General features: G+C 71.4%; 112 protein-coding genes and 1 riboswitch (2 of these 113 cut by a window edge). Of the genes, 55 read left to right on the top strand and 57 right to left on the bottom strand.

Features of this window, described 5'->3' with window-relative positions; genetic code table 11:
- The 3 genes in view from M1L60_RS04135 to M1L60_RS04125 are tightly spaced (at most 22 nt apart) and all read right to left on the bottom strand, a layout consistent with a single transcriptional unit that may run on beyond the window.
- On the bottom strand, positions 1–192 hold the beginning of the coding sequence (locus M1L60_RS04135; RefSeq protein WP_253235905.1) for a P1 family peptidase. Its footprint begins 648 nt before the window's first position; 192 of the gene's 840 nt are visible here — the first part of the coding sequence; it begins with the start codon at positions 190–192; its stop codon lies beyond the left edge, outside the window.
- A 22-nt stretch (positions 193–214) separates the two neighbouring features.
- Positions 215–856 (bottom strand): SRPBCC family protein, encoded by a 642-nt coding sequence (locus M1L60_RS04130; RefSeq protein WP_253235904.1) that lies wholly within the window; start codon positions 854–856, stop codon positions 215–217.
- Entirely contained in the window at positions 849–1,205 is a 357-nt protein-coding gene (locus tag M1L60_RS04125; RefSeq protein WP_253235903.1) for an ArsR/SmtB family transcription factor, read from the bottom strand. The genes M1L60_RS04130 and M1L60_RS04125 overlap by 8 nt, the downstream gene beginning before the upstream one ends.
- 119 nt (positions 1,206–1,324) lie before the next feature.
- On the opposite strand from M1L60_RS04125, the gene M1L60_RS04120 reads away from it, so the two are divergent.
- From M1L60_RS04120 to M1L60_RS04100, 6 genes are all read left to right on the top strand, one after another.
- The gene (locus M1L60_RS04120) at positions 1,325–2,191 is read left to right on the top strand and encodes an alpha/beta fold hydrolase (RefSeq protein WP_253235902.1); all 867 of its coding nucleotides are present in this window, start codon (positions 1,325–1,327) and stop codon (positions 2,189–2,191) included.
- Between the two features lie 82 nt (positions 2,192–2,273).
- Positions 2,274–3,662: an OFA family MFS transporter gene (locus tag M1L60_RS04115; RefSeq protein WP_308208423.1), complete on the top strand. Its 1,389-nt coding sequence runs from the start codon at positions 2,274–2,276 to the stop codon at positions 3,660–3,662.
- Positions 3,659–3,757 (top strand): MFS transporter small subunit, encoded by a 99-nt coding sequence (locus M1L60_RS48485; RefSeq protein WP_438862066.1) that lies wholly within the window; start codon positions 3,659–3,661, stop codon positions 3,755–3,757. Before M1L60_RS04115 ends, M1L60_RS48485 begins: the two co-directional genes overlap by 4 nt.
- Before the next feature lie 10 nt (positions 3,758–3,767).
- Positions 3,768–4,226: an HAD domain-containing protein gene (locus M1L60_RS04110; protein WP_253235900.1), complete on the top strand. Its 459-nt coding sequence runs from the start codon at positions 3,768–3,770 to the stop codon at positions 4,224–4,226.
- A gap of 101 nt (positions 4,227–4,327) precedes the next feature.
- Positions 4,328–5,143, top strand: coding sequence for a trypsin-like serine protease (locus M1L60_RS04105; protein WP_253235899.1), 816 nt, complete (start codon positions 4,328–4,330; stop codon positions 5,141–5,143).
- A 289-nt stretch (positions 5,144–5,432) separates the two neighbouring features.
- Entirely contained in the window at positions 5,433–6,620 is a 1,188-nt protein-coding gene (locus tag M1L60_RS04100) for a cytochrome P450 (RefSeq protein ID WP_253235898.1), read from the top strand.
- Here M1L60_RS04100 and M1L60_RS04095 read toward each other — a convergent pair.
- On the bottom strand, positions 6,607–7,557 hold the full coding sequence (locus M1L60_RS04095; protein ID WP_253235897.1) for a cytochrome P450: 951 nt from the start codon (positions 7,555–7,557) through the stop codon (positions 6,607–6,609). The two genes, M1L60_RS04100 and M1L60_RS04095, sit on opposite strands and share 14 nt — an antisense overlap.
- Positions 7,558–7,594: 37 nt before the next feature.
- On the opposite strand from M1L60_RS04095, the gene M1L60_RS04090 reads away from it, so the two are divergent.
- Together M1L60_RS04090 and M1L60_RS04085 are read left to right on the top strand one after the other, a co-directional pair.
- Positions 7,595–7,846, top strand: coding sequence for an SRPBCC family protein (locus M1L60_RS04090; RefSeq protein ID WP_253235896.1), 252 nt, complete (start codon positions 7,595–7,597; stop codon positions 7,844–7,846).
- 94 nt (positions 7,847–7,940) lie between these two features.
- A complete protein-coding gene (locus M1L60_RS04085; protein ID WP_253235895.1) occupies positions 7,941–9,521 on the top strand; it encodes a methyl-accepting chemotaxis protein in 1,581 nt (526 codons plus the stop codon).
- 6 nt (positions 9,522–9,527) lie between these two features.
- On the opposite strand, the gene M1L60_RS04080 is transcribed toward M1L60_RS04085, so the two are convergent.
- Entirely contained in the window at positions 9,528–11,042 is a 1,515-nt protein-coding gene (locus M1L60_RS04080) for a methyl-accepting chemotaxis protein (RefSeq protein ID WP_253235894.1), read from the bottom strand.
- A 100-nt stretch (positions 11,043–11,142) separates the two neighbouring features.
- Between M1L60_RS04080 and M1L60_RS04075 the strand changes: the two genes are divergently transcribed.
- Positions 11,143–11,898 carry a PASTA domain-containing protein gene (locus M1L60_RS04075; RefSeq protein ID WP_253235893.1) on the top strand — a complete coding sequence of 252 codons (756 nt, stop codon included), beginning with the start codon at positions 11,143–11,145 and terminating at the stop codon, positions 11,896–11,898.
- On the opposite strand, the gene M1L60_RS04070 is transcribed toward M1L60_RS04075, so the two are convergent.
- Both M1L60_RS04070 and M1L60_RS04065 read right to left on the bottom strand, forming a co-directional pair.
- Complete coding sequence (locus tag M1L60_RS04070; RefSeq protein ID WP_253235892.1) at positions 11,888–13,255, bottom strand: transaminase; 1,368 nt, start codon at positions 13,253–13,255, stop codon at positions 11,888–11,890. The two genes, M1L60_RS04075 and M1L60_RS04070, sit on opposite strands and share 11 nt — an antisense overlap.
- A 63-nt stretch (positions 13,256–13,318) precedes the next feature.
- Positions 13,319–13,978 carry a GAF domain-containing protein gene (locus M1L60_RS04065; RefSeq protein WP_253235891.1) on the bottom strand — a complete coding sequence of 220 codons (660 nt, stop codon included), beginning with the start codon at positions 13,976–13,978 and terminating at the stop codon, positions 13,319–13,321.
- A 114-nt stretch (positions 13,979–14,092) separates the two neighbouring features.
- Here M1L60_RS04065 and M1L60_RS04060 point away from each other — a divergent pair, with 114 nt between their 5' ends.
- On the top strand, positions 14,093–16,309 hold the full coding sequence (locus M1L60_RS04060; protein WP_253235890.1) for a putative bifunctional diguanylate cyclase/phosphodiesterase: 2,217 nt from the start codon (positions 14,093–14,095) through the stop codon (positions 16,307–16,309).
- Here M1L60_RS04060 and M1L60_RS04055 read toward each other — a convergent pair.
- Positions 16,306–18,699, bottom strand: a complete 2,394-nt coding sequence (locus M1L60_RS04055; RefSeq protein ID WP_253235889.1) for a phosphoketolase family protein — start codon at positions 18,697–18,699, stop codon at positions 16,306–16,308. The two genes, M1L60_RS04060 and M1L60_RS04055, sit on opposite strands and share 4 nt — an antisense overlap.
- Positions 18,700–18,838: 139 nt before the next feature.
- On the opposite strand from M1L60_RS04055, the gene M1L60_RS04050 reads away from it, so the two are divergent.
- Both M1L60_RS04050 and M1L60_RS04045 read left to right on the top strand, forming a co-directional pair.
- Positions 18,839–20,518, top strand: a complete 1,680-nt coding sequence (locus M1L60_RS04050) for a sulfatase-like hydrolase/transferase (RefSeq protein ID WP_253235888.1) — start codon at positions 18,839–18,841, stop codon at positions 20,516–20,518.
- An 82-nt stretch (positions 20,519–20,600) separates the two neighbouring features.
- Complete coding sequence (locus M1L60_RS04045) at positions 20,601–20,954, top strand: YciI family protein (RefSeq protein ID WP_253235887.1); 354 nt, start codon at positions 20,601–20,603, stop codon at positions 20,952–20,954.
- Here M1L60_RS04045 and M1L60_RS04040 read toward each other — a convergent pair.
- On the bottom strand, positions 20,941–22,146 hold the full coding sequence (locus M1L60_RS04040; protein WP_253235886.1) for an RNA polymerase sigma factor: 1,206 nt from the start codon (positions 22,144–22,146) through the stop codon (positions 20,941–20,943). The genes M1L60_RS04045 and M1L60_RS04040 overlap by 14 nt on opposite strands.
- Before the next feature lie 88 nt (positions 22,147–22,234).
- Between M1L60_RS04040 and M1L60_RS04035 the strand changes: the two genes are divergently transcribed.
- From M1L60_RS04035 to M1L60_RS04010, 6 genes are all read left to right on the top strand, one after another.
- Complete coding sequence (locus M1L60_RS04035; protein ID WP_253235885.1) at positions 22,235–22,453, top strand: hypothetical protein; 219 nt, start codon at positions 22,235–22,237, stop codon at positions 22,451–22,453.
- A gap of 51 nt (positions 22,454–22,504) precedes the next feature.
- Positions 22,505–24,316, top strand: coding sequence for a beta-propeller fold lactonase family protein (locus M1L60_RS04030; RefSeq protein WP_253235884.1), 1,812 nt, complete (start codon positions 22,505–22,507; stop codon positions 24,314–24,316).
- Positions 24,317–24,786: 470 nt separating this feature from the next.
- Positions 24,787–25,647, top strand: coding sequence for an ABC transporter permease (locus M1L60_RS04025; RefSeq protein ID WP_253235883.1), 861 nt, complete (start codon positions 24,787–24,789; stop codon positions 25,645–25,647).
- 541 nt (positions 25,648–26,188) lie between these two features.
- The gene (locus tag M1L60_RS04020; RefSeq protein WP_253235882.1) at positions 26,189–27,235 is read left to right on the top strand and encodes a taurine ABC transporter substrate-binding protein; all 1,047 of its coding nucleotides are present in this window, start codon (positions 26,189–26,191) and stop codon (positions 27,233–27,235) included.
- Between the two features lie 151 nt (positions 27,236–27,386).
- On the top strand, positions 27,387–28,172 hold the full coding sequence (locus tag M1L60_RS04015; protein ID WP_253235962.1) for an ABC transporter ATP-binding protein: 786 nt from the start codon (positions 27,387–27,389) through the stop codon (positions 28,170–28,172).
- Positions 28,169–29,011, top strand: a complete 843-nt coding sequence (locus M1L60_RS04010; RefSeq protein WP_253235881.1) for a TauD/TfdA dioxygenase family protein — start codon at positions 28,169–28,171, stop codon at positions 29,009–29,011. The genes M1L60_RS04015 and M1L60_RS04010 overlap by 4 nt, the downstream gene beginning before the upstream one ends.
- Positions 29,012–29,402: 391 nt before the next feature.
- Here M1L60_RS04010 and M1L60_RS04005 read toward each other — a convergent pair whose 3' ends face one another.
- Complete coding sequence (locus M1L60_RS04005; RefSeq protein WP_253235880.1) at positions 29,403–30,623, bottom strand: sulfite oxidase; 1,221 nt, start codon at positions 30,621–30,623, stop codon at positions 29,403–29,405.
- Between the two features lie 47 nt (positions 30,624–30,670).
- Here M1L60_RS04005 and M1L60_RS04000 point away from each other — a divergent pair, with 47 nt between their 5' ends.
- Complete coding sequence (locus M1L60_RS04000) at positions 30,671–31,825, top strand: LLM class flavin-dependent oxidoreductase (protein WP_253235879.1); 1,155 nt, start codon at positions 30,671–30,673, stop codon at positions 31,823–31,825.
- 84 nt (positions 31,826–31,909) lie between these two features.
- Here M1L60_RS04000 and M1L60_RS03995 read toward each other — a convergent pair whose 3' ends face one another.
- The gene (locus M1L60_RS03995) at positions 31,910–33,913 is read right to left on the bottom strand and encodes an MMPL family transporter (RefSeq protein WP_253235878.1); all 2,004 of its coding nucleotides are present in this window, start codon (positions 33,911–33,913) and stop codon (positions 31,910–31,912) included.
- A gap of 73 nt (positions 33,914–33,986) precedes the next feature.
- Between M1L60_RS03995 and M1L60_RS03990 the strand changes: the two genes are divergently transcribed.
- Positions 33,987–34,466 (top strand): MarR family winged helix-turn-helix transcriptional regulator, encoded by a 480-nt coding sequence (locus M1L60_RS03990; RefSeq protein ID WP_253235877.1) that lies wholly within the window; start codon positions 33,987–33,989, stop codon positions 34,464–34,466.
- A 3-nt stretch (positions 34,467–34,469) separates the two neighbouring features.
- Here the strand turns inward: M1L60_RS03990 and M1L60_RS03985 are convergent, their stop codons facing one another.
- Positions 34,470–34,667, bottom strand: coding sequence for a hypothetical protein (locus tag M1L60_RS03985; RefSeq protein ID WP_253235876.1), 198 nt, complete (start codon positions 34,665–34,667; stop codon positions 34,470–34,472).
- A 154-nt stretch (positions 34,668–34,821) separates the two neighbouring features.
- On the opposite strand from M1L60_RS03985, the gene M1L60_RS03980 reads away from it, so the two are divergent.
- A complete protein-coding gene (locus M1L60_RS03980; RefSeq protein ID WP_253235875.1) occupies positions 34,822–35,658 on the top strand; it encodes a tetratricopeptide repeat protein in 837 nt (278 codons plus the stop codon).
- On the opposite strand, the gene M1L60_RS03975 is transcribed toward M1L60_RS03980, so the two are convergent.
- Entirely contained in the window at positions 35,655–36,071 is a 417-nt protein-coding gene (locus tag M1L60_RS03975) for a MarR family winged helix-turn-helix transcriptional regulator (RefSeq protein ID WP_438862065.1), read from the bottom strand. The genes M1L60_RS03980 and M1L60_RS03975 overlap by 4 nt on opposite strands.
- A gap of 85 nt (positions 36,072–36,156) precedes the next feature.
- Here M1L60_RS03975 and M1L60_RS03970 point away from each other — a divergent pair, with 85 nt between their 5' ends.
- Positions 36,157–37,929, top strand: a complete 1,773-nt coding sequence (locus M1L60_RS03970) for an ABC transporter ATP-binding protein (protein ID WP_274622862.1) — start codon at positions 36,157–36,159, stop codon at positions 37,927–37,929.
- 61 nt (positions 37,930–37,990) lie between these two features.
- On the opposite strand, the gene M1L60_RS03965 is transcribed toward M1L60_RS03970, so the two are convergent.
- The 4 genes from M1L60_RS03965 to M1L60_RS03950 form a co-directional block, all read right to left on the bottom strand.
- A complete protein-coding gene (locus tag M1L60_RS03965; RefSeq protein ID WP_253235874.1) occupies positions 37,991–38,617 on the bottom strand; it encodes a hypothetical protein in 627 nt (208 codons plus the stop codon).
- An 83-nt stretch (positions 38,618–38,700) separates the two neighbouring features.
- Complete coding sequence (locus tag M1L60_RS03960) at positions 38,701–39,042, bottom strand: VOC family protein (protein WP_253235873.1); 342 nt, start codon at positions 39,040–39,042, stop codon at positions 38,701–38,703.
- The gene (locus M1L60_RS03955; protein WP_253235872.1) at positions 39,039–39,683 is read right to left on the bottom strand and encodes a nitroreductase family protein; all 645 of its coding nucleotides are present in this window, start codon (positions 39,681–39,683) and stop codon (positions 39,039–39,041) included. The genes M1L60_RS03960 and M1L60_RS03955 overlap by 4 nt, the downstream gene beginning before the upstream one ends.
- Positions 39,684–39,692: 9 nt before the next feature.
- The gene (locus tag M1L60_RS03950) at positions 39,693–40,871 is read right to left on the bottom strand and encodes a citrate synthase family protein (protein ID WP_253235871.1); all 1,179 of its coding nucleotides are present in this window, start codon (positions 40,869–40,871) and stop codon (positions 39,693–39,695) included.
- A 68-nt stretch (positions 40,872–40,939) separates the two neighbouring features.
- Between M1L60_RS03950 and M1L60_RS03945 the strand changes: the two genes are divergently transcribed.
- Together M1L60_RS03945 and M1L60_RS03940 are read left to right on the top strand one after the other, a co-directional pair.
- On the top strand, positions 40,940–42,040 hold the full coding sequence (locus tag M1L60_RS03945) for a citrate synthase 2 (protein ID WP_253235870.1): 1,101 nt from the start codon (positions 40,940–40,942) through the stop codon (positions 42,038–42,040).
- 187 nt (positions 42,041–42,227) lie between these two features.
- Positions 42,228–42,455 (top strand): hypothetical protein, encoded by a 228-nt coding sequence (locus M1L60_RS03940; protein ID WP_253235869.1) that lies wholly within the window; start codon positions 42,228–42,230, stop codon positions 42,453–42,455.
- Here the strand turns inward: M1L60_RS03940 and M1L60_RS03935 are convergent, their stop codons facing one another.
- From M1L60_RS03935 to glgX, 3 genes are read right to left on the bottom strand one after another with little or no spacing between them, the layout of a single operon-like run.
- Complete coding sequence (locus M1L60_RS03935; RefSeq protein WP_253235868.1) at positions 42,456–42,662, bottom strand: hypothetical protein; 207 nt, start codon at positions 42,660–42,662, stop codon at positions 42,456–42,458.
- A gap of 38 nt (positions 42,663–42,700) precedes the next feature.
- Positions 42,701–43,690, bottom strand: coding sequence for an SAM-dependent methyltransferase (locus M1L60_RS03930; protein ID WP_253235867.1), 990 nt, complete (start codon positions 43,688–43,690; stop codon positions 42,701–42,703).
- 28 nt (positions 43,691–43,718) lie between these two features.
- Complete coding sequence (glgX, locus tag M1L60_RS03925) at positions 43,719–45,827, bottom strand: glycogen debranching protein GlgX (protein ID WP_253235866.1); 2,109 nt, start codon at positions 45,825–45,827, stop codon at positions 43,719–43,721.
- A gap of 71 nt (positions 45,828–45,898) precedes the next feature.
- On the opposite strand from glgX, the gene M1L60_RS03920 reads away from it, so the two are divergent.
- Genes M1L60_RS03920 through M1L60_RS03910 form a run of 3 tightly spaced genes read left to right on the top strand, consistent with a single transcriptional unit; the run spans position 45,899 to position 48,194 of the window.
- The gene (locus M1L60_RS03920) at positions 45,899–46,522 is read left to right on the top strand and encodes a hypothetical protein (protein ID WP_253235865.1); all 624 of its coding nucleotides are present in this window, start codon (positions 45,899–45,901) and stop codon (positions 46,520–46,522) included.
- Entirely contained in the window at positions 46,519–47,682 is a 1,164-nt protein-coding gene (locus M1L60_RS03915; RefSeq protein ID WP_253235864.1) for a PrsW family intramembrane metalloprotease, read from the top strand. The genes M1L60_RS03920 and M1L60_RS03915 overlap by 4 nt, the downstream gene beginning before the upstream one ends.
- Positions 47,683–47,699: 17 nt before the next feature.
- On the top strand, positions 47,700–48,194 hold the full coding sequence (locus M1L60_RS03910; protein ID WP_253235863.1) for a DUF1990 domain-containing protein: 495 nt from the start codon (positions 47,700–47,702) through the stop codon (positions 48,192–48,194).
- Between the two features lie 54 nt (positions 48,195–48,248).
- Here M1L60_RS03910 and M1L60_RS03905 read toward each other — a convergent pair whose 3' ends face one another.
- A complete protein-coding gene (locus tag M1L60_RS03905) occupies positions 48,249–49,196 on the bottom strand; it encodes an LLM class flavin-dependent oxidoreductase (protein WP_253235862.1) in 948 nt (315 codons plus the stop codon).
- Positions 49,193–49,792: a sugar O-acetyltransferase gene (locus M1L60_RS03900; RefSeq protein ID WP_253235861.1), complete on the bottom strand. Its 600-nt coding sequence runs from the start codon at positions 49,790–49,792 to the stop codon at positions 49,193–49,195. Before M1L60_RS03900 ends, M1L60_RS03905 begins: the two co-directional genes overlap by 4 nt.
- A 159-nt stretch (positions 49,793–49,951) precedes the next feature.
- Between M1L60_RS03900 and M1L60_RS03895 the strand changes: the two genes are divergently transcribed.
- Positions 49,952–50,782, top strand: coding sequence for an inositol monophosphatase family protein (locus tag M1L60_RS03895; RefSeq protein WP_256515906.1), 831 nt, complete (start codon positions 49,952–49,954; stop codon positions 50,780–50,782).
- 105 nt (positions 50,783–50,887) lie between these two features.
- Here M1L60_RS03895 and M1L60_RS03890 read toward each other — a convergent pair whose 3' ends face one another.
- Positions 50,888–51,364: a GNAT family N-acetyltransferase gene (locus M1L60_RS03890; RefSeq protein ID WP_253235860.1), complete on the bottom strand. Its 477-nt coding sequence runs from the start codon at positions 51,362–51,364 to the stop codon at positions 50,888–50,890.
- Between the two features lie 172 nt (positions 51,365–51,536).
- On the bottom strand, positions 51,537–52,799 hold the full coding sequence (locus M1L60_RS03885; RefSeq protein WP_253235859.1) for a DUF1479 domain-containing protein: 1,263 nt from the start codon (positions 52,797–52,799) through the stop codon (positions 51,537–51,539).
- A 90-nt stretch (positions 52,800–52,889) separates the two neighbouring features.
- Here M1L60_RS03885 and M1L60_RS03880 point away from each other — a divergent pair, with 90 nt between their 5' ends.
- Positions 52,890–54,377 (top strand): ROK family transcriptional regulator, encoded by a 1,488-nt coding sequence (locus tag M1L60_RS03880; protein ID WP_253235858.1) that lies wholly within the window; start codon positions 52,890–52,892, stop codon positions 54,375–54,377.
- Between the two features lie 254 nt (positions 54,378–54,631).
- Here M1L60_RS03880 and fliQ read toward each other — a convergent pair whose 3' ends face one another.
- The 4 genes from fliQ to M1L60_RS03860 form a co-directional block, all read right to left on the bottom strand.
- Positions 54,632–54,889 carry a flagellar biosynthesis protein FliQ gene (fliQ, locus tag M1L60_RS03875; RefSeq protein ID WP_253235857.1) on the bottom strand — a complete coding sequence of 86 codons (258 nt, stop codon included), beginning with the start codon at positions 54,887–54,889 and terminating at the stop codon, positions 54,632–54,634.
- 316 nt (positions 54,890–55,205) lie between these two features.
- The gene (locus M1L60_RS03870) at positions 55,206–55,862 is read right to left on the bottom strand and encodes a maleylpyruvate isomerase N-terminal domain-containing protein (protein WP_253235856.1); all 657 of its coding nucleotides are present in this window, start codon (positions 55,860–55,862) and stop codon (positions 55,206–55,208) included.
- A gap of 24 nt (positions 55,863–55,886) precedes the next feature.
- The gene (locus M1L60_RS03865) at positions 55,887–56,612 is read right to left on the bottom strand and encodes a hypothetical protein (protein WP_253235855.1); all 726 of its coding nucleotides are present in this window, start codon (positions 56,610–56,612) and stop codon (positions 55,887–55,889) included.
- 27 nt (positions 56,613–56,639) lie between these two features.
- Positions 56,640–57,122: a ricin-type beta-trefoil lectin domain protein gene (locus M1L60_RS03860; RefSeq protein ID WP_253235854.1), complete on the bottom strand. Its 483-nt coding sequence runs from the start codon at positions 57,120–57,122 to the stop codon at positions 56,640–56,642.
- Between the two features lie 94 nt (positions 57,123–57,216).
- Here M1L60_RS03860 and M1L60_RS03855 point away from each other — a divergent pair, with 94 nt between their 5' ends.
- The 3 genes from M1L60_RS03855 to M1L60_RS03845 are packed head-to-tail and all read left to right on the top strand — an operon-like array spanning position 57,217 to position 59,546.
- Positions 57,217–57,624, top strand: coding sequence for a DUF1810 domain-containing protein (locus M1L60_RS03855; protein ID WP_253235853.1), 408 nt, complete (start codon positions 57,217–57,219; stop codon positions 57,622–57,624).
- Complete coding sequence (locus M1L60_RS03850; protein ID WP_253235852.1) at positions 57,621–58,787, top strand: acyl-CoA dehydrogenase family protein; 1,167 nt, start codon at positions 57,621–57,623, stop codon at positions 58,785–58,787. Before M1L60_RS03855 ends, M1L60_RS03850 begins: the two co-directional genes overlap by 4 nt.
- Before the next feature lie 45 nt (positions 58,788–58,832).
- Positions 58,833–59,546 (top strand): hypothetical protein, encoded by a 714-nt coding sequence (locus tag M1L60_RS03845; protein WP_253235851.1) that lies wholly within the window; start codon positions 58,833–58,835, stop codon positions 59,544–59,546.
- Here the strand turns inward: M1L60_RS03845 and M1L60_RS03840 are convergent.
- The gene (locus tag M1L60_RS03840; RefSeq protein ID WP_253235850.1) at positions 59,498–60,088 is read right to left on the bottom strand and encodes a DinB family protein; all 591 of its coding nucleotides are present in this window, start codon (positions 60,086–60,088) and stop codon (positions 59,498–59,500) included. The genes M1L60_RS03845 and M1L60_RS03840 overlap by 49 nt on opposite strands.
- Positions 60,089–60,179: 91 nt before the next feature.
- Between M1L60_RS03840 and M1L60_RS03835 the strand changes: the two genes are divergently transcribed.
- On the top strand, positions 60,180–60,440 hold the full coding sequence (locus M1L60_RS03835) for a hypothetical protein (RefSeq protein ID WP_253235849.1): 261 nt from the start codon (positions 60,180–60,182) through the stop codon (positions 60,438–60,440).
- Here M1L60_RS03835 and M1L60_RS03830 read toward each other — a convergent pair.
- A complete protein-coding gene (locus M1L60_RS03830) occupies positions 60,429–61,088 on the bottom strand; it encodes a GNAT family N-acetyltransferase (RefSeq protein WP_253235848.1) in 660 nt (219 codons plus the stop codon). The genes M1L60_RS03835 and M1L60_RS03830 overlap by 12 nt on opposite strands.
- A 52-nt stretch (positions 61,089–61,140) precedes the next feature.
- Positions 61,141–64,182: a putative bifunctional diguanylate cyclase/phosphodiesterase gene (locus M1L60_RS03825; protein ID WP_253235847.1), complete on the bottom strand. Its 3,042-nt coding sequence runs from the start codon at positions 64,180–64,182 to the stop codon at positions 61,141–61,143.
- A gap of 189 nt (positions 64,183–64,371) precedes the next feature.
- Here M1L60_RS03825 and M1L60_RS03820 point away from each other — a divergent pair, with 189 nt between their 5' ends.
- Positions 64,372–65,793 carry an MFS transporter gene (locus tag M1L60_RS03820; RefSeq protein ID WP_308208419.1) on the top strand — a complete coding sequence of 474 codons (1,422 nt, stop codon included), beginning with the start codon at positions 64,372–64,374 and terminating at the stop codon, positions 65,791–65,793.
- Between the two features lie 2 nt (positions 65,794–65,795).
- On the opposite strand, the gene M1L60_RS03815 is transcribed toward M1L60_RS03820, so the two are convergent.
- The gene (locus M1L60_RS03815) at positions 65,796–66,707 is read right to left on the bottom strand and encodes a 5'-3' exonuclease (protein WP_253235846.1); all 912 of its coding nucleotides are present in this window, start codon (positions 66,705–66,707) and stop codon (positions 65,796–65,798) included.
- 60 nt (positions 66,708–66,767) lie between these two features.
- Here M1L60_RS03815 and M1L60_RS03810 point away from each other — a divergent pair, with 60 nt between their 5' ends.
- The 3 genes from M1L60_RS03810 to M1L60_RS03800 are packed head-to-tail and all read left to right on the top strand — an operon-like array spanning position 66,768 to position 68,706.
- Positions 66,768–67,910, top strand: a complete 1,143-nt coding sequence (locus tag M1L60_RS03810) for an acyl-CoA dehydrogenase family protein (RefSeq protein ID WP_253235845.1) — start codon at positions 66,768–66,770, stop codon at positions 67,908–67,910.
- Positions 67,911–67,963: 53 nt separating this feature from the next.
- Positions 67,964–68,200 (top strand): putative signal transducing protein, encoded by a 237-nt coding sequence (locus M1L60_RS03805; protein WP_253235844.1) that lies wholly within the window; start codon positions 67,964–67,966, stop codon positions 68,198–68,200.
- Positions 68,201–68,229: 29 nt separating this feature from the next.
- Positions 68,230–68,706, top strand: a complete 477-nt coding sequence (locus M1L60_RS03800) for an Lrp/AsnC family transcriptional regulator (RefSeq protein ID WP_253235843.1) — start codon at positions 68,230–68,232, stop codon at positions 68,704–68,706.
- Here M1L60_RS03800 and M1L60_RS03795 read toward each other — a convergent pair.
- Positions 68,703–69,425, bottom strand: a complete 723-nt coding sequence (locus M1L60_RS03795) for a class I SAM-dependent methyltransferase (protein ID WP_253235842.1) — start codon at positions 69,423–69,425, stop codon at positions 68,703–68,705. The genes M1L60_RS03800 and M1L60_RS03795 overlap by 4 nt on opposite strands.
- Before the next feature lie 121 nt (positions 69,426–69,546).
- Here M1L60_RS03795 and M1L60_RS03790 point away from each other — a divergent pair, with 121 nt between their 5' ends.
- Positions 69,547–69,738 (top strand): CsbD family protein, encoded by a 192-nt coding sequence (locus M1L60_RS03790; protein ID WP_253235841.1) that lies wholly within the window; start codon positions 69,547–69,549, stop codon positions 69,736–69,738.
- Between the two features lie 39 nt (positions 69,739–69,777).
- Here the strand turns inward: M1L60_RS03790 and M1L60_RS03785 are convergent, their stop codons facing one another.
- Entirely contained in the window at positions 69,778–71,127 is a 1,350-nt protein-coding gene (locus tag M1L60_RS03785; protein ID WP_253235840.1) for a KamA family radical SAM protein, read from the bottom strand.
- Positions 71,128–71,260: 133 nt separating this feature from the next.
- Here M1L60_RS03785 and kdd point away from each other — a divergent pair, with 133 nt between their 5' ends.
- From kdd to M1L60_RS03740, 9 genes are all read left to right on the top strand, one after another.
- Positions 71,261–72,277 (top strand): L-erythro-3,5-diaminohexanoate dehydrogenase, encoded by a 1,017-nt coding sequence (gene kdd / locus M1L60_RS03780; protein WP_253235839.1) that lies wholly within the window; start codon positions 71,261–71,263, stop codon positions 72,275–72,277.
- A gap of 5 nt (positions 72,278–72,282) precedes the next feature.
- Positions 72,283–73,785 carry an amidohydrolase gene (locus M1L60_RS03775; protein WP_253235838.1) on the top strand — a complete coding sequence of 501 codons (1,503 nt, stop codon included), beginning with the start codon at positions 72,283–72,285 and terminating at the stop codon, positions 73,783–73,785.
- 16 nt (positions 73,786–73,801) lie between these two features.
- Entirely contained in the window at positions 73,802–75,358 is a 1,557-nt protein-coding gene (kamD, locus tag M1L60_RS03770; RefSeq protein ID WP_253235837.1) for a lysine 5,6-aminomutase subunit alpha, read from the top strand.
- Positions 75,355–76,089 carry a lysine 5,6-aminomutase subunit beta gene (gene kamE, locus M1L60_RS03765; RefSeq protein ID WP_253235836.1) on the top strand — a complete coding sequence of 245 codons (735 nt, stop codon included), beginning with the start codon at positions 75,355–75,357 and terminating at the stop codon, positions 76,087–76,089. Before kamD ends, kamE begins: the two co-directional genes overlap by 4 nt.
- Positions 76,086–76,451 carry a 3-aminobutyryl-CoA ammonia lyase gene (kal, locus tag M1L60_RS03760; protein WP_253235835.1) on the top strand — a complete coding sequence of 122 codons (366 nt, stop codon included), beginning with the start codon at positions 76,086–76,088 and terminating at the stop codon, positions 76,449–76,451. The genes kamE and kal overlap by 4 nt, the downstream gene beginning before the upstream one ends.
- Entirely contained in the window at positions 76,448–77,698 is a 1,251-nt protein-coding gene (locus M1L60_RS03755) for a glutamate mutase L (RefSeq protein WP_253235834.1), read from the top strand. Before kal ends, M1L60_RS03755 begins: the two co-directional genes overlap by 4 nt.
- Positions 77,699–78,189: 491 nt before the next feature.
- Positions 78,190–79,788 (top strand): apolipoprotein N-acyltransferase, encoded by a 1,599-nt coding sequence (gene lnt, locus M1L60_RS03750; RefSeq protein WP_253235957.1) that lies wholly within the window; start codon positions 78,190–78,192, stop codon positions 79,786–79,788.
- Entirely contained in the window at positions 79,785–80,573 is a 789-nt protein-coding gene (locus M1L60_RS03745) for a polyprenol monophosphomannose synthase (RefSeq protein ID WP_253235833.1), read from the top strand. Before lnt ends, M1L60_RS03745 begins: the two co-directional genes overlap by 4 nt.
- 49 nt (positions 80,574–80,622) lie before the next feature.
- Positions 80,623–81,150, top strand: a complete 528-nt coding sequence (locus M1L60_RS03740) for an FxsA family protein (RefSeq protein ID WP_253235832.1) — start codon at positions 80,623–80,625, stop codon at positions 81,148–81,150.
- Positions 81,151–81,210: 60 nt separating this feature from the next.
- On the opposite strand, the gene M1L60_RS03735 is transcribed toward M1L60_RS03740, so the two are convergent.
- The 8 genes from M1L60_RS03735 to M1L60_RS03700 form a co-directional block, all read right to left on the bottom strand.
- Positions 81,211–81,549: an RNA polymerase-binding protein RbpA gene (locus M1L60_RS03735; protein ID WP_203809726.1), complete on the bottom strand. Its 339-nt coding sequence runs from the start codon at positions 81,547–81,549 to the stop codon at positions 81,211–81,213.
- 348 nt (positions 81,550–81,897) lie between these two features.
- A complete protein-coding gene (locus M1L60_RS03730; protein WP_253235831.1) occupies positions 81,898–82,755 on the bottom strand; it encodes a hypothetical protein in 858 nt (285 codons plus the stop codon).
- A gap of 125 nt (positions 82,756–82,880) precedes the next feature.
- Positions 82,881–84,011, bottom strand: a complete 1,131-nt coding sequence (locus M1L60_RS03725) for a coiled-coil domain-containing protein (RefSeq protein WP_253235830.1) — start codon at positions 84,009–84,011, stop codon at positions 82,881–82,883.
- 438 nt (positions 84,012–84,449) lie between these two features.
- Positions 84,450–85,244 carry an alpha/beta fold hydrolase gene (locus M1L60_RS03720; protein ID WP_253235829.1) on the bottom strand — a complete coding sequence of 265 codons (795 nt, stop codon included), beginning with the start codon at positions 85,242–85,244 and terminating at the stop codon, positions 84,450–84,452.
- Between the two features lie 9 nt (positions 85,245–85,253).
- A complete protein-coding gene (locus M1L60_RS03715; protein WP_253235828.1) occupies positions 85,254–85,916 on the bottom strand; it encodes an SRPBCC family protein in 663 nt (220 codons plus the stop codon).
- Positions 85,917–85,918: 2 nt separating this feature from the next.
- A complete protein-coding gene (locus tag M1L60_RS03710; protein ID WP_253235827.1) occupies positions 85,919–86,176 on the bottom strand; it encodes a uracil-DNA glycosylase family protein in 258 nt (85 codons plus the stop codon).
- Positions 86,177–87,041: 865 nt separating this feature from the next.
- Complete coding sequence (locus M1L60_RS03705; protein WP_253235956.1) at positions 87,042–87,674, bottom strand: LysE family translocator; 633 nt, start codon at positions 87,672–87,674, stop codon at positions 87,042–87,044.
- 639 nt (positions 87,675–88,313) lie between these two features.
- Complete coding sequence (locus M1L60_RS03700; RefSeq protein WP_253235826.1) at positions 88,314–89,360, bottom strand: DUF4037 domain-containing protein; 1,047 nt, start codon at positions 89,358–89,360, stop codon at positions 88,314–88,316.
- 53 nt (positions 89,361–89,413) lie between these two features.
- Here M1L60_RS03700 and M1L60_RS03695 point away from each other — a divergent pair, with 53 nt between their 5' ends.
- Positions 89,414–90,427: a phosphotransferase gene (locus M1L60_RS03695; RefSeq protein WP_253235825.1), complete on the top strand. Its 1,014-nt coding sequence runs from the start codon at positions 89,414–89,416 to the stop codon at positions 90,425–90,427.
- A 50-nt stretch (positions 90,428–90,477) separates the two neighbouring features.
- Here the strand turns inward: M1L60_RS03695 and M1L60_RS03690 are convergent, their stop codons facing one another.
- Together M1L60_RS03690 and M1L60_RS03685 are read right to left on the bottom strand one after the other, a co-directional pair.
- Positions 90,478–91,248 carry a CbtA family protein gene (locus M1L60_RS03690; protein WP_253235824.1) on the bottom strand — a complete coding sequence of 257 codons (771 nt, stop codon included), beginning with the start codon at positions 91,246–91,248 and terminating at the stop codon, positions 90,478–90,480.
- Complete coding sequence (locus tag M1L60_RS03685; RefSeq protein ID WP_253235823.1) at positions 91,239–91,442, bottom strand: CbtB domain-containing protein; 204 nt, start codon at positions 91,440–91,442, stop codon at positions 91,239–91,241. The genes M1L60_RS03690 and M1L60_RS03685 overlap by 10 nt, the downstream gene beginning before the upstream one ends.
- A 34-nt stretch (positions 91,443–91,476) precedes the next feature.
- A riboswitch (cobalamin riboswitch) is annotated at positions 91,477–91,610 on the bottom strand.
- Between the two features lie 80 nt (positions 91,611–91,690).
- On the opposite strand from M1L60_RS03685, the gene mycP reads away from it, so the two are divergent.
- From mycP to M1L60_RS03670, 3 genes are all read left to right on the top strand, one after another.
- Positions 91,691–92,899, top strand: a complete 1,209-nt coding sequence (gene mycP / locus M1L60_RS03680; protein WP_253235822.1) for a type VII secretion-associated serine protease mycosin — start codon at positions 91,691–91,693, stop codon at positions 92,897–92,899.
- A gap of 388 nt (positions 92,900–93,287) precedes the next feature.
- Positions 93,288–94,076, top strand: coding sequence for an LLM class flavin-dependent oxidoreductase (locus M1L60_RS03675; RefSeq protein WP_253235821.1), 789 nt, complete (start codon positions 93,288–93,290; stop codon positions 94,074–94,076).
- A gap of 168 nt (positions 94,077–94,244) precedes the next feature.
- Positions 94,245–94,913, top strand: a complete 669-nt coding sequence (locus tag M1L60_RS03670; RefSeq protein ID WP_253235820.1) for a phosphotransferase family protein — start codon at positions 94,245–94,247, stop codon at positions 94,911–94,913.
- Here the strand turns inward: M1L60_RS03670 and M1L60_RS03665 are convergent.
- From M1L60_RS03665 to M1L60_RS03640, 6 genes are read right to left on the bottom strand one after another with little or no spacing between them, the layout of a single operon-like run.
- On the bottom strand, positions 94,891–96,675 hold the full coding sequence (locus M1L60_RS03665) for a GH39 family glycosyl hydrolase (RefSeq protein WP_253235819.1): 1,785 nt from the start codon (positions 96,673–96,675) through the stop codon (positions 94,891–94,893). The genes M1L60_RS03670 and M1L60_RS03665 overlap by 23 nt on opposite strands.
- Positions 96,676–98,172 (bottom strand): glucoamylase family protein, encoded by a 1,497-nt coding sequence (locus tag M1L60_RS03660; RefSeq protein WP_253235818.1) that lies wholly within the window; start codon positions 98,170–98,172, stop codon positions 96,676–96,678.
- A gap of 26 nt (positions 98,173–98,198) precedes the next feature.
- On the bottom strand, positions 98,199–98,978 hold the full coding sequence (locus M1L60_RS03655; protein ID WP_253235817.1) for a carbohydrate ABC transporter permease: 780 nt from the start codon (positions 98,976–98,978) through the stop codon (positions 98,199–98,201).
- Between the two features lie 37 nt (positions 98,979–99,015).
- Positions 99,016–99,945 (bottom strand): carbohydrate ABC transporter permease, encoded by a 930-nt coding sequence (locus M1L60_RS03650; protein WP_253235816.1) that lies wholly within the window; start codon positions 99,943–99,945, stop codon positions 99,016–99,018.
- A complete protein-coding gene (locus tag M1L60_RS03645) occupies positions 99,942–101,198 on the bottom strand; it encodes a sugar ABC transporter substrate-binding protein (RefSeq protein WP_253235815.1) in 1,257 nt (418 codons plus the stop codon). Before M1L60_RS03645 ends, M1L60_RS03650 begins: the two co-directional genes overlap by 4 nt.
- Positions 101,195–102,196, bottom strand: a complete 1,002-nt coding sequence (locus M1L60_RS03640) for a LacI family DNA-binding transcriptional regulator (RefSeq protein ID WP_253235814.1) — start codon at positions 102,194–102,196, stop codon at positions 101,195–101,197. The genes M1L60_RS03645 and M1L60_RS03640 overlap by 4 nt, the downstream gene beginning before the upstream one ends.
- Before the next feature lie 129 nt (positions 102,197–102,325).
- On the opposite strand from M1L60_RS03640, the gene M1L60_RS03635 reads away from it, so the two are divergent.
- Genes M1L60_RS03635 through fabV form a run of 4 tightly spaced genes read left to right on the top strand, consistent with a single transcriptional unit; the run spans position 102,326 to position 106,211 of the window.
- The gene (locus M1L60_RS03635; protein ID WP_253235813.1) at positions 102,326–103,387 is read left to right on the top strand and encodes a hypothetical protein; all 1,062 of its coding nucleotides are present in this window, start codon (positions 102,326–102,328) and stop codon (positions 103,385–103,387) included.
- A gap of 42 nt (positions 103,388–103,429) precedes the next feature.
- Positions 103,430–104,518, top strand: coding sequence for an LPXTG cell wall anchor domain-containing protein (locus tag M1L60_RS03630; protein WP_253235812.1), 1,089 nt, complete (start codon positions 103,430–103,432; stop codon positions 104,516–104,518).
- Positions 104,518–105,051: a dihydrofolate reductase family protein gene (locus tag M1L60_RS03625; RefSeq protein ID WP_253235811.1), complete on the top strand. Its 534-nt coding sequence runs from the start codon at positions 104,518–104,520 to the stop codon at positions 105,049–105,051. The genes M1L60_RS03630 and M1L60_RS03625 overlap by 1 nt, the downstream gene beginning before the upstream one ends.
- Positions 105,048–106,211 (top strand): enoyl-[acyl-carrier-protein] reductase FabV, encoded by a 1,164-nt coding sequence (gene fabV, locus M1L60_RS03620; RefSeq protein WP_253235810.1) that lies wholly within the window; start codon positions 105,048–105,050, stop codon positions 106,209–106,211. The genes M1L60_RS03625 and fabV overlap by 4 nt, the downstream gene beginning before the upstream one ends.
- Positions 106,212–106,566: 355 nt before the next feature.
- On the opposite strand, the gene M1L60_RS03615 is transcribed toward fabV, so the two are convergent.
- The 7 genes from M1L60_RS03615 to M1L60_RS03585 form a co-directional block, all read right to left on the bottom strand.
- Positions 106,567–107,358 (bottom strand): SDR family NAD(P)-dependent oxidoreductase, encoded by a 792-nt coding sequence (locus tag M1L60_RS03615; RefSeq protein WP_253235809.1) that lies wholly within the window; start codon positions 107,356–107,358, stop codon positions 106,567–106,569.
- Between the two features lie 240 nt (positions 107,359–107,598).
- Positions 107,599–108,489: a dihydrodipicolinate synthase family protein gene (locus tag M1L60_RS03610; protein WP_253235808.1), complete on the bottom strand. Its 891-nt coding sequence runs from the start codon at positions 108,487–108,489 to the stop codon at positions 107,599–107,601.
- Between the two features lie 56 nt (positions 108,490–108,545).
- Positions 108,546–109,589, bottom strand: a complete 1,044-nt coding sequence (locus M1L60_RS03605) for a MerR family transcriptional regulator (protein WP_253235807.1) — start codon at positions 109,587–109,589, stop codon at positions 108,546–108,548.
- Between the two features lie 41 nt (positions 109,590–109,630).
- Entirely contained in the window at positions 109,631–110,800 is a 1,170-nt protein-coding gene (locus M1L60_RS03600) for an RNA polymerase sigma factor (protein ID WP_253235806.1), read from the bottom strand.
- Entirely contained in the window at positions 110,797–111,210 is a 414-nt protein-coding gene (locus M1L60_RS03595) for a YciI family protein (protein WP_253235805.1), read from the bottom strand. Before M1L60_RS03595 ends, M1L60_RS03600 begins: the two co-directional genes overlap by 4 nt.
- A gap of 64 nt (positions 111,211–111,274) precedes the next feature.
- Entirely contained in the window at positions 111,275–111,898 is a 624-nt protein-coding gene (locus M1L60_RS03590) for a nucleoside/nucleotide kinase family protein (RefSeq protein WP_253235804.1), read from the bottom strand.
- 1 nt (position 111,899) lies between these two features.
- Positions 111,900–112,224, bottom strand: the 3' portion of a protein-coding gene (locus M1L60_RS03585) for a GNAT family N-acetyltransferase (RefSeq protein ID WP_253235803.1). Its footprint extends 221 nt past the window's final position; 325 of the gene's 546 nt are visible here — the last part of the coding sequence; its start codon lies beyond the right edge, outside the window — the gene reads right to left on this strand; it ends in the stop codon at positions 111,900–111,902.

Genomic DNA, 112,224 nt, shown 5'->3' with positions numbered 1-112,224 from the left:
GGAACCGCCGGACAGCACCACCGCGTCCACCCGGTCGACCAGGCGCGTCGGCTCGAGCAGCGCGAACTCGCGGGTGGCGGGGGCGCCGCCGCGGATCTCGCCCGAGCCGACCGTGCCCGGTGGCGGCAGGATCACGGTGACTCCGGTGCCGTCGGAGGTCCAGTGGCCGGCGCGGGCCGAGAGCAGCGTCATGCCCCCAAGTATCCGGCGGAGATCAGTTCGGGGCTTCCTGACCGGTGTAGAAGGCGAACGTGCGCTCCCCGGCGGCCTTCGCGGCCGCCGGGTCGGTGCCGTCGGCGATCGAGGCCTCGACCCAGGCGTCGCTGGACTGGCGGTAGAACGACTTGCCCTCGGGGGTCTCGTGCCAGGTCTCCATCGCTTTCGGGTCGGGGGCCTTCGACGGGTCGGCCAGGTAATTGGCCAGCCCCAGGAAACCGCCGTCCCAGCCCACGCCGGTGGCGCCGGGGCCGAACTGGTCCCACCACTCGTCGGCCACGTGGGCCACGTGCTCGAGCTCGAAGCGGGTGGTGTCGCCCTCGGGCGTCAGCCGCACCTCGATCCAGCTCACCTGGCCCGCGAACTCCCACGTCGCGGAGTAGCCGCTGGGGCGGTCGCAGCGGGTGACCGTGCCGCCGGCGTTGCCGGTGAGCTGGTACTTGCCGCCCTCTTTGAGTTCGCCCTCGACCGGCAGGAACCAGCGGCTGATGCGCTCGGGGTTGGTCACCACGTCCCACAGGTCCTCGATGTCGGTCCGGTAGACCTGGCTGATCGTCTGGACCCGGGCCTCGCCCGCCTCGAGCGTGCGGCGGCCCTGTTGCCGGCGGACCTGGCTGATCTGGGTGTTGACGTCAATCACGGTGTTTCCCCTCGTCTTGTTGTAGGCGTCGCTGTCGTTTGCCCCGGGCCACCTCGGTCTCCAGGGCGGCCAGGCGGGGTGCCCAGAACCGGCGAAACTTGGCCAGCCAGGCGTCGGCCTCACGCAGCGCGGTGTCGTCGACCGCGTAGAGGCGGCGGGCACCCTGCGGGCGCACGGTGGCGAAGCCGTTGTCGCGCAGCACACGCAGGTGTTGCGACACGGCCGGTTGCGAGATCCCGAACTCGGCCCGGATCACGTCGGTGACGGCCCCGGAGCTCTGCTCACCCTCGGCGAGAAGCTCCAGGATCCGCCGCCGCACGGGATCCCCGAGCACATCGAACGCATGCACAGCCGTACGCTATCAGCTGGCTCTTATATAAGCCAGTGCTGAAACAGGTGGTTCCACCGATGTCCGCGCCCGGGCGATGCGGCATGCTGGTCGCGAAGGCGCGAGGAAGGGGAGCCACGGTGCCGGATCTGCGGGCCAACGGGATCGATCTGAGGTACGAGACTACGGGGGACCCGGCCCGGCCGCCCCTGTTGCTGATCATGGGGCTGGGGGCGCAGCTGATCGACTGGCCCGAGCGGTTCGTCGTCGCGCTGGCCCAGCAGGGCTTCCACGTGATCACCTTTGACAACCGGGACGCCGGGCTGTCGACCGCGTTCGACGACCTGCCCGCGCCCGACCTCGCCGCGATCTTCGGCGGCGACCCGGCCACCGTGCCGTATTTGCTCAGCGACATGGCCGCCGACGCGGCCGGCCTGATCAAGGAGCTCGGCCTGGAGCCGGTGCACGTGGTCGGCGTCTCGATGGGCGGCATGATCGCCCAGCAGCTCACCATCGACCACCCCGACCTGGTGGCCAGCCTCTGCTCGATCATGTCGATGACCGGCGACCGTACGGTCGGCCACGCCACGCCCGAGGCCGCGGCCGCCCTCATGAGGCCGCCCGCGACCACGCGCGACGAGATCATCGCCGGATCGATCGCGTCGTCGCGGGTGATCGGCTCGCCCGGCTATCCGGCGCCCGAGGCCGAGATCCGGCGGCGGGCCACGGCCAAGTACGAGCGCAGCTTCCGCCCGGCCGGGGGCCAGCGCCAGTACGCCGCCATCGTCGCCTCACCCGACCGCACGGCCGCTCTGCGGCAGGTCAAGACGCCGACGCTGGTCATCCACGGCGAGGACGACCCGCTGATCAACGTGAGCGGGGGCCGGGCGACCGCGGCCGCCGTGCCCGAGGCCCGGCTCGTCACCATCCCCGGGATGGGTCACGACATGCCCGAACCGCTATGGGCCGGGATCATTGAGGCAATCGTGGACAACACCCGCCGATAGCCCCCCGCTTGCCGCCCCGGGCGGGAGGGTCGATCATGAGGATCGATACCCTCCACCGGGGTTGGGAGGCGCTACCTTGTCCCTGCTCACCAGGCTCGACCGCGAACATTCCGTGGCGCCGCCCGGCTTCAGCCGCTGGCTGATCCCGCCGGCCGCCCTGTCGGTGCACCTGTGTATCGGCCAGGTCTATGCGACCAGCGTCTACAAGAACTCGTTCGTCTCGCACTTCGACGCCAGCCAGACCGCCATCGGCATCATCTTCAGCATCGCGATCGTGATGCTGGGCCTGTCGGCCGCGGTCGGCGGCACCTGGGTCGAGCGCAACGGGCCGCGCAAAGCCATGTTCGTGTCGGCCAGCTTCTGGGCCGTGGGCTTCCTGGTCAGCGCGCTCGGCATCAGCACGAGCCAGTTGTGGCTGGTCTACCTCGGCTACGGCGTGCTGGGCGGCATCGGCCTCGGCATCGGCTACATCTCGCCGGTGTCGACCCTGATCAAGTGGTTCCCGGACAGGCCCGGTCTGGCCACCGGCCTGGCCATCATGGGCTTCGGCGGCGGCGCGCTGATCGCCAGCCCGCTCTCGCGTCAGCTGCTCTCGTTCTACGACGACTCGTACGACCCGAACGTGGCCACCTCGGTCGCCTCGGGCGGGTCGCTGGTGGCGCTGTTCCTGACCCTGGGCATCGCGTACTTCGTCATCATGATGTTCGGCGTGGCCAACATGCGGGTGCCGGCCGACGACTGGCGGCCCGACGGCTGGGACCCGGCCTCGGTCAAGGCCAAGCCGCTGGTCACCACGGCCAGCGTGTCGGCCGCCAACGCGATCCGGACCCGCTCGTTCTGGCTGCTGTGGGTCGTGCTGTTCTGCAACGTGACGGCCGGCATCGGCATCCTCGAGCAGGCCAGCCCGATGATCCAGGACTTCTTCCGGACGGACGGCGTCTCCACCGTCGCGGTCGCCGCGGCCGGTGGGTTCGTGGGCGTGCTGTCGCTGTTCAACATGGCCGGCCGGTTCGCCTGGTCGTCGACTTCGGACGTGATCGGCCGCAAGCCCATCTACATGGTCTACCTCGGCGTCGGCGTCGTCCTCTACCTGCTGCTGGCCACCGTCGGCGACGCCGCGACCTGGCTGTTCGTCATCCTGGCGGGCGTTATCCTGTCGTTCTACGGCGGCGGTTTCGCCACGGTCCCGGCCTACCTGCGCGACCTGTTCGGCACGTACCAGGTCGGGGCCATCCACGGCCGGCTGCTGACCGCCTGGTCGGCCGCGGGCGTGGCCGGCCCGCTGATCATCAACGGCTTCCTGGACGCCGAGGGCAAGCCGGGCACGCTGACCAGTTCGGCCTATCAACCGGCCCTGTTCACGATGGTCGGCGTCCTGGTCATCGGCTTCGTGGCCAACCTGCTGATCCGGCCCGTGCCGGAGCATTACCACGAGCCGGCCAAGCCGCTCGAGAAGGAGGCCGCGGCATGAGCGCCCGTCTGGTGTTGTCCTGGCTGCTGGTGGCCGTCCTGCTCGGCTACGGCATCGTCCAGACCGTGATCACCGCGGCCAAGCTGTTCCAGTAGTTTCTCGACCGTGCCGGCGCCGCTGCTGTTCCTCGACGTGGACGGGACATTGCTCCCGTTCCGCGACCGGGGGAGGGCCGGCGCCGGCTCGGCCAATCCGCTGCCGGCCCGGCTCGACCCGGCCGACGGCGCCCGCCTGCTCGCCCTCGGCTGCGAGCTCGTCTGGGCCACGACTTGGAACGATGCGGCCAACGAGGAGCTCGCGCCCCGGCTCGGTCTGCCCGAGCTGCCGGTCGTCGCGTGGCCGGACGTGCCCGTCCGCGGCCTGCACTGGAAGACGACGGCCCTGATGCGGTGGGCCGGCGGGCGGCCGTTCGCCTGGCTCGACGACGAGATCAGTGACGTCGACCAATGGTGGGTGGCCGGCCAGTATCCGGCGCCGGCGCTGTTGCGGCGGGTCGACGCGGGTTCCGGGCTGGGAAAGACGGACTACGCGGCTGTGCGGGACTGGGTTCCACTTTTGAGGTAGGCGGATCGGCGGGCGAGGCGCGGTGGGTCGGGGGATTCCGCGGAGTGGCGTGCTGTTCGTAGCGTGAGGGCGTCACGGCGGAACGCGACGAGGGGGCCCGGGTGGTGAACACGCACAAATGGCGGCGGATCGCCTCGGTAGGCCTGGCCGCGTTCGTCGCGTGGGCGATCACCGGACAGGCCTCGGCACTGGTCGGGGCCCAGGCCATGGCCACCACCGAGGCGGGGATCGCGGCCGTGGTGCGGGTCGAGGCGGATCGGGGCTTTCTCGACGGCGGGCTCGCCTGCACGGGCACGCTGGTCGCGCCCCGGTGGGTGGTCACGGCCCAGCACTGCACGAACCAGCACCGCCGGCCCGGCCGGGGCTACCGGGCCCAGGACATGGTCGTGCGGCCCGCGGCGCCGGACGACACGCGGTGGGCCGTCGCCGCGGTGTGGCGCATGGACGGTTACGACAGTCAGAGCCTGGCCAACGACATCGCGCTGCTCGAACTGGCCGAGCCGGTCACCACCGTCGAGCCGGCCCGGATCGCGGCCCGCGCGTTGCCGACCGGCGCCACGGCCGAGGTGTACGGGTTCGCCGGGCGGCCGGCCCAGCACGCGGGCCGGGTGCGGGTCACCAGCCTGGCCGCGGTCAACAACGGGCCGTGCGTGTTCCCCGACCGCGAGATGAGCTTCGTGACCTCCGTCCATGGTGGTTCGTCACAGGGTGACAGCGGCGGGCCCATGTTCGTACGGCGTGATGGCGCTCTGGAACTGCAGACCGTCACGGCCGGGGCAGCCGACCGGCAGACGTGCGAGGCGCCCGACCTGAACCGCCGCCCGCAGTCGTGGGTCGGGATCTACAACCGGGTCGACCGGGACAGCCAGGCCGGCCGATTCCTGGCCGCACACCTTCCCCGTACCCCAGTGGGGTAGCCGGATCGGTCCGAACCGCACCCCCAACGCGAGGGGGTGGCGGGGTGGGACGGCCGATTCCGCCGCGGCCGGAAACCTCCATAGCGTGGACACGGCACATCGAACCTGATGAGGAGCCGGTCGGCGACACCACGGGAACCGGGGTCGCGACCGGCCGGCCGGGGTGACTGCCGCCGGGGGAACGCTCGTCCAGGCGCGCGGCGGCGGTCACAGGCCCGGGGTGGGCGGGCGGCGGGGCGGCGGCCCGCCCACCAACGGCCGGTGGCACGGACGGGTGATGATGGACGGCATGGACTACCAGACCGCGCTCGGTTCGCTGTTCTCCCCGGAGGGCCGCCACGACCCCTACCCGGCCTACGACGTCCTGCGGGCCCACGCTCCGGCGTTCCTGGCCCCCGACGAGCGCTGGTACGTCACCACCCACGCGCTGACCAACCGGCTGCTGCGTGACCCGGCCGTCCGGCTGGCCGACAAGAACGACTACGACCAGTTCTGGCCCGACTGGCGGCAGAACCGTGGTGTCGCGCCGGTCGTGCTCTCGATGCTGCAGACCAACCCGCCCGACCACACCCGCGTCCGCCGGGCCGCCGCGGCCACGTTCACCGCCCGCCGCGTAGCCGCCATGCGTGAGGTGATCGCGGCCCAGGCCGAAGAGCTGATCAAGGTCATGCCGGTCAGCGCCGACTTCATGTCCTCGTTCGCCTACCCGCTGCCGATCGGCGTCATCTGCGCGCTGCTCGGTGTGCCCGACAGCGACCGGGCCTGGTTCCGCAAGCACGCGGCCGACCTGACCGTGGTGCTCGAGCCGATCAGCACGATCGCCGAGATGCAGTCGGCCGACGCGGCCGGGCGCGAGCTCGAGGACTACTTCATCGGCCTCATCGCCGAACGCCAGCGCCACCCGCAGGAGGATCTGACCAGCGCCCTGGTCGCCTCGGGGGACAACCTGAGCGGCGAGGAGATGCTGGCCAACCTGGTGCTGCTGCTCGTGGCCGGCTTCGAGACCACGGCCAACCTGCTCGGCATGGGCCTGCACCTGCTGCTGGACCGCCCGGCCGAGGCCGAGCGGCTGCGCGCCGACCCCGAGCTCGCGCCCGCCTTCGTCGAGGAGATTCTGCGGTACGACTCCCCGGTGCAACTGACGTCCCGGTTCACCACCGAGCAGCTCGACCTGGGCGACGGCATCAGTGTCCCCGCCGGGGCCGGTCTGACCATGCTGCTCGGCTCGGCCAACCGTGACCCGGCCCGCTACGACGACCCGCACCGGTTCGACCCGGACCGCCCGAACATCCAGCCGGTCTCGTTCGGCGGCGGGGCCCACTACTGCCTGGGCGCGCCGCTGGCCCGCCTGGAGGCGCAGGTCGCGCTCCCGCTGCTGCTGACCATGCTGCCGCGGCTGGCCCTGACCGGCGAGGCCGAACGCCGCGACCGGCTGGTGCTGCGGGGGTTCTCGGCCCTGCCGGTCACGACCGGGTGAGCCGCACTTCCCGGTAACCCCGCAGCACGAACGTGGGCCGGTTGACCGGTTCCGCCGCCAGCTCGAGGTCGTACGCCAGCAGGGCCCGCAGGCCGGCCTGCAGTTCGATGCGGGCCAGCGGCGCCCCGAGGCAGAAGTGCAGCCCGGCCCCGAAACCCAGGTGCGGGTTGGGATCGCGGCCGACGTCGAACGTGTCGGGCGCGGTGAACACAGCCGGATCCCGGTTGGCCGCGCCGAGCAGCGCGGCGATCTTCGCGCCGGCCGGGATGCGTACGCCCGCGACCGTGACGTCCGCGGCGGCGGTCCGCACGAACATGTGCAGCGGAGAGTCGTACCGGATCATCTCTTCGCCGGCCGGGGCCAGCAGCGACGGATCGGCGCGGAGCCGGGCCAGCTCGACCGGATGCTGTAGCAAAGCCACGACCCCGCCGCCGAGCGCGTTGACCGACGCCTCGTGTCCAGCGTTGAGCAGCAGGATCGCCGTGGCCACGAGCTCATCCGCGGACAGCCCCGACACAAGATGGCTGATCAGATCGTCGCGGGGCTCGGCCGTCCGGAGCGCGGCGAGCCGGCGCAGGTAGTCGGTGAACTCCCGGCACGCTTCGAGGGCGGCCGCCTCGACCGCGGGCGTCCGCGACACCTCGTACATCCGCACGATCGCCGCCGACCACGGCCGCAGTCGGCCCCGATCGCCCTCGGGCACACCCAGCAGCTCGGCGATCACCGTGACGGCCAGCGGTTCGGCCACGTCGGCCAGCAGATCGAAGTCTTTCCCCGCTTCCCGTACGAGGTGATCGGCCGCTTCCCGCACGGCCGGGCCCAGCCGCGCGACGTGCCCGGTCGGCTCGTGCCAGGTCACCGCGCCCCGCTCGCGCAGCCGGGCCAGCCCCGGATACGGGTCCTGGATGAACTCGGGATCCGTGAAATCGACCGTCACCGCCACATCTTGAACGACCGGCCGGGGCCGGGCTAGCGTGAGGGACTTCTACTTCGAGACACCCGAGCTGAGCGAGGCCGAGGAGCAGTCGGTCAAATACATCGACGAGGTGCTGCAACAGCAGGACATCCGCATCGTCGAGAGCGCGCAGCGCGGCATGACCACCCCCGCCTTCGACCAGGGCCGCATCGTCTACGACCCCGCGGTCCCGGGCCTCTCCGAACACGGCGTCCACCACTTCCACGGCCTCGTGCTCGACGCCTACCGCCGCCTGGCAGGAACAGGCTGACAAACGGCTCAGCTTGCGGCCCTTTCATGCCGATCTGAGGTTTTGCGGAGCAAATCCGGTTCAAGGCCGGAGCAGAACCGGAGAGGCACGGGGTATGGGACTGGTCGGGGCGTTCGACAACCGCTCGCTGCGGACGAAGATCGGGACGGCCGTGCTGGCCGGCACGCTCAGCGGGGTGCTGGTGGGCGGGGTCGCGCTGGTCACCCTGCGCGGGCAGAACGCCGACGCGGCGGCCGCCCAGCGCTCGACCATCGCGGTCTCCCAGGCCACCGGGGCGTTCGCCAAGAACATCGAGTCGTTCGGCGGCAACACGTCGGCGGCCCGGCTCTACCCGGCGCTCAAGACCACGATCGAGCAGGGCATGGAGGCCAACAAGGCCGCCATCCAGGAGGCGCTGGCCAAGCTGCGCTCGGCCTTCGCCGGGGACGCGAACGCCACCGCGGTCGTCGACAAGGCGGCGGCCGACTGGGACGCGTTCCTGGAGTTCCTGCAGGTCGACTCGACCGGGGCCTCGGCCGCCGAGCTGCAGAAGGTCCTCGAGGACTACAACCGGCTCTACGCCGCGCTCGGCGCCGACCAGACCGCGCTGGCCGAGCTGGCCCAGACCCGCTCGGAAGCCGCCATCCACGACGCCGAGTCGGACACCACCGCCGCCGTCTGGACGATCGCCGTCCTGCTGGCGCTGGGTGTGCTGATCAGCCTGCTGCTGGGCTTCCGGGTGGCGGGCCGGGTCCGCAACACCGTCCGCGAGGTGGCCCGGGTCGCCGAGGGGCTGGCCGACGGCGACCTGACCCGGAGCTCGGGCGTGACCGTGCGCGACGAGGTCGGCCTGATGGCGGGCTCGCTCGACGAGGCCGTCGCCCGGCTGCGCCAGGACGTCGTGACGCTGGCCGGCAACGCCTCCACGCTGCACTCCGCAGCCGGTCAGCTGACCGCGGTCTCGGGCGCCGTCGACTCGGCCGCCTCGGACGCCTCGGTCCAGGCCGGCTCGGTCGCCGCCGCGGCCGACACCGTCTCGAACAACCTGCAGGTCGTCTCGGCCGGTTCGCACGAGATGGGCTCGGCCATCCGCGACATCAGCGTCTCCACCACCGAGGCCTCCGAGGTGGCGGTGCAGGCGGTCGAGGTCGCCTCGGCCACGAACGCGATCGTGGCCCGGCTCGGCGAGTCGTCGAGCGAGATCGCCTCGGTGGTCAAGACGATCACCGCGATCGCCGAGCAGACCAACCTGCTCGCGCTCAACGCCACCATCGAGGCGGCCCGGGCCGGCGAGTCCGGCAAGGGGTTCGCGGTCGTCGCCGGTGAGGTCAAGGACCTGGCCCAGGAGACGGCCAAGGCCACCGAGGACATCGCGCGCCGGGTGCAGGCCATCCAGAGCGACACCGGCGGCGCGGTCGCCGCGATCGGCGAGATCTCGTCCATCATCGAACGGATCAACGGCATCCAGATGACCATCGCCTCGGCCGTGGAGGAGCAGACCGCGACCACGCAGGAGATGAACCGGACGCTGTCCGAGGCCGCGTCGAACGCCGGCAACATCGCCGCCACGATCGGCGGCGTGTCGGAGGCGACCCAGCGCACCACGGCCTCGGTCGGCGAGACCCGGCACGCGGCCGACGACCTGGCGACGACCGCGAGCCAGCTGCAGACGCTGGTCTCGCGCTTCCGCTACTGAACAGGCTCAGTGCTCGAAGGCGTGGGCCATCGAGGCCTGCTCCTCGAGCACTTCGCTGATCCGGGCCTGCACGGTGTTGATCTGGGCGATCGTGTCGCTGGTGGTGCGGATGCCGGAGGCCACCGACTCGGCGCTCGACTGCAGGGCCGCGATCTGCTCGGAGACCTTCTTGGTGGCTTCCGCGGTCTCGCGGGCCAGCTCCTTGACCTCGCCCGCGACGACCGCGAAGCCCTTGCCGATCTCGCCCGCCCGGGCCGCCTCGATGGTGGCGTTGAGGGCCAGCAGGTTCGTCTGATCGGCGATCGACGAGATGATCTGGATGACGTCGCCGATGGCCGCCGACGCGTCGTTGAGCGCGGCGACGTCGCCGGTCATGTCCGAGGCCCGGCTCACCGCGTCGTCGGCCACCCGGCTCGCGTCCGAGGTGGCCGTGCGCAGCCGGGACACCGTGTCGAGCAGGGACCGGGCGTTGCCGGCGGCGATCTCTGCCCCGCGCACCACGTCGAGGCGCTGCGACACGAGCTGCTGCACGTTGCGCAGCGCGTCCATCCGTGAGTCCGACAGCTCGACGAACTCGGTGGTGAAGAAGTCCATCGTGCCGACGATGCGGTCGCCGCTCGAGATCGGGAAGCAGACCCCGGAGCGGACGCCGGCCCGTTGTGCCGCGGGCGCCCGCACGCAGTCGGTGAGCTGCCCGATGTCACGGACGAAGACCAGGTCGCGGGCCCGCCAGGCCCGGCCCGACAAGCCGACCCCCTCGGCGAACGTGGCAGCCAGGGTGACCTTCTTGAACTCCTCGCCGGCGTCGCCCGACTCGACCATGAAGCGCAGCACGTTGTCCTGTTCGTCGATCTGCCAGTACGAGCCGTAGGCCCAGTGGAAGGCCGTCCGCACGGCGTCCAGGGCGGACCGCAGCGCGACCGACGAGTCCGAGGTGTGCCCGAGGGCGGCCACGACATTGGTCACGGCCAGCCGGTCGTCGGCCACCTGTCGGGTGTAGTACGCGGTCAGCGCGGCCACCCGGGCCTGCTCGGCGACCCGGCCGATGGCGCCCCACTTGCTGATCAGGGCTGAGTCCGGGGCGGCGTCGCGCGATGCGTAGTACTCCATCACCGCAGTCACCTTGTGGCCCGTGGTGATCGGGACCGCCGTGCCCGACAGGGCGCCGCCCCGGTGCGCCGCGGCGAAGCGCGGATCGGCGACGGCCGTCGAACCGGTCAGGTACACCGCGTGGTTGCTGCGGATCGCCTGCTGGACGACACCCGACACCCCGCCGCCGAGCGAGCCGGCCAGCTTGCCGCACTCGTACTCCAGCCGGGGAGTGCCGTTGTCGATGATCCACACCGCCACGTACAGCAGGTCGTAGAACTCGAGGTACGTCGAGGCGTAGATGCGCCAGCTGCTCGCCTCGTCCGTGGCCGACTCGAGGTTGTTGACCAGCTCTTCGAGCGCCTCGATGTCGCGCGGAGGCGTGCGCTGCGGTGCGGCCTCGTCCACCGTCCGCTTTCCGAACAGACCCATGACGTCAGGCTACGGAGTGTTATGCGGTCTTTAAGGCCCAATCGCGAAACACCGACCCCGCCCCCGCACAGATCGGCGAGAACCAATACGGTGCGTCCCCATGGGTGTTCGTGACCTCTTTTCGCCCGCGCGGACGCCGCGCCGGGCCGGTGACAAGATTCAGCGCGGCGTGTCCGTGTTCGTGGTGGGGCTGCTGTTCGCCATGACGCTCGTGTCGGTGCTGCTGGCGCTGGCGAGCAGCGACGGCGGGGCCGGCGTCACCGCTTTCCTGCTGTTCGTGGCCGCGGCCGCGGTCGGCGCCGGGCTGGGCTTCCTGTTCGGGCTGCCGAGGGCCCGGGCCGCCGAGGCGAGCGAGGCCGCCGCCAACGACGGGCGGGCCGCCACCTTCTATCTGACCAACTCGAACCTGATCAAGGTGTCGGACTGGCTGACCACGATCGTCATCGGTCTCGGCCTGGTCAACCTGGGCAAGGTCGTGCCCAGCCTGCGCAGCCTGGCGGGGGCGCTGCACGACCCGTTGGGCAGCACGGCGTACGCGGGTGCGGTGGGCATCTCGGTCTTGATCATCGGACTGCTGGCCGGGTTCATCCTGAACTACCTGTGGACCAGCATCCGGGTCCGCGAGCTGCTGGAGGAGGCCGAGCGTCAGAACCAGCAGACGGTGCCCGACCTGAGCAACCAGACGCTGGGCGAGGCCAAGCAGGCGGCCAGCCGCAGCAACGTGACGCTGCTGGTGCCCGACGGCGTGCCCGACAACGCGCTGGTGACCCGGCAGGCCGTGCCGCCGGGCGCGACCGTGCCGAGCGGCACCGCGGTGGCCGTCAGCACGGTCGAGATGCCCGACCTCAGGCCGTGAGCTCGCTCAGCGCGTCGGCGAAGATCGAGTGGTGGCGGTCGACGTCGGCCGTGGTGGTCTGCGGCGCCATCAGCGCCATGTTGTGGAACGGGGTGAGCAGCACCCCGCGGTTGGCCAGGTAGACGTGCAGGAAGTCCTCGAGCTCGGCGTCCGCGGCGGCCGCCGACTCGGTACCGTTGCGCGGGGCGGGGTCGGCGAACCGGTACTCGACGCGAGCGCCGAGCCGGCTGACCGACCACGGCAGCCCGTACCCCTCAATGATCTTGCGAAGCCCGGTGGCGAACGCGGTCGCGGTGGCGGTCATCCTCTCGAACGCCTGCTCGGTCAGCACCTGGTCGAGGCAGGCGCGGGCGGCAGCCATCGAGACCGGGTTGCCGGCCAGGGTGCCGCCGACCCCGCCCATGTCGACCAGGTCGAGGTCGGAGCGGCCGAGGATGGCCCCGGCCAGATCGGCGCTCAACCCGTACGCCCCGATCGGGATGCCGCCGGCGATGGCCTTGCCGATCGTGAGCACGTCGGGAGCGAGGTCCCAGGCCGCGGTGGCCCCGCCCGGCCCGGCCGAGAACGTGTGCGTCTCGTCGTTGATCAGGTAGGTACCGTACTTGCGGGTCAGCTCACGCACCCCGGCCAGGTAGCCCGGCTCGGGCAGCACGATGCCGATGTTGGTCAGCGCCGGTTCCATGAGCACGGCCGCCACATCGCCGTGGGCGAGCTCGGCCTCCAGCATGGACAGGTCGTTGAACTCGGCGACCCGGCTCGTCGCGGTCACGTCGACCGGCGCGCCGACGTTGCCCTCCCGGCTCGTGCCGCGCCCGTCGGGCCCGACCACGATCAGCGACTCGTCGACCGAGCCGTGGTAGCAGTAGCTGTTGACCAGGATCTTCGGCCGCCCGGTGACCGCCCGCAGCAGCCGGATGGCCCACCGGTTGGCGTCGGTCGCGGTCAGCGCGAAACTCCAGTAGGGCAGCCCGAACCGGCGGCTCAGCTCGGCGCCCACGGCCGCCGCGTCCTCGGTCGGCATCATCGTGGTGGCCCCGCCCAGCGTGGCCAGCCGGTGGTTGACGGCCTCGACGACCGGCGCGGGGGAGTGCCCGGCCATGGCCCCGGTGTCACCCAGGCAGAAGTCGAGGTACTCGTGGCCGTCGACGTCGGTGATCCGGTTGCCGGAGGCCCGCTCGAAGTAGACCGGGAACCCGGCCGCGGTCTTGTTCATCCAGGTCATCGGCACCCGCCCGAACAGGTGGTCGGCCCGCTGATAAGCGGCGGCCGACCGGGGCCGCCGCTCGGCGAAGACACCGCGCTCACGGGCGGCCAGCCCGGCCAGCAGGGCGCGATCAACTCCGGATTCCGTCGTCATGGCGAGACGCTACCAATGTTCCGATCACGGAAGCGAGCCCCTACGAACGATTCCGCAGCAGCTTCAGGATGCCGTGAGGGCCCGGGCCGCGCCCGCCGCCACCAGTTCCGGCATGCCGTGGCGGGGCGAGGGCCGGCGGTAGTGCAGCGACAGCACCCCGTACAGGACGCCGTAGGAATCCAGCAGCGGATACGAGTAGACGGCCCGGACGCCCGCCGCCCGCACCGTGTCCAGGATCGCCCGGTCGCCGAAGACCGGGCTCCGCAGCACGTCGTCGATCAGGACGGCCTCGCGGGTCGCCGCCGCGACCGACCAGGCGGTGACCCGGTCGCCGCCCAGACCGTCGAAGAACGCCAGGTAGTCGTCGTCGAAGCCGCGCTGGCCCTGCCGGTGCAGACCGGCCGTCGCCGCGTCGTAGCCGCGCAGGTCGCAGAAGTCGGCCCGCCCGGCGACGAGGGCCGATTCCAGCACCGCCTCGGCGATCGTGGGCCGGTCGGCCAGCGCCAGGAAGCCGGGGTCGAGAAAGCCCAGCCCGTTGCGGCCGGCCCCGCGGCGCAGGTCGGCCAGCAGCCGCCGGCGGGTCTCCGCCACCTCGGCGTCGATGGCCCGCTGGTGCAGGTGGGCCCGCATCTCGGCCACCTGCAGCTCGATCCGCTGTCGTTCGGCGACGGCCCATCGCAGCTCGGCCTGCGCCCGCGCGTCCGCCGGGACCTGGGAGCCCATCGTTCGATGGTTGCCCGCCCGGCCCGGCGCGTCCAGCCCCCGGCTCCGGCCGGGATGTCGTGTGAAGTCCCTCGCACCGGCTCAGATCGGGGCCGGGCGGTCCGATGACCCGTCGTGCGGCACGGACGGCTCTGGTTCTGGTGGCTCGCGGCCGGGATGGTCGCGGCCGCCGTTCATTTCGTGCTGCCCGAAGGCAGTGTCGTGGCCAGCATCGTGTACGACCTGATCGGGGTGGCCACCGCGGCCGGCATCCTGATCGCGTTGCGCCTGCACCGGCCCGAGCGCCCGGCGATGTGGCGCTGGCTGGCGGCCGCGCAGATCACCTTCGTGGCCGGCGACCTGACCTACGAGTTCTACGAGAGCGTGCTGCACCGGTCGCCGTACCCGTCGTTCGCCGACGTGTTCTATCTCGGCTCGTACCCGATGCTGTTCGCCGGTCTGTTGCTGCTGGTGCGCCGGCACCGCAGCGAGTCCGGCGACCTGATCGACGCGGCCATCGTCGGCACCGGGCTGGGCCTGGTGTTCTGGCTGTTCGTGCTCTACCCGGTGGCCGCCGACTCCGGCACCTCGACGCTGGAGCACATCACCACGGTCGCCTACCCGGCGGCCGACGCGATGGTCATCGGCCTGCTGGCCCGCCTGTTCACCGGCGGCGGCACCCGCTCGACCAGCGCCCGGCTGCTCGTGGCGGGCGCGGTGCTCATGCTCGTGGCCGACATCGCCTTCGCCGTCCTCCCGCTCTACACGTCGGCCTCGACCCACCTGGCCGACCCGGTCTTCCTGCTGGCCTACGTCTTGTGGGCGGTGGCCGCGCTGCACCCGTCGATGGCCGGCGAGCGCGGCGGCGAGGTGCGGGTGGCGGCCCGGGTCGGGCCGTCCCGCCTGCTGCTGTTCGGCGGCTGCGCGCTGCTGGCCCCGGCCCTGCTGCTGATCCCGCGGATCGGCGGCGACCCGGTCGGCCGGCTCTCGGTCGCGGTCGGCGCGGGCGTGCTGGTGCTGCTGGTCATCGCGCGGATGTCCGGGTTCGTGTTCGAGGTGCGCCGCCAGTCGGCCGAGCTGACCCGGGCCGCCATGCAGGACCCGCTGACCGGGCTGGCCAGCCGCCGCCGGTTCGAGCAGGAGCTGGGCGAGGCCCTGGCCGCCGGTCGCCCGCAGATCGCGCTGCTCGGCCTCAACGGCTTCAAGAACGTCAACGACGAGCTGGGCCGGCCGGTCGGCGACCGCGTGCTGGGCTCGCTGGCCGCCCGGATGTCGGCCGCGGCGCCGGTCGGCGCGCTGGTGGCGCGGATCGGCGGCGACGAGTTCGCGGTGCTGCTGACCGACGCCGACGCCGGCCAGGCCCGGGCGGCGGCCGCGGCGCTGGCCCACGCGCTGGGCGCGCCGGTGGCCGAGGGCGGTCACGAGCTGTACGTCGGGGTCGCCATCGGACTGGCCGGGGGCACCGGCGTCAGCCCGGTCGAGCTGCTGCGGCAGGCCGAGTCGGCGATGTACGCGGCCAAACAGACCGGTGAGCCCGTACGCCGCTGGACCCCGGCCCTGGACGAGCGGGCGGGCGAGTTCGTCCGGCTCGGCGCCGAGATCCGCACCGCGCTCGACCTGGGCCAGTTCCGGGTCGTCTACCAGCCGATCGTCGAGCTGCCGGCCGGGCGGGTGGCCGCGGTCGAGGCCCTGGTGCGCTGGGAGCACCCGGTGCGCGGGCTGGTCAGCCCGGCCGCGTTCATCCCGGTCGCCGAGCGCAACGGCCTGATCGTCGAGCTGGGCGAGTGGATCCTGCGCACGGCCTGTCACCGCCTCGCGGCGTGGCGGTCCGACCTGGGCCCGGCCGCCCCCGACCGGATCAGCGTCAACGTCTCGGCCCGCCAGCTGGCCCGCCCGCACTTCGCGGCGACCGTGGCGGCGGCCCTGGCCGACAGCGGCCTGCCCGCGTCGTGCCTGGCCGTCGAGGTCACCGAGACCGCCGTCTTCGAGGGCGGCCAGGCCGTGGTCGCGCTGCACGAACTGCGCGCGCTCGGCGTGCGGATCGCGCTCGACGACTTCGGCACCGGCCACTCGTCGCTCGGTCTGCTGCAGACCGTGCCGGTCGACATCCTCAAGGTCGACAAGTCGTTCGTCGACAACGTGACCGAGGCCGGCCGGCCCACGGTCATCGCCGACGCGCTCTACCAGGTGAGCGCGGGCCTGGGGCTGGTCGCGGTGGCCGAGGGCGTCGAAACGGCCGAGCAGGCCGAGGCCCTGCACCGGCTCGGCTACCGCTACCTGCAGGGCTACCACTTCGGCCGTCCGGTGGCCGAGCCCGACTTCACCCCGGCCACCGTCGTCGTCCTGGCTTAGGACGCCGCCCAGTCGCCCAGCGCCCAGTCGCGGACCTCGGGCATGTCCTCCAGGTGTTCCACCACGTACTGCTCGTGACGGGCCAGCTGGGACTCGCACCACTTCTTCAGGTCTTCGGCCCCCTGGGGCAGCCGGCGCGCGTTGTTGATGGCGTCGATGACCAGGTGGTAGCGCGAGGCCCGGTTGCGCACCGTCATGTCGAACGGGGTCGTCGTGGTGCCCTGCTCGATGAAGCCGCGCACCCGGAACCGGTCGGCGTCGGGCCGGCCGTGCACGAGCTGGTGGATCGCCCCCGGGTAGCCGTGGAACGAGAACACCACGTCGACCGTGTCGGTGAACAGCTCGGTGAACAGGGTGTCACTCATGCCGTGCGGGTGGTCCTTGCGCCGCACCAGCGTCATCAGGTCGACGACGTTGACCACGCGCACCCGCATCCCGGGCAGCTTTTCCTTGAGGATCTGGGCCGCGGCCACCGTCTCCATGGTCACGACGTCGCCGGCGCAGGCCATGATGATGTCGGGGTCGCTCGTGCCGTCGTCGGTGCCGGCCCAGTTCCAGATGCCGGCGCCGCGGGCGCAGTGCTCGATCGCCTCGTCCATGGTCAGCCACTGCAGCTGCGGCTGCTTGTCGATGACGATCAGGTTGATGTACGACTTCGACCGGAAGCAGTGGTCGGCCACCGAGAGCAGGCAGTTCGCGTCCGGCGGCAGGTAGACCCGGCTCACCGTGCCCCGCTGGGTCAGCACGTTCTGGATCAGGCCGGGGCCCTGGTGGCTGAAACCGTTGTGGTCGTTGCGCCACGCCGTCGAGGTGAGCAGCACGTTCAGGCTCGGCACCTTGGCCCGCCAGGGCAGGTGGTCGGCCTCTTCCAGCCACTTGCCGTGCTGGATGGTCTGCGACGCGCTGACCATGGCGAACGCCTCGTAGGTGGCGAACAGGCCGTGCCGGCCGGTCAGCGTGTAGCCCTCGAGCCAGCCGTGGCAGTTGTGCTCGGACAGCACCTCCATCACCCGGCCGTCGCGGCCGAGGGCGTCGTCGCCGGGGTACACCTTTTCCATGAAGGCGCGGTCGGAGACCTCGAGGACCGCGCCCAGCCGGTTGCTGTTGGTCTCGTCGGGCGAGAACAGCCGGAACCGGTCGGGGTTGTTGCTGTAGATCTCGCGCATGAACTCGCCGAGCTTGCGGGTCGACTCGGCCCGCAGCGTGGCCGGCGCCTTGACGTCGATGCCGTAGTCGCGGAAGTCGGGCAGGTCGAGCTCGCGGGTGAGCACCCCGCCGTTGGCGTGCGGGCTCGCGCTCATCCGCAGGTCGCCCTCCGGGTCCTGCTCGCGCAGCAGCGCGGTGGGCGCGCCGTTCTCGTCGAAGAGCTCCTCGGGCCGGTACGACTTGAGCCAGGTCTCGAGCAGGGCCAGGTGTTCCGGGTTGTCGCGCACGCCGGACAGCGGCACCTGGTGGGCCCGGAACGTGCCGGTGACCTGGACGCCGTCGACCTCTTGCGGGCCCGTCCAGCCCTTGGGGGTGCGCAGCACGATCAGCGGCCAGGTCGGTCGGGTGCCGTCCCAGTCGCCGTCGCGGGCCGAGCGCTGGATGGTGCGGATGCGGCCCCAGGCCTCGGCCAGCGCGGCCGCGAACCGGTGGTGCATGCCGGGAACGTCGTCGCCCTCGACCTCGATGACCTCGTAGCCGTGACCGCTGAGCAGCTCGCGCACCTCGGCCGGGTCCTTGCGGCCGAGCACGGTAGGACCGCTGATCTTGGCCCCGTTGAGGTGCAGGATCGGCAGCACGGCGCCGTCGCGGGACGGATTGAGGAAGGACACGCCTTTCCACGAGCCCTCGAGCGGGCCGGTCTCGGCCTCGCCGTCGCCGACCACGGCGATGGCCAGCAGGTCGGGGTTGTCGAAGACCGCGCCGAACGCGTGGACCAGCACGTAGCCCAGCTCGCCGCCCTCGTGGATCGAGCCCGGGGTGGTCACCGAGACGTGGCTCGGGATGCCGCCGGGGCTGGAGAATTGGCGGAACAGCTTGCGCAGGCCCTCCTCGTCGCGGGTCACCTCGGGATAGACCTCGGAGTAGGTGCCCTCGAGGTAGCCGGCGGCGACCAGGGCCGGGCCGCCGTGGCCGGGGCCGGTCAGGTAGATCGCGTCCTGCCCGGTGTGGCGGATCAGGCGTGAGACGTGGGCGTAGACGAACGACAGGCCCGGGCTGGTGCCCCAGTGGCCGAGCAGCCGCGGCTTGATGTGCTCAGCTCGCAACGGCTCGCGCAGCAGCGGGTTGGCCTGCAGATAGATCTGACCGATGGTCAGGTAGTTGTTCGCCCGCCACCAGGCGTCGAGGCGCGCCAGATCGGCCTCGTCGAGCGTCGGCAACAGGTCGGAGACAGCCGTGGGCACAGGCTCGTCCTCTCACTTCGCGGTCGTTGACGGTCACGCTATGACTACCCGCAGGCGGCCAACAGAGTCTTTGGTACTGGGTGGAAGTGACTTTTGCGTGTCACTGAACCGTCGGCCCCGTACATCCGTTCCCCCTGGCGTGCCCGAGACTCCGGACGGCCCGCCGGCCGTCGGCCGCGTCAAGACGTTCCTCCGCCACCCCCGCGTCCAGCTGACGCTGACTGTCGTGGCGGCCGTCCTGCTCTTCGCGGCCCTCATCTTCCCGAACGTCCTGTACCGGCTGACCCCGCTGGGCTTCCTGCGCATCCCGGTCGAGGGTGTGGTGATCCTCGGCCTGCTCGTGGTGCTGCCGCCCCGGGCGCGGCGGGTGTTCGCCGTCGTGGCCGGGGTGTTGGTCGGTCTGCTGGTCCTCGAGAAGATGCTCGACATGGGCTTCTTCGAGGAGCTCAACCGCCCGTTCGACCCGGTGCTGGACTGGGTGCTGTTCGACGACGCGTTCAGCTTCGCGGTCGACTCGTACGGCCGCCCGGCCGCCATCGCCGCCGTCGCCGCGATCCTGCTGCTGGTCGTGGGCGTGCTCGCCCTCACCTGCTGGTCCGTGCTGCGGGTGGGGGCCCTGGTCGGCCGGCACCGCAAGCGCTCGGCGATCACCGCGGGCGGCGTCGGCGTGGCCTGGGCGCTGACGTTCTCACTCGGCATCTCGGTGTGGGGCGCCGTGCCGGTCGCGGCCCGCAGCACCTACACGTACGCCTGGGACCGGGCCAACCAGGCCCGGGCCGGCCTGCGCGACGAGGCCAACTTCGCCCGCGAGGTGCAGCAGGACCCGTTCAAGGCCGTGCCCCCGGCCCAGATGCTGACCGGGCTCAAGGGCAAGGACGTGATCTTCACCTTCGTCGAGAGTTACGGCCGCAGCGCCGTCGAGGGCGTCGCCCTGGCCCCGGCCGTCACGCCCGTGCTCGACCGCGGCACGGCCACCCTGGCCGAGGCCGGATTCACCGCGCGCAGCGGCTGGCTCACCTCGCCCACGTTCGGCGGCGGCAGCTGGCTGGCCCACGCCACCTTCGAGTCCGGCCTGTGGATCAACAACGAGCAGCGCTACCGCAACCTGGTCGCCACCGACCGCCTGACCCTGACCCGGGCCTTCCGCAACGCGGAGTACCGCACGGTCAGCGTCATGCCCGGCGCCACCCGGGCCTGGCCCGAAGGCAACTTCTACGGGTACGACACCGTGTGGGACAGCCGCAACCTGGGTTACCAGGGCCCGAAGTTCAGCTGGTCGCCGATGCCCGACCAGTACACGCTCAAGCAGCTCAACACCATCGAGTACAAGAAGCCCGGCCGCGGCCCGCTGATGGTCGAGATGCCGCTGGTCTCGAGCCACACGCCGTGGACGCCGATCCCCGAGTACCTGCCCGACTGGAACCAGGTCGGCGACGGCTCGATCTATCACCGCATGGTCGACGGCGGCAAGAAGCCGAGCGCGTTGTGGGCCGAGCCGCGCGAGGTGCGTACCGAATACGGCAAGTCGGTCGTCTACTCGCTGACCGCCCTGATCAACTGGATCAAGCTGTACGGGGACGACAACCTGGTCATGGTCTTCCTGGGCGACCACCAGCCCTCGCCGATCGCGGCCGGGTCCGGGGCCAGCCACGACGTGCCGATCACGGTGCTGGCCAAGGACCCGGAGGCGCTGAGGCGGATCGCGAGCTGGGGCTGGACCGAGGGCCTGCGCCCCCGCCCGGACGCACCGGTGTGGCCGATGAACGACTTCCGCGACAAGTTCTTCGCCGCGTTCGGCGAGCAGGCCCCGGCCTCGTAGAAAAAGTCCGGCGGGATGTCGATTCCGGTGGCGCCTCGATCGTCACCATGGAGAACGACACACCAGCGGAGGAGACATCACCATGCGGTACGTCATGATTCTCACCGGGGACGAGGCCCCCTGGAACGACCCCGAGATCGCCGGCCCCCTGATGGAGGAGATCACCACCTGGTGGGGCAAGTGGTTCGAGGCCGGCAAGCTCGAGGAGGGCGGGGCCGAGCTGGCCCCCTCCGCCGGCGCCAAGACGGTCGGCCGCGGGCCCGATGGTGCACCCACGGTGACCGACGGCCCGTTCCTGGAGCTCAAAGAGGTCGTCGGCGGCTTCATCTATCTGCAGGCGGACGACATCGACGACGCGGTCGCGGTCGCCTCGACCTGGCCGTGCATCGCCGCCCTGGGCGACCGGGTCGAGGTACGGCCGGTCATGGAGCGCTGAGCCGGCCGATGCGGCGGCTCAGCAGCTCGCGCTCGGCCGGGTTGGTGGCCAGGGCCAGCGCCCGCCGCAACGCCTCGGCCGCCTCTTCCCGGCGGTCGAGGCGCAGCAGCAGATCGGCCCGGGTCGCGTGCCACAGCCGGTAGCCGGACAACCGCTCGGCGAGGGCGTCCACCTCGCCGAGCGCCACCGCCGGCCCGGCCACGAAAGCCGTGGCCACGGCCCGGCTCAAGGCCACCACAGGTGACGGGGTGACCTGCAGCAGCCGGTCGTAGAGGGTGCGGACGGCCGGCCAGTTCGTGGCCGTCCACGACGGCGCGAGCGCGTGCTGGGCCGCGATGGCCGCCTGCAGCTGGTACGGCCCGGGCCGGTCGATCGCGGCCGCCCGGGCGAGCCGCCCCACACCGTGCCGGATCAGCGGGCCGTCCCACCGGGACCTGTCCTGCTCCTCCAGCAGGACGAGACGGTTCGTCCCGTCGAAGCGGGCGGACGCGCGGGCCTCGTGCAGTTCCAGGAGTGCGGCCAAGCCGGCCGCCTCGGGCTCGCGCGGCATCAGGTCGGCGAGTTGCCGGGCCAGATCGAGACCCTCGCGAGCCAGATCGCGGCGCTCGGCCCCGTCGCCCGACGCGGCCAGGTAGCCCTCGTTGTAGATGAGGTAGAGCACTGTCAGCACGGCCGGCAGGCGGGTGGCCAGCTCGTCCGGGGGCGGGACTTCCACCCGTACGCCGGAAGCTTTGAGGTTTTTCTTGGCCCGGACCAGGCGCTGGGCCATCGTGGGCGGGGGCAGCAGGAACGCGGCGGCGATCGCGTCGGCGGGCAGACCGGCCACGGCGTTGAGGGTCAGGGCCATCCGGGCCGGCTCCGGCAGCGCGGGGTGGCAGCAGGCGAAGACGAGGGCCAGGCGGTCGTCGGCGGTGGGTTCGGGCGGGGGCGTACGGGCCAGGGCGGCGACCTTCTCGCGGCCGGTGGCCTCCCGCTTGAGCGTGTCGAGGGCCTTGCGCCAGGCGGTGGTGACCAGCCAGCCGGCCCGGTTGCCGGGCACGCCGTCGGACGGCCAGCGGCGCAGGGCCTCGGCCACCGCCTCCTGCAGGGCCTCCTCGGCCCGGTCGAGGTCGCCCAGCCGGCGGGCCAGCACGCCGAGCATGCCGCCGGCGTCCGACCGCCAGGTCTCGTCCACCGCCGCCTGTGCGTCCACCGGTCCCAGTCTGCCCGCTCCTCGTCCGTCGAACCGGATCGGCGGTCGTGACGTGTGGACGGGGCAGGGTTTGAACCGGGAGGTCGCGATGTCCGTACCACCCCACATGTGGGATGACGGGCGATTGCTGGCCGCGCTCGCCGCGCTGCCACCCGAGGCCTTCGACCAGGGCTCGACCGGTGACGACGAGCTGCAGTGGCGGCGTACGGCGAGACGCCTCCGCCAGGAACTGGGCGCGGAGCGGCGTCCGGCGCTTCCCCGGGGACACATCGCCCCGGTGCTGAGGCTCCGGCCCGCGGTCGACTGACCGCACGGGTTTCGCCGATCCGCGCCCCGGCTGATGGGGCGCGGTGACGACATGACTTCGGAAGAACTGCTCTCGACCGTCGAAGAGCTGCGGGAGCTGGCCGCGGGCGCGCAGGAGGCGGCTGCGGTCGAGGCCCGGGCTTCCCTCGTACGGCTGGCCGGCGACGACAACCGAGCCGTGTCCACGGCGGCGTCGGAGGCGCTGGCGGCGACCTCGATCCGGTTGGAGCCGGCGCGGATCGACTTCGGGCCGGTCTCGCCGGGCACGCCCAGGTTGTCGGCGAGCGTGGCCGTGCTGGGGTCGCCGGTGGGGTTGACCTCGCGCCTCAAGGTGACGGGCGCAGGACTGCGGGCCCGGATCGCCGGTGACCAGTTACAGGTCGAGTGGGTGCCGGGGGAGTCGGCGCTGTCCGGCAAGGTCGCCCTCGACGGCCCCGCCGGCGCAGCCGACCTGACCGTCACCGGCCATCTCGGCCTGACACCCGACGGTTTTCCACCTGTGGACGGCTTCCCGCCTGTGGGCGTCGCCACCGACCGCGCCGGCTCCGACCCTGTGGACGACGCACTTGGTCGCGGTGGTTCTGGGCTCGTGGACGACGCGAGTAATCGCTTCGGCTTCGGTGCTGTGGACGCAGCGGGTGGAACCGGTGTCTCCGGCTCGGACGATCGGGTGTCGAGCGGGCGTCTCCGTTTCGGGCCGGCCGAACCGGCTTCCGGACCTGGCGCGAAGCGGCTTTCCCGGGTGTTGCGGCTGCCTCGGCCGGAGCGCCGCGGCAAGGGCCTCATCGTCGCGGGTGCGGCTGCCGTCGTTCTGCTCGCCGGCACTGGTATCGCGGCTGCCGTGACGTTCACTGATTCGCCGCAGGCCTCGTTCCGTCCTCCCACCGGAAACTCAGTGCCTTCCGCGCCATCCACAGGAGCGCCATCCACAGGCGGGCCGTCCACAGGGGTGCAGGCGCCGGCCAGTTCGGACAGGCCGGCTGTCGAAGGGACGATCCGCGTGGGTGACGAGCCGGAGGGCGTGACGGTGTCGCCCGACAGCCGCACCCTCTACGTCGCCAATCAGGACTCGCGCATCCTGTCCGTGGTCGACCTCGCCTCCCGCAAGGTGCGACCGGTGACGCTGCGCAACACTCCGCGCTTCGTGACCGTCTCGGCGGACGGGCGGCGCGTCTTCGTCTCGATGTACGAGAACGACCTCAACGGCAGCGGCGTGGCCGTCGTCGACGCCTCCTCGCTGAAGATCGTGGGCGACCTGAAGACCGGCGTGCAGCCCTACGCCCTGGCGGTGGCGCCTGACGGCCGGCTGTGGGTACCCATCCACGGCGGCCGCAACGTCGAGATCTACTCCGCCGCCGACCTGCAGCTCGAAGGCCGGGTCTTCGTGCCCGAGAACCCGCACGCGGTCGCCTTCGACACCGAGGGGCAACGCGCCTTCACCCCCGACCACGAGTCGAGCACGGTCTCGGTCATCGACGTCCGCACCGACCAGCGCCTGCGTTCGATCCCGGTCAGCCAGGCCCCGCACAGCCTGGCCGTATCACCCGACGGTCGTACAGTCGTGGTCGCCTGCTTCGGCGCCGACGCCGTGGAACTGATCGACACCGCAACGCTCAAGCGCCGAGGCCCGTTCCGAGTGGGCGACAAACCGCAGGCAGCAGCCTTCGCCACGGACAGCACCCACGCCTACGCCGTCAACGAGGCCGGCAACTCGGTCTCGGTGATCAACGCCCGCACCGGCGAGATCACGGCAACAGTCCCCGTCGGCCGCTCCCCGCGCACCATGGCCGTGTCCCCGAACGGTCGTTTCGCCTACGTCTCCAACGGCGGCGACGACACCGTCTCGATCCTCCGAGTGAGCTGACGGCCCCTGCCCTGGAGCCTCATCCAGCCGCACGGCCCCGCCGGCTCCGGCGCGCAGACCGCCCTCGGCTTCGTGCCGAGCCGCCCGGCCGTTGGCACCGAGCCGCCCGGCTCGCCCTTGGCACCGAGCCGCTCAGCCCGTCCCGGGCCGCGCGTCACGGGGAGTGCCCGAGATGCCAGGCGGCCTGGCCTGTAGGGCGTCTTGCCGCCTGCCCGCTGGGCGTGGTCATGCCGCCTGGCTGCCTTCTCGTGTCGCCTCGCGTTGCGGGCCTTTCGTCGAGTGGCCCGCCCGGGAGACCCAGTGACGCCGTCTGCCCGGGGTCTGGTGGTGTCGCCTGCCGTTGTGTCTCTTCGGATTGCCTGTCGCCGGGTGCCCCTTCGGGCTGGATCCGCGGGTCGCGAGTGGGTGGAAAGTCCAGTTGGCGGGATGAAGCCTTGCCTAAAAGCCGATAGGCAAGGTAGGAATTAGCGGTGACCACCTCGCTGTCCGCGCCGCCGGTTGTGCCGGCTGAAGCCGCGTTGCCCCGGCGTTCCCCGTTGGCGCCCAAGGGCGGGCGTCGGCGACGGTTCTTGTTGCGGGCGCTGGCCCTTGTCGTCCTCTACGGACTGTGGGAGATCGCCGCCCGCACCACGCAGAACCCGACGTTCATTCCGTCGCCGGGGGCGGTCTGGCATCAGCTGATCGAGACGTCCACCGTGCACGAGGGGGTGCGCGGATACAGCGGTCATCTGCTCATCGAGCACCTGGGCGTGAGCCTGCGCCGCATCCTGATCGGGTCGGCCATCGGTGTGGCCGGCGGTCTGGTGCTGGGTGTTCTGATGGGTGTCGTCCCGTGGTTGCGGGTCGCCACCGAGCCGGTGGTCACCTTTGTCCGGGCGCTGCCGCCTCTCGCGTATTTCAGCCTTTTCATCATCTGGTTCGGCATCGATGAGACCCCGAAGCTGTGGCTGCTCTCGATCGCCGCGCTGCCGCCGGTCGCGGTGGCGACTGCCGCCGCTGTTCAGGGGGCGCCGACCGGGCTGGTCGAGGCGGCCCGGGCGCTGGGTGCGGGACGGTGGGCCGTGATCCGCGACGTGACCCTGCCCAACGCGCTGCCCGAGATCTTCACCGGCATCCGCCTGGCCGTGGGCATCGCCTACAGCTCGGTGGTGGCGGCCGAGACCATCAACGGCGTCCCGGGCATCGGCGGCATGGTCCGCGACGCGCAGCGCTACTCCCAGACCGACGTGGTCGTGCTGGGCCTGTTCGCCATCGGCCTCTCCGGCCTGCTGATCGACGCCCTGCTACGCACCGCCGAGAACAGGCTGATCCCATGGCGCGGCCGCACCTGACCCCGCCCACCCACAACCACCGCAACCGGGAGCAACCGCGCGGCCGCAGGAATCGCTCACCCGCCCACCTTCAACCACTGCAACCGCTCGGCCGCAGGCATCGCGTCACCGCCCGCCGCCCACCACCGCGTGCAAATGCGCGCCTGCGCGCATTTCCCGACCACCGGCCGCCCGACAGCCATGCAACTGCGAGCAAATGCGCGCCTGTGCGCATCACCCCACCACCCGCCGCCCGACAGCCATGCAACTGCGAGCAAATGCGCGCCTGTGCGCATCACCCCACCACCCGCCGCCCGACAGTCATGCATCCGCGAGGAATGCGTGGCGCGGGCTTCTCCCGACCACCTGCTGACCCGGCAGCCAGTGCAACAGCAAGCAATTGCGCGGCTGCGCGCATAGCCGGGCCGAGTACCGCGCGAATGTGAGCGATCCCTGGCAAGCGCGCAGGAACGTTCATCGAGTCAGTCACGAAACGGGCAATGGCGAGTTGTCCACAGCTTGGCTATATCCATGACGACAGTGCAGAAATGAGCGAACGACCGTGAAGAAGCTTCGTGCCGGAGTTGCCGGCCTTGCCGTCCTGTTTCTTGCCGCGGGCACGGCTGCCTGCGGCAACGGAGCCGCGAGCGGTGGCGGGGGAGCGGACGCCGAGAAGAAGACGATCCGCATCGCCTATCAGGCGTTCCCGAGTGGGGACCTGATCGTCAAGAACCAGGGGCTGCTCGAGAAGGCGCTGCCCGGCTACCGGATCACGTGGACCAAGTTCGACTCCGGCGCGAGCATCAACACGGCGTTCGTGGCCAAGAGTGTGGACATCGCGGCCATCGGCTCCAGCCCGGTCGCGCGCGGCCTGTCCGCGCCGCTCAACATCCCGTACAAGGTGGCGTTCGTTCTGGACGTGGCCGGCGACAACGAAGCGCTCGTCGCGCGCAACGGCAGCGGCGTGACCGACGTGGCCTCGCTGCGGGGCAAGAAGGTGGCCACCCCGTTCGCGTCGACCGCGCACTACAGCCTCCTGGCCGCGCTGGACCGGGCCGGTGTCAAGGAGAACGAGGTCAGCATCGTCGACCTCGAGCCGCAGGACATTCAAGCGGCCTGGACGCGCGGGGACCTCGACGCGGCGTACACGTGGCTGCCGTCGCTGGCCGAGATCAAGAAGACCGGGAAGGTGCTCATCTCGAGCCGGGAATTGGCCACGGCGGGCAAGCCGACGCTCGACCTGGGCGTGGTCTCGACCGCGTTCATCGACGCGCACCCCGAAGCGGTCGACGCGTGGCGCAAGGTCGAGGCGCAGGCGCTCGACATCATCGCTTCCGACCCGGCCGCGGCGGCCAAGTCGGTGGGGGCCGAGCTGAACCTGAGCCCGGCCGAGGCCCAGGAGCAGATCTCGCAGGGCGTGTTCCTCAAGCCGGCCGACCTGGCCACCGACGAGTGGCTGGGCACCGAGGGCAAGGTCGGCAAGCTGGCCGACAACCTGGTCAGCGCGGCCGAGTTCCTCAAGAACCAGCAGAAGATCGACGCGGTCCCGGCCCTGGCCGACGTGCAGAACGCCGTCTACGTGAAAGGGCTCCCCAGTGTCCTCGGCTGACCCCGGACGATTGACCGGCGCTGCGGACTCGGCGGGCGAGGGCAATGCGGCCGACGGCGCTTCGGTCAACGGCACTTCGAGCGGCCGCCGGACTGCGCGGCTTGGCCGGGGCGGGGGAAACGCCGCACTCGGGAAGGTCGACCCGGACCGGGTGCCGACCGGGAGTCGTAGCGATGACGCCGCCATCCGACTCGAGGATGTCGAGCACCGGTACGGCGATGTCACCGCGGTCGGGCCGATCGACCTGACCGTGCCCGAGGGTGAGTTCCTGGTGCTGGTCGGGGCGTCGGGCTGCGGCAAGAGCACGCTGCTGCGCCTGATCGCGGGCTTCGAGGAGCCGACCTTCGGCACCGTACGGGCGGGAGGCGAGCCGCCCGTGCCGGGGCGCGGCGCGGGTCTCGTCTTCCAGCAGCCCCGCCTGTTCCCCTGGCGCAGCGTCGGCGGCAACGTGGCGCTGGCCCTCAAGTACGCCGGTCTGCCCGCCACCCCGCAGCGTGTGGACGAGTTGCTCGAGCGCGTCGGCCTGCACGATGTCGCTCGTCGGCGTACATGGCAGATCAGTGGTGGACAACAGCAGCGTGTTGCCATAGCAAGGGCGTTGGCTGTGGATAACCCCCTGCTACTGCTCGACGAGCCGTTCGCGGCCCTGGACGCGCTCACCCGGGAGCGCTTGCAGGAGGACCTGCGCCGGGTGAGCGCCGCGTCCCACCGCACCTGCGTGTTCGTGACCCACAGTGTCGATGAGGCGGTCTTCCTCGGCAGCCGGGTCGTGGTGCTCACGCCGCGCCCGGGCCGGATCGCCCTCGACCTGCCCATCGGCCTGCCGCGCACCGGGGTCGCCCCGGACGAGCTGCGCGGCTCGCCGGAGTTCGCCGCCCTGCGGGCCGAGATCGGCGCCGCCGTCCGTGACCGTTACTCGTCGGAGGTTCCCGCATGATTTTCGACCAGTTGTCGCCGCACTTCGGCGCGATCGTCCACGGGATCGACCTGTCCAAGATCACCGACTCGGATGTTGCCGACATCCGGGCTGCGATCGTGGAGCGCAAAGTCCTGTTCTTCCGCGATCAGACGCTCGACGACGACGGCCAAGTCGCGCTGGGCCGGCGGATCGGCGAGCTGACCGCCTCGCACCCGGTGGTCGGGGGTGTGGACGCCGAACACCCCGAGGTGTATGCGCTGGACAGCACCGACAACGGTTTCGCCGACGTGTGGCATACCGACGTGACGTTCATGCGGCGCCCACCGCTCGGCTCGATCCTGCGCGCGGTGACCCTGCCGCCGACCGGCGGCGACACGAACTGGGCGGACGGGCAACTGGCGTACGACTCGTTGTCGGAGCCGGTCAAGCGTCTGGCCGACCAGTTGGTGGCGGTGCACGACGGCAACCGCGAGTTCGGCTACTACCTGGCCCAGCGCCGGGGCGGCCGCGGCAACGAGTGGGACGGCGAGGTGGTGACCGAGCTGGAGCCGATCGAGCACCCGGTCATCCGGGTGCACCCCGAGACCGGCCGGCGCGGCATCTTCGTCAACCCCGGCTTCACGTCGCACATCGTCGGCGTCTCCGAGTTCGAGAGCCGCGCGATTCTCGACCTGCTGTACGCGCACCTGACCAAGCCCGAGCACATCGTCCGGCACCGTTGGCGTCCCGGCGACGTGGCCATGTGGGACAACCGCAGCACCGCCCACTACGCCAACCGCGACTACGGCACGGACCGCCGCGTCATGCACCGCATCACGTTGCGCGGCGACGTACCCCAGGGCGTTGCCGCTTCCTGACGCACCACGTTGTCCCGCGGCTTCGCGAAGCCGCGGGACTGCGCGTGTGGTCCGCTCACCCGGTTGCGAAGGTGGCGGACGGCCACCGTCGACCTGGCAGCGCCGCTGGGCGACCGGGTCGTCCTGCAGGTGCAGCAGGTACTGCCCGTCCCCCTCACCAGTCGCACCGGCTGAAGCGGCTGGGCGTCTGGGAGGGTCGCACCGGCTGAGGCGGCCGGGTGTTTGGAAGGGTCGCCGGTCGCATCGGCTGAGGCGGCCGGGCCTCGGGAAGGGTCGCCGGCGGCAACGGCTGACGTAGCCATGCCCCGGACGGCGTACCGACCGCAGCGGCTGAAGCCGACCGGCATCCAGGGCGTGCGTCGCCGGCGCCAACGGTGGTGACCGCCGGGCGTCAGGCGGCGGTCACCGGCACTTTGACGACGGCGTCGAAGAGGTAACCCAGGGTGTTGAACGTGGCCACCTCGGGCTGCGAGTTACCGCGTACGTCATAAGCCCGCGCCTGCAGACTGTGCGCGCCCACCGACGGTTTCCAGTCGAGTTCCCAGCGCTGCCACGCGTTGTCGATCGACGGGCCGACCGGGCGGGCGCGGCGCCAGCGGACGCCGCCGTCGGTGCTCACCTCGACGTGCTTGATGCGCCCGGCCGCCGACCACGACCGGCCGGTCAGCCGCACCCGCTTGCCGGCGGTGAAGGCGGCGCCGGGGTCGAGTTCGAAGGCGCTCTTGATGGACTGGCGGTCGAACGGCCGGCCGTCGGCGGGGAAGTCCGGACCGAAGAACCGGTAGAACTGCGTGTTCCACGGCGAGAACAGCGGGACGTCGGAGACCTCGATGCGGCCGACCCATTTGATGGACGCGCTGCCGATCCAGGACGGCACGACCAGGCGCACGGGGGCGCCGTGGTCGGCCGGCAGCGGCGAACCGTTCATCTCGTACGCGAGGATGACGTCGTCGAGGGCCTTGCGCACCGGCAGCGGGCGGCGGACGGGGCCGAGGTCGACGCCGCCGGTCACGTAGTTCGGGTCGAGGCCGGACGCCTGCACGTCGACGGCTCGCGAGCTGAGCCCGGCCTTGCGCAGGACGGTCGACAGCCGTACGCCCCGCCAGCGCGCCACGCCGACCGCGCCCAGCCCCCACGCCGTACCGGAAACGGTTTGGCCCTGTTGCGAGGTGAAATAGCTGCGGCCGTTGCCGGCGCATTCGAGCGTGACCGAGCGGGCGACCGACGGCAGGCGGTGCAGGTCGCGCAGCGAGAACGACACCGGGCCGCCGCGCAGGCCGGCGCCGGACACTTCGAGCCGCCACGTCGCGCTGTCGATGATCGGGGTGCTGGTGTGGTTGCGCACGAAGAACCGGTCGATCGGCACGTGGTAGCCGACGGCGGCCAGCGCCGACCACCGCGTCTCGGCGTTCGTGCCGAGGGGCTTGAACAGCTCGGGCGGCAGCGGCTTGACGATCGGGCCCTCGGCCGCCGCGGCCGGCGAAGCCTCGACCAGAGCGCCCGCGACGCCCGCCGCCGCGGTGAGTTTCAGCAGGTCACGCCGGGAGAATCCGTGCGCTCGGCCCGCCTGCCACTGTCCCAGTCGCAGCTTGTCGTATGCAACCTCATCCATGTCTCACAGCCTATCCAGTTGATAGGAAAAGTAGATAGGGTGGGGGCATGGACTTTCACTGGTTTCTGCCCACCAACGGCGACAGCCGCGACATCGTGGGCGGCGGCCACGGCACGCCGGTCGGCTCGGCCGGCGGTGTCCGCCCGCTGACCATCGGCTACCTCGGCCAGATCGCCCGCAGCGCCGAGCAGCTCGGCTTCGTCGGCGCGCTCACCCCGACCGGCGCCTGGTGCGAGGACGCGTGGATCAGCACGGCGATGCTGACCGAGGTCACCGAGCGGCTCAAGTTCCTGGTCGCGTTCCGGCCCGGCGTCATCGCGCCGACCCTGGCCGCGCAGATGGCCTCGACCTTCCAGCGGCTGTCGGGCGGCCGGTTGCTGCTCAACGTCGTCACCGGCGGCGAGTCGCACGAGCAGCGGCAGTACGGCGACTTCCTGGACAAGGATGCGCGTTATGCGCGTACGGGCGAGTTCCTGGCGATCGTTCGCTCACTTCTCCGCGGTGAAACGGTCACTTTCACCGGTGAGCACCTGCGCGTGGAGAACGCCAAGCTGGCCAAGCTGCCCGACCCCGCGCCCGCCATCTACTTCGGCGGCTCTTCCAAGGCGGCCGGGCCGGTCGCCGCGGATCACGCCGACGTCTACTTGACCTGGGGCGAGCCGCCCGCGCAGGTGGCCAAGAAACTCGACTGGATCCGGTCGCTCAGGCCGGACATGCGGTTCGGCATCCGGCTGCACGTGATCACGCGCGACACGGCCGAGGCGGCGTGGGCCGAAAGTGAGCGTTTGCTGCGCGGGGTGAGCGAGGCGGACATCGCTGCCGTGCAGGCCGGGCTCAGCCGCAGCGAGTCCGAGGGCCAGCGGCGCATGCTCGACCTGCACGGCGGCAACCGGGACGGGCTGGTCGTCTCGCCCAACCTGTGGGCGGGGGTCGGGCTGGTCCGCGGCGGAGCCGGCACCGCGCTGGTCGGCAGCCATCAGGAGGTGGCCGACCGGATCCAGGAGTACGCCGCGCTGGGCATCGACGAGTTCATCCTCAGCGGCTACCCGCACCTCGAGGAGGCGTACTGGTTCGGCGAGGGCGTGCTGCCCGAACTGGCTCGCCGCGGGGTGTGGCAGCACCCCGCGGGAGCCGGCGTGTCGGCCACCTCGGCGATCCCGTTCGCCGGCGTCCCGCTGAACAACGCGCCGGCGCCCAGCTGAACAACGCGCCGGCGCCCGCGTCACCCAGCTGAACGACGATCGCGCGCCCCGGCCGCCGGGCCGGGGCGCGCGATGTCAGGGTGGTCAGCGCGCGGCCGGGGCCGGTGTCTCCGGGGCGGGGAGCGCGGCCGGGCGGCCCGGCCACCAGAAGCGGTCGCCGCACATGGTGGCCAGGGCCGGGACCAGCACCGTACGCACGAGGAGCGTGTCCAGCAGGACGCCGATGCCGACGATGACGCCGATCTGGGTCAGCGTGATCACCGGGAGCACGCCGAGCACCCCGAACACGGCCGCCAGCAGGATGCCCGCGCTCGTGATGACGCCACCGGTGACCGCGAGCGCGTGCACCATCCCGTCCCGGGTGCCACGCTGCGGCGTCTCCTCCTTGGCCCGGGTGACCAGGAAGATGTTGTAGTCGACCCCGAGCGCGACCAGGAACAGGAACGACAGCAGCGGTACGCCGGTGTCGAGGGCCGGGTAGTCCAGCACGTGCCGGAACAGCCACGACCCGGCGCCCAGCGCGGCCCCGAAGCTGGCGATCACCGTGACCAGCAGCAGGACGGGCGCGACCAGGGCGCGGAGCAGGAAGATCAGCACGAGCAGCACGACCAGCAGCACGGCCGGCACGATGACCGTCAGGTCGCGCCGGGCCGCGTCCCGGTCGTCCAGGCCGGCCGCCACGCTGCCACCGACCAGGGCGTCCGTGCCGCGCACGTTGTCGCGCAGGGCGCGCACGGTGTCGTACGCCTCGGGGGTGTCCGGCGCGGCGGTGAGCACGGCGCTGATGCTCGCGAGGTCGCCCGTACGCTCCCCGATCCGGGCCGAGGCGACACCGGGTGTCCTGGTGACCAGCGCGAGCACTTCCTCGGCCCGCTGCGGCGTGGTCATGATCGTGGCCGGGTCGGTGGCGCCGGCCGGGAAGTAGCGGCTGACCGTCTCGAGGCCGTCGACCGCCTCGGCCTCGACCCGGAACTGGTCGGCCTGCGACAGGCCCAGCTTGGTGCCGGCCAGCCCGCTGCCCAGCGCGGCCAGCACGAGGACGGCGGCCACGGTGACGATCGCGGGCCGCCGCGAGACGCCCCGGCCGATGCGGGCCCACAGCCCCTTCTCGGCCTCGACGCCGGACACACCCACGCGCGGGATGAACGGCCAGAACAGTTTTCGGCCACAAACGAGCAGGGCGGGCGGCAGAACGAACAAAGCGAACACCGCGGCGATGGCGATACCGGCCGCGCCCGCGACACCGAGCGCGAGGTTCTTGCCCAGGCTGGCCAGCAGCAGGGTCAGCAGGCTGAGCACGACTGTGCCCGAGCTGGCCAGCACGGCCGGGCCGGCGCCCTTGAGCGCGTACCGCATCGCCTCGAACCTGTCCTCGTACCGGTGCAGTTCTTCCCGGTAGCGCGAGATGATCAGCAGGGCGTAGTTGGTGCCGGCGCCGAACACGAGCACCGTGATGATGCCGTTGGTGGACGCGTCGATGGCCAGGTCGGTGTGGCGCGACAGGATCGCGACGACCGAACCGCTCAGCCGGTCGGCCAGGCCCACGACGGCCAGCGGCACCAGCCACAGGATCGGGCTGCGATACGTGATGAGCAGCAGCAACGCCACCACGACGACGGTGACGATCAGCAGGCGGAGGTTCGCGCCGGAGAAGCTGTCGGCCAGGTCGGCGGTGAAGCCGGCGCCACCGGTGACCTGGGCCGTGATGCCCGGGGGCAGTTCCGCCCGCACCTGCTCGCGCAGCTGGCCGACCGCCTCGACGATCTGCTCGGCCGAGTAGCCGGCCGGATACGGCTTGGAGACGATCGCCGCGTCCTTGCCCGGGGCGACGATCGGCGTACCGAAGCTCTCGATGGTCTTGAGCTCTTCGGGGGTCAAGGCGGTGCCGTCGTCCTTGGCGAAGACGATCAGGGCCGGATTGACCTGCCCGGACGGCAGTTGGCGCTCGAGTTCGGCCACCCGTGTCGACTCGGCCGCGCTGGGCAGCGAGGCGGTGGGGTCGTTCGTTGTCTCCAGTGGACCGGCGAAGGCGATCACGCCACCGCCGATCAGCACCGCGATCACCAGCGTGAGCCAGGCGCGTCGCATGAACCCTCCACGATTAAGTATCTCGACAATCGAGATTCTTACCCGGGGCGAGGAAATCTGCAACACTGGCGCGGTGAGTGATGTGCGCCAGGATGTCGTGGACCTGCTGCAGCGATACACGATCGAGGCGCAACGGTTGGCCCACGACTTCGCCGGCCGGCAGGGTCTGCACTTCACCGACCTGCAGGCACTGATCGCGGTGATGCACGCCGAACGGCTGGACACACCGCTGACGCCGGGCCGGCTGGGCGAGACGCTCGGCCTCTCGTCGGGGGCGACCACGGCCGTGATCGACCGCCTGGAACGGGACGGGCATCTACGCCGGACGCGGGAAAGCGCCGACCGGCGGGTGGTGCACCTGCGTTACGGGGCGCCCGGGATGGAGGTCGCGAAAGCCTTCTTCGGGCCGCTGGGGGCCCGGAGTCAGGTCGTGATGGACGAATTCAGCCCGGGCGAGATGGAGACCGTGCGTCGTTTCATGGGCGGGATGCTCGAAGCGCTCACGGAGCACCACCGGGAACTGCGCGCGGGCGACGCCGAGGCCGGCCGGTGACCGTCAGACGGTGACGTCGACCAGCGACGCGCGGTGGGTGTTGAGCACCCGGCGGCTGTCGTGGACGGCGGCGCGGTCGGCCGCCAGGACCTCTTTGCCGGCGCCCATGACGAAGTCGGAGCGCAGGCGGGCCACGTCCGCGTTCAGGTGCACGAGGCTCGTGTGGGCGGCCCAGCGGGTCTCGGTGATGGTCAGGCTCATGGCGGTGTTCCCTTCGTCTGCTCCTCGTTCGCAACCGTCCTCGATCGGCACTGCCACCGTCGGGCTTGAACACCAGGCGGAATGAGCTGCGTCACAACCAAGACGCACCCGAGCCGAACCGCCGCCCGCGCCGGTCGGGACCGATCACCACTGCGTGCCCAGTGAAAACCTTCTCGACCGTGCCGGTGACCTGCTCACGAGCGGGCGCGCCGGACAGGCCGCGACCCTGCTGACCCCCGTCGTCGGGGCCGAGCCCGACAACGCCGTGGCCTGGCTGCTGCTGGCGCGGGCCCGGATGGCGCTCGGGTCGTACACCGACGCCCTCTACGCGGCCCGGACCGCGCTCGGGCTCAACCCGCGTGGGGTCGAGGAGCTGTTCTGGGTCAGCGCCGCCTACACCGCGCTGGGCCGGCACGACCTGGCCATCACCGCGGCCGCGGCGGCCGGCGACGAGGACCCGGGCAACCCGCGGGCGGCCGAGCGGCACGGTCGCGCGCTGCTCGCGGCCGGGCGCACGGCCGAGGCCGAGGCCGTGCTGGCGGCCGCGGCCGAGATCGCGCATTACGACGCCGACGTGCAGGTGGCGTACGGGATGGCCCTGTTCGCCGCGGGCCGTCCGCTCAGTGCGCGCGAGGTGTACGCCCGCGCCCTGCGCATCGATCCGGCCCACGCGCGGGCCCTGTCCGAGCTGCGGCGGCTGACCGCGGCCGAGAACCAGATCCGCGACGCCGACTCGCTGGTGCGGGTGGCCGACGCGTTCGCCGAGTCCCTGCGGGTCCCGGCCGGCGGGGTCCGGCGCCCGGACCCGGCCCGATCCGCGCTCGGTCACCTGGCCGCGGTCGCGCTCGGCGTCTGCCTGGTCGCGCTCGTGGTGCTGGCCGTGCTCATCCGCCTGGCCGGGGTCGAGGTGCCCATGCCGCTGCTGGTCGCCGTCTTCTGTGCCACTGGGTCGGCGGCCTGCCTGACCGCGTATACGAGGCGCCTCGGCTAGCCGGCGTCCTCGCGCAGCCGGCGCAGCAGCCGCCCCAGCTCGGCCCGGTCGTCGGGGGAGAGGGCGGCGAAGAAGCGCTCGCCGGCGGCCTGGCGGGCGTTCCTGATGTTGCGGCTGATCCGGATGCCTTCGTCGGTCAGCATGACCAGCACGGCCCGGCGGTCGGCCGGGTCGGGATGACGTTCGGCCAGGCCCGCCGCCTGCAGGTCGTCCACGATCTCGGTCGCCGAGCGCGGGGCGATGCGCAGGTGCTCGGCCAGGGTGCCCGGGCGCAGGTCGCCGTGGCGGGACAGCACGCTGACCGCGCGGGCCTGCGAGGGCGTCAGCTCCCAGGGCTCCAGCGCTTCACGGGTGCGGTGCCGCAACTGGCGGGACACCGCGAAGAACGCCTCGAGCAGACCCTCGTCGTCCACGGGAATACCGTACCAGCGACTTCTGTTGTTCCCTCATGTTGAGGTAACCTCAGCAATATCGCTCGTACGGATGCGAGGTCCGCTCTTGGAAAGCCCCCGTGGAAAAAAGAAGCCGTCCGCGGCTGAGATCGCGCAGGCGAAGAACGTCTCGCTGCGCCGCATCGGCGCCCTGTTCACCGACCACCGCGGCCCGTTGGCCGTCGTCGTCCTCACCATCGTGGCCTCGTCGATCGTCGGCCTGGCCAGCCCGTTCCTGCTGCGCGCGGTGATCGACTCCGCGCTGCCGGACAAGAACGTGCAACTGCTCGTCTGGCTCGTGATCGGCATGGTCGCGGTCGCCGCCGTCACCTCCGCGCTCGGCGTCGTCCAGACGTGGATCAGCACCACCATCGGCCAGCGCGTCATGCACCGGCTGCGCACGGACGTCTTCCGTCACCTGCAGCGCCAGTCGATCGCCTTCTTCACCCGGACGCGCACCGGCGAGGTGCAGTCGCGCATCACCAACGACATCGGCGGCATGGAAGCGGTCGTCACGTCCACCGCCACGTCGATCGCCTCGAACCTGACCACAGTCATCGCCACCGCGGTGGCCATGGCCGCCCTCTCCTGGCAGCTGTCGCTGGTGTCGCTGCTCGTGCTGCCGCCGTCGATCTGGCTCACCCGCCGGGTCGCGAGCATGCGCCGGGCCATCACCGCCCAGCGCCAGCGTGAACTGGCCGACCTCAACGTCATCATCGAGGAGGGTCTGTCCATCGGCGGCGTGCAGCTGAGCAAGACGATGGGCACCGGCCCGGCCCAGGTCGAGCGGTTCAGCACCTCGTCGAGCCGGCTCATCGACCTCGAGCTGCGCTCCGAGCTGGCCGGGCGCTGGCGGATGGCCTCGATGAGCATCGTCTTCGCCGCCATCCCGGCCGTCATCTATCTCGCGGCCGGCCTGCCGGTCACCTCGGGCGGCCTGAGCATCGGCACGCTCGTCGCGTTCACCGCCCTCCAATCCGGTCTGTTCCGGCCGCTCATGGGCCTGCTCAACGTGGGCGTCACGGTCACCACGTCGCTGGCGCTGTTCGCGCGCATCTTCGAGTACCTCGACCTGCCGATCGACATCGAGGAACCGGCCCGGCCCGTGCCGGTTCCGGCCGCGCGCGGCCACTTGCGCTTCGAGGACGTCACATTTTCGTACGCCGGGAGCCCGTCGGCCGCCGTCGCCGGCGTCACCCTCGACGTGCCCGCGGGGTCGTCACTCGCCCTCGTCGGTGAGACCGGCTCGGGCAAGAGCACGATCGCGGCGCTGATCGCCCGGCTCTACGACCCGACGGCCGGCCGGATCACGATCGACGGCGTCGACCTGCGCGATCTGTCGCACGAAACGCTCACGTCGATCGTCGGTGTGGTGTCGCAAGAGACCTACCTGCTGCACACGACCGTGCGCGAGAACCTGCGCTACGCCAAGCCGGACGCCACCGACGCCGAGATCGAGGCCGCGGCCCGCGCCGCGCAGATCCACGACCTGATCGCCGGCCTGCCCGACGGGTACGACACGATGGTCGGCTCGCGCGGCCACCGGTTCTCCGGCGGCGAGAAGCAGCGGATCGCCATCGCCCGCACGCTGCTGCGCGACCCGCGCATCCTGGTGCTCGACGAGGCCACGAGCGCGCTCGACAACGAGACCGAGCGGGCCGTGCAGAAGGCGTTCGACGAGCTCTCCCGCGGCCGCACGACGGTGACGATCGCGCACCGCCTGTCCACCGTCCGCGACGCCGACCAGATCGCCGTCGTCGACCACGGCCGCATCCTGGAGGCGGGCACGCACGACACGCTGGTCGACGTGGGCGGCCGGTACGCGGCCCTGGCCGCATGAGTTCTCCCCGTACGCCAAGAACGCCCCGAGCCGTTTCGGCCCGGGGCGTTCGCTGGTCAGTTCACTTGCCCTTCCTGCCCTCCGGGGGCGGGGTGGGCAGCTTGGGCGCGCTCTTCGCGTAGTCGACGACGAGCGGCTTGCCCACGTGCACCAGCTCACGGGCCCGGCGGCGGACGTCCTCGGCGCTCGTGTGACGGCTCGACGGCACGTGGATCGCGATGTTGCCGACGAAACGGAGCAGGTCGTTGACCGTACCCGGGAAGATGTTGCACAGCTCGGCCGCGGCCAGCAGTTGCGACTCGGGAACGCCGGCCACGTGGTCGGACATGCCCGCGTTCCAGGCCTTGGCGTGCACCAGGTAGCCGGCCGGGAGACCACCGGGGCCACCCAGCTCGACCAGCAGCTTGGAGCGGTCGCTCCGGGCCGGCCGGGCGCTGTTGACCATGTAGAAGAAGCCGAGCGCGCCGAGCAGGCCGGTCACGCCGAGCGCGGCCGCGGGCGAACCCGAGCCCTTCAGCACCACGACGAACAGGATGACCAGGATCAGGGCGCCGGCCATCATCTCGGCGGTGCCGTCACGGGCCTCGGAATCCTCGGAACGGTCGACCGCCTTGGCGATCAGACCTTCGTAGATCCGGTCCGTCGGCTGCCACCGGTCGTCGCGGACCGGCAGAGTCCGCTGAGCCATGGGCGGGGTCCCTTCCATCGGGTGTCGTCGTGCGATACCCGGATATCGGTCGGCCCCCGCCGCACTTTACGACTCGGCCCCGCCTACTCCTCGACGCAGAACTCGTTGCCCTCCGGGTCGCGCAGCACGATGATCCCGTCGGCCTCCCAGGCGAACGTCGCGCCCAGGTCGGTCAGCCGCTTGACCTCGGCCGGGATGTCGCCGCCGGGCGCGCGCAGGTCGAAGTGCAGGCGCAGCTTGCCCTGCTTGGGCTCGGGCACGCGCTGGAACCACAGGTTGGGCCCGCCCCAGCCCGGCGCCTCGACGAACGCCTTGGCCGAGGTCGCGTCGGTGTCCAGTTCGCCGCCGAGCGCGGCCGCCCAGAAACGGGCCACGACCAGCGCGTCCTGGCAGTCGAGGGTCAGACTCTTGACGTACGGAATCATGGTCGTTCCTCGTACCTCTCGGTGAAGACCACCTCGTCCAGCGGCCGCCGCTTGGGCTGGGCCCAGCGCCCGCGGGCCGGGTAGCCGAGCGGGATCAACGCCATGGTGAGCGCGTCTTCGGGCAGATTCAACAGCTTGCGTACGCCGTCCTCATGCCCCGAATAGAGCGTTGTCAACGTCGAGCCGATGCCGTAGGCGCGAGCGGCCAGCATCAGCTGCTGCACGGCGCCGTAGATGGACGAGCCCAGCCGCGGATTGCTCGACCGGGCGGCGCCGATCAGCACCGGGAAGATCCAGACCGGCGCCTCCTCGAGGTGGGCGGCCAGGTGGTCGGCGGCCCGGAAACTGGCCGCGCTCATGCCGTTCGGGTCGGCGGAGCCGAGGATCTGCTCGCGCCGCGACCCGTAGCTCTTGTCCCACCCCTCGCGGTACCACTCGGCGATCTGCCGCTTGACCTGCGGGTCGCGCACGACGATCCAGGCCCAGCGCTGGCTGTTGCCGCCGCTGGGGCCGCGCACGGCAGCGTCGAGGATCGCGCGGACGACGTCATCGGCGATCGGTTCGGCCGACAGGTAGCGGCGGGCGGGCGTCGAGTGCAGCCCTTCGAGCAGGGACAGGCTGTTCGGATCTTCGGACGACATGACCGGACCCTACCGACTGCGGGGGACGGAATACTCGCCCGACGGGCGGAACCGGAGCGGACGGTCGCCGTACTCCTCGAGGGCGTGGGCGATCCAGCCGGCGGTGCGGGCCACGGCGAAGATCGTCTCGCCCGCCTCGGCCGGCATGCCGTGCTCCATGCACAGCGCGGCCAGGGCCAGGTCGACATTGGGGCGCAGGCCCGATCGCGTACGCATGATGTCCACCAGGCGCTCGGCCGCCTCCCGGGCGCGGGTGTCGCCGAGCATCTCGAACAGGGCGGTCGCGCGCGGGTCGCCGTCCGGGTAGAGGCGGTGACCGAAGCCGGGGACCGGTTCGCCGGAGCGGAGCTGGTCGGCGATGGTGCCGATGGGGTCGGGGCGGCTCATCGATTCGGCGAGCAGAGGGTGGGCGAGGCTGCTGGCCGCGCCGTGCAGGGGGCCGTCGAGCGCGGCCAGGCCGGCGCCGACCACGGCGTACGGGTTGGCCCGGGTGGACGCGGCGACCCGGGCGGCCAGCGTGGAGGCGGCGATGTCGTGGTCGGCCAGCAGGATCAGGGCGGCGTCGAGCAGGCTGTGTTCCTTGGGGGTGGGTTCGCCGGCGGTGAGGCGGGGCCAGAGCCGTTCCGCGATGCTGCCGGCGCTGGTGGCGCGGCCGGCCAAGGGGAGTGTGGCGACCATCGTGCCGAGCAGGGTGCGGGCGGTGGCCGTCACGGCGGCGGGCGAGGTGTCGAAGCGCAGGGGGTCGGCGGCGGCCAGGGCGGCCACGGCGACCCGCAGGCGATCGGTGTGGCGGGCGATCGCCGGCAGCGGCCCGATCACGGCCTCGGCCAGGCGGCGCTGGGTCTCGTCGGCCGGCAGCGGAACGTAGTCACGGGTACCTGTCCACAGGAGATGAACGACCTCCTCGAAACTCGCTACGCTCGCGAGCTGGATGGCGTCGTGGCCGCGATATTGCAGGCGGCCGCCCTGGATCAGGGTGATGCCGGTCTGGATGCCGGGCAGCAGCGGCTGCTTGCGCGCGGACAGGAAGGTGTCGACCTCGTCCCGGTCGAACAGGCTGCCCTTGCCCTGGCCGTTGCGGTGGCTGCTGAGCAGGCCGCGGCTGACGTACGCGTAGACGGTAGCGGGCCGGACACCGAGGCGCTGGGCGACTTCGGCGGTGGTCAGGCGGGGCGGTTCGGCAGGCATGTGGACATGCTCTCATGTTGACTGGATCAATATTGACGTCAACATGTACGCGATCCAGTCTCGTCAACATGATGACTGTGAACCCAGGGCTGGCCGGTGTCGTCGCCTTCGACACCGAGATCGCCGAGCCGGACCGGGACGGTGGGGCGCTCCGCTACCGCGGCGTCGACATCCGCTCCCTGGCCGGCGCCGTGTCGTTCGGAGACGTATGGGGCCTGCTGGCCGACGGCTCCTTCGAGTCACCGCTGTCACCGGGCTCGCCGGTGCGTGTGCCGGTGGAGACCGGGGATGTGCGGGTGGCGGCGCAGGCTGCGGCGGCCGCGTTGGGGACGCGGCCGCTCATCGACATCTCGGATGCGGAGGCTCGGCAGGATCTGGCGCGGGCGTCGGCGGCTTTGTTGAGCCTGGTGGCGGCGTCGGCCCGGGGCTCGGAACGGCCGGCGGTGCCGGAGCGGCGGGTCGCCGAGGGGGCGGACGTGACGTCGCAGTTCATGATCCGGTGGCGGGGTGAGCCGGACCCGCGGCACGTGGCGGCGATAGACCGGTACTGGGTCTGCGCGGCCGAGCACGGGATGAACGCGTCGACCTTCACGGCGCGCGTGGTGGCCAGCACCGGCGCCGACGTGGGAGCGTGCCTGTCGGCGGCGGTGGGCGCGTTGTCGGGGCCGCTGCACGGTGGGGCGCCGGCGCGGGCGCTCGGCATGGTCGAGGCGGTCGAGAAGAGCGGGGACGCGCGGTCGTACGTGAAGAAGGTGCTGGACAGCGGGCAGCGGCTGATGGGCTTCGGGCACGCCGTCTACCGCGCCGAGGACCCGCGGGCCCGGATCCTGCGGGAGACCGCGCGTGAGCTGGGGGCGCCGCGCTTCGAGGTCGCCGCCGAGCTGGAGCGGGCCGCCCTGGCCGAACTGCGGGAGCGCAAGCCGGACCGGGTGCTCGAGACGAACGTCGAGTTCTGGGCGGCGATCGTGCTCGACTTCGCCGAGGTGCCGGTGGACATGCTGGCCGCGATGTTCACCTGCGCCCGCACGGCCGGCTGGAGCGCCCACATCCTCGAGCAGAAGCGCCTCGCGAAGATCATCCGCCCGTCGGCCGACTACGTGGGCCCGCCCGAGCGCGCCGCCGCCGACCTGCCCGGCTGGGCCGCCGCCATCCAGCGTCACGCTGCCTGAACGCAATATTCCGCGCCCGTGCCATGCACCAGCGCCACTGCGAAAGAGCCACTCGTACTGCGTCTGCGCCACCGCCACGCGCCCTGCCACATGCGCCAGCGCCAAATGGCTAGGCCGTGGATGAACAGGGTGGCGGGGATGGGGAAATCGGTCGCGGGGAGGGTGGTGTGGGTCCGACGATGCGGGGATGACTGGTGCACCCGAAGGATTCACGTATCGCGTCCGGAAGAACGGGGACGTCGAGATGCAGCATCACGGGCGGGCGGCGGGGGTGCTGCGGGGCGCGGCCGCCGCGCGGTTCCTGGCCGAGGTCGAGGAGGGGGACCCGCAGGAGCTCATGGCCCGGTTGACCGGCAACTACCGGCACGGTAACGAGCGGGTGGCCCGCAACCATCCCCGCAACCGGGGGCGATGATCAACGCGCGCCCTGGATCCGGCTCAGCAGCGCCGGCACCCAGTGGTCGCCGTAGCGTTCGCGCAGGTCCAGGTGGGTCCAGTCGTGGCCCGAGACCACGCCCCGGCCGTGATCGGCGCCCGCGCGAACAGGCCCGAGCCCTCGATCGGGGACGACCGGACCTCGACCGCAGGGTGCAGCCAGCAGTCCGGTTCGGGCGGCAGCCACATGAGTTCACCATCCACCGGCCTCTGTGGACACGCAAGTCAGGATGGGAACAGTTCCCGGTGCAGCGCGGACTCGTGGAAAACGCCGCCGTGATGTGGACTCGACCAGACCAACGGCTCCTCGACGCTCGGCGCGAGCACCGACACGTGGTAGTCGGGGTGAATGCCGTCGTCGCTGGTCCGGCGGTGAAAGGTGACCTCCAGGTGGTCGCCGGAGCGGATTTCCGTCGGGTCGAGCGGCACGTAGACCGGCGCCCACCCGCGCGTATCGCCAGTCAGGCTGTCGATTTCCCGTGACGAAGCCGCTGACGACACAGCGATCCGGCTCCACAGCAGCAGGCCGGTCATCCGGGCCGAATCGACGTCGACCGTGAGGCGGGCCGTGGCTGTCCCGTCGGCGTCGGGTGGCGGGCGCCGGTGATCGAAGACCAGCGACTCGACCGGCGCCGCCGACGAGATGACCAGGTCGGCGGCGGGACCGCCCAGGCACAACCGCAGATCGAAGGGGCGGCCGACGGCGGCGAACACCTTCTCGACGTACGGAAGGCTCTCGGAAGCCAACAGCCGCCCACCAGCCGGAAGCGAGACGGCCGCCGCCCAGGTCTGGACGCGGAACGGTATCCACAGGCAGTCGGTTGTGCACAGGCGCTGCCGCGCGTCGGCGAGAACGGTGACGGCGCCTTCCGCGGACGCGATGTTCCCGACGATCTCGGAGACGCACACCCCGGCCCGCGTCGGCAGGTCGACGGCGGTGGACAGACCCTCGATCACAGTCACCCGGCCGCCGAGACCGGACACGGTGCGGCGGGCCTGAGCGGCCGCGTCGGGCTGCCGCTCGACCGCGTAGACGTGCGCCGCCCCGGCCCGGGCCGCCGCGACGGCCCACAGCGCGTCGCGGCCGGTGCCGATGTCGAGCACCACCCGGCCCGCCGCCGCCCCGGCAATCGCCTCGCTGTAGGCGCGGAAACGCTCGTCCCGGACGTCGAAAGCGTCGTAGACGCCGTCGTCGTACACCGGATATTCGCCCATCGAAGGGAACAGGACGAAGGGCTGCTCGCTAATAGCGGCACCGTAGCACCACGAGCGTGTGCCCCGTCACTTCATGCTGAGAAGCGGCTTTCGCGGTCTTGCGCCGGACCGCCAGCAACGGATCCGCCGTATTGGCCACGATCTCCCACGTACGCCCGAAACTGCGATCCGGCAGGGTGAACTGCACCGTTTCGCCGAGCGGGTTGAACAGCAGCAGGAACGAGTCGTCGGTGATGGGCTCGCCCAGGGCGTCGCGTTCGGGAATGCCCTTTCCGTTGAGGAAGACCGTCATCGTCATTCCGCTGCGGGTGTTCCAATCCGCCTCGGTCATCGGCTGGCCGTCGCGCCGCAGCCAGGCGATGTCGGGCACCTTGTCCTCGCCGAAGGACTCGCCGGTGAAGAACCGCCGGCGCCGGAAGATGGGGTGCTTCGCCCGCAGTTCGGTCAGCCGCCGCGTGAAGCCCGTCAGCACGTCCGCGTTGCGGGCCTCGGACCAGTCGACCCAGCTGATCTCGTTGTCCTGGCAGTAGACGTTGTTGTTGCCGCCCTGAGTACGCCCGAGCTCGTCGCCGTGCGCGATCATCGGCACGCCCTGCGACAACAGCAGTGTGGCCAGGAAGTTGCGCTTCTGCCGTTCCCGCAGCGCGACGATGTCCGGGTCGTCCGTCGGGCCTTCCACGCCGCAGTTCCACGACCGGTTGTGGCTCTCGCCGTCGCGATTGTCCTCGCCGTTGGCGTCGTTGTGCTTCTCGTTGTACGACACCAGATCGTCGAGCGTGAAACCGTCGTGCGCGGTCACGAAGTTGATGGACGCGATCGGCCGCCGCCCGTCGATCTCGTACAGGTCGGAACTGCCCGTGAACCGCGACGCGAACTCACCCAGCGAGGAAGGTTCGCCCCGCCAGAAGTCGCGCACCGAATCGCGGTACCGCCCGTTCCATTCGGTCCACAGCGGCGGGAAGCCGCCGACCTGATAACCGCCGTCACCCACGTCCCACGGCTCGGCGATGAGCTTGACCTGCGAGACCACCGGGTCCTGGTTCACGAGGTCGAAGAACGCGGCCAGCCGGTCGACGGCGTGGAACTCGCGGGCCAGCGCGGCCGCCAGGTCGAACCGGAAGCCGTCGACGTGCATCTCGGTCACCCAGTACCGCAACGAATCCATGATGAGCCGCAGCGATTCGTGGTGCCGCACGTTGAGGCTGTTCCCGGTGCCGGTCGTGTCGTAGTAGAACTGCTTGTCCTCCTCGACCAGCCGGTAGTAGGCCGGGTTGTCGATGCCGCGGAACGACAGCGTCGGCCCGAGGTGGTTGCCCTCGGCGGTGTGGTTGTAGACCACGTCGAGAATCACTTCGATGCCGGCCTGGTGCAGCGCCTTCACCATCGATTTGAACTCTTGCACCTGCCCGCCGTGGCCGCCGAACGAGGCGTACCCGTTGTGGGGTGCGAAGAAGCCGATGGTGTTGTAGCCCCAATAGTTCGTGAGCCCCCGGTCGACGAGCGTGCTGTCGTGCACGAACTGGTGCACCGGCATCAACTCGACGGCGGTCACGCCCAGCTTCTTGAAATGCTCGATCATCGCCGGGTGGGCCAGGCCCGAATAGGTGCCGCGGACGTCCTCCGGAATGCTGGGATGCCGTTCGGTCATGCCCTTGACGTGCGCTTCGTAGATGACCGTCTGGTGGAACGGGATGCGCAGCGGGCGGTCGTTGCCCCAGTCGAAGAACGGGTTGATGACGACGGACTTCTGCGCGTAGGCCGCGGAGTCGTCGTCGTTGCGCGAACCCGGATCGCCGAACCGGTAGGAGAAAAGCGCCTCGTTCCAGTCGTTACGGCCATCAATGGCTTTGGCGTACGGGTCGAGCAGCAGTTTGCTGGGATTGCAGCGCAGCCCGCTCGCCGGGTCGTAGGGACCGTGCACGCGGTACCCGTAACGCTGACCCGGCACGATGCGGGGCAGATAACCGTGCCAGACGAGAGCCTCCCGCTCGGGCAGGTCGACCCGCGTCTCGTTCCCGTCCTCGTCGAACAGGCACAGTTCGACCCGTTCCGCGAGTTCGGAGAAGAGGGCGAAGTTCGTCCCACCACCGTCGTAGGTGGCGCCCAACGGGTACGGGTTTCCTGGCCAGATGTGCATGCGGATGTTGCTTCCCTCCCATCACCTTCGTCAATCAGGGCGTCGGCACTAGGTTGATCCTGGGGGTGCACATGACTACAGGCATACCGGGCTGGGTGCCCGTCGAACATCGGTGGTTCGGCCTCGACCGGCGGCAGATGAAGCCCGCCGTGTTCGTCCTCGTGGTCGCTCTGCTGCTCATCTACGGCTGGCCGGCGCTCAACGCGATCGTCCCGTGGGACAACCCGACCAGGGCCGGCGACGTGCTGAATCTGGGCGACGGCGCGACCGCCGTACCGCCCGTGGGCTGGCAGTTGGAGGACGGCACGCTGGTCAGCGACCGCACCGGCGTCAGCCCCACCAGCGACAACGTCAAGCTGGTCAAGGCCGGGACGACGATCCAGATGACCGGGGCATCGTTCAACGGCACCGCGGCCCAGTTCCTCGACCAGGTCATCCGCTCCGAGGACCCGGAGGCCGACATCTCCGCCGCCCCGGCGACCTTTACCACCGCGTCCGGGCTGGTCGGCGTGGTCCGCAGCGCCAGCGGCAGCGGCGGCGACGAATTGCTGGCGGCGTTCAAGATGTCGAAGTCCGATCCGGCGGCCGCACCGGCCCTGTTGGTCGAGGTGGCCGCCGTACCCGGGGAATTTCAGCAGGTCTCGCGCGAGATCGACACTTTCCTGCGCAGCATCACGTCGGGGGTGAACGAATGACGGTCACGACGGCGGCCACCAAGGACGCCCAGCGCGCCGCGATCGACGAGTCCGGCTGGGGCGCCCGGTTCAAGTTCTTCCAGCCCCACAACCCGGCCTTCTGGGTCTACGTCATCGGTGTCGGCGCGGGCGCGATCGGCATGATCAAATACTTCGGCCCGGCCCTCGGCGGCACCTACCGCCTGGCCGTGACCAGCGGCATCGTGTTCTTCGGGATCTACCTGATCCCGTGGCTGATCTTCCTGCGCCGGCAGAACCGCTACACCGCGCAGCCGGGCAAGCTGCTCGCCACCGGCTTCGTCTGGGGTGCGGTGGCCGCGACGTTCTGGATCGCGCTGCCGGCCAACACCGCCTTACTCGAAATCTGGACCAAGCTGCTCGGCCCGAGCGGCGCCAGCACGTGGGGCGCCGGGTTCAGCGCGCCGATCGACGAGGAGTGGAGCAAGGGGCTCGGGCTCATCCTGCTGATCGCGCTGGCGCCCCGGCTGGTCCGCAGCGCGTACGACGGGTTCATCATCGGCGCGTTCATCGGGCTCGGCTTCCAGGTCTCCGAGGACGTGCTGTACGCGTACAACAACGCGACCTCGAGCTTCGGCGTCGGCCAGCTGGAGTCCTCGCTGTTCATCCTGGCCCTGCGCGGCTTCGCCGGTATCACGTCGCACGCCCTGTTCAGCGCCGTCTTCTGTGCCGGTGTCATGTGGATCCTCGGCCGGGCTCCGGGCGAGCGGCGGATCGGCCGGGGCGTCGCGGCCTGCCTGGCCGCGATGTTCCTGCACTTCGCGTGGGACGACGCGTCCGGCCTGTTCGCCTGGAGCAACTTCCTGATCGTGGTCGGGCCCTACCTGATCCTCATGCCGCTCGCGATCGGGACCCTGCTGGTGGTGCGGCGGCTGGCCTCGGCCAAGGAGCGCGCGTGGATGCGCGAGCTGCTGGCGCCCGAGGTCGAGGCCGGCGTGATCGACCCGCCGTTGCTGGACGCGGTGAGCGGACTGCACAAGGACCGTCGCCACTATCGCAAAGTTGTCCACAGCCGGCACCGGGCCCGCCATCTGGTCGAGAGCGCGGGTGATCTGGCACAAGAGATCGCGGCCGCCGGTGGACAGGAGACCGAACGGGTCGCCCATGCCCGGGCCGAGGTGCTCCGTCTACGCGGAACCTGACCGGATAAGTTGATCAAATGGACAAGCCGCTCACGTACGCCGAGGTCGGCGCGACCCGCGAAGGCCCCCTGCCCGCGGGATACGCGCACGTCTATCGGGACGCCCGCCTCGGCGAGGGGCGTACGACGTACGACAAGGCTGTGGACGGGCTTTTCCACTGGCGCATGCACCGCGCGGCCGGCCTGAGCCTTCGGGACGATCCCGGGCCGGCCGCGACGGGCGTGGACGTGGCGTTGCGGCTGCTGTTCCTGACAATTCCGTGCCGGGTCGTCTACACGGTCGACGAGCCGCAGCGGCGCGGCTTCGGCTACGGCACGCTGCCGGGGCATCCCGAGAGCGGCGAGGAAGCCTTCTTCGTGGTGCTCAAGGACGACGGCGAGGTGCGTTTCCAGTTGCGGGCCTTCAGCCGGCCCGCCAATTTCCTGGTCCGGCTGGGCAATCCCGTGGCCCAGCAGGTCCAGCGGTACGCGACCGACCGCTACGTCAAGGCCATGCAGCAGATCAGCCGTTAGAGCCGGTCAGCGTCGAGACCCTGGCCTGCTCGGCCCCGGGCACCCTGGTGCGAGTCAGGAGCGGACGACCCGGGCCAGGCGATCGAGGGCGCCGAGGCGATCGGATTCGGCCGGGATCATCACGACGCTCGTCGCCCCGGCGCTGTGCCGGGCCGCGATCCGGGCCCGCACCTCGTCGGCGGTGCCGGCCAGGGCCAGTTCGCCGACCCACTCGTCGGGCATGGTGGCGGCGAAGTCGTCCGGGCTCGACGAGGCCTGGCGGTGGCGGGCCAGATCGTCCGCGAACGGCAGGGGAGCGAGGTGCGGCGCCCAGTCGGGCTCGCCGATCCAGGCCAGGCCGGGGCGGGCCAGGTCGCGGGCGGCCCGGCCGTCGGGGCCGACCACCGCGGCGTCGTACGTGATGACCTCCAGGGACTTCGAGCCCAGGTGCTCGATCGAGGCCTCGACGTAGGGCGGCGCGGCTGGTTCGGCCAGCAGCACGCCGTCGGAGACGCGGCCCGCCAGGGCGATCGATTTCGGTCCGCGTACGCCCAGCACGACCGGGGGCACGACGTCGGGGTGCTCGCCGATGACGACGCCTTCGACCTGCACGTACCGGCCGGCGGCGGGCCCGGGCTCGCCGCGCAGCAGGGTGCGGACGGCGACCGTGTACTCCTCGAGCAGGGTGAGCGGGCTCCTGGGCCACGCGCCGACCTGGCGCATCCAGTCGGGCATGCCGTGGCCGATGCCGGCGATCAGGCGGCCCGGGAACAGCTGGGCCAGCGTGCCGAGCTCCATCGCGGCGAACGCGGCGTTACGGGCGCCGGCGGGCAGGATGCCGATGCCGACCACGATGCGTGACGTGGCGGCGAGCACGGCGCCGGCCTGCGCGATGCCGCCGCGGAAGCCGAGGTCCTCGACCACCCACAGCTCGTCGAAGCCGAGCTCGTCCGCGCGTCTCGCATAATCGAGAACCTCGTTCACGGGCAGGTCCCGCGGCAACATCACACCGATACGCGTCACGACGAGCTCCCCTTGAATCCGGTCTTGTCCGCGTCGTTGATCTTACGGAGGACCCGTGCCGGGTTGCCCACCGCGATCACCCCGGCCGGGATCGAGCGCGTGACGACGCTGCCCGAGCCGATGATCGAACCGTCACCGATGGTCACGCCCTGGTTGATCGTGACATCGCCGCCGACCCAGACGCGGTCACCGATCGTCACCGGCTTGGCGTAGCAGCCGCCGGCCGCGCGCTCGAACGGATCGATGGCGTGATTGCTGGTGTAGATGCCGACCCGCGGCCCGAACAGGACGTCGTCACCGATGGCGATGCCGCCGCCGTCGAGCAGCACGCAGTCGAAGTTCGCGTAGAACCGGTCGCCGACGTCGATGTTGAAGCCGAACTCGCAGCGGAAGGTCGGCTCGAAGTGGCAGTTGGCGCCGACGCTGCCCAGCAGGCGGCGCAGGATCGCTTCGCGGACTTCCTGGGGCTGCCCGAAGCTGCCGTTGTACTCGGTCGACAGCAAGACTGTCCGTTGCCGCGCTTCCACCAACTCGATCGTCAGATCGTCATACATCGCACCGGTCATGATGTGCGCACGCTGCTTCTCAAGACTCACAGGGCTATCCTGCCGTGCGTGCGGCTTTTCAAGTTCAAAGGCCTGCTGTCGTAGCGGGGTGGTGGGTTACCGACCCGTCGCTCGCGCCGAGGGCCGTGCCGGGGTGAGCTGGCCGCCGGCGCGTCCAGGACGCTCACCCCACCACGGCGACGTGCGTGAATGGTTGCGCCCAAGAGCGAACAGCCTCAAGATCGGGCAGTGCTGAACAGTGACGGGGAACTGGCCGTGGCAGCGGCCGAAGCAGGCGCGGCTGTCGTGCTTGAGCGTTACGGCACCGAGCTTGCGCGCTTCGACAAAGCGCCGGGGGACTTCGCGACCGAAGCCGATGTGGAAGCCGAAAAGGTCATCCTCGAGGTGTTGCGTCAGGCCCGGCCCGGTGACGTGATCGTGGGCGAGGAGGGCGGGCGCAGCGAGGGGGACGGGGCAACGGCGCAGCGCGAGTGGCTGGTCGACCCGTTGTGCGGGACGTTGAACTACGCGGCGCGGACGATGCTCGTTTCGGTCAATGTCGCGTTGCGCAGCGCGGGGCGCACGGTGGCGGCCGCATCCGCCGACCCGTTCGCGGGCGAGGTGTTCTGGACCGACGGCGATCAGGCCTGGGTCCGGCGGGGTGGGCGCGACGAGCCGCTCGTGCCCGACGGCTCGTCCGATCTGGTCGACCTGAACCTGGATCCGCCGTTCCCCAACGCGCCCGCGTTCCGGGCGGCTGGGTTGCTGCTCGACGATCGCTTCACGAACCGTTTCCGGCCGCGCGTCATCTCCAGCACTCTGGCCGTCGCGTGGGTGGCCGCCGGTCGGCGGGCCGCCTACATCACTGACGGCCACTTGAGCGACAGTGTCCACTTCGCCGCCGGCATCGCCCTGTGTCAGGCCGCGGGCTGCGTGGTGACGACCCTCGACGGCTCACCCGTTCACACCGGAATGCAGGGCCTCATCGCCGCTGCCGACCAGGACACCCATGCGGCATTGCTGGCCTTGAGGAGTCGGTGACGCCGACCCGGGCATGAAGCGCCGACTATGTTGGTCTGCGAGCGGGTCTGGGCCGCGTTCACCACGGCAGCGCTGGACGGCGGTCGTGGTCGGCCGTGTCAGTGGTCAGTCGCTGGGCAGGGTCAGGCGCATCGCGGGGTCTTTCGTGAGGATGAAGCCCTGCGAGGTGTACAGAGACAGGCCGTCGTCGCTGGCGCGTAGGTCGACCAGGCCGGCGCCCTGCGCGTGGAACCAGGCGATCAGTGCTGAGGTGCAGGCTCGTGCGTGGCCCTGACGACGATGCTCGGGATCGGTGGCGACGTTGAACATGTAGCCGACCCGCCCCTGAGGATTGCGCGGGCCGCCGAGTCGTTCCTCGAGGATGCCGACGGCGCAGGCGGCGAGGCGTCCTTCGTGACCCGGCTGGTCCACGACGAAGCCGGCCATGGTGGGCTCCGGCTCGGCCAGCCGCCGCAGCAGGATGCGCCGGGCCGGATCGCGCCAGCCGTGCTCGTCCGAGTCGTCGCCGACGCCGAACAGCACGCCTCGGAGCCGCACCAATTCGTCCGCGTCGTCCACTGTGGCCCGCCGAGCATTGATCATGGACCGAGGATAGCGGGCCGCCGCGCCCCGGACGTCCTCGTCCGAGTCCACGGCTCGAAGCGTCGATTCACGCACGACCGGACCTCATCAGCTGCGCGTTGGTGAGCGTATGGACAGAAACGTGCGATCGCCGCGGACAGCCGCCGCGGCGATCGGTGGCTCCGGGCTCGGTTCAGGACAGGCCCAGGCCCCGGCGGCCCGTCTCGTTCAGGTCGGCTTCGGCGAAGCGGTCGGGCCACTCGCGCTCGTAGTGTTCGGCGGGGAAGTCGGACGGGCTGGAGCCGGACAGGAATGCCTCGCGGACATTGGCCGCGTACGTCTCGTTGCGGGGGCACCAAGGGGCGGCCGGGATGTACATGACGTTGCCCCAGCCCTTCTGGTCCTGCACCGGGGCGACGCTGTGGATCATGTCGCAGTGCCACCAGACCGAGTCGCCGGCCTGGACGTCGGGGATGCCGGCCAGCGCCTCCATGAGCAGGCCGTGCCACTTGTCGGTGGCCGGGAAGACCTGGTTGACGGTCACGCCGCACATCTCGTCGTCGGGCACGTCATTCAGCAGCGGGCGCAGCATCAGGTAGGCCATCGCGCCCGGGATCGGCACGGTGTGCAGCACGCCTTGGTCGTGGGACATGTCGGAGAGCGCCGTCCAGCCCTGGAACGTCCGGAAGGCCGAGCACATGGTCGAGCCGGGGTACTGCGGGCCGGACGTGCGGTAGGCCGCGTCCCACGGGTCGTACTTCTCCACATCCCCGTTGAACAAGTGGCGGAAAGCCTTCTGGTAGGCCTCGGTCATCCACAGGTCGAGCGTGCCCGGGTCGAGGTGCGTCCCCAGTCCCGCCGAGTCCGCGCCCTCGGGCCGACGGCGGATGCGGTCGGGATAAAGCGAGTCACGCGAGGGGTCGAACCACTGCACACCCTCGGACTCGTGCTTCCACTGGCTGTTGAGGAACGCCTGCACGCGGGCCATCCGGTCGCTCTGCCGCGCCTCCATCTGCGCGTGCGACCAATAGATCGGGTAGATCTCGGGCTTCGAGCCGACGCTGCCGAAGAAGTCGTCGCCGGGGCCGCGGTAGTCCTCGAAGAAGTTGTTGTCCTCGACGTACTGCACGATGCCGGCGTCCCAGCCGAGCGCTTGCTCACGCTCGAAATGACCCCGAACGACCAGGCAACCACGCTTGCGGAGCTGGGCGACGTCGGCCGCGCTCACGGTGCCGGCCTCGATGTCCGCGTACGAGATGACGGGCCAGATCGTCTCGCCGCGCGCCCGGGCGGCGTTGATCTCGGCCACCTCGGCCGCGATCGAGCGCTCGACCACGGCGAAAACCTCTTCCACCGTACGACCGGAAGCGGCGATCTGACGGCGGAGCGCGGCCTTGATCTCGCGAATGGCGGCGGGGAGGTCGGCGGGGGTCTCCTCCCAGTGGGGGAGCGACATGGCGTGTCTCCTTCTAGTCATGGCCCTTAACTAGAAACACGGTAAGGCCCCGCATCCTTTCTAGGCAAGACCCCTGACTAGAATGTTCGCGTGGACCCGGCCAAGCCCTCCCAAGAGCTGCTGCGCGCACTGACCGACGAACACGTGTTGCGCGCCCTCATGCGCCACCGCCTGTTGACCCGCGCGGAGTTATCCACAGAAACCGGCATCTCCAAGCCGACGGCCGGCGAAAGCGTCCGCCGCCTGACCGAAGCCGGCCTGCTCGTGGACACCGGCCGGCGCACCCAAGGCGGCCGAGGCCGAGGCCGCGTCGGCTCCTACTACTCGCTGGCCCCCGACGTAGGCACAGCATTAGCCGTAAGCATCGCCCCCGAAGGCGTAACAGCCGAGTGCCTGAACCCCTACGGCGACCTGCTGGCCCGCGCCGAGGAGCCCATCGGCCGCCCCGCCCGCCCCGACAACGTGACCGCCGCCCTGAAACGCGCAGTGGACCGAGTACACGACCTGGTCGCGGCCCAGCAAAACGCGGACACCAACCGGCGCCTCGACGACAGCCGCCCAGACGCCGGCACGCGAACCGGCTCGAGCCTCAGCGAGGTGCGCTCGGGCGACGCGCGCCCGGCCGCCGGCACGCGAACCGGCTCGAGCCTCAGCGAGGTGCGCTCGGGCGACGCGCGCCCGGCCGCCGGCACGCGAGCCAAGTCGAATCTGGGCCACGCGCGCATTGACGGTGACGCGCGGACGGATGGTCGCGGGCGGCTTGGCTATGCCCCCATGGGCGCCGGTGTGCATGTCGACTCGGAGCTCGGCGATGCGGACGTGGACACCGGCGGACAGGCGGATGATCGCGCGCGGGTCGACCAGACGCATCTGGATGCTCGTGCGCAAGGGAGCGCTCGGGCTCAGCTGGATGGACGGCCACGGCTGGCGGTGGTCAGTGCGGCGGATCCGGTGGATCGGCACACCGGGCGGCTCTTGCAGTTGCCGGATGCGCCGTTCTTGCTGGGCGAGATCGATCCGGTGGCGGTGCTGGCCGGGCGGGTTGATGGGCCGGTGTATGTGGACAACGACGTCAACTGGGCCGCTGAAGCGGAACGAGCGGCGGCGCCTGTGGACGACTTCGCCTACGTGTATCTGGACGAGGGATTGGGCTGCGCCGTCGTCAGTGACGGGGAGGTGCGGCGCGGGCATCGGGGTGTGGCCGGCGAGATCGCGCACCTGATCACGGTGGGGCCGGAGGGCCGGGCGATGCCGCTGATCGAAGTGTTCGGCGAGCTGGGTCTGCGGCGGCCCGGGTCCACAGCCATCGACGTCGAGCGGGTCATCGCCGACCGGCCGGGGGAGGTCGTCACCGCGGTCGGCGGCTTGATCGCAGCGCTCGCAACGCTCATCGACCCCGAGGTGGTGGTCATCGGCGGCCGGTGGGGAACGGAATTGATCGGCGACATCATCGATGAGGTCGCCTACTCGCCCCGCCCGGTGCCGGTGCGCGCCGCGACCGTGGACAGCGAGCCGTCGTTGGCCGGAGCCCGAAACGACGCCCTCCACCGGCTGCGGGAACTGATCGTCAGCCGCTGATTCCGCGTCTGTGGACGACCGAAGCGAGCAAGGATCGACAGTCAGGCTGGCCATCAGTGGGTCGCCGCCTGTGGACGTCAGATGCCGGAGTGGATCGACAGTCGGGCTGACTCTTGCTGGATTCCTGCCTGTGGGCGGCCGATGCGGGCGGGTCGACAGTCAGGCTGGCTATCGGTGAGTGTGCGCTTGTGGACGACCGGCGGTGTTCGCGGGTCGGCAGGCATGCTGACTTTCGGGAGTGGTGGGGCGGGTGGTCAGCCGATCAGCTGGGGTATGCGGCCGAAGAGTTGCGTGGTGTAGGTGATCATTTCGTGGAGCATCCAGTTGCCCGAGAAGAGGAGGGCGGCGCAGACCGCGGCGGCCTTCGGAACGAAGGACAGGGTTGCTTCCTGGATCTGGGTCACCGACTGGAACAGGGAGATCGCGAAGCCGACCGCCAGGGCCGTCAGCAGGACCGGCGCACACATCTTGGCGGCGATTGTCATCGCGCCGAGGCCCAGTTCGATGATCATTGTGTCGGTCATATCCCTCTGTTCGGGCATTTTGGCCCGGGTTGAAGAGCAGACCGGTTGCAGTTCGGTGAGACCGGCTCCGAAAACCTCAGCTGAGTGCGACGAGTCAGCCCGGCCGGCGCGCGGCGGTGGCCACGCCGAAGCCCGCCTGTCCGGCGACAATTGACAAGCGCGAACCAACTGGTCAGACCACCTGCGACATGTCGGGTAAGGGGTGCGGTCGGTCCGTACGTCGCACGGTTGGGGCCGTAGCCCAGGGCGACAGGGATCCGACTGCCAGCAGCGTCGCCCTCGAGGCGGCCGCGGGGTCGAGACGTCAGACCACCGTGAACTTTTCCGGTAGGGGTGAGCGGCCGGTCAGCGCGCTCAGCACCGTGGGGCCCTCGCCCAGGGCGACCGCGATCCGGGCGGCCAGCAATGTTGCCTCGGATACCGCTGCGGGGTCGAAACCGGCCGGCACTCCGGCTGCGGCTGCCACATCCGCACCATGTACTACGAGCTCGAAGGTGCGGGTGGGGAGCCAGTCGCGCACGCGCATGCCGCCGACGGGAGTGGTCACCACGTCGTCGTCGCCCACTGCGGCCAAAGACTGGGTGGCTCGGCCGGCCAGTTCGCCGGTGGAGTCGAAGTCGACGGGGCGGCGGGCGTCGTCGGTGGAGGCGGCTACCGCGGCCGCGTACACGTCCGCGGGCACGTCTCGGACGAAGGCGAAGTAGCCCTCGGGGGCCTCGATGTTGACGGGCTGGGGGGCCTTGCGGGGCGCGCCGGGCAGTGATGGTGAGCGCGGCGCCGAGGACGAGGCCGTTCCCAGGACTGCGGGCACCTGTTCCAGGGCCGAGCTGATCGTGTGGCTGATCAGTTCGCGTAGCGTCCAGTCGCCCAGGCCGGGGCCGTCCAGGCGATCGGCGGGGACCCGTCTCACCAGGTCCACGAAAGTCACGGCGGCGGAGCGGTACGTCCGGCGGTAGTCCATGCCGACAATTTAGTCAGCGCCGGATCAGTCGGTGTCGGAGCGGTGCCGGCCGCGGGCGTAGTCGTGCTCGGCCGTCTCGTCGCCGGACGCCCCGTGCCGCGCCCGATACCCCGGCTCCGAGTGCGGTGCGAACGGCGCGGGCCCGGCGGAAGATCCGTGCGTCGCAGGCCCACCGGGCGAGGCGTGGAAGGTGGGGCCGGTGGGAAAGGCGGGCGATGCGGGGCCGGTGGGTTGGTCGGGACCCAGTTGGGGCAGGCCGGACGGGCGGGGTGGGCGTGGCTCGGCCTCGACCGGCTTCTCGCCCAGGCCGGACGGGGGCAGACCGGACGGCATCGCCCCGGTCTTGGCGCCGTCGGACTTCTTCTTCTTGGTCGCGGCCGGCGCCGTCGGGTCGAGCGGGGGAGGCGGTGTCGGGAACGGCTGGCGATCGGCAGTCACGGCCGGGGCCACGTACGGCTGGCCGCTGTGGTCCTCCTCGAGCCGTTTCATCCTGGCCCGGGAGCGGCGGCGGGCGACCCCGGCCACGACCAGACCCAGGGCCGGTGTCGCGAAGACGAACCACGACATGAACGGCGAGTCCGGCGCCACCACCATCAGGTAGCCCGCGTAGCCGAGGAACGCCAGGCCCAGCAGCACGTCGAGGACGCGCAGGATCAGACCCTGGCCGAGGCCCAGCACGGCCAGGATCAGGAACAGCAGGCCCGCGGCGGCCAGCGCGCCGGCGTACCGAAGGAACTCGCCGTCCGACATGGTCCCATTGTCGGGGTTTATGGGCCGCTATCGGCGCCATTTCTGATTCAGCCACCCGTTGCAGTCCCATACCTGCACGCGTGTCCCGTTCCGGGTGCCGCCGGCGATGTCCTCGTCGAGGCAGCGGCCGTCGTGGCGGCTGGTGATGGTGCCGTCGGCGTTCAGGTTCCACTTCTGGTTGAGCCAGCCGTTACACGCCCACAGTTGCACCTTGGTGCCGTTGCCGGTGCCGGCCGAGATGTCGAGGTCGAGGCAGCGCCCGTCCCACGAGCTGCGGATCGAGCCGTCGCGATAGCTGGTCCAGCGCTGGTTGCGTCCGCCCGCGATGCACTGCCAGGTCTGCACCTTGGTGCCGTCGTGGGTCGGGTTGGAGATGTCGGCGTCGAGGCAGCGGCCGTCGTGCCGGCTGACGATTACTCCGGTCGGTGCGGCCTGGGCCGGGCCGGCCGGGACGAGCAGGGCGGTCGATGCCATCAGGGCCGCCGCGAAGATCCTGGAAACCGCGCGCATGAGAGCCTTCTTCGATCGTATGCCGCGGGGGGTCGCCTCAATGTAGGCGCGTTCCCCCGTCCCGGGCGGGGAAACGCCGCCGTAGCCTGAACAAATGAGTCTCGACCGATTCGTCCAGGCGCAGCACGACACATACGAGGACGCGAAGGCCGAGCTGACCGCCGGCCGCAAGCGGACGCACTGGATGTGGTTCGTCTTCCCGCAGATCAGCGGTCTGGGTTCGAGCCCCACGGCCCAGCACTACGCGATCGAGGACCTGGACGAGGCCCGGGCCTACCTGGCCCACCCGGTGCTCGGCCCGCGCCTGCTGGAACTGGCTGCCCTGCTGGCCGCGGCCGACCGCAGCGCGGCCCAGATCTTCGGGTACCCCGACGACCTCAAGCTGCGGTCGTCGATGACCCTGTTCGCCCGGGCCGCCGCCGACCCGGCCCCCTTCGAGCAGGTCCTCGACCACCTCTACGACGGTCCCGACGAGCGCACCCTGGAGCTGCTGAACCGATGAAGACCCATGACGAAGCGGTCGCCGCCGCGGCCGAGCTGGCCGCCGCTCTCGCCCCGGGCGCGGTCGAGCGCGACCGCAACGGCGCCGAAGCCATCCCGTACGAGGCCCTGGCCCTTCTCGACGGCTCCGGTCTTCTCGCGATCACCGTGCCGGCCGAGGACGGCGGCCCCGGTCTCGGCCCGTCCACGCTGGCCGAGGCGACCCGGCTGATCGCCGCCGCCGACCCCGCCCTGGCCCAGGTGCCGCAGGCCCACTACCTGCTGATCGACGTGCTGGCCGTCCACGGCGGGGGCGAGCTGCGCGAGCGCCTGTTCGCCGACGTGCGGGCCGGGCGCCGGATCGGCAACGCGCTGGCCGAACGGGGCGGGAAGCACGCCCAAGACCTCAAGACCCGCGTGGCGGGCGGACGGCTGAACGGGGTCAAGTACTACACGACCGGGGCCCTGACCAGCGCCTGGATCGCGGTCAGCGCGGTCGGCGAGGACGGTCGGCTGGTGCTCGCCTTCGTGCCGCGCGATGCTCCGGGCGTCGAGGTCGGCACCGACTGGGACGTCATCGGGCAGCGGGCCACGATCAGCGGCACCGCCACGTTCACCGACGTGCCGGTCGAGTTCGCCCTCGACTACTCCCGGGCGTACGAGGGACCGCAGCAACTGGGCGCCCGCGCCCAGTTGGTGCACGCCGCGATCGAGGTCGGCATCGCTGGTGGGGCCCTGGCCGACGCCCGGGCCTACCTGCGTGACAAGGCCCGGCCGTCGACCGAGGCGGTGCGGGCCGGCGCCGGCCGCGCGGTCGAGGACCCGCACGTCATGTACCGCTACGGCCGGCTGGCGACCCGGGTCCGCGCGGCCGAGTCCCTGCTGGCCGACGCGGCCCGCACGCTGGACGGGATCGGCCGGGTGCCCGCCGACGCCGCTGCCGCGGCCCGGGGCTCGCTGGCCGTGGCCGCCGCCAAGGCCTTCGGCAGCGAGGTGGCGGTCGAGGCCGGGTCGGAGCTGTTCGCGTTGTGCGGCACCAGTTCCGCCGCCAGCAAGTACGACCTGGACCGGCACTGGCGCAACGCCCGCACCCACAGCGTGCACGACCCAGTCGACTGGAAGTATCACCACCTGGCCGCGTGGGAGCTCGCCGACATCCAGCCGCCCAACCACGGTCAGCTCTGAGGCGTACGTTAAGTTCCTCCGTCAGGGTCTGGGGAGGGCGGGGCAATGGTCGACATGGATGTGGCGGAGTCCGCGCGGAGTTCACGCGTCGACACCGTGATGGCGGCGGCGATCGTGCTGACCGTGGACGCGGTGGTGCTGCTGGCGGTGGCCGTGATCGGCGTGCCGTTCCTGGTGTTCATGTTCGGCGACGCCGACGGCACGTGGCACCGGTTGTGGCCGCTCATCGTCGCGTGGCTGGTCGCGGTGGCGCTGGCCGCCCTCTGCGCCACCGCCGTGGCCCGGCTCTCGGGTTTCGGCTCGTACTCGATCCGGCGCATCGGCACCGCGGCCGCCTTGAGCGTCGCGGTGGCCGCGGCCGTCCTCGCCGCCGCCGGGACCGGCTCGAACCCGGGCTGGCTGCTGCTGGGCCTGCCCTTCGCGGTGGCCAACCTGGCCGCGGCCCTGGTGCTGGCCAACCCGGAGCGGGCCATCGCGGTGTCCGACCGCTTCCCGCGCTTCGTGCCCGCCCCCGCGCCCGCCCCGGTCTATGAGGCCGAGTCGGCCTACGCCCGTCCCGAGGACGAGACGCCCGACCCCGTGCGCACCCACGACACGATCGACCTGCTGGCGTTCGAGGACCGGCGCCGGGTCAAGCCCCGCCGCCGGCGCGGCCCGGCCGCCACCCGGACCCTCGCCGGCGTGCAACTGCCGCGCCGGGCCCGCCGCCCTCAGTCGCGCAACGACAGGCGGGCCACCCGCTCGAGCCGTTCCCGGTAGGCGACCCACCAGTCGCGGTCGCCCGGCGGCAGGTTGCTGTGGCCGGCCCGCACCCCGACCGACTCGTCGATCAGCTCGCGCACGATGTCGGCATGCCCGGCGTGCCGGTTCAGCTCGGCCGTCACGTGGACCAGGATGTAGTGCAGCGATACCTCGTTGCTCTCGGCCGGCCACCACGGCACCCGCCCGGTCGCCTCGAGCGGCAGTTCCTGGATCGTCCGGTCGCCGTGGGCCCGGACCCGCCGGTAGAGGTCGACGATCTGCTCGCGCGTCTCGGACTCGGTCGCCCACATGTCGGCGTTGTCCTCGGCGTCGTCATCGACCCAGGCCATCGGCTCGGGGAACGGCCGCCCGAAGGTGAGGCCGAAGTAGCCGGCCTCGACGCCCGCGACGTGTTTGACGAGACCGAGCAGGTTGGTGCCGGTGGGCACCAGCGGCCGCCGGACGTCGTAGTCGGACAGTCCGTCGAGCTTCCACAGCAACGCCTCGCGGGCCCGCTGCAGATAGTGGACAAGATCGGCCTTGGGATCGAAGCTAACCATGGGGCCGAGCTTGCCATCCCGGTACGACAGAACGGCGTGCGTCCGGTCACGCCGGCGTTCGGCCCGGCCGGCACGAGGGAAAGGGACGCCCATGCAACCCGAACCGATCACCCAGGCCGAGTACGAGTCCCAGCTCAACCAGCTGCACGAGCGGCGGGAGGAGCTGGAGGAGTCCGAGACCACACTCACCTCGCACGACCACGGCGGCGGCCTGCCCGCCGATCAGCAGAACCGCCTGGCCCGGGTCCGCGGCGAGCTCGCCGACGTGCTGCAGCGCATCGGCGACCTGCAGGACCGCTGGGCCGACGCCGGTAACGCCAAGCCGGACCCGGACGGCGCGCTAGGGGAGTAGCCGGTACGACGCGAACACCACGTCGTGGCCGACCTGGAAGCCGAGCCGTTCGTAGAGCCGGATGGCCGCGGCGTTGTCGGCCGCGACATGCAGGAACGGCAGGTCGCCGTGTTCGAGGATGCCGGCCGCCACGGCCATGGTGAGCCGCGCGCCGAATCCCTGACCGCGGAAGTCGGGGTCGGTGCAGACGGCGCTGACCTCGGTCCAGCCGGGTAGCCGGAACCGTTCGCCGGCCATCGCGACCAGCCGGCCCTCGTGGCGCAGGCCCAGATAGTGGCCCAGTTCGACAGTGCGCTTGCCGAACGGGCCGGGCTGGGCGCGCTCGACCAAGTCGAGCATCTCGGGCACGTCGGTCTCGGTGAGGGGGACGACCTCGGGGTCGCGGACGCCGGTCATCGTGTGGCCGACCATCTGGACGCCCGGGATCACCGCCACCGTGGCCCAGCCGTCGGGCGGACGGATCACCGGCGCGGTCAGCGCGGCCTGGTCGGTCAGGCCGGCCAGATCGGCCCAGGCCGCCGGGTCGGCCGGATCGGCCAGCGCGCACCAGGGGGAGACGTCGGGCAGGTAGCGGGCGGCGTCACCGGACGCCTCGGCGAAACAGGCCTGCGGCCCCGAGAGGGCGGCCCATACGGGATTCTCGAGCACACCGAGAACCCTGCCGCCTACTGGCGGTTATTGCCAGTGAATGAACCGAAATTCAGGCTGCGGGCGACATGAGGCCGGGCTCGGGCCGGGCCGCGATCTCGTGCGGCCACACCGGCTTCGAGAAGAGGAAACCCTGGCCGTACGGGCAGCCCATCGCGGCCAGCTCGGCCCGCTGCCCCTCGTCTTCGATACCTTCGGCCACCACGGCCAGGTCCAGGTTGCGGGCCAGGGTGACGATCGCGTCGACCAGGGCCCGCTGCTGCTCGCTGCCGAGGATGTCGTCGATGAACGACTTGTCGACCTTGAGCACGTCGACCGGCATCTGGCGCAGGTAGCTCAGCGACGAGTACCCGGTGCCGAAGTCGTCGATCGCGATCCGGACGCCCAGCGCCCGCAGCTCGCCCAGGTCGTGCCAGACCTGGTCGGCGTCGCGCAGCAGCAGGCTCTCGGTGATCTCGAGCAGCAGCCACCCGGGTTCGGCCCCGCTGTCCTCGATCGCCTGGCGCACCTGGTCGACGAAGCCGGGCGTGCGGAACTGCCGGGCCGAGACGTTGACACTGACGTACTTCAGGGTGGTGCCGGTCCGCATGCGGGTGAACTCGGCCAGCGCCGCCCGCAGCACCCACCGGCCGATCTCGACGATCGCGCCGCTCTCCTCGGCCACCTCGATGAAGTGGTACGGGCCGAGCAGGCCGCGGGTCGGGTGCTGCCAGCGCACCAGCGCCTCCACGCCGGCCATGGCGCCGGTCGTGAGGTCGACGATCGGCTGGTACATGAGCGCGAACTGCTCGCCGTCGATGGCCTCGTGCAACGCCGTACGGGTCTCGAGCCGCTGCACCATGGCCGTGTGCAGCTCACGCCGGTACCGCTGCCAGGTGCCCTTGTCCTCGCCCTTGGCCTGGTAGAGGGCCAGGTCGGCGTGCCGCAGCACCTCGGTCGCGGATTCGGCGTCGCGGTTGGTGGCCACGCCGATGCTGGCCGCGCCGCTGACGATGTGGGTGCCGCCGATGCCGTCCGACACCTCGACCGGTACGGCGAGGGCGCGCACGAGCTGGGCCGCGAGCTCCTCGGCGCGGGTGGCGTCGGGGCTCTGCTCGATCAGGATGGCGAACTCGTCGCCGCCCATCCGGGCCGCCGTGTCGGCCACCCCGATGATCGAGCCGATCCGCTCGCCCACGCTGACCAGCAACTGGTCGCCGACGGCGTGCCCGAGGGTGTCGTTGACGTCCTTGAAGTCGTCGAGGTCGACGAAGAGCACGGCGATGGTGGCGTCGTCGCGGCCGGCCACCGCGAACGCCTGCTCGAGGCGGTTGCGGAACAGCACGCGGTTGGCCAGCCCGGTCAGGCCGTCGTGGAAGGCCAGGTGGGAAAGGTCGTTCTCGAGCCGACGCTGGTCGGTCACGTCCCGGATCGTCAGCACCAGACCGCGTACGGTCGGATCCTCCCGCAGGTCGCGGCCGGTGCACTCGACCTGCAGCAGCCGGCCGTCGGCGCACAGCACGGACAGGTCGGCCGCCTCGTCCTGGTCGCGGCCGGCGCGGATCGCGGCCAGGGTGTCGCCCAGGGCGGCGTGGTGGCTGAGCGCGATCAGCGACCCGAGCGGCGCGCCGGCCAGGTCGGGGTGGCCGAGCACGGTGTCGGCCGACGGGCTGGCGTAGGTGATCCGGTCGTCGCCGTCGACGATGAGGATGACGTCGGAGGCGTTCTGGATCAGTGTGCGGAAGTAGGCCTCGCTGTCGCGCTGGCTGACCTCGCGGGACAGGCCGATGCGCTGCATGACGACCTCGATCTGGCCCAGGAAGGCCTCGATCGAGGGCATCAGCTCGCGCAGCACCGAGCCGGGCGCGCCGAGCAGCCAGATGCCGACCCGGTTGTCGCCGGGCAGCGGCACGGTGGCGCACAGGTAGTGGGCGAACTCGTCCGACGGCAGACCGGCCGGCACCTCGGCCGCGGTCAGCAGCCGCAGGCCGGGCTCGTGCGGCACGTCGGCGTCGCAGGACAGGGTGAGCGCGAACGGGGTCTCGGGCGGCATCAGGGTGGCCACGCCGTCCTTGATGGCCTGGGCCGCCTCGGGCTCGGTGGTGGCGGCGAACAGGGCGGCGCCGGCCTGGTGCAGGGCGCGTTCGCGGGCCCGGGCCCGTCGCTGGGAGTCGGCCAGGCCGTTGACCCGGGCCAGCACCAGCAGGAACATCAGGGCGGCGGCGGCCGCGATGACCGGGGCGTCGACGACCCCGCCCCGGGCCTCCTCGACCTCGTGGCCGTTGATCCACTCGACGTACAGGATGGCCGGGGCGATCAGGGCGGCCGTGGCCATCCAGACGATGCGGTTGGTGCCCAGCTCGGCCCCGCCCTGGTGGGGCAGCTTCTCGGTCAGCTCGCGCATCGACGGCATGAGCGCCGACCAGCCCATGACGGCGTAGAAGACGATCCAGCCGAGGTCGACCGGGCCGCCCAGCGACCAGGCGCTGTTGAGCTGGGACTGGCCGTAGAAGATGTCGCTGACCAGCAGGCCGGCGATGGCCACGACGAGCGCGGTCAGGGCCCGGGGGCGGCGGCCGTGGCTGGTCAGCATGCGCAGCGTGACGGCCAGGGCCAGCACGTCGCCGAGCGGGTAGGTGATCGATACCAGCTTCTCGAGGAAGCTCAGCTCGTGCGAGCGGGTGAACGGGGCGATCCAGTAGACCCACGAGAGCAGGCCGAGACCGACCGTGGGCACCAGCGCGTCGAGCAGCGCGGCCCGGTTGCTGGCGCCGCCCCGGGATCGTACGAAAAGCAGGAAGGCCCCGGTGATCAGCGGGTACACCAGCAGATAGAGCAGATCGGCCGGGCCCGGGAAGGCGGGTTCGAGACCGCGCCACAGGATCAGGTTGTAGACCGTGTCGCCGGTGACGAAGCAGACCAGGCCGGCCGCGATCAGGTACCACGGCAGGCGGCGGGCCGGGCGGTTCAGCCGTACGCCCCAGACGATCGCGGCGGCGCAGGAGTAGCCCAGCAGGGCCCAAGTGACCAGGTGGCTGTTCGGGAAGGCGTAGTAGAACGCGGTGAGCACCACGATCCACGCGCCGAAAGCGGCGCGAGCTGCTCGCGTCGTCATCGGCCCTCCTCCGCCTCGCTACCAGCCGTCCCGTGTTTGATCGGGCGGCGCGGCCCGGGTCTGAGCGAATGGTCCGATCTCACGCCACCGAAAGCGCCGTCGGCCAGAGAATACGGGCCGCCGGGCGCGTCGTGCGGCACACACTAGATCTCCGGTTGGACCGGTATCGACCGGGGAATCGGTCAGTTCGTGACAACGGATCAGTCGACGCGCTGGAAGGCGCTCACAGTTGCCCTGGTGGCGGGCTTCATGACCTTGCTCGATGTGAGCATCGTCAACGTCGCCCTGCCCTCCATCCGCGACGAACTTCACCTCAGTCCGGCCGAGCTGCAGTGGGTGCTCTCGGGCTACGCGCTGACCTTCGGCCTGCTGCTCGTGCCGGCCGGCCGGTTCGGCGACGCCCGCGGCCGGCGCAACGCGTTCATCGTCGGGCTGATCCTGTTCACCCTGGCCAGCGCCGCGGCCGGGCTCGCCCCGTCGGCGCTGTGGCTGGTGGTGGCCCGGCTCGTGCAGGGCGCGGCCGCCGGCATCGTCAACCCGCAGGTCTCCGGCCTGATCCAGCAGATGTTCGAGCCCAAGGAGCGCGGCCGTCCGTTCGGCCTGCTCGGCGCCACCATCGGCGTCTCCACGGCGGTCGGGCCGCTGCTGGGCGGCGTGCTCATCGCCACGATCGGCCCGGCCGACGGCTGGCGCTGGATCTTCTTCCTCAACATCCCGATCGGCATCGTGGCGGTGTGGCTGGGCCGCAAGTGGATCCCGGTCGGCGAGCAGAAACGGCAGGAGAGCCTCGACCCAGCCGGCGTCGGCCTGCTCGGGCTGGGCGTGGTGCTGGTGCTGCTGCCGCTCGTGCAGGAACGCGAGTGGCCGGGCAGCGGCAAGTGGCTGGTGGCGGCGGCCGGGGTGCTGGTGCTGGTGTTGTTCGTGCTGTGGGAGCGCTGGTACGGCCGCAGCCGGACCGCGCTGGTCGACCTGGGCCTGTTCCGGGTGCGCTCGTACTCGCTGGGCGCGCTGATCGGGCTGCTGTACTTCGCCGGCTTCACCACGATCTTCTTCATCTACACGCTCTATCTGCAGAGCGGGCTCGGCTACAGCGCCCTCGAGGCCGGGCTGGCGGTCACCCCGTTCGCGGTCGGCTCGGCGGTGGCGTCGGCGGTCGGCGGGCGCTTCGTGCAGCGGTTCGGCCGGCACATGGTCGTCGGTGGGCTGATCGCGGTGGTGGCCGGCCTCGTCGCGACCGACTTCGCGCTCGAACTGGTGCCCGGTTCGGGCGGGGGCTGGGCGGCCGCGCTGCCCCTGCTCGTGGCGGGCGCGGGCAGCGGCTTCGTGATCAGCCCGAACCAGACGCTGACGCTGGCCGAGGTGCCGGTGGCCCGGGCCGGCAGCGCCGGGGCCGTCCTGCAGACCGGCCAGCGCATCGGCACGGCCGTCGGCATCGCGGCGGTCGGCGCTCTCTTCTTCAGCCGCCTGGCCTCGAGCCAGGGCGACTGGGGCCCGGCCTTCCGCGGCGCCCTGTGGCTGACGATCAGCTTCGTCGTGGTCGCGCTGATCGCCGCCCTGGCCGACGTCTTCACCGCTCGCCGTCAGCCCAGCGACGCCCTCGCCGAGCGCTGATCTCAGCCGGCGAGGGCGTCGACCAGGCGCTTGGCCGGGGAGGCCAGGTTCCAGCGGTCGGCCAGGGCCAGCAGCGCGTCCGCGTCTTTCGGTGAGCGGGGCAGGGCCGCGTCGAAGTCCGGCAGCTTGACGTCGAGGGCGACCTTGCACACCGGCAGCGCCTTGGCCAGGTAGTCGCGGGCGGCGTCGAGCTTGGTGCGCAGACCGGGGGCGAAACCGGCGTCGGGGTCGTCCAGCGCGGCCAGGATCTGCTCGACCCCGCCGTACCGCATGACCAGGCGGGCCGCCGTCTTCTCGCCGACGCCGGCCACGCCGGGCAGGCCGTCGCTGGCGTCGCCGCGCATGGCCGCGAAGTCGGCGTACCACTTCGCGGGGACGCCGTACTTGGTCTCGACCAGCGCGTTGTCGGCGTCCTCGAGCTTGGCCACGCCGCGGCCGACGTACAGCAGCCGGGTCTTGCGCTCGTCGTCGACCAGTTGGAACAGGTCGCGGTCGCCGGAGACGACCTCGACCGGCGCGGGCTGGCCGGCGGCCAGCGTGCCCAGCACGTCGTCGGCCTCGTAACCGTCGACGCCGAAGGCCGGGATGCCGACCGCCTTCAAGACCTCGAGCAGGACGGGAATCTGCTTCTCGAGCGACGGCGGCACGACCTCGACATCGCCGTGGGCCACCCGGTGTTTCTTGTACGAAGGCACGAGCTCGACCCGCCAGGCCGGGCGCCAGCTGTTGTCGAGCGCGCACACCATCCGATCGGGGTGCCGGGTGCGGATCAGCTGGGCCAGCATGTCCATGAAGCCGCGGATGGCGTTGACCGGCTCCCCGGCGCTGGTCTGGGCGGCCTTCTCGGGGATGCCATGGAAGGCCCGGAAGTAGAGGCTGGGGGCGTCGACGGCGAGCAGCGGCTGTGCGGTCACCGTGCCACCATACTGACCGCCCGTCGCGCCGCTGCCCTAACGACCGTTAAGCTGGGTTCCGTGACGGTAGATCGCATGCTCCCCACCGAAGAAGCACACGACCTGCTCGCCCTGACCCAGGAGCTCTGCGACCGCGAGCTCACGGGTAAAGCCGACGCCTACGAGGCCCGGGCCGAGTTCCCCCGAGAAGTGATCCGCACGCTGGGCCGGTCCGGTCTGCTCGGCCTGCCCTACCCCGAGGAGGTGGGCGGCGCCGGCCAGCCCTACGAGGTCTATCTGCAGGTGCTCGAGACTTTGGCCGGCAGCTGGCTGGCCATCGCCGAGGCGGTCAGCGTGCACACCCTGGCCTGCTACCCGGTGTACGCCCACGGCAGCGAGCGCCAGCGCAAGTCCCTGCCCGACATGCTCGGCGGCGAACTGCTCGGCGCCTACTGCCTCTCCGAACCCCAGGGCGGCAGCGACGCGGCCGCGCTCACCACCAAGGCCACCCGCGACGGTGACGAGTGGGTGGTGTCCGGCACCAAGGCCTGGATCACCCACGGTCGCGACGCCGATTTCTACAACCTTTTCTGCCGTACGGGTGAAGCGGGCCCCCGCGGCATCTCGTGTCTGCTCGCCGAGGCCGGCACCCCGGGTCTCGAACCCCAGAAGGCGGAAAAGGTGATGGGCCTGCGCTCGTCGGCCCCGTCCCAGATCGTGCTCGACGACGTCCGCCTGCCGTCCGACCGGCTCGTCGGCGCCGAGGGCGGCGGCTTCGGCATCGCCATGGAGGCGCTCGACGCCGGGCGGCTCGGCATCGCGGCCTGCGCGGTCGGCCTGGCCCAGGCCGCGACCGACTACGCCGTGGCCTACGCCCGGGAACGTGAGCAGTTCGGCCGCCCGATCGCCGAGTTCCAGGGCGTCGGGTTCATGCTGGCCGACATGGCGACCCAGGTCTCGGCGGCCCGGGCGCTGCTGCTGTCGGCGGCCCGGCTCAAGGACGCCGGGCGTCCGTTCTCGACCGAGGCGGCCAAGGCCAAACTGTTCGCGACCGACGTCGCCATGCGGGTGACGACCGACGCGGTGCAGGTGCTGGGCGGGGCCGGTTACGTCAGCGACCACCCGGCCGAGCGGTGGTTCCGCGAGGCCAAGGTGCTGCAGATCGTCGAGGGCACCAACCAGATCCAGCGCCTCGTCATCAGCCGAGCTCTGACCAAGGGGTGACACGCGCCGCGCCGGGCGTGCGCGCGGGCTGATCTTCCGCGATGCTGGCACGCATGGACAACGACAGCATCGAAGGTGTGACGGTCGCGATGGTCGGCTCGCAGATCGAGGCCGACCTCGCGGTGGGCCTGCTGCGCAGCAACGGTCTGCGGGCGGTGGCGATCGCCGACGACGCCGGCGGTCTCGACCCGGCCCTGGCCGTGACCGACGGCGTGCAGATCCAGGTCAATCCTGAGGACGAGGCGGCGGCCCGGGCGCTGCTGGCCGACGTCGAGAGGGACGCGTCTTAAAAGTCGTACGGTTCGGTAGGGTGGCGCCCGTGGAAGAGATCGACCGGGCGATCGTGGGCGCCCTCACCGCGGACGGCCGCCTGTCCTACACCGACCTCGCCGAGCGGGTCGGTCTCAGCGTGTCGGCCGTCCACCAGCGGGTGCGCCGCCTCGAGCAGCGCGGCGTGATCGCCGGTTACACGGCCAAGGTCTCGTACGAGGCGCTCGAACTGCCCCTGACGGCGTTCGTGGCGATCCGCCCGTTCGACCCGTCGCAACCCGACGACGCCCCGGAACGCCTGGCCCACCTGCCCGAGATCGACTCGTGCTACTCGGTCGCCGGCGAGGACTTCTACATGCTCATCGTCCGCGTCGGCAGCCCGGCCGACCTCGAACGCCTGCTGCAAGAGATCCGCACCGCGGCCAACGTCACCACCCGCACGACGGTGGTTCTTTCCACGCCGTACGAGAACCGCCCGCCCCGCATCGCCCCGGGCGCTACGGCTCCGGTCGACACGTCGACCTAGCTCAGCGTCACGCGGGCGCACTCGGTGACGTAGGGGAGCTGGAACTCGGTGCGGCCGACGAGGTCGGGGTGGGTGGCCATCAGTCGGCGCACCTCGCCCAGCAGCGCGGCCCGTTCGGCCGGGGGCAACAGGATCACGTAGCTGCGGGACGACACCATGTCGATCAGGCGTTCGGGGCCGATCAGATCCGTCCACTCGAAGGTGGCCGTCTCGACCGGGCCGAACGGGGCGCCGACCGTGGTGTCGCGGTCTTGTTCCGGGCTGCCGATGATCTCGCCGAGGCGGCGGACCCAGCCCGCGCGCTCGTCGCGCACGTTCCACAGCAGGCCGAGGCGGCCGCCGGGGGAGAGGACCCGGGCGATCTCGGGCGCCGCGACGGCCGGGTCGACCCAGTGCCAGGCCTGCGCGACCAGCACGGCGTCGGCCGAGTCGTCAGGCAGCGGGATGTGCTCGGCGCTGCCCTGGTGGGCCGGGATGCCGGGCACGGACGCCCGTAGCTGGTCGAGCATGCCGGCCGACGGCTCGACCGCGGTGACCGGCAGCTCGCGGTCGCGGATCTGGCGGGTCAGCTTGCCGGTGCCCGCGCCCAGGTCGATCACCCGGGGGCGGCCGGGCGGGAGCAGCCAGTCGAGGGCGGCGGACGGGTAGGACGGCCGGCCCCGCTCGTAGATCTCGGCGGCCGGGCCGAAGGAGTTCGCGTGTGCGGCGCGATCAGTCACACTCACGATCTTATCTATCCGGTCTCGAACTAGGTTCCTAGGATGCATTACGCAGTGTGTTTCGGATCGGGGTGGGGCGGGCACACCGACGGCAAGCCGAAACCACGGAGGTTCGAGAACGATGAGCTTCACCGACAAGGTCAAGAACGAGGCCGAGGAGCTTTCCGGCAAGGCGAAGCAGGCCGTGGGCCGGGCCACCGACAACGAGCGGCTGGTCGCCGAGGGGCAGGCTCAGGAGACGTCGGCCCACGCCAAGAAGGCCGGCGAGCACGTCAAGGACGCCGGCAAGGACGTCCGCGACGCCTTCAGCTGATCTTTTGTGAAACGGGCCCCCGGTGCGGGGGCCCGTTTTCTATGCCTCCTGCTTGCGCCACCAGTCCTGGCCGGACTGGGGCAGCGTGTCGATCGGGTCGTAGTAGGCGTGCAGTTTCGAGAGCGCCTCTTCGTCGTCCTGCTCGATCGACGTACGGTAATTCTTGGTCCAGTACGAGATGCCGTGCTCCCGGTCGTACTCGGAGACCATGTGCACCCATCGCTTGCCGACGAACGGCACGTCGCAGACGATGCGCGGCGTGGCGTAGCCGGGCAGGTAACCCATCATGTCGTGCTGCAGCTGCTGGGCGTGCCACACCGGCACCCGCCAGTGCTCGGCGTTGGGGATCATGTCGCACATGTAGAAGTAGTACGGCAGAATCCCGGCCTCGCCCTGCAGCCCGAAGCACAGGTCGAGCAGGTCGGCCGTGGTCGCGTTGACGCCGCGCATGAGCACGCCCTGGTTGCGCACGTCGCGCACGCCGACCTCGAGCAGCATCTGGGCCGCGCGGGCGACGGTCGGGGTCAGAGAGTTCACGTGGTTGACGTGGGTGTGCACGGCCAGGTTGACGCCGCGGCGCTGAGCGGTGATGGCCACCCGGTGCAGGCCCTCGACCACGTCGGGCTGCAGCCAGTGCTGGGGCAGGCCCATCAGCGCCTTGGTCGCGAGCCGGATGTCGCGCACGGTCGGCACCGAGAGCAGACCCATCAGGTACGCCTCGAGCTGCTTCCACGGCACGTTGGCCACGTCGCCGCCGCTGACGACCACATCGCGTACGCCGGGGTGGGCCTTGAGATAGGCCAGGTGGGCGTCGTAGCGGTCGACCGGCTTGAGCGACAGCTTCAACTTGTCGACCGTGGGCGTGCTGTTGCCGACGAGGTCCATGCGCGTGCAGTGCCCGCAGTACTGGGGGCAGGTCGAGAGCAGTTCGGCCAGGACCTTGGTCGGGTAGCGGTGGGTGAGGCCCTCGGCGACCCACATGTCGTGCTCGTGCAGCGAGTCGCGGGTGGCGTGCGGGTGGGACGGCCAGTCGAGGTGACGGTCGGTGGCGACCGGCAGCATGTAGCGGCGGATCGGATCCGCGTAGAACGACTCCGTGTCGGGCACCCGGTCGGGGACCATGGTGTTGAGCATCTGCGGCGGGATCAGCATCGACATGGTGGCCAGGCGCTTCATGTCGGTCTCGAGGTCGGTGTAGAAGCTCTCGTCGAGCAGGTCGCCCATGAGCGCGCGCAGCTGCTTGATGTTCTTGACGCAGTTGACCCGCTGCCACTGGGCGGACTGCCACTGCGCCTCGGTCACGTCCCGCCATCCCGGGAACCGGGTCCAGTCGGGCTCGATCAGGGGGCGGCGGTGGTACTCGTACGGCTGGCCGGCGGGCTGGGTCAACGGGTGCCTCCTGATCGATCGTTCGGTCAAACTCACGCTACTGGAGGATTTCCGGTCTGGTAACCATCTACCCGTAGGATTTACGGTATGGATACGGCCTCGGATCTATGAATTACTGTGAAGGGTGGGGCGAATGACGTCTTCTGTCGGTCTTGAACGGGTTCTGGAGCCGGTCGGGGTGCTCCCGCAGGCGGCTTGGCGCCTCGATGCGGACCCTTCAATTCGAGAAGACGAAGTTCGCGTACGGGTGGAGCGGCTCAACCTCGACGCCGCCAGCTACCGCCAGTTGTCCGAGAAGCACTCCGGTGACGGCGACGCGATCCGGGCCGAGGTGCTCGAGATCGTCGGCACTCGCGGCAAGATGCACAACCCGGTGACCGGGTCGGGCGGCATGCTGATCGGCGTCGTCGACGAGGTCGGCCCGCGGTCGCCGCTCGGTGTCAAGGTGGGGGACCGGGTGGCCACGCTCGTCTCGCTGACGCTCACGCCGCTGCGGATCACCGACGGCTTGAGCAGCTGGGACGGCCGTAGCGAGCAGGTTCCGGCGTCGGGTTCAGCCATCCTGTTCGGCCGCTCGATCGTCGGCGTGCTGCCCGATGATCTCGCCCCGTCGCTCGCGCTGGCTGTCTACGACGTGTGCGGGGCGCCCGCGCTCACCGATCGGATTGTCCGACAATACGACCAGCCGACAGTTGCCGTGCTGGGTGGCGCAGGCAAGAGCGGATCGCTGGCGCTCGCCGCGGCCCGGATGGCTGGTGCCCGTACTGTCGGAATTGTCCGCGACGAGGGTGAGGCTGCGTCTCTTCGCGCGGCCGGGATCGCCGATGCGGTGGCGATCGCCGACGCCCGCAATCCGGTCGAGGTCGCAGCCGCGGTGGGCGAGCCGGCCACGATCACGGTCGTCTGCGTCGACGTCCCCGGCTGCGAGCACGGCGCGATCCTGGCCACCGCCCCCGGCGGCACCGTCGTCTTCTTCTCGATGGCCACCAGCTTCCCGGCCGCCGCGCTCGGCGCCGAAGGGCTGGCGGCCGACGTGACAATGCTCATCGGCAATGGCTACGTACCTGGTCACGCCGATTTCGCCGTCGACCTGCTCCGGCGCGTACCGGCCGTCCGGTCTCTCTTCGAGGCGCGTCTCGCGAGAGACTGACGTCCATGACTGAGGTGCACCTCTACACCCACGGCCGCTTCTACTCCGCCGCCGACCCGCGGGCCACCGCCATGCTGGTCCGCGAGGGCAAGATCGTGTGGCTCGGCGACGCGGCCGACGCCCCCTCCGCCGACCGTACCGTCGACCTGCAGAACGGCCTGGTCACCCCGGCCTTCGTCGACGCCCACGTGCACGCCACCGACACCGGTCTGGCCATCGACGGCCTCGACCTGGCCGCCGTCCGGCACCGCAGCGAGCTGCTGGCCGCGGTCGAGAAGTTCGCCGCGACCCGCCCGGCCGACGGGGTCGTGCACGGCCACGGCTGGGACGAGTCGACCTGGGCCGACCAGACGCTGCCGGCCGCGGCCGAGCTCGACCGGGCCGCGTCGGGCCGCCGGGTCTACCTGTCGCAGGCCTCGGTGCACTCCGCCCTGGCGTCGACCGCCCTGCTCGCCGCGGCTGATCTGCCCGTCGGCGAGAGCCTGGTCAAAGAGGACGACCATCATTCCGTACGAGCCATCGCGCTGAACGCCCTCAGCGGTGCTCAGAGGACGACCGCCCAGCGCGCCGCCCTCACCAGAGCCGCGTCCCTCGGCATCGCCGCCGTGCACGAGTGCGGCGGCCCCGGCACGTCCAGCGAGGCCGACTTCACGTCGCTGCTGGCGCTCAACGGCCAGGGCCTGCCCCACGTCTACGGCTACTGGGGCGAACTGGGCGGCGCCCTCAAGGCCAAGGAACTGGGCGCGGTCGGCGCGGCCGGCGACCTGTACGCCGACGGCGCCCTCGGCTCGCGCACCGCCAGCGTCCGGCAGCCCTTCCTCGACGGCCACGGCGGCTGCGGCGAGGCTTTCCTGACCGCCGAGCAGGCCGCCGAACACCTGCTCGACTGCATCACGGTCGGCGTGCAGGGCGGCTTCCACGCCATCGGCGACGCCGCCATCGAGACCGTGCTCGAGGGGTTCGCGCTGGCCGCCAAGTCGGTCGGCGTCGACGCCGTGCGCGAGGGCCACCACCGGGTCGAGCACGTCGAGCTGATCGACAAGCCGATGATCGCCCGGATGGTCGAGTTCGGGGTGATCGCCTCGGTCCAGCCGGTCTTCGACGCGCTGTGGGGCGGTCCCGACCGCATGTACGCGCAGCGCCTCGGCGTCGAGCGGTCGATGGCCTCGAACCCGATCGGCGCCATGCACGCGACCGGGGTGCAGCTGGCCTTCGGCTCGGACTCGCCGGTCACCGCGCTCGACCCGTGGGCGGTGGTGGCGGCCGCGGTGTCCCCGCGCAACCCGGTCTACCGGATGAGCGTGCGGGCGGCGTTCGCGGCCTCGACCCGGGGCGGCTGGCGGGCGGCCGGGGTCGGCGACGCGGGCGTGCTCGCGCCCGGTCAATCGGCCACCTTCGCCGTCTGGGAGACCCCGGGCGGCGTACGGGAAGGTCTGCCCGATCTGGACGGCGGCTCCCCGGTGTGCCGGCGCACGGTGTTGCACGGCGAAACAATCTACGAAAACTGACGAATGAGGAGCAGGGGTGGCGTCCAAGCTTGATCTGGACCCGCGGGTGGTGCGTACGGCGCGCCGGCTCGCCGCGAAAGCGGGGCAGCCCGTGGTCGACCTGGCCCGCTCGCACACCACCGTGTCGGTGGAGCGGGCGGTGCTGCGGCTGGCCGGCGTGCACGGCGCCGACCAGGACGGCATCCCCTGGGTGAACCGGCTCGTGGACGCGGTGCGGGCCGACGTCGGGCTGGGCCACGGCGTCGCGGTCCCGGTGTTCCACGCCATGCGGAGCACCGGGGTCGACGACATCACCGTCCTGGCCCAGAAGGCGGCCGCCGGCGCGATCCGGTTCGACGTACCGTCGTCGCGCTCCGATCTTTCTTTTGTGAAGCGCGCCGCCAAGCGGGCCACCGGCGCCGGCCTGAAGATCGTCGACCGGCGCCGGGCCGAGCGGGAGCGGCTGATCAAGCGGCTCGGCGACCCGCAGCAGCGGCCGTGGATCTATCTGATCGTGGCCACCGGCGACATCTACGAGGACATCCCGCAGGCCCAGGCGGCCGCGCGGGCCGGGGCCGACGTGATCGCGGTGATCCGCTCGACCGGCCAGTCGCTGCTCGACTACGTGCCCGAGGGCGCCACCCGCGAGGGCTTCGCCGGCACGTACGCCACCCAGGAGAATTTTCGGTTGATGCGCGCGGCCTTGGACGAGACGTCCAAGGAGCTCGGTCGATACGTACGGCTGACGAACTACGCGTCCGGGCTGTGCATGCCCGAGATCGCGGCGCTGGCCGGCATGGAACGGCTCGACATGATGCTCAACGACAGCATGTACGGGATCCTGTTCCGCGACATCAACCCGATCCGCACGTTCGTCGACCAGCGCTTCAGCCGCCAGGTCCACGCCCGCGCCGGCATCATCATCAACACCGGCGAGGACAACTACCTGACCACGGCCGACGCGGTCGAGGCGGCCCACACGGTGACCGTGTCGCAGCTGCTCAACGAGTTCTTCGCGCACGAAGCCGGGCTCGAGGACTGGCAGCTCGGCCTGGGCCACGCGTTCGAGATCAACCCCGAGCTGCCGGAGTCGTTCCGCCTCGAACTGGCCCACGCCCTGCTGGCCCGCGAGCTGTTCCCGGACGCGCCGCTCAAATGGATGCCGCCGACCAAACACATGACCGGCGACGTGTTCCGCGGCAACCTGCTGGACGGCTTCTTCAACCTGGTCGGGGCGCTGACCGGCCAGGGCATCCTGCTCGTGGGCATGATGACCGAGGCCGTGGTGACGCCGTGGCTGTCCGACCGCGACATCGCCCTGCAGAACGTCCGCTACGTGCTCACCGGCGCCGGCAACCTGCACGAGGATTTCGTCCCGGCCCCCGGCGGCTTCATCCAGCAGCGCGCGCACGCCGTGCTGGGCGAGGCCGTCGACCTGCTCGAGAAGATCGTCGACGACTCCATGCTGACAGCCATCGCCGAGGGCACCTTCGGGATCATGAAACGCCCCGCCGACCGCGGCAAAGGCCTCGACGGCGTCGCTCGTCATGAGGACGGCTACTACAACCCCGTGACGGAGGCGTTGGAAGCATGAGCATCGTGCGGCCCTACGGGGACACCACCGGGGACGGCATGGTGCAGTTGTCGTTCACGCTGCCGATCGTGCATGACAAGCGGGCCGAGGGCGCGGCCATTCAGCTGGCCAACAAGATGGGGATGGACCCCGCACTGCTCGTGCACGCCAAGCCGATGGGGGACGGGTTCACCTTCTTCGTCGTCTACGGCAAGGTCAGCCACCTCGTCGACACCGAGAAGGTGCAGGTCGTCGAGCGGGACTTCCCGCTGCTGAGTGCCAAAGAGGTCAACGCGACGATCAAGCGGCGGCTGCGGCGGCGGCTCAACGTGGTCGGGGCGTGCATCGGGACCGACGCGCACACCGTGGGGATCGACGCCATTCTCAACCTCAAGGGGATCGCGGGGGAGAAGGGGCTCGAGTACTACAGCGAGTTGTCGGTGACCAACATGGGGGCGCAGGTCTCCGTGCCGGATCTGGTCGAGACGGCCCGCGAGCAGAAGGCCGACGCCGTACTCGTGTCCCAGGTCGTCACCCAGCGCGACGCGCACCTGCAGAACACGCGGGCGATGTCGGCCGCGTTCCGTGAGGCGCTGCCGGCCGGCAAGCGTCCGCTTCTGATCGTCGGCGGTCCGCGGTTCGACGAGCTGATGGCCGGCGAGCTCGGCGTCGACCGGATCTTCAGCCGCGGCACCACCCCGCGCGAAGTCGCCTCCTACCTAGTCCACGCCCTCACCGGGAGTTCGTCTTGATCACTGTGACTCATCGCCGCTATGTCCCGTACGCGCACGCGCACTATGCGGGCAACCTGGTCGACGGGGCCTACTCGCTCGGGCTGTTCGGCGACGTGGCGACCGAGGTCTGCATCCAGCTCGACGGGGACGAGGGGCTGTTCGCCTCGTACGACGACGTGCAGTTCAAGGCCCCGATCCAGGCCGGCGACGTCCTCGAGATCGTGGGCACGGTGACCCGGATGGGCACCCGCTCGCGCACCATCGCCTTCGAGTCGCGGGTCGTGTGCCGGGGGACGGGCGGGTCGGCCGCTTCCGTTCTGGACGAGCCGATCGTGGCCGTGACCGCTACGGGCACGGTCGTGGTGCCGGCGAAGCAGTGAGCACTGCCGTCTGTGTCGACGTCGGGTCGACGTACACCAAAGCGGCTCTGATCGACCTGGACGCAGGCGCGCTGGTGCGCCGGGCCGAGGTGCCGACCACTGTTGGTAGCGATGTGCTGACCGGGTTGGATCAGGCAGTGGCGGCGGTCGGCGGGGGCGATCAGGTGTACGTCTGCTCGTCCGCCGGTGGTGGGCTGAGGCTGGCCGTCGTGGGGTACGAGTCGCTGGTCACCGCCGAGGCCGGGCACCGGGTCGGGCTGTCGGCGGGCGCCCGCGTCGTGCACGTGGCAGCCGGGCTGCTCGACGGGCGGGCGGTAACGGCCCTGCGCGCGTCCCGGCCGGATGTGATCCTGCTGGTCGGCGGCACCGACGGCGGCGACGGCGAGGTGCTGCTGCACAACGCGCGGCGCCTCGGCACGTCCCGGCTGCGCGTGCCGGTGGTGGTGGCCGGCAACGCCGACGTCCGGCCCGAGGCCGCGGCGATCCTGACCGAACGCCGCATCCCGGCGACCGTGACGGGCAACGTGCTGCCCCGGATCGGCGTGCTCGACCCGGGTCCGGCCCGGGCGGCGATCCGCGAGGTGTTCCTGCGGCACGTGATCGGGGGCAAGCGACTGTCGAAGGGCCCCCGGTTCGCCTCGCTGGTGCGGGCCGCCACCCCGGACGCGGTCCTCGCGGGCGTCGAGCTGCTCGCTGACGCCACCGGATCCGGTGTTCTGGTCGTCGACGTGGGTGGAGCCACCACGGACGTCTACTCGGCTCTGGTGCCCGACGCGGAGAGCGAATCCGGCCCGCGGCGCGACGTGGCCGGAACCCTGTGGCGGTCCAGAACTGTGGAGGGTGATCTCGGCGTCGCGGTGAGTGCCGACGGCACGCGTGCGGCCGCGGTGGCCGAGAAATTGGCACTGCCGGAATCCGGACTCCTATCGGGTGACAATGAGTTAGCCGCGGCGGCGGCCACGGTCGCGCTCCGGCGGCACGCGCGGGGCCACTCGTCCGGTCCTGGTCAGCCCCGCACGGGCGGCCGGGATCTGCGCGACGTGCGGCTGGTGGTCGGGTCGGGGGGCGTGCTGCGGCACGGCGGCGGCGCGTTTGTGCTGGACGCGGTGCTGTCCGACCAGTCCGGCGGCTGGGCTGCGCCGACCTCGGCCCGCACGGTCGTCGACCAGCAGTACGTGCTGGCGGCGGCCGGACTGTTGTCGATCGATCATCGGGACGCCGCAGCGACCCTCGTGAACAGCCTGTAGCCCGAACGGGTACATGACATGACACGCCGAGAAACGCGACACGCCCGAGTGCGGGGACGCCGGTTGACAGACCGGCGGGGGCCGGACGTACCGTCGTCCAATCCTGAGCACGGGAGCGATGCTGTTCGCTTCGTTCCTCCGCCCACTGGCCGCAGTCCTCGCAGGGGTCGCGCGTTCAGCCAGGTCCAGGGGGCGGGGGTCGGCGGGGCGACGCGGAGAGATCACGTCCGTGGTGGTTCTCAGGAGGGAACGGGCGCCAGTAGACAACGGCCTGACCCGCGCAGCCGGCGCGGAGCATGCCGGTCCGAAGGCGGTCGCGAACTCCCGGCGGGCCACCGGCCGTGCCCGGGGTGTGGTGCACATGAGGCGCGGTCCCGGGGCGGGACCGCGCTTCTCCGCATCCTGATCAATTGTTCTCTTATCGATGCGGCGCTGCGCCCCGACTGTCCGTTTCCGCTCAGGTCGCGCGAGGTAGCCTCTCGCGCGTGGAGATGACGTTGCAGCCCCCCGCTGCGCCCCAGGTCACGGCGCAGAACTGCGGACCCCGGCCGGTACGCCGCCGGGTCGCGCTGCCGATGGCCGTGCTGGCCGGCCTGGCCCTGCTGCACGCCCTCCCGCCGTACGGTCTGTGGTGGCTCTCCCCGGTCGGTGTGGCCCTGCTCGCGGGGGCGACCCACCGGCGTCGTCTGCGCCGCGCGTTCGGGCTCGGTTCCATCGCCGGTCTGGTGCTGTTCCTGCCGCTGCTGTGGTGGACCACGTTCGCCGGCGGCTGGTTGCCGTGGCTGCTGCTGTCGTTCGCCCAGGCCGCGTTCATGGGCCTGCTGGGCCTGGTCACGGCCTGGCTGTCGCCGTTGCTCGACCGGTGGCGCGCCTTGTGGCCGCTGGTGCTGGGTCTGGCCTGGGTGGCGCAGGAGGCGGCCCGCGACCGCGCCCCGTTCGGCGGCTTCCCGTGGGGGCGGCTCGCCTTCAGCCAGGACGACGGCCCCGCGCTGCGCCTGGCCGCCTACGGGGGCGCCCCGCTGGTCACCTTCGCCGTCGCCGCCGCCGGGGGCGCCCTGATCGCGCTGGCCTGGCGCCCGTGGCGGCCCCTGCGCCCCGGCCCGGCCCTGGGCTTCGCCGTGACGGCGGCCGCGCTGATCGCCGGCCCGCTGCTGGTGCCGGTGGCCCAGCCCGGCGGCGAGACGGCCACCGTGGCAATCGTGCAGGGCAACGTGCCGCGGCTCGGGCTCGACTTCAACGCCCAGCGCCGGGCCGTGCTCGACAACCACGTCACCGCCACCGAGCGGCTCGCCACCGAGGTCGCCGCCGGTCGGCAGAAGCAGCCCGCCCTGGTCGTCTGGCCCGAGAACTCCAGCGACATCGACCCGTTGCGCAACTCCGACGCGGCGGCCGAGATCTCCCGCGCGGCCGACCTGATCAAGGCGCCGATCCTGGTCGGCACCGTGCTGCGCACGGACAAGCCGGGCGACATCAAGAACGCCGGCATCCTGTGGAACCCCGGCACCGGCCCCGACCTCGACCAGACGTACGTGAAACGCCACCCGGTGCCGTTCGCCGAGTACGTGCCGCTGCGCTCGATCGCCCGCATGGTCACCGACAAGGTCGACCTCGTGCGCAACATGCTGGCCGGTGACCACCCCGGCGTCATCGACAGCGGCGCGGTGACCGTCGGCGACGTGATCTGCTTCGAAGTGGCGTACGACGATGTGGTCCGCGACACTGTCACTGGCGGGGCGCAGGTGCTGGCGGTGCAGACCAACAACGCGACCTTCAACGAGGCCGAGGCCCGCCAGCAGCTGGCCATGGTGCGGCTGCGCGCCGTCGAGCACGGCCGGGAGGCGCTGATGGTGTCCACGGTCGGGGTGTCCGCCTTCGCCGGCACGGCCGGTCAGGTGTACGACTCGAGCGGCTTCAACGTCGGCGCGGTGATGGTGCGTGACATGAGGCTGGGCGGAACGACTACGCTAGCGACTCGTTTGGGCCATTGGCCCGAGATGGCGATGGTCGCATTGACGATCGTCGCCATGGCCGGCGCGTATCCGTTGCGGCGCCGCCGGCGTACGACGAACGACGATGCGGAGGCACGGTGAGCGAGGCGGAAGGGTACCCGGGGGTAGGACGGGTCCTGGTGGTGATCCCGACCTACAACGAGGCGGACAACATCCGCCTGATCACCGAGCGGGTGCGCCGCGCGGTGCCCCAGGCCGACATCCTCGTGACCGACGACAGCTCGCCCGACGGCACCGGCGCCATCGCCGACGAGCTGGCGCTGGCCGACGACCACATCTTCGTGCTGCACCGGGCGGGCAAGGAGGGGCTGGGCGCGGCCTACAAGGCCGGTTTCGCCTGGGCCAAGAACAAGGGGTACGACGCGGTCGTCGAGATGGACGCCGACGGCTCCCACGCGCCCGAGGAGCTGTCCCGCCTGCTCGACTCGCTCAAGGACACCGACGCGGTGCTCGGCACCCGCTACATCCCCGGTGGCAGCGTCCGGAACTGGCCGATGCGGCGGCTGCTGCTCTCGCGCGGCGGCAACATCTACATCCGGATGGCCCTGCGCATGCCGTTCAAGGACGCGACCGGTGGCTACCGCGCGTACCGGATGCCCGTTCTCGACGAGATCAACGTCGAAACGGTGGCCTCGACCGGTTACAGCTTCCAGGTCGAGCTGGCCTGGCGCACCTACCAGGCCGGGTTCCGGATCGCCGAGGTGCCGATCACGTTCACCGAGCGCGAACACGGCGTCAGCAAGATGAGCGGCAACATTTTCAAGGAACAGCTGCTCAGAGTCACGTTGTGGGGCGTCCAGGCCCGGCGCGACGCCGTTCGCAAACGGTTCGGCAAGCGGGCCGCCGAGGGTTCGACCTGGCCGTGACCACGCCACCGCGTGTCATGCTTGAGGTCGATTGACACGGAGGGACCGCATGCGTCGTCGAGGCCTGGCCCTGCTACCGCTGCTGCTGCCGGCGCTGGCTGTCGCCGAGATCGTTGTTTTCATCGCCGTGGTGCACGCCATCGGCATCCTGTGGGCCGTCGCGCTGGGCCTGGCGGCCACGGTGACCGGCCTGGCGCTGCTGCGTCGCGAGGGCATGAAGGGCTGGCGCCGCTTCCAGGCCGCCGCCGTCGAGGGGCGCCCGCCGGGCCGTGAGGTCTCCAACAGCCTGGTCGGGCTGTTCGGGTCTCTGCTGCTCGCGGTGCCCGGGTTCGTCTCGTCGGTGGCCGGTCTGATCCTGCTGCTGCCGCCGGGCCGTCAGCTGGCCCGCCACCAGATGGAGCGCTACGCCGAACGCCGCGTGGGTGGCGCTGCCGCGTCCGACCTGTTCGGCGCCCGCCACGTGAAGGTCCACCCCGGCGACCCGATCGTCGTGATCGACGAGGAGCCCCGGCCGGCCCAGCGCATCCCGGCCGCCGCCATCGAGGGCGAGGTCGTCGAGGGCGAAGTGATCCGCTAGCTCCCGGCAGAAACACGAAGGCCGCCCCCGGAACCGGGGACGGCCTTTTGTTGTTACTGGTCAGCGGCCTCGACGGGTGCGGACTTCCTGGAGCCGCTCGTTGAGGATGTCCTCCAGCTCCGAGATCGATCGGCGCTCGAGGAGCATGTCCCAGTGGGTGCGCGGCGGCTTGGCCTTCTTCTGCTCCGGCTCGTTGCCGTCGACCAGACGGGCCACGCTGCCGTCGAACTTGCACTCCCAGGTGACCGGCACCTCGGCGTCGACGGCGAACGGGACCTCGAACTGGTGACCCTTCACGCACAGGTACTCTCGGGTCTGCCGGGGCGCCAGCTCGGTGTTGCGGTCGGACTCGTAGCTGACTGCGCCAAGACGGCTGCCGCGCAGCATGCGTTCGCCCATGGTGGCTTTCCCCTCGCTCGTGGTGCTGCTCTCGTTGATGTAACGAAAGGGGCGGCCGTCGGATTCCTACGGTCGCCGAGACACTGGACCACCGTTGTGACGGCGGTGTTAACGCTACGAGCGTAACCGCCCGCGGCCCTTACCCGGCACCGCGCACCCCCACCGAAGTGGACCTTGGTCCACTTTACGGCCTATGGGTGTTCTCCAGGTGGTGCGATATTGGTCACCCGGTCGGGTAACCCCGTATATCGCCGGGCCCTGGAGCGGTTCCGCGCTGCCCCTCATTCGTCCTCTCGGGTCCGGAGCTGAGAACTCCGGCTTCGGTGGCATTCCCCACTTGTCGGCTGATCATTCGGGGGCGTGCTCGATTCGCCAGTTGCCGGGCGGCAGGGGAGACCCGGAGCCCCGCGGCGGCGGGGGCTGTCGGTCGCCGCGCAGGGCGTCGGCCTTGGTTGCCGCGGCGGTGGCCATCCGGCGGAACGACTCGAGCCGGTGGGCATTGGCGCGGACCGCGTCGACCTGCTTCACGGCCAGCACGCCGCCCAGCTGCTCGGCGTATCGCACTTGGGCCTTGCAACGGGCGTCGGCGACGGCGGTGGGCTTCTCGTCGGCGTGCGGCTCGGCGCGCCACCAGCGGGGGTCGGCCTCGGCGTCGCGCGGACGGGGGTACCGGTTGTCCATGCACTCGCTCCAGCGCCGGGTGACGGCGGCCGAGCGGGGATCGGCGTACGTCTGCTCGACGGTCTGGTCGGCGAGGTGTTCGAGCCATCGGAACTCGTCGGCGGCCCAGCCCAGGGTCTGGTAGGCCTGGCCGAGGCAGTCGTCGAGGCCCCACCGGGCCGTCGGGGGCGAGGTGGCGTGCCAGTGATAGCCGACCGAGGCGGCCAGGTCCACGTCGTCGAGGCCGAACCGGTGCGAGCGGTCGCGCAGCAGGTCGAACTCGTTGCGCCCGCCGCCGCGCCAGTCCACGCCCCGGCTCAGCATGCAGGCGCGGGCGAGGCGCTTGACCACAGTGTCGAGGTCGTTGGCCTGAGCCGGCCGCACCATGAACTGATCCAACGCGTACGCCTCGACCCGCGCCACCGGCGTCGGCAGCGTCACCGGCCTCCCGGTCGGGACCGGCCCGGTCACGTCACGCCCGCTCGTGCACCCGCCGGCCACCACGGCCACCAGCACAGCCAGCGGCACCAGACGCCGACCTCGCACCCCGCCACCTCCCGCTGGTCCCATCCGCCGTGCTCACCGCCGCTCGGCTGTCGAGCAATGTACCGGCGTGACGGCGCCCCGCCATCCCGCCACCGGGTGATGTGGACACTCCACCCAGCCGACGGTCAGGCGCGGGTGTCGGCCGGGGTGGGCTGGGACGGTGGGGTGGGGGTGGGGCGGGTGCCCAGGCTGGCCAGGGCCGAGGCGAGGTCGCTGACCTGGGTGGAGAGTTGAGCGGCCCGGGTCTGGGCAGCTTCGGCCTCGGCCTGGGCGGCGGCCAGACGGCGTTCGAGGTCGGCGCGGTCGCGGGTGGCGCGCTCCAAGTCCTCGCGCGTCCGCAGCAGGGCGTCGCGTTCCGACACGGCGGCGGCCAGGTCGCGGCGCACCTGGGCCAGGTCGGCGTCGGACGCTTGCTGTGCGGCCGCGGCCTCCCGGCGTACCTGCTGCAGGGTCTGGTCGGCGGCGTCGCGCTGCTCGGTCAGCTCGCGCCGGGCGGCGGCCAGGTCCGACTCGGCCTGCTTGGTGTCGGCCCGGGCGGCGTCACGTTCGCGGCGTAGCTCTTCGCCGCGGGTGGCGGCGGTCTCGGCGTCGCGCAGGGCCGAGGCCAGCTCACGCTCGGTCGCTTCCCGGTCCCGGCGTACGTCGGCGATCTCGCCCCGGGCCGTGCCGAGCTCGTCGCGGGCCGCGTCCCGGTCCGCTTCCGCACGCTCCTTGAGAGCGACCGCAGCGGTGGCCGCACGCTGGGCTTCCTCGCGGTCGGCCTGGGCCTCCGCGGCCCGCTCGGCCGAGCTGCGCGACGCCTGCTCCGATTCCTCGGCCCGCCGGAGCGCCTCGTCGCGCTCGGCCACGGCCGCCGAGGCGAGCTGCTGGGCGGTAGCGGTCTCGGCCACCGACCGCTCTGCGTCACGACGGGCGTCATCGCGCTCGGTGTGCGCGGCCGCGATCTGCCCCGACGTTTCGGCCCGGATCTCGGCCACCTGCCGCTCGACTCCCGCCGGCGACAGTTCGGAGTGCAGAGCCTCGGTCAGCGAGGCCGCGAGCTGGTCGAGGCGGTCGACAACTTCCCAGGTCCGCGCGACCTGCCCCGCCAGCCCGGGGGAGGACCGGTGCCGCATCCGGACATTGCGCGAGGCCCGCTGGCACTCGCCGTCGTTGTCCCGGCAGTACCGGAAGGGCCGCCCCGCGGAAGCCCGCTGCGGCACCGGCCGTCCACAGTGCGCGCAGGGCTTGGTCTCGACATCGTCGTTCTCGTTCATCGCAAGGTCACCCTAGGCGCGCCACCCCGCCCAACCCCGCCACGACACGGGTGATCTCCCACAGCCATCATCCTAGGATGCCGTAGCGGGTGTGCGCCCGCCCACCGTGCCACGCTCGGACAAACCTCAATGAATCAACAGCGACCTCAGAAAACCTCGAAGCCAAGCAGCCGAAACCGGCCGACAGCACCCGCTGACGTCAACCGCAATCGGCCCGCCGCCCAAGTTGTACTGCGGCCCACGCCGGCCCGCGGCCACGTCGCCCATGTCGGCCCGCGGCCCACGCCGGCCCGCGGCCCACGTTGCCCATGTCGGCCTGCGGCTTACGCCGGCCTGCGGCTTACGCCGGCCTGCGGCCAATGTCAGCCTGCGGCCCACGCCTGGCTGCCGTTTACGTTCGGCAAGCGGGCCGCGGCCTGGGGCCAGGTGGCCTGGGGGTCAGGCGGCCAGGAATTGTTTGATCGCGGGGGCCAGGGCGGGGGCCTTGATGATGTGGGTCTGGCCGGGGATCGTGCGGTACTCGGCCTTGGGCAGGGCTTGGCTGAGGGCGCGAGCCGCGTTGCGCATGTACTGGGGGCTCTTGCCGCCGTCCAGCACCAGGGTGGGGGCGGCGGCCGAGGCCCAGCGAGCCGGGTCGAGCGGGACGCCGCGACTGGTGTCGCCGAGGATGTGCAGGTCGTAGGGCAGGGTGGAAGCGAGGGCCTTGAGCTTCTTCCAGTTCGGAGTGAGTTTCATGATCTGCACGATGGGGGTGGGCACTCCCACGTCCCGGAAGAAGGTCGTCAGGGCGGCGGACGTGTCGCCGCGGGCGATCATCGACTCGATGTCGCTGGTGAAGGTGGCCGGGCGGGCCGGCCGGGTGGCGTCGACGATGAACGGCGGCTCGTAGAGCACGGCGCGGGTGAAGCCGGGCAACCGGCTGGCGGCGTCGGCCGCGAGCACGGCGCCGGAGGAGGCCCCGAACACGTACGCCTGGCCGCCGGTCACCTCGAGCAGGGCGGCCAGGTCGTCGATCTCGCGGTCGGGTGACCAGGGCTGGGTGTTGCCGCTGTCGCCGCGGCCACGCCGGTCGTACAGATGGACCGTGAAGCTGTCGTCGAGCGCCGCGGCCAGGGCGCGGGCGGGGCCGAAGGCGCGGTGGCACAGGCTGCCGTCGACGAGCACGAGGGCCGGGCCGCGGCCGGTGGTCTCGTAGGCGATGGTGGTGCCGTCGGCGGAGGTCACAGTGGGCACGGGTGCTCCTCAGGGGGCGGGTGGGAAGATCACGTGCGCGGCGACCATGGATCCGTGGAAGCCGCGGATGTAGCGGAAAAGGCCTTCCGGCGTACGGAGGGCGAGCGCGTGCGGGCCGGCGAAGTAGACCGTACCGCCGTCGCCGGTGACGTCGCCCGGTTTCGGTGTGGCGCTCAGGCCGAGGGTGTCGTGCAGGTCGTTCCACGCCCCCGGCCAGTCGTCGATCGGTGGCCCGAAGGTGGTGTCGGGCGTCCCGGTTCGACCGGCGAAGTGGCGGAGGTGTTCGACGAGGGTGGCGAAGAACAGCGACAGGCCGTGCGACATCGCCTCGTACTCGTCGGCCCAGTCGTCGCCGGGCAGGAACCCGCTGCTGACGGCGCGCAGCACGGTGGCCGACCGGTCGCGGCCCTCGACGAGGAACTCGAAGGCCTGAAAGCGTCCGTCGGGCGCGGTCGCCGTCCGGAAGGCGAAGTGTCCGGGCTCGTCGGCCGTGGTGATCTCGGCCGGGGGCATAGTGCCACTGCCGAAGGCCGTCCGCACGGTGGAGTCGTCGATGTCGGTCCGTCCGATGTACCACGAGGACAGTCCGGGGCCGGTTGCCACCGCGGCCCAGACCTGTTCGGGATCGGCCGGCACGGTCACCTCGACGCCGATCTCGTACTCCTTGCCCATGATCAGACCCCTCCGCCGTCGCGTTCGGCGGCCGGCTCCGTGCGGGGTGGGGGTGCGGCGGAGTCGAGGGCCGGGTGGACGGCCACGACGAGGCGGTGTTTGCGGCCCTTCTCGCTGTGGTGACGGCCGACCAGCTCGGTGACCGCCGCGGTGAGGTCGTCGGCGAAGGCGGCCCGCTCGGCCGGGCCGGCGAAACGTATCTCCGCGTCGATGGCGAACGTGGCCACCCGCTGCTGGGCCCGCGCGCTGCCGGTGATCAAGGATCCGACCTCGCGCCAGCCGGGCGGCGAGAGCGAGCAGCCAGCTCGCGGAGAGCCGGTCGGGCGCCCGCCCGGGATCGGGCGCGACCGCGGACATCGCGGTGGGCGAGATGACGTACGAGGCGGCGGTGGCCTGCATCATCCGTTCGGTGACGTTGCCCTTGCGCCTCTCCTCGACGAGCCGGACGAGCCCGTGCTGCTCCAGCGCCCGCAGGTGGTAGTTGACTTTTTGCCGGGGCAGCCCGATTCTGCTCGCCAGCATGGCGGCCGAGCTCGGTTCGACCAGTGCGGCCAACAGCCGGCTGCGGATCGGGTCGAGCGACACCTCGGCCACAGCCGCATCCTCGATGACAGCGACGTTCTCCATACCGCCCACCCTGTCACCGAAACAAACATTGTCCAGGCAGCAATCCTTGTCGGTGGTCGGTGGTCGGTGGTCGGTGGTCGGTGGTCGGTGGTCGGTGGTCGTTGGGCCGGCGAGCGATACGCTTCGGCGGCCGTCGGCCCCTCTAACGCGCAATCGTTCAGCCACCGACCGACCCGCTGGTCAGGGTGAACCCGGGCGCTGCTCGTCGGCCAGGCCGTCCGGGTCAGCGGGCCCCGGTGGCGAGGCGGACGCCGAAGGCGACGATGACCAGGCCCGTGACGCCGCTGAGCGGCGGCGGCGCAGTTCGGTCGGGAGGACGATGACCACGCCCGTGACGCCGCTGAGCGGCGGCGGCGCAGTTCGGTCGGGAGGACGATGAGCGCGATCAGGACGCCCGCGCCGCCCACGCGACGACGCCGTCGAGAGAAGCGCCGGCGCGCAGGCGGCGGGCGGTGGCGACCAGGACCGGGCGCTGCTCCTCGGCCCGGCCGTGCCGGGTCAGCGGGCCTCGGTGGCGAGGCGGACGCCGAAGGCGACGATGACCACGCCGGTGACGCGGTCGAGGAGGCGTCGGGCGCGTGGGCGGCTGAGCAGGGTGCGCAGGCGGCGAGCGGTGGCGACCAGGACCGTGGACCACAGCAGGCCGAGGGCGACGTGCACGCCGGCCAGCAGGATGCCGTAGAACAGGGGTGTCGCGCCGGCCGGGATGAACTGGGGGAGCAGGGCCATGTAGAAGGCGCCGACCTTGGGGTTGAGCAGGTTGGTGAGCAGCCCGCGGCGCCAGCCGGTGACAAAACCGGCGGTATCGGCCAGGGCCGGCTCGCCGTCGCCCTGCGGTTCCCGGCGCCAGGAGGACCAGAGCATGCGGGCGCCCATCCACACCAGGTAGGCGACACCGGCCCAGCGGACCACTTCATAGGCGACGTGGGATGCGGTCAGCAGCGCAGTGATGCCGGCCGAAGCGAGGACGCCCCAGACGAGCGTGCCGGTCTGGATGCCCAGCACTACGCCCCAGGCCTGCCGGGCCGACCGGATCGAGGCAGTGCGCAGGATGAGCGCGGTGTCGAGGCCGGGAGTCAGCGTGAGCAGACCCACGACCAGCACGAAGGACCACAGCGCGGCAATCGTCATCACCTTCGGAACCTATCCGGCCCACCCACCTGCCCTCCGACCCGTTCCCGGGCCGTGGGACGCCGTCCCCCGGACACGGCCAGGCAAGCCTCAGCCAACCAGCCCGACTGCGTGCCGATGACGCCGCGAGGTGGGCGCCTGGCTGCGGGAGCGGGCCGACCGCGACTCGGGCATCCCCGACCCGGTCGACGGCCCGCCGCCGCTGGACGGGGCCGAGTTCGCGGCGCTGCTCGACCTGGCCGTCCGGATCTGGCCGCAGGACCGCGCGGCCGCGCTCCGCCCGCTGCCGGCCACCGGCGACCTGCCGCCGGCGGCCGGGGCCGCCGAGCGTCGCGCGGACCGCGACGCGTTGGCGGCGCAGGTGGCCGACCTCGCCGTCTGGCCGTCGAAACAGCCCGGGACGAGAACAGACGCGACGTGGCGCCGCTCCAGCCGCGCGGGCCCGGACCAGCCGCGCGGGCCCGGCCCAACCGCGCGGGCCCGGACCAGCCGCGCGGCCCGCACCAACCGCGCAGCGTTGCTGCTGCCGTGCGGGGCCCGAAGCAGCTGTTTCGGGCGGGCGACCCCGCACCGCAGCCGCGTGTCGCCGCTTGAGCCTGTGTGTGCACTGGGGCGGGTGCGCCGGACGAAGAGCGGGTGTCAGGGGCCGGCGGCGGCTGCGGTTACGGCTCGGCAGGTGGGTGGGTCGGTCAGCAGGGTTGTGTTGTCGGTTATCTGGTCGATGGAGCCGGTCAGGGGGCGGGCGCGCAGGGTGGGGTCGGTGATGGCGGCGCGCAGGGACTGGGCGTAGCGGTCGCCGCCGATCACCTGGTAGTCGCGGTCATGGAAGGGGCGGCGGGTGGGTGGTTGCTCGGGGGACAGGCCGAGGAGGTTTTGTTTGCCGGCGGCGACCTCGAGGGCTGTGCACAGCGCGTCTTCGCGGGTGGGGGCGTCGTCGGCGGTCAGGGCGGCCGTGAGGTGCCACGCGGTCGGGCCGGGTGGCAGGGCGGACATCAGCCACTTCGAGTAGGGCGGCCAGCGCCGGGACTGCAGCAGGTCGAGGCGGGCGATCTCGCGGCACAGCCGGGCGGCGAGGACGCGGGCGCCGCGGTCGTCGCCGGCCTCGGCGGCTCGGGCCGGGAACGGTTCTTCCTCGGCGATCCGTTGCCACTGGGCGGCCAGCACGTAGCGCCAGAGGTCGGCCGGATACCAGCGCACGGTTTCGCGTACGCGGGAAAGGATCTGGCCCGGATCGTGGAAGACCGCGCCGCCGGTCAGCTCGGCGAAGCGTTGCCAGGGGGTGGCCAGCCAGTCGAACGGGGTGAGGCCGCCGATCGGGTCGAAGCCGAGCTGGTCGTGGCACCAGCGCGGGAACGAGGCGATCGTGACGTAGTGGTCGACCGGGCCGTCGGTGGGGGCCATCGTGCGGACCCGGGCGCCCGGCGGCTCGAAGTGGGTGGAGAAGCCGCGGAAGGTCTTCGGCAGCTGCCGGCTGAGCCGGGTGCTGAGGTCGCCGGTGTCGTCGTCGACGAACAGTTCGAGGCGGGGACCCCAGTCGTGGTCGGCGGAACGGGGCGTGTCGAAGCCGAGCACGTCGGAGCCGGGGCCGAGGCGGGCGGCGGCGTGGGGGCGGGAGCCGAGCAGTGGGCGGACCGCCTCGGTGTAGAAGAGGCGGGCGAGTTCGACGCCGGGCAGGAATGCGGTCATGGCGAGGAAGGTAGCGGGCCGCTCCGACAGTTTCCGGCCATTAAGGTCGGCCTGTGGAAAACCTGCTCCGTCCCGGATGGACCGTCGAAGAACTTGTCCACAGCACGGCGAACGAAGTGACCGGGGGAGTGTGGCGGGTCTACCGTGACGGCGGCACCGCGATCCTCAAGATCGCGACGCCGCGGCGCGAGGGCGCGGCCGACCATCTGGCGGCCAGTGACGATCCGGGTCACTTCAACTACTGGCGGCGGGAGCCGGCGGCGTACGCGTCGGGGTTCGCCGCGACGGCGCTGCCGGGCCTGCCCGGGCCCGAGTTGTACGAGGAGGTGGAATGTCCCGACGGTTCGGTGGCGATGTGGCTGGAGGACGTGACCGGCACTGCCGGACCTGCCGGCGACGTGAAGCAGCTGGGCGACGTGGCGGCCCGGCTGGGTGGCGCGCACGCGCGCTGGCTGGGCCGGACGCCGGCGGAGCCGTGGCTGGCCCGGGACTGGCTGCGCGACTACACGACGGCGAACGCGTTCCCCGCCGAACTCGACTGGGACCATCCGGTGGTGGCGGCGGTGTGGGAGCCGGCCCTGCGGGCGAGTCTGCGCCGGTTGTGGGAGCGGCAGTCCGACATCCTGGCCCGGGCCGACGAGCTTCCGCGGACGCTGTGCCACCACGACGTCTGGCCGATGAACCTGATTTTCGCGGCGCGCGGTCCGGTGCTGCTGGACTGGGCGTACGCGGGGCCGGGGGCGATCGGCGAGGACCCGGCGAACCTGGCCCTGGACACGTTCTTCGACGGGCTGTTCGACATCGCGTTGCTCGACGAGGTGCTGGCCGTGGTGGCCGAGCAGTACCGGCGGGGGCTCGACGGCGCGGTCGACGACGAGACGGTCCGCCGCGCGATCAGGACCTGCGGCGCCGCGAAGTACTTCTGGCTGGCGCCGCGGATGGTGACGGCCGCGATGAGCGGTGGCGGTCGCAAGGCCGGCTACGACCGGCGCGGCCTCGAAGACATGCTGGCCGGCCGGGCGCCGGTGCTGAGGGTGGTCGCCCGCTGGGCCGACGAGATGCTGTGAAGGTGCGCGCCGAGGACGACGCGCACCTTCGATCAAGCGATGCCCGCCGGTCAGGCGGTGGCGACAAACTCCCGCTCGGGCCGGCCGGCCGGTCGGCGGCCCAGCGACAGCAGCGCGGCGAACGCAATGCCGAGCACGACCCACAGCACAGCCTGGGTGCCGAGCGAGGCCAGCCGGAACGACCACAGCAGGTCGGGCGGGAACGTCTCGGGCACCTCGTTGATGTTGGGCAGCAGCGCGTACCCGATCACCACGACGACCAGGAAGCCGAGCACGGCGGCCGCCGCTTTGCGCCACTCGGTGGGCTGGGTGCGTTGCGCCACCACGGCGGCCCAGACCGCGACCAGCCCGATGACCACGATGGCCAGGTAGCTGATCGTTCTCTGGTTGATCGTCTCGGGGTCGCCGACGGCCGGTGGGTTCGGCGGATATTTGACGTACGGGACCAGCACCACCCCGAGCAGGGCCGCGCCGGCCAGGCTCAGGGCCGCGCGGGTGTCGCTCGGCGTGCGCAGGCGGCGGCGCAGCAGCGTGTACGCGACGGCGAGCAGTCCGCCCATGGCCGCGCCGTACAGGCCGGTGGCCAGGAACAGCCCGCCCTTCTGGCCGTCGCGGCTGACGAGCGGTTCCTCCTCGGGGCCGGCGTCGGCGGCGGGGGCCGGTGCGGCCGCCTCCTCGATGGCGATGGCTGCGTCGACCTTGGGCTCGCCGAAGCCGTACGAGAAGAAGCCGGCCAGCAGACCGGCGATGAGACCTGCGAGCAGGCCCCGGAGCAGCAGGGCGCCGAACGTGGGCGCCTTCGAACCGTCGGTCAGTGGCACGGGACGCCGAGCAGGTGGCGACCGTCGTGCATGAGCTCGTGCAGGTACATGCCGCTCTGCGACACCGCACCCTGGTCGAACGCGACCAGATAGGTGATCAGCAGCATGAATGCGACAACGGCGAGAGCCGTCCAGAGCAGCCGCGGAGAGACAGCGGGGGTGCTCACGTGGCCTGCGGTCGTGGCCTTGGGCATGGCAGGAACCTCCTTGCGGGATGACGCGTCCCGAATGACAGGCTGCGACGGGTGAGCGTCCTGACTCACGAAGGCCGGGGCCCTCGTTCACAGTGGCGCGACCGCACCGGATTCCCACCGGTTTCTCTCACGGCGCCGCAGATGGTGCCCACAACCTAACTGTGTGGAAGCTGAACGCACAACAGGAACTGTCGCACCCCCTCGATACCATCCATGCGAATCGTTGCCACAGGCTTCGGAGGTGCTCGATGGGCAGGCGTCGGCTGGTCGCCGCCGTGGTGGTTCTCGCCGCGGTGCTGACGGTCCCCGCGCCGGCCCGCGCGGCCGTCATCTGTGAGCAGCCGGGTGCGGCGGCGCCGGTCGCCGCGGGGGTGCCGACCGAGGATCAGGTGTACGACCCCAAGCGGCTGGCCGGGTTCGCCACGGGCGCGGGGGTGCGGGTCGCCGTGATCGACTCCGGGGTCGACGCCGAGCATCCCCAGCTGCGCGGACGGGTCGAGCAGGGCGCCGACTTCCTGCACGGTGAGGATTCCGGGCGGCAGGATTGCGCCGGGCACGGCACCGCGGTCGCGAGCATCATCGGGGCCTCGCCGGCGACCGATACCGGGTTCCAGGGGCTGGCCCCCGACGCGGTCATCGTCCCGGTGCGGATCAGCGAGCAGCTCGAGATCGGCGACGACGTGGTGGGCGACCGCGGGTCCCCGGCCCAGTTCGCCGACGCGATCGACTGGGCGGTCGACGAGGGCGAGGCCGACGTGATCAACCTCTCGCTGGTGATGACCGAGGACAACGATGCGGTGCAGGCCGCGGTGGCCCGGGCGATCGCGGCCGGCGTCGTCGTGGTGGCGGCGGTCGGCAACAAGGGCAGGCCCGAGGACGGCAACCCCGACCCGTTCCCGGCGAAGTACTCGGGGGTGATCGGGGTCGGGGCGATCACCAGCAGCGGCGTCCGGGCGTCGTTCTCCCAGCGCGGCACCTACGTCGACCTGGTGGCGATCGGCGAGCCCGTCACCGCGGCCAACCGGGTGTCGGGGCACACCACGGTCAGCGGCACGAGCTTCGCCACGCCGTTCGTGTCGGCGACGGCGGCCCTGCTCAAGCAGCGCTTCCCGGCGATCACGCCGGCCCAGGTGCGCCAGCGGATCGTGGCCACGGCCGACCCGGTCCCCGGTGGGCCGTCCAGTCCCGAGTACGGGCGGGGGGCGCTCAATCCGTATCGGGCGCTCACCGCGACGCTCGACACCGAGGGCCGCGCCGAGCCGGCGCCCGAGCGGGTGGGCGCCAACGACCCGGCCGCGGTGGCGCTGGCCGCCCGGCGCGACCAGTCCCAGCGCAACGCCTTATTGTTCGCCGCCATCGGCGCCGGCGTCGTGCTGCTGCTCGGCATCGTGGCCGTCGTCGTCCGCTCCGGCCGCCGCCGCGCCTGGAACCCCGCCGGCCCCGGCCCCACCGACTGACGCCCCCGCACCCGCCGCGGTTCCAGCGCCACGCACGCCGTCGTCCGAGCGCTCCGCTCCGGCTGCGGTTGGAGCGCCGCCCTGCGCCCGCACGCCGCCGTCCGAGCGCCGGTCGGCCCAGAGCCCCGGTCGGCCCAGAGCGCCGGTCGGCCCGGAACGGCGGCCTACGGTCTGAGTGACCGGCATCCGCGGGTTGTTCAGCCCGCGCACACGCCTCGGTCCCGCCGCTGGTCGGCTTCAAGTGGTCGCGCTGCGGAGTGAGCGCCGACCGGCCGCCTGTGCCCCGGCCGAGTGTCGGCCGGCCCGGAGGGGTGACCGGGCGTGTGGTCTGAGCGGGTTCGGCGCTCGGGCTGCTGTGGGTCGGCGGGTGGTCAGTAGGGTGCGGGGGATGGGATTGAAGTACGCCGTGGGGTTGCCGACCGTCGGGGCGTTCGGGGACGTGCGCCGGCTGGTCGAGTTGGGCGTTGCGGCTGAGCGGCACGGCTGGGACGGCGTGCATCTGTGGGACCACCTGCTCTATCACGAGCCGGACTGGCCGGTGACGAACACGGTGGTGGCCGCGTCGGCGATCGCGGCCCGGACCGAGCGGGTGCGGATCATCGTCACCGTCGTGCTGCCGCGGCGGCCGGTTCAGGATGTAGCGCAGGAGACGGCTGCCCTCAACGTGTTGTCCGGGGGCCGGCTCACGGTGTTGCCGATCATCGGGTCGCTCGATCGCGAGTTCACGGACTTCGGGCTTGACGCTGACCCGCGTACCCGGGGACGGGCTCTCGACGAGGGGATCGAGCAGCTCATCGACTTGTGGGCCGAGTGGGGCGCCGGTCGCATCCCGATCTGGTGCGGTGGGATGTGGCCGAACCGTCCCGGCCTGCGTCGGGCCGCCCGCTTCGACGGCGCCATGCCGCTCTACGAGCATCAGCGCGATCGCAACGTTCCCCTCGAAGAGTTCGCCGCCACCGTCGCTTACGTGCGGGAGGAGTCGGCCCGGCATCAGCGCTTGGTGAACCAGCCGTACGACTTCGTGCTGGAGGGTGCCACCGACGCGGCCACGGCCGTGGAACAGACCGCTCCGTACGCCAAGGCTGGTCTCACCTGGTGGATCGAGGCGTTCGGCTACTGGCGCGGCGGTCCGGCCGTCGCCGCGGACCGCATCGCCCAGGGCCCGACCGGCGTGTAGAGCCGGACCGCATCGCTCAGGGGTCGGGCGGCACGAACGCGGTGCGGAGCCGGAGCGGGGCGCGCGGATCGCCCCGCGAAAGCTCGCCGGGAACGAGCGGCGGCGTGGGCGTGGGAGGAAGGCGGTAGGCGCGGGTCGTAGGATCGCCCGGCAAGGAGGGGAGGGGCGGTGCGGCCACTGCGGCACGGGTACACGAACGACACCCGCGGCGACGGGAACGTCGTGCTCAAGCGGTACCAGGGCGGCATCGACGAGGTGCTGCGCCGCGGGACCGAGCTGAGCGTCCTCGAACGACTCCCGGCCGGCTTCCCCGTGCCGGCCGTCCTCGGCACCCCGGAGGGCGCCCTCGAACTCGAGCAGCTCCCCGGCCTGCACGGCCAGGACCTGATCGACGAGGGCCTGGCCCGTCCCGTGCTGCGCTCGTGCGGCGAGCTGCTGCGCCGCCTGCAGCAGGTCGACGTCGGCCGCGTCTTCCCCGGCACCGCCGCCGGCACCGGCTGGGTCGTCGTCCATGGCGACTTCGGCCCCAACAACATGCTGTTCGACCAGGACACGTTCCGGGTGACCGGGCTGCTCGACTGGGAGTGGGCCCACCCGGGCGACCGCATCGAGGACGTCGCCTGGTGCGAGTGGATCGTGCGTCGGCATCACCCGCGGGCCGTGGCCGACCTCGGTGAGCTGTTCGCCGGGTACGGCGTCCGGCCCTCGTGGGCGCGCCGGAAGCAGGCGGCCGTGGCCCGGTGCGAAAGCTTCGTCGAGCGCTTCCGCACCGGGCCCACCGCCGCCCGCCGCCGGTGGCAGGAGAACCTGGCGGTCACCCGGTCCTGGTCGGAGTAGGGCGGAACTCCAGGAACACGATGCCCGGGCTGGGCACTTCCAGGGTCACGTCCTCGCCGGGCGCGACCCGGCGGGCCGGCTCCGACTCGTCGAGCTTGTCCTGCTCGGCCAGCTCCTCCCACTGCGCCGGCGTCGGCCAGTCGCCGTCGAATTGAGCGGCCAGGTTGCCGTGGGTCTCGTCGACCCGCCACATCCGCAGGCGGTGCGGCGCGGTCAGACCCGGCCGCAGCACCACCGTGCGGTGCAGGTGCGGGTCGCCCGTGGCCCGGCTCTGGTCGAGGGTGCTGTTGACCAGCAGCACCCCGGTCCCGCCGTCCTCGTAGCGCGACGCCCATGCCGTGACCAGGCTGTTCGCACCGTCGCCGGACAGCGCCACCGGCAACTCCTCGGGCCCGAGCCTGGCCGCCAGGGCCAGCGCCCAGAACTTCGGCTTGGCCAGGTTGCCCACGGTCAGCAGCCCGAACCCGCCGTGGAACAGCCGTTGCGGGCGGCCCAGCTCCTCGAAGTGGTCGCTGGCCACCCACGGCGCGAGCGCGTCGATCCGCCCGGCCGCCGACTGCATGCCCTTGAGCAGGAACGCCGCTGCGAACACGGAGTCGTTGACCGGGTGGCCGTGGGTGGCCGTGACCCCCCACTCGGTCCACAGCAGCGGGCGGTCGCCGGCCAGCGGGCGCAGGTCGAGCGGCAGCGTCCCGTACACGTGGGTCGACACGAAGTCGGCCGTGTCCGGGGTGTCCTCGACCCAGCCGACCGCGGCCGTGGCCGGGCCACCGACCCGCAGACCGGGGTCGACGGACCGGACCGCCCGCGCCGTGACCTCGTACAGCTGCCAGTACTCCTCGGCCGTGCCGGACCAGAACACCGAGAGGTTGGCCTCGTTCCACACCTCGAACCACCACCGCGAGCGCACCTCGTCGAGGCCGTACCGCTCGACCACGTGCGCGGTGAAGGCCCGGATCAGCTCGTACCAGCGGTCCCAGTCCCGCGGCGGCGAGATGATCCCCTGATACGTGAAGACCGTCCGCGACGGGTCGCGGGCCAGGTCGCGGGGCATGTACCCGAACTCGACGACCGGGGTCAGGCCGAGCTCGCGGACGGCGTCGTAGATCCGGTCGACCCGGCTGAAGTCGTGCACCGGCTCGCCGTCGACCTCGCGGTAGACACCCACGTCGTCACCGAGGATGTGGTGCGCGCGGACCGTGCGTACGCCCAGTTCGTCGTGCACGCGGCGGAGCGCCTCGGTCAGCTCCTCACCGATCAGCCGCCCGCCGGTGACCTCGGTCGAGAGCAGGTGCGACAGGTGTTCCGAGCCGACCATCGCCTCCCACACCCGCGGTAGCGGCGTGGGGTCGGCGCCGACGTTGACGGTCACCATGGGTGGCTGCGAGATGTCCACGGCGGGGACCGGGGTCGAGATCGGGCCGAGCGCGGTCACCGTCTCGAGGGCGGCCACCGCGTACCAGCCGCCACGCCCGGCGGTGGTGTCCGCGTACGGGCCGTGCGGCACGGCCAGGACGTCCCCGCCGCCGTGGTCGACGACCTCGAACGGGCCGTCGGCCGCGTCGGCCCGGTGCACCGCGTAGCCGATGGCGCCGGGCACCGCGTCCCACGACACGGTGACCACGCCCCGGCCGCTGACCGCGAAGACCCCGGTCGGTGCGGGCAGCGACGACTCCTGCGGCCGGCCCGGCGTACGGTCCTGGGCCCCGCCGCCGCCCATCAGCGTCGCCCAGCGGGATCGGGCCTGGTCCTCGATCGTCATTCATCGACCTCCCAGTTGCGGCAGTCGTTGCCCGGCCGGCACGTTGAACGTCTCGCGGGCCAGCAGCGGCTTGACCGCCCGCTCGAACCGCGGCGTCACGAACGCCTTCTTGATCACGTCCTGAGCGAGGTAGTTACCCAGCGCGCCCATGATCATTGACTGGTCGAGCGAGAGATACCGCTTCGCCACCGTTCCCGAGCGCACCGCCACCGCGTCGTAGAACCCTCCCGGTCCGTACGCACCCAGGTCCTTTTTGATCTTCGCCAGATTCTGAAGAACCGGCTTGGGTGCGTACGGCAAGGCCAGGAAAGCCGCGTGCGGCGTGACCACGCCATCGCCGTAGACGGCGGGCGGCCCGGCCGGACGGCAGTCGCCGAACCCGGCGTCGTACTTGCCGCCCTCGACATCGGACGGGTAGCCGTCGGTGTCCATGCCCATGGCGTCCACGCCGTACACCCCGTACCCGCCGAACGGGTTCGACGCGGGCGAGAAGCCCCAGTAGCCGTACCTGGCGTCGTTGAGCCCGTGCTCGATCTGCGCTGCCACCGTCGCCGGGTGGTTGCGGCCCCAGCTCCGCGGCCCCCACTTCGCCTCGGGCACGAACAGATCGGGCATCAGCGCCTCGAACATGTCGCCACCCCACGACGGCACAAAAGTGATGCCCCGATACCGGTACGAGCCCTCATAGACCTGCCGGCCGAGGTGCGTGGTCGTGAAGCCCTGCGGTTGCATCTCCTGCCACGAGTAGTCGCAGTTGTCGGGCAGCGTGCGCATGGTGTCGAAATACGCCGTGGCCGGGATCTGCCCCGAGCCGATGCCCAGATACGTGGCCATCCGAGGCTCGGTCACGGTGATGTCGTAGTGGTTGCAGGTGAACCAGACGCCGTCCTGAGCGACGGAACAGCCGGTGGGCTGGGTGTCCCAGAAGCCGCCGCGGATCAGCCCGCGGGTGCCGATGGGGGAGACGGCGGCCGGGTTGAAGTAGAACCCGAAGTCCATCCGGTCGAGCACTCGGGCCGCCTTGGCCCGCAGCGACGGGAAACCGCCCTGCACGACCTGCAGCGCCGCGGCCAGCCACCCGTTGTCGACGCTGGACAGGAACGGCGTCACCGCCGTGCCGTCCGGCAGCACGGTCAGCACCGCCCCGGTGTGCGGGTCGTACCAGTTGTAGAACATGCCCGATTCGTTGTGATGGCGCAGAGTCGCCAACGTGTCGAGCGTCCGGGAGACGCGCGATGTTGCTTCGCGCGAGGAGATCAGGCCGAGCTTCTGGGCGACCAGGGCCGACCACATGTAGCCGCCGATATTGGTCGGCGACGTGTAAGCATCCGGAGCGGACAGATCTCCCGGGATGTTGTCGGCCACGAGCCCGGTCGCCGGGTCGGTCATGGCTACGAGGGACTTCCAGGTGTCCGCGGCATAGGTACGCAGCGGGTCGGGCGCGGCCTGCGCCACCTGGGTTCCACTGACGATCATCACGAGGGCCAACAGAGGCACGAGCAGTCTTCGCATGAGAGAAGCCCCTACTTGAGTCCGGTGGTGGCGATGCCGCGCATGAAATGCCGCTGCAGCGCCAGGAAGACGATCAGGACGGGCAGCACCACCACGACCGCGCCCGCGAGCAGCAGGCCGTAGTAGATGCGGTTCTGCCCGATGGCGTACAGCGCGAGCGCCACCGGCAGCGTGTACTTGTCGTCGGTCGTGGCCACCACCAGCGGCCACAGGAAGTTGTTCCACGAGCTCAGGAAGGTGAGGATCCCCAGCGTGGCCAGGGCCGGCTTGCACAGCGGCAGCACGACCCGCCAGAAGATCCGCCACTCGCCGGCCCCGTCGACCCGGGCCGCCTCGATCAGGTCGTCCGGGATCGCCAGCAGGAACTGGCGCATCAGGAACACGCCGAAGGGCCCGGCCAGGAAGGGCAACACCAGTCCGGCGTACGAATTGGCCAGTCCCATGTTCGACACGAGCACGAACTGCGGGACGAAGGTCACCATGCCCGGCACCATCAGCATGCCCAGCACGACCAGGAACAGCGCCTTGCGCCCGGGGAAGTCGAGCTTGGCCAGCGCGTACCCGAGCAGCGAGCAGAACAGCAGGTTGCCCGCGGTCACCAGCACGGCCACGATGGCCGAGTTGGCGAAGTACTGCGGGAAGTCGAGCCGGTCGAACAGGTCGCGGTAGTTGGCCGGCGACCACGTGGACGGCCACCAGGTCGGCGGCACCGAGCGGATCTCGGCCTCGGTCTTGAACGACGACAGCAGCATCCACAGGAACGGCCCGACCACCACCAGAAGGCCGGCCACCAAAACTAGATACAAACTTGTGCGAGCGATGCGGTCTCTAGTCATCACGGTTCCCCAGCAGCCGGAACTGCAGCACGGACAGGGCGACGATGGCCACGAACAGCACGTACGAGGCGGCCGCGGCGTAGCCGTAGTTGCCGAACCCGAACTGGTTGTAGATGTGGTAGCTGACCGACAGCGTCGAGCTGAGCGGCCCGCCCTGGGTCATGACCAGCGGCTCCTCGAACAGCTGCAGGTAGCCGATGCCGGTGATGACCGCGCCGAACAGCAGGGCCGGGCGCATCAGCGGCAGCGTGATCCGCCGGAACTGCTGCCACCGGCCCGCGCCGTCGAGCCGCGCGGCCTCGTACAGGTCGGTGGGAATGCCCTGCAGAGCCGCCAGGAAGATGACCATCAGCGAACCGAAGTTGCGCCAGGCCGCCATCACGATGATCGAGCCCAGCGAGGTGCTGGTGTCGCCGAGCCAGTTCGGCCCGGTGATCCCGATCTGGGCGAGCAGGTTGTTGACCAGGCCCGCCTCGGGGTCGAGCAGGAACCGCCAGATGACCGCGATGGCCACGATGCTGGTCACCACGGGCAGGTAGAAGCCGACCCGGAACAGCGCCCGGAACCGGATCAGACCCGAGTTCAGCCCGTTGGCGGCGGCCATGGCGGCCACGATGGTCAGCGGCACGCCGAGCCCGACGAAGACGAGCGTGTTGATCGCCGATCGGACGAACAGGTCGTCGGAGAACAGCCGCGTGTAGTTGTCCAGGCCCACGAAGTTCACCGACAGCGGCGTACGCAAATCGGTTGCTCGCATGTCGGTGACACTCATGACGAGCGAGGCGACCACGGGCAGCAGCGCGAACACCAGGAACAGCACCGTGAACGGGGCCGCGAAGGCCCAGCCGGCCCATTTCCGCTTCCTTTTGCGGACGGGGGCGACGCGGCCCTCCTGGGAAGGCCGCGTCAGCAGGGCGGTCACGAGCCGGTGCCGATGGATTCGGCCTGGCTCTGCACCGCCTTCAGCGCGGCCGCGGGGTCGGCCCCGCCCACGCACACCTTCTCGGCCTCGACGTCGAACGTCGCGGCCAGCTGGGTCCAGGTCGGGAACGACGGCGGCGCCTTCGCCGACTCGAGCGCCGTCCCGAACACCTTCAGGTTCGGATCACTGGCGAGCGCCGGGTCGTCCCACGCCGACTGCACGGCGGGCAGGTCGCTCACGGCCTGATACCACTTGACCTGGACGTCGGGCTTGCTCAGCCAGGCCAGGAACTTCCAGGCCGCGTCCCGGTTCTTGGCGTCCTTGAACACGGCCAGGTTGCTGCCGCCGATGAAGGAGGTCGACGACTGCTTGGCCGGCAACGGCGCCACCGCGAACTTCCCCTTGGCGCCCTGCTCGTTGAGGATGCCGACGTGCCACGGCCCGGAGATGAAAGAGGCGATCTCGCCCTTGGCGAAGGCGGGCTCGAGCGCGCCCTGCGGCAGGTCGTCCGGGGACAGCTTGTCCTTGAAGAACGACTGGTAGTAGGTCAGCGCCTCGGTCATCTGCGGGGTGTCGAACGTCCACTTGCCGTCGGCCTCGATGGCGGCGCCGTTGGACCAGCCGAACGGCAGGATCGTCTGCCAGCTGCCGGTCTTGCCGGGCTGCAGGTTGATGCCCCACTTGGCGCCGGCCTTGTCCTTCATGGCCTGGGCGAACGCGGTCAACTCGTCCCACGTCTTCGGGCCGTCCGGGAACCCGGCCTTCTCGGCCAGGTCGGTCCGGTAGAACAGGCCGCGCGTCTCGACGTACCAGGGAATCCCGTACGACGTGTCGTCGACGACGGTGGTGTCCCAGGCGCCCGGGAAGAACGAGTCCTTCCGGAACAGGTCGGTCGGGGTCGGGTCGAGCGCGCCGGTCTTGGCGAATTCACCCTGCATGGTCGTGCCGATCATCGACACGTCCGGCGTCGCCTTGGCCGCGATCGCGCTCGAGATCTTCTGCTGGGCCGAGTCCCACGGCACCGCGGTCACAGTGACCTTGGCGTCCGGGTTCTCGGTGGTGAAGGCCTTCGCGAACTCGCTCAGCTTCTCGCCCTCGGTGCCCATCGCCCACACCGTGATCTCGCCGGTGGCCTTGCCTTCCTCCACCGCTTCGGCCGTGTCGCCGCCGCCGCTGTCGTCGCGGCCGCAGCCCGCGGTCACGCTCGCTGCCAGGGCCGCGCAGGTCGCCACGGCCAGCCATTTCTTCCTCATGGATGCACCTCCTCGTGCGCGCCGCAACTGCCGCGGATCACCACTTCGGTGGCGAGGACCCGGCGGCGGGCGGCTGTCCGGTTCTCTTCGGTTATGCGTTTGTGGAGCCAGTGGGCGGCCGTCGCGCCGAGTTCGCGCATCGGCTGCCGCACGGTGGTCAGGCCGGCGAACCGGGCCGCGAGCAGGTCGTCCCAGCCGGTCACGGCCAGGTCCTCGGGCACCCGCAGGCCCAGGTCGGCCGCGGCCAGCAGCACGCCCAGCGCCACCTCGTCGTTCGCGCAGATCACGGCGTCGGGTTTGTCGGCGGTCAGCAGGGGCGCCGCGGCGCGGCGGCCCGATTCCAGGTCCAGACCCTTCCCGCGTACGAGGGTCAGACGCGCGCCTTTCGCGCCGGCCCGCACGCCGGCGTAGCGACCGGCGACGTCGGGCGAGTCGTCCGGGTCGCCCAGGAACGTGAGCCTCCGGTGGCCGTGCCCGACCAGGTGTTCGGCCAGAGCCCGGGCCGTCCCGGTGTTGCCGGCCCGCACGGTGTCCACCCCGTCGACCGGGTCGCGGGCCAGCAGCACCACGGGCAGCCCGGTGCCGGCGATCCCGGCCACCACCTCGTCGTCGACCGTGCGGCCCATCACGGTCAGCCCGTCGACCCGCCCGGCCAGGTCGCGGACGGCGGCTGCCGCGTCCCGGCGTCCGTTGGTGGCCAGGATCAGCACGCTGCTGCCGGAAGCGGCCGCGGCCGCCTCGTAGCCCAGCACCACCTCGGCGTAGTAGGGCCCGACCAGGTCGGGGAAGACGATGCCGTTGGCCGCGTGCCGGCCCTCGGCCAGCGAGCGGGCGGGCCGGCTGGGGGTGAAGTTGAGCTGCCGCGCGGCCGCCTGGACCCGTTCCCGGGTCTCGGCGGTGACCAGTTCGGAGTCGCGCAGAGCCCGCGACACGGTGGCGATCGAGACGCCCGCAAGCTGGGCGACCTGATAGATGGTCGCCTTTGAAAGCGCTTTCATCGCCATGGCCGGAACGTAACGCCGCTGTCATGACCCCGAAACTCGGGAGCGCGCCGGTTGCACCATCCGGAATTAGCACCAAATCGGATTCCGGCCGGGCCGGGCCGGTCGGGTTGCTACCGTGCGCCGGTGATTGCGCGCCGACTCCTGTGCACCCTCGGCCTCGCGTCGACCCTGGTCACCGCCGCCGTGACCCCGGCTCACGCCGCCGCCGCCGAACTGTCCAGCTATGCGGGCACGTTCTCGCCCGAGATGGCGTCCGGCTACTCGTACCAGCAGGGGTTCGGGGCCCAGTTCATCGGTGGCGAGGCCGACGCGTCGCTGGTGCGGGCCGTGCTCACGCTGCCGCCGAGCGTCAGCTACGACGGTCCGGGCGAGCTGTCGGAGGGGCGTGAGCAGGCCGGCCCCTGCGAGCAGGACGGCGTCGAGCTGACGTGCCGGGTCACCCGGGTCAGTCCCACCGAGCCCTGGCTGTTCCCGTGGGTGGTCAAGCTGCGGGTGGCCGACGGCACCCCGGTCGGCACGCCGCTGCCGTTCAAGCTGGTGGTCTCGGCCGACGGGCTGCCCAACAGCCCGATCACCACGCTGCGGCAGAGCAGGGTCGGGGCGGGCGCCGACCTCGGCCTGTCGGTGAAGGACCTGGCTGTGGGCGAGGACGACGTCGCGTACACCGTGGTCGTGCACAACAACGGTCCGATGACGACCGACAAGTTCACGTTCCACGAGACCCATGCGTACGGGCCGCGCTGGCCGGGCCGGGGCGTGAGTGCCAAGCCGGGGCTGACCTGCCGCAACACCTCGGGCAAGAACCAGTGCACGGTGCGGTCGCCGCTCGCGCCGGGCGACGACTACGAGGTCCGGTGGACCGTGCCGATCCCGGCCGGCTCGCCGCTGCGGGGCACTACGGTGACGCTGGCCCTCGACGTGTTCGACTCGCCGTCCGACTTCGTCGGGTCGACCTGGATCCACCCGGTCTTCGACGCCACCAACGACAAGGCGAGCCTCACGGTTTCCCTGCCTCTTGCATCTCCATCGCCTTCGGTCCCCGCCGGCCCGCCCACGGGTGCGCCGGCGCCGGGCGTCGGCCTGCCGATCACCGGCACACCGGCTGGGGGAGTCGCGGTGGCCGGGCTGACGCTGCTGGCGGTGGGGGCGTTCGCCCTGTTGGTGGGGCGGCGTCGCAAAATCTGAGCAAGGGCAGCGTACGGCGGAAGGTCTTGTTACTCTCCCGCCGTGATCCTCCGCCGTATCGCCAGCGTGCTCGGCCTCGCGTTCGTTCTCGCGGGCGCCGCCGTGACCCCCGCCCAGGCCGCCGCCGAGCCCGTTCATTCGGGGCTCAACGAGTTCAACATCCCGGCCGAGTTCCCGCAGGGCTACGTGTGGAAGGTCAACCTGCGCGGCTTCGCCTCGACCACGGGCGGGGACACCTCGCCGCTCGACCCGTCCCGGCTGAGCATCACGCTCACCATTCCGGCCGGTGTCACCTACGCCCCCGGCGACGGCGACAGCTCCGGACCGTGCGAGGTGGTGGACTCGCTGCTGACCTGCCGCCACGCCGGGCCGGTGCCCGACGGCAGCTTCACGCCGCTGAATTTCCCGATCGAACTGCGGGTCGGTGAGGACACGCCGCTCGGCACGAAGCTGCCCTTCACCCTGAAGATGAACGTCGCCGGCGGCGAGGACGACTGGACCGTCGACAACACCCGCACGTGGGTGAACACCGTGGCCGGGTCGGCCGACATGGGCATCGCGGTGAAGGACCTGGCCGTCGCCGAGGACGCCGTCACCTACACGGTCGTGCTGCGCAACTACGGCCCCCAGACGACGACCAAGTTCACCTTCCACGAGACGTTCTCGGTCATCAACTGGCACGGCACCGGCGTCGGGCCGGGCGCGACCTGCCGGTTCACCTCCGGCAAGAACCAGTGCACGGTCCGGAAGGCGCTCGCGCCCGGGCAGGAGACCGAGGTCAAGCGCACGGTGCCGATCGCCGCGAACTCGAAGTGGCGCGGCACCAAGGTTCCGGTCGAGCTGTACGTCTACGACTCGCCGTCCAACTTCGCGTACAGCGAGTGGTTCCTCAACCCGATCAACGAGGACAACGACAAGACCAGCTACGTGGCCGACCTGACCGGCCTGAACCCGCCCGCCTCGTCGACGCCGACCCCGACGGCCTCGCCCACCCCCGGTGACGGCAGCGGTGGCGGTGGTGGCGGCGACCTGCCGATCACCGGCGCGGCCACGATGCCGCTGCTGGCCGGCGGCGCGCTGCTGCTGCTCCTGGGCGCGGGCGCCGTCCTGGTCGGCCGCCGGCGGCGATGATGGCGAAGCTCCTCTACTCGGCGACCATGTCGGTGGACGGCTTCATCGCCGGCCCCGGCGGCGACATGAGCTGGATGGCCGCCCTGCCCGACACCGGCCCGCACGAGGTCGCCGACGGCCTGTGGCAGCAGATCGGTTCCCTGGTGTGCGGGGCCCGCACGTTCTTCGGCGACGACCCCAACGCCGGCACCGACAGCGAAGGCGCCTTCGGTGGCCTGTGGTCGGGCCCGCAGTTCGTGCTGACCCACAACCCGCCGGACCGCGTGGTCCCCGACACGACGTTCCTCAGCGACCTGGGCGAGGCGGTGACCGCGGCCCGGGCCGCGGCCGGCGACCGCTACGTCAACGTGCTCGGCGCCGACGTGGCCACCCAGTGCCTGACCGCCGGTCTGCTCGACGAGATCCTGGTCTTCGTGGCCCCCGTCCTGCTGGGCGACGGCGTCCCGCTGTTCCGCGGGCCCGGCGCCGCGCTCGAGGAGATCTCCTCGACGGCCGGCCCGATCCCCAGCATCTGGTACCGGGTCGTCCGTTGACCGAACGTGTCGTGAGCCCCTCCGGGCGGGGCTTCCTGCTGATCGACGCGCACCCCGCCGGCTGCTTCCGCACCGTGGCCGACCTGCGCGAGCAACTCGGCGAGACCCGCACGCCGGAGCGCCGCCGGACCGCCCTGGTCATCGGTTCGAGTGCGGGCTACGGCCTGGCGGCCACGGTGGCCGGACTGGCCCGCTACGGCATCGAGGGCGTCGGCATCGCGTTCGAACGCCCGCCGGGCCGCCGCACGGCCACGGCCGGCTGGTACCGCACGATCGCCACCGCCGCCCTGTCGCCGTCGTTCACGTTTCTCAACGCCGACGCCTTCGCCGACACCACCAAGCAGCAGGCGCTCGACCTGATCGCCGACCGCTTCGGCCGCCTCGACCACCTGATCTACAGTGTGGCCGCCCCGCGCCGCGGCCCCACCTACCAGTCGGTGATCAAACCGCTGGGGGCCGAGCACACGACCCGCACCCTCGAGTTCGACCGCGACGGCGTCGCCGAGCTGCGCGAGGTCACGGTCACCCCCGCCACCGACGACGAGGCCGCAGCCACGGTCAAGGTGATGGGCGGCGAGGACTGGTCGTGGTGGGTCGCGGCCCTGCAGTCCCGCGGCCTGCTCCACGACGGCTTCACCACGGTGGCCCTGTCCTACATCGGCTCCCGGCTGACCTCAGCCATCTACCGCGACGGCACGATCGGCGCCGCCAAGGTCGACCTGGAGAACACGGCCGCCGCCCTGACGAAGCAGTTGGCTGCGGTCGGCGGCCGAGCGTTCACGTCGGTCAACGGCGCCGCCGTCACCCAGGCCTCGACGGCCATCCCAGGGATCGCCCTGTACGTCAGCCTGCTGCGCGGCGTGCTGGGGGAGCGGATGGTCTCCCCGCTGGAGCAGTCGGTGCAGCTGTGGGACCAGCTGACCGGCGCCGCCCCGCTCGACCTGGACCCGGAGGGCCGCATCCGCCTCGACCGCTGGGAACTCGACCCGGCCGTCCAGGCCGCGGTGGCCGACCGCTGGTCCGCCCTCACCCCGGCCAACGTCGACCAGCTCGCCGACATCCCGTGGTTCCGCGGCCAGTTCCGCGCCCTTTACGGCTTCGACATCCCCGGCGTCGACTACACGGTGCCCGTCGAGACCGACCAGCCCTGGCCGGCCTGACTCGATCCAGCTTCCCTGCCCGCGGTTGATCGGGATTCGCGGCCTTCCAAGTCTCGCGTCCTCGAGCTCACGCGCTCTCCTGCGCCTGTGCCACCGCCTCCCCCGCCCACCCAAAGGGAATTGGTGGGAACCGTACTCGATTTCCCAGCGACCGGTTCTCAGTTGTCCACAGGTGCCTCAGGTCCACTCGCGAGTTGTCCACAGCGGGCCGGACTCGTAGATGTCTTGGCTGAGCCCAGCGGGCCGGACCGCGCCTCGACTCTCGATGATCGGCGGGTCCAGTCGAACATATGAGCGACTCCTCGGGTTTCCGTGGGCGCAGGCGGGTTCCGCAGCCTGACCTGGGTTGTCGCAGTCAGCGCGGTCGTGAAGCCTTGGCGAACTGGGCGGCTTTGATGCGTTCGGGCAGGATTCGCTGGCGGATGGCGGCGCGCCAGGTGGCGCGGTCGCCGCCGATGACGTGGTCGCGTCCGGCCATGAGCCCGTCGAAGCCTTTACGGGCGACGAGTTCGGGGTCGTTCTTCCAGGAGTTGTCGCCGAAGTGGGTGCCGCCCATGCCGGCGCGTTCGTGGAACTCGGTGGCGGTGGCGCCGGGCAGCAGGGCGGTGACGGTGACGCCGCTGTCGAGCAGTTCCTGTCGCAGGGATTGGGCGAAGGAGTAGACGAAGGCGCGGGTCGGTCCGTAGATGGTCTCGTAAGGCGTTGGTGTGGTTGCGGACAGCGAGCTGGTGAACAGGATCCGGCCGGTGCGGCGGGCGACCATGTCACGGGCGATGGGCTTGGCCAGCCGGACCTGGGAGATGACGTTGAGCTGGATCTCGTTGAGTTCGTCGTCGAGGTCGGTGTCGACGAACGCGGCGCCGCCGAGGCTGACGCCGGCGTTGAGCATGGCGATCGCCAGGGGCCGTCCGCTGCTGGTGACGGCGGCCCAGACCTGATCGACGCCTTCGGGGGTGCGCAGGTCGGACTGCACCGGTGTCACCTGAGCACCGGTCGCTTCGGTGAGGCGGGCGGCTGAATCATGCACGCGGGGGCTGGCGCCGGTGATGATGACGTCGTGGCCGTGCCGGGCGGCTTGACCGGCCAGGGCGTAGCCGATACCGGCGGATGCGCCCGTCACCAGGGCCAGCGGTCGTTGAGGGGTCATAACAGTGATCCTTACCCACTTCGATCAGAGACGTTCGATCCGCATTGGACCTGGGGTTGATCACCTGTCGTTGAACTCAGCGTGCGGATCACCACGGCGTTCAATCGCCTTCTTCGGCTGCCCGGCGCGTTGGTGCACACGGTGGCTTTCACTGATCAGGGCCTGATCATCGGTCTGCGGCGACGCCGCCGGCGGCTGGTCTGCCCGTGCTCGCAGACGACGAAGGCCCGCTACGACACGTCACGGCGCCGGTGGCGGCATCTGGACTTCGGGTCCTGCCAGGTCTGGCTGGAAGGTGGTCCGGGTCATGCGTGACCTGTGATCGGCGGTCCGGACCGATTGCGGAGCGGCGGGTAGCAGGGGCAAACGGACGTCGGGGGTGGCGATGCGGCCCTGGGCGTGCAGCACGCCCTTGATGACCGTGGGGTTGGGCTCGGCGAACAGCGCCGCCGACAAACGGGCCAGCCGGTGGCCGAGAGCGGGCTCCCACGAGCGGGTCAGGGTGGCGTAGTCGGCCGTGGCCACGTGGGCCGAGGCCAGGATGCCGCCGTGGGCGCCCAGGGCGAGCAGCGGTGAGATGAAGATGTCGTCGCCGCCGAGGATGGCGAAGTCCGGCGGTGGGTCGGCCATCAGCTCCATCGTGTCGGTGTCGATGCCGCCGACGGCCAGCTTCATGCCGGCCACGCCGGGGACGGCGGCCAGCCGGCGGATGGCCTCGGCCGGCAAGGGCTGGGCGGTGCGGTACGGCACGTGATAGATCACCAGCGGCACCGGGCTCGCCGCGGCCAGGGCGGTCAGGTGGGCGATCACCCCGTCCGCGCCGGGGCGGACGAACGGTGGCACCAGCGTGAGCGCCGCCGCGGCCGAGGCGGGCACCGCCTGCAGGGTGGCCGCGTCGTTGGCGCCGACGATCAGCTGGGCGCCGCGGCACACGTTCGTCAGCAGGTCCAGGACGGATGCGCGTTCGGACGCCGTCAGGCAGGACGGTTCGGCGGTGGTGCCGAGGGCGACCACCCCGCTCGCGCCGGCGTCGAGCACGTCGGCCGCCAGGCGTTCCAGGGCGGGCAGGTCGACGGTGCCGTCGGGGGCGAACGGGGTGATCAACGGGACGTAGAGGCCGCTCGGAGTCATGCGGTCACGGTCTCAACGCGTACGGGTAAGGTCTATTTAATTCTGCTCGCCGACACTTAAGCAGCGCTGAAGTATGCCGCGCACGCGATGTTGTCCGGCCCGCCGGCGGCGCGGGCGGCGGCGATCAGCTGCGCGACGGCGTCGTCCGGGCTGGGCGCCGAGGCGAGCACCGAATGCAGCTCGTCGCGCGGCACCACCGTGGACAGGCCGTCCGAGCACAGCAGGTAGCGGTCGCCGGGCATCGCCGTACGCAGTGCCAGATCGGCCTCGACGCCCTCGCCCCAGCCCAGGGCCCGCACGAGCAGGGCCCGCTGGGGGTGCGCGGCCGCCTCGGCCGAGGTCAGCTTGCCCTGGTCGATCTGGGTCCGGACCCACGTGTGGTCCTGGGTCAGCAGGGTCAGGTCGCCGTTGCGCAGCAGATAGGCGCGGGTGTCGCCGATGTGCACGAGCGCGAGCTGCGACCCGCGCCGCAGCAACGCGGTCAGCGTGGTCACCGGCTCGTCGTCGGGGCTCAGCTTCCGTACGGTCCGGTCGGCGTCCGTGACGGCCGAGGCCAGCGCCGTCAGCAGGGAGACGCCGGGGCCGGCCGTGGCCTCCAACGGCTTCAGCGCCTCGATGGCGGCCGCCGCGGCCGCCGCCCCGAACTTTCCGCCCGCACCGTCGGCCACGGCTACGAGCTGATCACCGGCGTACGCCTGATCCTCGTTGCTCGTGCGCACGAGGCCCTGGTCGACGGCCGCGGCGAACTGGAAGTCGTTCATGGTGGTGTCCTTCCCCGACAGATGCTCGACGAGGGCGGACGTCAGCCGGGCCCGGGCCGCCGTGTCGGCGCTGACCTGCTGCCAGAACCCGGCCACGGCGTGCGCTGCCGCCGCGGGCGGCAGCGCGCACACCTCGCGGATCTCAGCCAGCGGCATCCCGATCTCGCGTAACTGGGCGACCAGCCGGGCGTGCGCAACCTGGGCCGGGTCGTAGAACCGGTAGCCCGACTCCGCGTCGACCGCGGCCGGCGCGAGCACGCCCAGCTCGTCGTAGAGCCGCAGCGCCTTCGGCGTCAGCCCCACCGCGCGGGCGAACGCCCCGATCGTCAGCAGTCCCACGGCGACATCCTCCTCGTGCCGGTCACCGCGACCGGCACGAGTCACCCTCGGCCTTCCCCGAGGGTCAAGGTCAAGGTGGCGGCCCGGATCGTCAGGTAGCGCTTCTCGGGTTCGCCGGCCGTCGCCGCCGCGGCCAGCCGGTACTGCGCCACCGCGCCCGCGGGGTCACCGGCCAGTTCGAGCAGGTGCCCGCGGGTGGCCGCGACCCGGTGCCCGGGCAGGTCCAGGGTGTCGACCAGGGCCAGCCCGGCCGCCGGGCCGTCGATCATGGCGACCGCGATGGCCCGGTTCAAGGTCACGACCGGGCTCTGCGTGACCTTTTCGAGCACTCCGTACAGGGCGGCGATCTGTGGCCAGTCGGTCTGCTCGACCGAGGTGGCCCGGTCGTGCAGGGCCGCGACGGCCGCCTGCAGCTGGTACTCGCCGACCCGGCCGCGCCGGAACGCGGCGTCCACGATCGCCGTGCCCTCCTTGATCCGATCCGCGTCCCACAGCGTCCGGTCCTGCTCGGCCAGCGGCACCAGGTCACCCCCGGCCGCGGTGCGGGCCGGGCGGCGCGCATCGGTGAGCAGCATCAACGCGAGCAGCCCGGCCACTTCGCCGTCCTCGGGCAGCCGCTCATGCACCATGCGGGTCAGCCGGATCGCTTCGGCCGCCAGCTCGACCCGGTGAACGGCCGTGTAGCCCTCGTTGAAGATCAGATAGAGCACCCGCAGCGCCGCCCCGAGCCGGGGCTCCCCGCCGAACGAGGAGCCCGCCGCCCGGATCTGCTGCTTGGCCCGGCTGATCCGCTGACCCATGGTCTTTTCCGGTACGAGGAACGCCCGCGCGATCTCCCCGGTGCTCAGCCCGCCGACCGCCCGCAACGTCAGCGCCACGGCCGACGTGTCGCTCAGCGCCGGATGGCAGCACAGGAACAGCACGTCGAGCGTGTCGTCCCGCTCGACGGCCGGACCGGTCGGCTCGCGCATCGCCGTCAGAACCTCGCGCCGCCGCCGGGCCTGGTCGCCGCGCAGCTGGTCGAGCAGTTTGCGCTGCGCGGTCTGGATGAGCCAGCCCCGCGGGTTCTCCGGCGTGCCGTCCACCGGCCAGCGGGTGGCCGCGGCCAGCAGCGCCTCCTGCACCGCGTCCTCGGCCGACTCGAAGTCACCGAAGCGGTGGGTGAGCACCGCGACCACCTGCGGCGCCAGGTCGCGCAGCAGGGCGATCACCGCTCGGACTGCAGAGCTTCGAAGTCGGCCGCCTCCATCACCCGGCGTACGCCGATGGGCTGTTGCAACGGCACCCCGCCCGGCCCCGGCACGGCGGAGACCCGCGCGGCGATCTCGAAGGCGCGCTGCTCGTCGGCCACCTCGACCAGCTGGAACCCGGCCAGCATCTCTTTGGACTCGGGGAACACGCCGTCGGTGACCACGGGTGCGCCGCCGTCGCTGGTGACCTGCTTGGCGAACTCGGGCCCGGTCAGCGCCTGCTGGTCGACCAGCTCGCCGCTGTCGAGCAGTTCCTCGCGCAGTGCCCCGTAGTAGTCCATGTGGGCCTTGACGTCGTCCGGCTTCCACTCGTCCATCGGCGTCTCGACCACGCCGGGCCGGTGGTCCACGATCAGCAGGTACTTCGGCATCGCTGTCTCCCGTCCTCGTTCTGGCTCTCACCCCCAGAACGGGGCCGCCCCACGGATTTCTACATCAACACCGAAGAATTTTGGGGGCGGCCGGATCCGAGTGGTCGATCAGCACGTCGGCGCGCTCCTGCGGCCGGCACGCGGCGAAGTAGAGGCGCTGCCCACCGACGTACCGGGCCAGGCTCGGATGGTTCGGATCCGGGTGCGAGCCGTCGCGCGCGGCCATCCGCGGCACTGTCACCTCGAACGGCGCGTCCAGGAAGATCGTGAACTCCCAGCACCCCCGCAACTCGTCGCGGTGCAGGAACAGCCCGTCCACGATCAGCACCGCGTCCCTCGGCGCGCTCCGCCAGTCAAGATCCAGAATTGCGTCCGTACGCAGATCGTGCCCGGCCGGGCGGAAGCGGCGATCACCGCCGGGCCCCAGCGGGTCCAGCACGTTGCGCCGCAACGCCGGATAGTCGTAACTGTCCAGCCAGAACCCCTCCGGCGACTGCCGCCCCCGCCGGTACCGAACCGCCCGCGGCTGATGAAAGTCGTCGGCCGACACCTGGACGACGTCCCGCCCGCTGTCCCGCAGCGCCCCGGCCAGCTCAGCGGCGAACGTGGTCTTCCCGACCCCGTCCACCCCGTCGACGGCCACGCGGGCCGCTCCCGGCGGCACCAGCGCGGCAACGCGATCCGTCATGTCAGCGCTGCATGATCCAGATGGGGAGCGGGGCGGCGATCTCGCCGGTCACGCGCCAGCCGGCTCGGCGGTAGAAGTCGACGTTGGCCGGGTTGCTGGTCTCGAGGACGGCGGGCAGGGCGTCGGCGGCCGCCCGGTCGAGGCCCGCGTGCATGACGGCCTGGGCCCAGCGGCGGCCGGTGTGGTCGGGGTGGGTGCCGAGCACGCCGAGGTACCAGAAGGGTTCGCTCGGCAGGGCGTCGTGCACAGCCCGGTCGTACGCCCGGACCCGCGCCAAAGCGTCGGCCGGCAGGACGGCGTCCAGGCCGTCGTCGGTGGCAGGCACA

It is taken from the genome of Paractinoplanes aksuensis (assembly GCF_024137025.1).
In the GTDB taxonomy this organism is placed as follows: domain Bacteria; phylum Actinomycetota; class Actinomycetes; order Mycobacteriales; family Micromonosporaceae; genus Actinoplanes; species Actinoplanes aksuensis.
This window is presented reverse-complemented; position numbering and strand designations above follow the sequence as displayed.

Coding starts and splice junctions, on each gene's coding strand:
- M1L60_RS48485 (WP_438862066.1), top strand. CDS start 3,659: ATGAGCGCCCGTCTGGTGTTGTCCTGGCTGCTGGTGGCCGTCCTGCTC.
- M1L60_RS04100 (WP_253235898.1), top strand. CDS start 5,433: ATGGACTACCAGACCGCGCTCGGTTCGCTGTTCTCCCCGGAGGGCCGC.
- M1L60_RS04085 (WP_253235895.1), top strand. CDS start 7,941: ATGGGACTGGTCGGGGCGTTCGACAACCGCTCGCTGCGGACGAAGATC.
- M1L60_RS04080 (WP_253235894.1), bottom strand. CDS start 11,042: ATGGGTCTGTTCGGAAAGCGGACGGTGGACGAGGCCGCACCGCAGCGC.
- M1L60_RS04075 (WP_253235893.1), top strand. CDS start 11,143: ATGGGTGTTCGTGACCTCTTTTCGCCCGCGCGGACGCCGCGCCGGGCC.
- M1L60_RS04070 (WP_253235892.1), bottom strand. CDS start 13,255: ATGACGACGGAATCCGGAGTTGATCGCGCCCTGCTGGCCGGGCTGGCC.
- M1L60_RS04065 (WP_253235891.1), bottom strand. CDS start 13,978: ATGGGCTCCCAGGTCCCGGCGGACGCGCGGGCGCAGGCCGAGCTGCGA.
- M1L60_RS04045 (WP_253235887.1), top strand. CDS start 20,601: ATGCGGTACGTCATGATTCTCACCGGGGACGAGGCCCCCTGGAACGAC.
- M1L60_RS04035 (WP_253235885.1), top strand. CDS start 22,235: ATGTCCGTACCACCCCACATGTGGGATGACGGGCGATTGCTGGCCGCG.
- M1L60_RS04030 (WP_253235884.1), top strand. CDS start 22,505: ATGACTTCGGAAGAACTGCTCTCGACCGTCGAAGAGCTGCGGGAGCTG.
- M1L60_RS04010 (WP_253235881.1), top strand. CDS start 28,169: ATGATTTTCGACCAGTTGTCGCCGCACTTCGGCGCGATCGTCCACGGG.
- M1L60_RS04005 (WP_253235880.1), bottom strand. CDS start 30,623: ATGGATGAGGTTGCATACGACAAGCTGCGACTGGGACAGTGGCAGGCG.
- M1L60_RS04000 (WP_253235879.1), top strand. CDS start 30,671: ATGGACTTTCACTGGTTTCTGCCCACCAACGGCGACAGCCGCGACATC.
- M1L60_RS03995 (WP_253235878.1), bottom strand. CDS start 33,913: ATGCGACGCGCCTGGCTCACGCTGGTGATCGCGGTGCTGATCGGCGGT.
- M1L60_RS03985 (WP_253235876.1), bottom strand. CDS start 34,667: ATGAGCCTGACCATCACCGAGACCCGCTGGGCCGCCCACACGAGCCTC.
- M1L60_RS03965 (WP_253235874.1), bottom strand. CDS start 38,617: ATGGCTCAGCGGACTCTGCCGGTCCGCGACGACCGGTGGCAGCCGACG.
- M1L60_RS03960 (WP_253235873.1), bottom strand. CDS start 39,042: ATGATTCCGTACGTCAAGAGTCTGACCCTCGACTGCCAGGACGCGCTG.
- M1L60_RS03955 (WP_253235872.1), bottom strand. CDS start 39,683: ATGTCGTCCGAAGATCCGAACAGCCTGTCCCTGCTCGAAGGGCTGCAC.
- M1L60_RS03950 (WP_253235871.1), bottom strand. CDS start 40,871: ATGCCTGCCGAACCGCCCCGCCTGACCACCGCCGAAGTCGCCCAGCGC.
- M1L60_RS03945 (WP_253235870.1), top strand. CDS start 40,940: ATGATGACTGTGAACCCAGGGCTGGCCGGTGTCGTCGCCTTCGACACC.
- M1L60_RS03940 (WP_253235869.1), top strand. CDS start 42,228: ATGACTGGTGCACCCGAAGGATTCACGTATCGCGTCCGGAAGAACGGG.
- M1L60_RS03930 (WP_253235867.1), bottom strand. CDS start 43,690: ATGGGCGAATATCCGGTGTACGACGACGGCGTCTACGACGCTTTCGAC.
- glgX (WP_253235866.1), bottom strand. CDS start 45,827: ATGCACATCTGGCCAGGAAACCCGTACCCGTTGGGCGCCACCTACGAC.
- M1L60_RS03920 (WP_253235865.1), top strand. CDS start 45,899: ATGACTACAGGCATACCGGGCTGGGTGCCCGTCGAACATCGGTGGTTC.
- M1L60_RS03915 (WP_253235864.1), top strand. CDS start 46,519: ATGACGGTCACGACGGCGGCCACCAAGGACGCCCAGCGCGCCGCGATC.
- M1L60_RS03910 (WP_253235863.1), top strand. CDS start 47,700: ATGGACAAGCCGCTCACGTACGCCGAGGTCGGCGCGACCCGCGAAGGC.
- M1L60_RS03895 (WP_256515906.1), top strand. CDS start 49,952: ATGGTTGCGCCCAAGAGCGAACAGCCTCAAGATCGGGCAGTGCTGAAC.
- M1L60_RS03890 (WP_253235860.1), bottom strand. CDS start 51,364: ATGATCAATGCTCGGCGGGCCACAGTGGACGACGCGGACGAATTGGTG.
- M1L60_RS03885 (WP_253235859.1), bottom strand. CDS start 52,799: ATGTCGCTCCCCCACTGGGAGGAGACCCCCGCCGACCTCCCCGCCGCC.
- fliQ (WP_253235857.1), bottom strand. CDS start 54,889: ATGATCATCGAACTGGGCCTCGGCGCGATGACAATCGCCGCCAAGATG.
- M1L60_RS03870 (WP_253235856.1), bottom strand. CDS start 55,862: ATGGACTACCGCCGGACGTACCGCTCCGCCGCCGTGACTTTCGTGGAC.
- M1L60_RS03865 (WP_253235855.1), bottom strand. CDS start 56,612: ATGTCGGACGGCGAGTTCCTTCGGTACGCCGGCGCGCTGGCCGCCGCG.
- M1L60_RS03860 (WP_253235854.1), bottom strand. CDS start 57,122: ATGCGCGCGGTTTCCAGGATCTTCGCGGCGGCCCTGATGGCATCGACC.
- M1L60_RS03855 (WP_253235853.1), top strand. CDS start 57,217: ATGAGTCTCGACCGATTCGTCCAGGCGCAGCACGACACATACGAGGAC.
- M1L60_RS03850 (WP_253235852.1), top strand. CDS start 57,621: ATGAAGACCCATGACGAAGCGGTCGCCGCCGCGGCCGAGCTGGCCGCC.
- M1L60_RS03845 (WP_253235851.1), top strand. CDS start 58,833: ATGGTCGACATGGATGTGGCGGAGTCCGCGCGGAGTTCACGCGTCGAC.
- M1L60_RS03840 (WP_253235850.1), bottom strand. CDS start 60,088: ATGGTTAGCTTCGATCCCAAGGCCGATCTTGTCCACTATCTGCAGCGG.
- M1L60_RS03835 (WP_253235849.1), top strand. CDS start 60,180: ATGCAACCCGAACCGATCACCCAGGCCGAGTACGAGTCCCAGCTCAAC.
- M1L60_RS03825 (WP_253235847.1), bottom strand. CDS start 64,182: ATGACGACGCGAGCAGCTCGCGCCGCTTTCGGCGCGTGGATCGTGGTG.
- M1L60_RS03805 (WP_253235844.1), top strand. CDS start 67,964: ATGGACAACGACAGCATCGAAGGTGTGACGGTCGCGATGGTCGGCTCG.
- M1L60_RS03790 (WP_253235841.1), top strand. CDS start 69,547: ATGAGCTTCACCGACAAGGTCAAGAACGAGGCCGAGGAGCTTTCCGGC.
- kdd (WP_253235839.1), top strand. CDS start 71,261: ATGACGTCTTCTGTCGGTCTTGAACGGGTTCTGGAGCCGGTCGGGGTG.
- M1L60_RS03775 (WP_253235838.1), top strand. CDS start 72,283: ATGACTGAGGTGCACCTCTACACCCACGGCCGCTTCTACTCCGCCGCC.
- kamE (WP_253235836.1), top strand. CDS start 75,355: ATGAGCATCGTGCGGCCCTACGGGGACACCACCGGGGACGGCATGGTG.
- lnt (WP_253235957.1), top strand. CDS start 78,190: ATGACGTTGCAGCCCCCCGCTGCGCCCCAGGTCACGGCGCAGAACTGC.
- M1L60_RS03740 (WP_253235832.1), top strand. CDS start 80,623: ATGCGTCGTCGAGGCCTGGCCCTGCTACCGCTGCTGCTGCCGGCGCTG.
- M1L60_RS03735 (WP_203809726.1), bottom strand. CDS start 81,549: ATGGGCGAACGCATGCTGCGCGGCAGCCGTCTTGGCGCAGTCAGCTAC.
- M1L60_RS03725 (WP_253235830.1), bottom strand. CDS start 84,011: ATGAACGAGAACGACGATGTCGAGACCAAGCCCTGCGCGCACTGTGGA.
- M1L60_RS03715 (WP_253235828.1), bottom strand. CDS start 85,916: ATGGGCAAGGAGTACGAGATCGGCGTCGAGGTGACCGTGCCGGCCGAT.
- M1L60_RS03705 (WP_253235956.1), bottom strand. CDS start 87,674: ATGACGATTGCCGCGCTGTGGTCCTTCGTGCTGGTCGTGGGTCTGCTC.
- M1L60_RS03700 (WP_253235826.1), bottom strand. CDS start 89,360: ATGACCGCATTCCTGCCCGGCGTCGAACTCGCCCGCCTCTTCTACACC.
- M1L60_RS03685 (WP_253235823.1), bottom strand. CDS start 91,442: ATGCCCAAGGCCACGACCGCAGGCCACGTGAGCACCCCCGCTGTCTCT.
- mycP (WP_253235822.1), top strand. CDS start 91,691: ATGGGCAGGCGTCGGCTGGTCGCCGCCGTGGTGGTTCTCGCCGCGGTG.
- M1L60_RS03675 (WP_253235821.1), top strand. CDS start 93,288: ATGGGATTGAAGTACGCCGTGGGGTTGCCGACCGTCGGGGCGTTCGGG.
- M1L60_RS03665 (WP_253235819.1), bottom strand. CDS start 96,675: ATGACGATCGAGGACCAGGCCCGATCCCGCTGGGCGACGCTGATGGGC.
- M1L60_RS03645 (WP_253235815.1), bottom strand. CDS start 101,198: ATGAGGAAGAAATGGCTGGCCGTGGCGACCTGCGCGGCCCTGGCAGCG.
- M1L60_RS03640 (WP_253235814.1), bottom strand. CDS start 102,196: ATGAAAGCGCTTTCAAAGGCGACCATCTATCAGGTCGCCCAGCTTGCG.
- M1L60_RS03625 (WP_253235811.1), top strand. CDS start 104,518: ATGGCGAAGCTCCTCTACTCGGCGACCATGTCGGTGGACGGCTTCATC.
- M1L60_RS03615 (WP_253235809.1), bottom strand. CDS start 107,358: ATGACCCCTCAACGACCGCTGGCCCTGGTGACGGGCGCATCCGCCGGT.
- M1L60_RS03610 (WP_253235808.1), bottom strand. CDS start 108,489: ATGACTCCGAGCGGCCTCTACGTCCCGTTGATCACCCCGTTCGCCCCC.
- M1L60_RS03595 (WP_253235805.1), bottom strand. CDS start 111,210: ATGCCGAAGTACCTGCTGATCGTGGACCACCGGCCCGGCGTGGTCGAG.
- M1L60_RS03590 (WP_253235804.1), bottom strand. CDS start 111,898: ATGACGGATCGCGTTGCCGCGCTGGTGCCGCCGGGAGCGGCCCGCGTG.